Below are 82527 nucleotides of genomic sequence, written 5' to 3'. Positions count from 1 at the left end.
TCATATGAAAATTTTATACTTCCTTCATAGTCAAAAAAATTTACAGAATATTCTTGTAAAATTTTCAACTTCTGCTATGATAATAAAAAATCAAACATAGCAAAACGTTGAAGGAAACAGTAAAAGTAGCTTAGGGTTTTCAGAGAGCTGTTATTGGTGAGAGACAGCAATCCTATTTATTTTGAACATCATTCCTGAGTTGATGTCGATACGTAGAACATCATGGCTGCCACCATTATCTGGCTAGCGGATCGCTGTCATCGTCCGTGAAATAAGTTTAAAAAAGGTGGTACCGTTCGATTATTCGAGCCCTTTTCCCGTTGTCTCTCGGGAAAAGGGCTTTTTTTATTGAGAGGGGGGATAATTTTTGGAAGTTGATATTAGTGATATTCATCAGAAACAGCTTAGATCAGACACGTATATTTTAGGAGGAATTATTAATGGAAGTAACTACAAGAACACCCTCAACACGGGAATTAGTCGTATTAAGCTCTATGATCTTCGGAATGTTTTTTGGGTCTGGGAATCTCATCTTCCCCGTTCATTTAGGCCAATTAGCCGGAAGCCATTGGTTTTCCGCCAGTCTGGGGTTTGCGATCTCCGGTGCACTCTTCCCCTTATTGGCAATTTTGGCAGTAGTGGTAACCAATAGCGATGGTTTGTACGATCTTGCTCGACCCGTTGGCAAAAAATTCGCTGCCTTATTTCTCGTCCTCGTTCATTTAACGATCGGCCCTTTTTTTGGAACGCCGAGAACCGCAGCCACCGCCTTTGAAATCGGCCTAAAACCCTTCTTGCCTAGTCACTATTTTGGGATCGGCATGCTCTTATTTACAGCTCTATTTTTTGGCTTAGCTTACTTCTTAACCCTTCACCAAAACAAGCTCGTAGCGTATATTGGAAAATATTTGAATACTATTTTTCTCGCATTATTGGCCGTTGTATTCCTAATTGCCTTTTTAAAACCCATGGGGAATTTAAATCATCAGCCAACCGACGCTTATTGGACTCATGCTTTAACCAATGGCATCTTACAAGGATACAATACCGTTGATGCCGTTGCTTTACTTGCGTTGAGTGTGACTTTCGTGCGGGCAGTCAAAGCGATGGGCTTCAAGAAAAATACCGCCGCCGTCACTGCCAAAGCCGGAACTCTCAGTGTCTTATTAGAAGTTATCCTCTATTTTGGTTTGGTTCTAGTTGGCGCAATGAGTTTGAGTCGTTTTCCGCTTTCTGATAATGGTGGTGTCGCTTTGTCTCAATTGATTCGTTATTATTTATCCACTTTCGGCGGTGTGTTCTTAGGCGTCTTAGTGACACTAGGAGTTTTTACGACCGCGATGGGCTTACTCGTTTCTTTTGCTCAAGACTTCCATAAACTGTTTCCTAAGATCAGCTATAAAAGCTGGCTGCGGCTCACTGCAATTACATCATTTGTGATTGCCAACGCCGGTTTAGACAACATTATCCAATGGTCGTTGCCTGTCTTGATGCTACTATATCCGTTATCTTTGGCGTTGATCTTATTATCTTTGACTCATAACTATTTCAATAAACAATCGTTCGTTTATCAAGTAACCATGGTCTTTACTGTTGTCCCGGCCGTTTTAGACATGCTGGCCAACTCACCCAAAGTTGTCGCTTCTCAACCAGTCGTTGCCAGTCTGCTGCAGCTCTATCATGGCTATGTTCCCTTTGCCGCTTTAGGTCTAGGCTGGGTATTGCCAACTCTGATCGGCTTTACTTGCGCAGTAATATACGTAAAAGCTGTCCCAAGAGTAGTATTGGACTCAAAATAAGAACGGGTTTCACGAATCTGACATGGATATAGCTGCTGTAAAGCGATTTATTCATATGAAGATTTTATATTTGCTTTCAATAGTTAAAAATAAGGACTATGACAAGTTGTCATAGTCCTTATTTTTTTTAATGGCTATTCGCTTACAAATAAATCGAAAAGAACATTAACAAGGCTCCCAGCATCACAAACAAATGCCAAACTACATGCATAAAGCGTTTGTTTTTCATACTATAAAAGACCGAACCGACCGTATAGGCCACCCCGCCGCCAACCAATAGCAGCAAGCCCTTTAGGCCGACATTTTGATACAAACTGGGTAAGGCGATCACAACTGCCCAGCCCATTACATTATAAAGAATCGTTGAAAGCTTCGAAACCGATTTTACTTTGCTCAAGGTCAAACTCTTGTAGACGATCCCCACGATCGCTGCCAGCCAAATGATACTTAATAGCACGATCCCGATTGTCCCTTTAATATACAACAGACAATATGGCGTATAGGTTCCTGCGATCAGTAAGTAGATCGAACAATGATCGAAGACTTGAAATACTTTTTTCGCCTTCGTAAAAATCAAACTGTGGTACAAGGTCGATGCTAAAAACAACAGCAGCAGCGAGATCCCGTAAATCGTAAAGGAAACATAATCCAGCCCTGTCTCGGCCTTTCTTAACAGAAAAACAAACCCAACAATACTCAACACCACACCCACACCATGGGTCACCGCATTCAACACTTCATTTGTGATCTGATACTTTCGGCTAAATTTCATTTCCATTTACCTGTCACCTCGTACTCATTTATTAAAGATAATATATCACGGTTAACAAGATAATTCAATCTAGTTTTCAAAACTATTTGTTAAATTATCCTAAAACAATCCCCTCTTCGATCAAACGATAACCAAAGACCAATTCCTCGTTAAAGTAAATATCCGCCTCTTTTGACTCATTCAAGACTTTGACGAATTGATTCAAGGTCAAGCGAGTGTTGGCTTGCTGCTTTAAGACAATCTTGTTCGTCTCTACCTGTACCAGTAACTGGTTGGTTTCCTTTTCTCCCTCGCGGACGAAAACATAGGCATAAGTCGATAACTTTTTCATCTCACCCGCAGCATCTACTTGAATCGCCGTCAATAAATCCTTTGCTTTCACATTTTCCCCTCCTGCATCCAAAACTCTCTTTCTATTATACCCGCCTCGAAGAAAAAAAAGCCAAAAAGGAACCTTAGCTCAACGAATCAAGCTAAGGTTCCCTATTTTCATTATAACGATGATCCAGCAATCAGACAGTCTTGCGTCCGCGACGTTTGGGAACGACTTTCAACAGCACCAGATAAAAAGCGATGCCCACTAAAATAAAAATACCTACTTCGGGTAAACGAAGAGTCGCGATCCCGATCCCTAAGCCAGCTATCACTGCTCCATTCGCGTTTGAGCCGGCCGACTGACTCTGACCATAAAAAAAAGGCAAATTAAATCGTAATTCCATCAACACATAAAGGATGGCTAGGACGGCGATAAAAGCCCCCAAGCCGCGGGCGATTGACATTGGCAATTCAGGCTGCAGTTGCAGTTTAGCAAAATAGACAATCAGTGTGGTCACAACAAAGACAACGATTCGCAACCCATGCTTTTTCACAAGTTGTCTCCCCCTTTTTATTTTGGCTATTATTCTTTATTTTACCATCATTAACTCGCCAAATCATAATTGAGAGAACCGATTTTTTTGAGAAACGGTAAAAAGTCGGTTCGTCGTGACCTTCCTTTACTAGCTCCGATCCAAGCTTTTGGCAAGTTGATTGCCTAGTGACTGAACGATCTGGACTAAAACAATCAGTAAAAGAATCGTCGTATACATCACCGCAGGTTCATTTCGCAAAAAGCCATATTGATAGGCGATGCTGCCGAGGCCGCCAGCCCCCACCAGTCCTGCCATCGCCGTCGCACCGATCAGTCCGATCATCGCGATCGTCAAACCGCGAATGATTCCGCCCCGCGCCTCTCTTAACAAGACACTACGGATAATACGAAACTGACTGATTCCCATCGCTTGATATGCCTCGATCACGCCACCATCAACTTCCAGTAGCGACGTCTCCACCAGCCGGGCTAAATACGGCGCCGTATAAATGATCAGCGGCAACAACACCCCCTGCACCCCGATCGTGGTTCCTACAATCAACTTCGTCAAGGGTAAAATCAAAAACAATAAAATAATAAATGGCAATGACCGCAAAACATTAATGACGCTGTTCAGCACCGAATACAACGCTAAATTGCTGTTTAAGCCGCCAGGGCGTGCGATCACTAACAGCACCCCTAAAGGAATCCCGATCACAATCGACAAGCCCAGTGCAACACAGACCATTACTAGCGTCTGTCCCAGTCCTTCCACCACCACTGAACCCCACTGACTCCAAAATTCACTCATTGAACACCCTCACTTTCTCTCAATTTTATCAGCAAACCTCTTCAATCAAGACTCCCTGACTCTTGATATAGTCCTTTGCGGCTAGAAAATCCGCTTCCTCACCGCCAGAAAACTGGACTAATAATTGTCCGTGACGTTTCTCTTTCAAATAACCGATCGTGCCGCTTAAAATATTCGGTGACAACGCAAAATCCTTCGCGACCCGCGATAAAACGGGTTCCGTTGCTTCATCCCCGATAAATTGTAGTTGGACTAGCCGGCCAGTACCCTTATAGGCCGCTAAAACGTCTTCTGGGACGCCGTAGCTGTCATTTGAGCCAATGAATCGTTTCGTTGTTTCTTCTTTAGGACGGGTAAACAGATCGATCACAGGCCCAGCCTCCACAATCCTTCCTTCTTCCATCACCGCTACTCGGTCACAAATTTTCTGGACCACTTCGATTTCATGGGTAATTAGAAAAATTGTGATCCCCAGCTCTTGATTGATCTTCATCAGCAAACGCAAAATCGATTCCGTCGTTTCTGGATCAAGGGCACTCGTCGCCTCATCAGACAATAAAATCTCCGGCTCGTGAGCCAATGCCCGTGCGATCGCTACCCGCTGTCGTTGTCCGCCTGATAGTTGAGCGGGATAATTATCCTTGCGGTCCGTCAATCCCACAAGGGCCAAATACTTAGCCACTCGCTCAGCGATCACGTCCTTGGCCACACCTTCAAGCTTCAATGGCTTCGCGATATTTTCATAGACCGTCGCCGTCGATAGTAAATTATAGCCTTGAAAGATCATCCCAATCTTCCGTCTAGTTAACAATAATTCCTTTTTGTTAAGTTCTCGTAAATTCTGATCATTAATCAAAATATCCCCACTCGTCGGAGGCTCCAAAAAATTAATCATCCGGATCAAAGTGGATTTTCCCGCACCAGAATAACCCACTACGCCGAAAATCTCTCCCGCTTCGATGTTTAGATTGACCTCTTTAACCGCCTCAATCTGGCGCTTTTTTTGCTGATAAACTTTGGAGACATTTCTAAGCTCGATCATATGCATCCTCCTTCTTTTTCACTAAAATGCCGGAACAACCGAACCTTTGAATGTTTCCTCGATAAATTTCTTCGTTTCAGCCGAATGATAATATTTTTCGATTTCTTTAATGACTTTGTCGTCTTTGTTCTTCGTCCGTACCGCAAAAACATTGTAGTTTGGATTATTTTCTAACGGTTCATGATAGATCGCATCGTCATTGATCGTCAGCCCCGCCCCAAAGGCAAAGTTTGTATTGATTGCAGCAGCTGCTAATTCGCCAAGCTGTGAAGGGATCTGAGAAGCTTCCAATTCAACGATCTCGATGTTTTTAGGATTCTCAGCGATATCATTTTTGGTCGCTTTCACCTCTACCCCAGCTTTCAATTTCAACACACCGGCTTTTTCCAAAAGTTTCAACGCGCGAAACTCATTGGTTGGGTCATTCGGTACCCCTACCTTGTCTCCCGATTGAAGTTTACTTAAATTAGAAATCTTTTTAGAGTAAACCCCTAATGGGAAAGCCACTGTTTTAAAAGCAGAGCTGATCTGATAGTCTTTATCCTTCACTTGTTGCTCTAAGAAAGAGAGTGTTTGGTAGCTATTGCCGTCCAAATCACCATCATTTAACGCGGTGTTAGGCGTATTATAATCGTCAAAACTTTTTACGGTTAACTCTATTCCATCCTTCTTCGCTTGCTTGGCAACTTCTTCCATGATTTCCTGATGGGGACCTGAAGTCACCCCGATCGTCACTTTTTTCTGATCTAACGGTTTGGCCTCCCCTTTGCTGCCACACCCCGCCAATAATCCACTCACCGCAAACAACGCCACACTCAATACAATCCCTCTACCAAATCTTTTCATTCGTCATTCCTCCATTTTTTCATTTGAATCTCAATTTGCTAACAACTCGCTGCAATAGGTGGAAGGGCTCGCAATCGACTCTCATCGATTGTTCTATTCTGCTGAAGCAGGAAGAACAATTCGCAAAAAAGCTCGCCCTTTTCCGCACACTTTGTGCTGGAAAAGGACGAGCTTGCTCGTGTTACCACCTTTGTTTGCAACAGTCTCACAACTATCACCTCAACAAGTACAACTATACTTGAGCGTTGTTAACGAGCGCTGCCCCGTCACCGTCTACTTATCGACGCTGCCATTCAGAGACCATTTTCTAAATTCTTCCACATATCCGCTCTCACCTGCTCGGACTCTCTTTGATGCTTTATCATTTATACTTTTCTCTTCATCACGTTTTTGTTTTTCAAATTGATAAATCGTATCTTACACGTCTAAATGAATACTGTCAACTCTTTTTATCATCAAAAACACAATTGACTTTCATTTAAATTAGGAATAAACTAGTTGAAATTTAATTTTAGGAGCTGATCATTATGGATATCACTACCGAAGTCCGACCTGGCGCGAATCGCTATGTCAGTGGAGACAATATTTTGCAAAGCTTACCCAGCTATTTAGCTGATTTTAAGAAGGTCTCCATCGTTACTGGAGAAAAATCCTCGGAAGCCTTTAGAAAGTTTTACCATAAAGAGCTCCATTATCCGACGTTCCGCTATGATGGTAGTTCTAGTCATGAGAACGCCGTAGAAATCGCGAAAAAAATTCAGCAGTCGGACTTGATTCTGGCTATCGGTGCAGGACGCGTGATTGATACCGCCAAAATGGTTGCCGAAGAACTAAACGCTGAGCTGATAGTGATCCCAACCTTGATTTCCAACTGTGCACCTTTCACGCCGATTGTCGCTGTTTACCATCCAAATCGGACGTTTAAGGCCATAGGTTACATGAAGCGTGCGCCCTTTTTAACATTAGTTGATTGGAAATTTTTATTAGCCACGCCTAAAGAATATTTTGTCGCCGGTATTGGCGATACCTTAGCAAAATGGTACGAGATCGAGGGGATAACGAGAAATTTAGCAGAAGATGAGAAATCCGCCTACGTTCGGCTGGGAATCGCTAGTGCGAAGGCTATTCAAGAGCTTTTGCTCACCGATGCGATCCCTGCCATCCAGGATTTGGAAAATCGTCAAGCCTCCCCCGCCTTTAGTCGCGTGACCGATACGATCATTGGCTTAGCCGGTGAAACAGGCGGCTTTGCAGCAGGTTTTGGTCGCTCAGCCGGGGCACATGCCGTTCATGACGGCTTATCCTACCTTGAAAACACTCACGATCAACTCCATGGTAAAAAAGTTGCCTACGGTATCTTAGTCCAATTAGCTCATACGAATAATTTAGCAGAAATCGAAAATCTAAAGCCCTTCTACCAAGCGGCCGGTCTGCCCTTAAAGCTAGCTGAGTTAAATGTTTTTGATCTATCAGAAGAATCATTGACACCGGTTGTCAACCACGCAGCTTCTTTGAATGAAACCTTTAATATGGTCGACCCAACAATTACACCTCAAAAAATCTACCAAGCAATTCAAAAAGTCGAGTCTTTATAAAGTTTACTCTAACCCAATGAGGTCTACCTCATTGGGTTTTTGTTATATTCAAGTTTACCTTAATATTTATTCTAACAGTAAACTCTAATTAATATTGATATAAAAGTATTTAAAATAAAGTATACCTCATTTTGAAATAGGTTTACCTTAAATATAATTTAACGGTTTACTTTAAAAACTTAGCAAATTTCTTCATTTCAATCATAAAAAGTAAACTCTAATTCTATAATTAAAGTTTACATCAAACTAACTTTATAGAATATAAAAAGAAGTAAACCTTTATTAAATAGAGTTTACTTCTTTTTATATTTTTGTAGTTTACTTTATCTTAGTTTTCCAAAAAGTTTACTCCAACTAACTGATATAACGTTTACCTCATATTTATACAGTTTACTTATTAATGAATTATCCGGTTTACTTTATACAATTAATGTTTACTTTTTTAAATAATTTTTAAGTTTACTTTAACTATTAATATTTACTTTAAATTTAATTAATTCGGGTAAATCTAAATATCATAAGTTTACTTTTATCTTTTTAACAGTTGACCTTTTAATATTTAAAAGTTTACTATATTAAATAAAAGGTTTACTTTTTAAGTACATAAACACTTTAATAAAGGTATTTATGTATCTATATAGTTTACTTTAATAAATATGTAGTAAACTTCAATCTTTAATTAAGTATACTTCATACTATTTTATAGTAAACTTTTATTTTAAAAAGTTTACTATATTACTAATTATTAAGGTAAACTATTTTAACCCGTATTTCTAAGGTAATTTCATTTTTAAGTTTACTTATATTTTAAATTTGAAGTAAACTTTTATTATAAAAATTTTGAAGATTACTTCAATATAATTTGTCTTTATAGTTTACCTCATTAAAATAATTGTAGTAAACTTTATTGCTCTTTCAATCGTTTTATAGTAAACTTTAAAAGAGAACTAATGATTGGAGAATCTTTATGCCAAAAAAAGCTGAAACGTATGTAGTAGGAAATTTTAAGGGCGGCGTCGGTAAATCAACGACAGTTCAAATGCTGTCTTTTGAGAGTGCTTTTCGTAAGAATCGCAAAACCTTAGTAATCGATTTAGACCCGCAGGGAAATACGAGTGATGTTTTGTCTCTGACCGCGGAAAATTTTGGGAACGATACACTGCCGGAGGAATTTGATGCGACTATTTGGGAAGCGGTCCGCTCAGGGGACATCCAGTCTTCGATTTATCAAATCATTCCTAATTTGGATTTAATTCCTGCAAATATTTCATTTTCAGATTTTCCAGATTATATGATTGAAAAATATCCTGGTGATAAATTATTGCAATTTAAATATATAGAAGAGTTGATCGAACCGTTAAAAAGTATCTATGATGTCATCTATATCGACGTTCCACCGACGATCAGCACGTATTCAAATGCAGCCATGTATGTAGCAGAATATGTTATTGTGATCCTACAAACGCAGGTTAAATCACTAAAAGGCGCGCAGAACTACATTGATTACATGAATTTCTTCATTGAACAATACAACACCGACCTGGAAGTCGTGGGAATCGTTCCTTTTATGATGCAAAAACGTGATTCGGTAGACCAAGAGATCTATACCGCAGCAAAGGACATCTATGGGGCACACCTTTTAGATACCGTTGTTTTAAGTCAAAGCCGGTTAAAACGCTACGATGGCTCAGGAATTACTTATGAGATCAATAAAAATGGCAAAGTGGAGCAGTGGGATAAGCGTGCACATGAAGTTTTCGTCAATATTTTAGATGAAATTGACGAACATCGTCTGATATTAAGCGGAGAAGAGTAGGGGAGACGTTAAATGGCGAAAAAAATGAAGCTAGATTCGCTTTTAACGGCGAACAAGAAGAATAAGGGCATTGAAAAAATGTCCGAATATTCTAATCAGGATAAAGAGGAGAAGAAACCAAGTTCTCAGGATCTGTTAGCAAACCGAACCTTAAGTCAGGAAACTGATTTTCGACGTTCCGCCGCCCATGAAGAAACGCGGCACTTCAGCGAACGTCATCATCCCCAAGAAAATCCCACTCAAACTTCTGAAAATGAAGCAGGGAAGAGGGGGAGAAAGCGTCAATACTATGATCCTCGTTTAAAAGCGTTAGAAATGCAAAAAATTTCAGCACGAACTAAAATTCGTATGCAGAACTTGATCAACGCTAAGTTTGATGGCTATACTCCTGATAAGATGATTGATTATCTTTACGATTATTATTTAGAAAAAGGCTTGTCGCGAGACGACCGAAACTTCCTAAATCAGCTTGAAGAAGCCTCTATGGAGGAGTATAAAGGCAAGCCGAAATACCAAAAATTATTTAAAGAATTAGAAAACGATGAGAATTAGAACTAAAAAAAGTAAACCTCAATGCCGATTATATCCTGCGTTGAGGTTTACTTTTTTTAATGTTATCTTGTATTTCAGTTTACCTTTATTAACCTTAATTTTCTTTAAAAAGTTTACTTTTGTAGAAGATCAAGTCTTTTTTCTCTCCTGTGGATAACTAATAGAGTCCTTATCGAACATACTTTTTATCCACAGCTTTGATGGAAGAGGAGAGAATGTTTCGTTAAATTGAAGTTTACCGAAACAGATTTTGTATCCTTTAATAAAGTAAACCCTATTCATTTTTAATTCAATATTCAGGTAAACCACAATTGCTTTTATAAACAAATAAAAAGTTTACTCTAAAAAAAGATGCTCAGGAATCGCTTTACAATAGGGTTTCAATCTATTATTCTAGACATATAGAAAAAAGCGAAAAAAGAGTTTAAAGATTTGGCGATCTTTAAACTCAAAGGTTTGAGCTAATTTTGGCGAATTAGCATGTCACATACAAATAAATCTTTAAAGGGTTAGAAAAATTGGTGTTTGCCTAACCTTTATTAAGTGTACCATATTTGGGACATTTTCTCAATTAGTTAATGTGACAGTAAGCATTCCTTTAAAAACTTTCGTTAATAAATATGAAAGACTAAATAAGGAGGGTTTTTGTCATGTCCACAAACTTACAAAACATCATGACCGCAACGAACTTACCCAACGGAAATTATATCCCAATTGATTTGAATTTGATCAATAATCCCCGCTATGAACAGCTTTCCATTGAAGCAATGATGCTTCATGCTTTATATACCATGCGTATGACTTGCAGTATTTACAATTCTCAAAAAGAGGGGAGTTGGCTGGATGAAGCTGGACTGCCATACATTTATTTTTCTAATGAAGAGGCCGCTGAATTGCTGCGAGTATCACAAAGAAAAATAACCAATTTGAAAACTGCCTTGATTGACGCTGGGTTGATTCAAGTTCTTCGTCATGGATTGAAGAACTATCGAATTTATGTAGCTAATCCTTTAGCACCTGAAAAGGGCATTTTACCGAAACTAGCCTTTAAAAACTATACAACCACTAAATCTTTAGTCCCTGTGGAAAATAAACCAGAAGAACCGGTGAAGTTATCCACTGTGGATAGAGAAGCAGAATCTGCGGCTGCGAACAAGCAAGATTTGCTTACAAGTACACAAAAACATTTAGCAAAACCAATAACAAATGCAACAAATGTAACAGTTTCTACCTCGACTCAAACTATTTCTCAGGATCAAACGTTGATTCAGGCCCTAAGTGCTCGCTATGCCCATTTGATCCCGGAACAAGCATTTCAACGGTTCCTGCCTTTTTGTGAAGGAAACTATCAAAAAGCACGCTGGTATGTGGACACAATTTTTAAAGCAAAATATGCAAGTACCAAACAGTTTATTCAAGCTGGCTTACCGGCAGAGTCTGATGTTTTAACGTTTGAACATAATGAGTACTTCCGTGGGGATCTGGCGGATGCGATTGCCAAAGCAATCGAACAAATGTATCGTTACAAAACCGTCAAAAATCCAGAAGCCTTTTTCTTTGCCTTTATGAAGGGGTTCTTTACCGAAAAAACGAGACAGTATTTAGTGGACCATTATCAGCTGACACCGGAGCTAAAGCAAACCCTTTCAGGCGTACAAATGCTGATTCAACAGAAAAAAACGCAAAAAGTCGCTAAAAAGTCCTCCTAAGAAGCAAAACCTTTGTTATAATGTAGCGGAGTCTAACAGAGAAAGGTTAATTTTATGAATAAGTTTAAACTAACGTTTTTTGGCTACAGTGGTGCTTTAGGCTTTGCTGTCGGAGCGATTGTAGCCTTGTTTATGGGATTGTCGGAATTGGGCCATCAGCTTTTATGGCAGCTATTGCCGCAAGCTGTTGGCAATCCGCGGTTTTATCCTTTGATTGTCTGTACTATCGGAGGTGTGGCGATTGGATTCTTTGTAAAAATATTTGGTCGTTATCCCCGAACCTTGCAAGAATCGCTGAAAGAGTATCAAGAAACGCAGCGAATCGATTATCATGGCGGGAAGCTGGTCAAAAACTTGCTGGGGGCCTTGATCGTCTTGCTGTTTGGAGCCAGTTTAGGGCCAGAAGCAGCTTTAGTCGCAATCATTGGCGGCTTAGTCACGTATGTGGCGGATCGTCGCAAGATTGCGGAGGCGCAACGGGCAGATTTGGTAGAGTTTGGCGTCGGGACTTCTCTAGGAGTCATTTTTATGACACCACTGTTTGGAGTTGGTCGTTCACTTGAAGGGGATGACTGGCAGGTAGTGACGGAAAGCAAGATTAAGAAATATGTCTTGTATATCTTCGCGACCTTTACGGGCTTTATTGGCTATTTGTTAATTTACAACGTTTTTCCAAATCAAGAGCAGGTCTTTGCGATTCGCAGAATGGAGAGCAGTTTTACTTGGCAAGGATTATTATTAGTGATCCCAATCATTCTGCTAGGGGCACTTTTTGGAAAATTCTTTTTAGTTTTACAGGAACAAAGTGATAAATTGAATCAACGGATCCGCAACCCATTGCCGTTAGCGATTGCTGCGGGGATCATTTTAGGTGTATTAGGCATTATTTCGCCGTATTTCCTTTTTTCCGGAGAGCATAATTTATTGTCCTTTACTCGCCAAGCAGAAACGATGAATTTCTTTTTGCTATTAGTGATTGGTTTTGGAAAAGTCGCGATTACGATGTTTTGCTTAGCCTGTAATTGGCGGGGCGGAACAATCTTTCCAATGATTTTTTCCAGTATTGCCGTAGGCTTAGCCTTTGCGAACCTTTTACCTTATTCTCCAGGCCTTTTGGTGGCCGTATTTACAGCGAGTGCCTGTGCGGTTATCATGAAAAAACCGTTTGCTACAGCGTGTCTGTTTTTGCTGCTGTTTCCAGTGGAATTGTTTTTATGGATTTGGTTGGCAGGTTACTTAGGAAATCTATTTTTACAACGGGTACCGTTTTTCCAAGAGGAGCAAACGATCAAATCCTTCAAATTTCCTGAATTGCCGAAACGTCCAGTAAAAGCGAATGTTCAAACCGAGGAAAAACCGTCTGCCACTGAAGTTGCGGAGTTGAGAAAGGCTGCGGAGCGTAAAAAAGCCGCTAAGCTTGATGCCCAGCCAAGAGTGGAAGCACCGAAAAAGGAACTTTTAACGCGTGAAGCAAAACGTCCACGAGTGACAGAAAGAAAGACCGAGACGCCTTCAAAACCGTCAGCAGCTGAACAACCGCTGACTCGAATGAGCCGTCATCGTCGAAAATAAAAAAAAAGAAGCAGCGATCAATTTTGATCACTGCTTCTTTTTTTTTTACGAGGGGTCAATTTTTTTGAAAGCGTTGACCAAAGTTCTGCCGACTGCTACTCTTGTTAGTAGAAGGCTAGAACTTCAAAATAGAAAGGAACGTGTGACAATGTTAAACGAAGAAAAGATTCGTGGGTATTTGGAAAAAGAAAAACTGGATGCTTTTTTTATTGCCAAAAGAGTGAATGTTCGTTTTACTAGCGGTTGGACTGGAGACGATTCATTTATTTTGCTCACACAAGAGGGCCAGTATTTTTTAACGGACCCACGTTATACGGAACAAGCTGATATTGAAGTTTCCGATTATGAAATCATCAACTGGCGGTTGCCGGGGAAAACAGTTGGAGACACGGTGGCCCGCTTAGCTGCTGAAAAAAATATAAAAACAATCGCTTTTGAAGCGGATTATTTAACTTATGATATGTATTCCGACTTTACGACGAAAACGAAGGCGGAATTTGTCCAAGCCGGCGGTGTGATTGATCGCATGCGGGCGATCAAATCGCCACAGGAAATCCAATACATGCGCAATGCTTGTGAAATTTCTTGCCGGGCTTTAGAACGGCTGTTGCCTGAAATTCGAGTTGGCGTGACTGAAAAAGATTTGGCTGCGAAGCTTTCAATGTACATGGTCCAAGAAGGAGCCGATACACAACCATACGGCAATATTTTGATTTCTGGAGCCAATACGTCGTTATTACATGGAATTCCTTCGAAAAAAGCCATCGAATATGGCGATTTTGTGTTGATGGATTTCGGTTGTCAGTATGAAGGATATATGTCTGATATGACCCGGACGGTTGTTGTCGGCAAGGCTTCAGAGCAGCAACGGGAAGTCTACGAACTTGAAAAACAAAGTTTAGAAGCTTCAATGGCTGTGATGAAAAATGGTGCCGCGGTAAAAGATATTTATCAAGCCTCTTTGAAACCGTTGGAAGGCACGGACTATCCGCAATACACCTACCGCAATATTGGCCACAGTATCGGCTTATTCGTGCACGAATTACCATATATCGATGAACAATACGATGATGTGTTAGAGACGGGCATGGTAATGACCATCGAACCGGGTATTTACATTCCTGATTGGGGTGGCGTACGAATCGAAGACCAAGTATTGATCACTGACGACGGCTACGAAAATATGATCAGTATTTCTCATGATTTGATTGAATTATAAGTATTAGATACGCTATACTATTGACGACGACAGCAAAAAAGCTGTCGTCGTTTTTGCGAGTCGGACTTTTCGCAAAATAAATTTATCTTAGCTGAGGCAGCTACAAATTGGATTTTTAACAGAATTAAAAACGCATAGATACGTTTAGTCTTTTTCTCCGAAATAGTTTACGTAAAGTTCAGTCAGAAAAGGGCATTTATTTTTCATTTAGAGAGGGGGAGGCCGATGAAAGAGCAGGAAGCTTTTGATTTTGTTTATGATATAGGCGAGACCTTATTAAAAAATGGGGCGGAGATCAAGCGAATCGAGACGACAATTCGCCATATTGCCGAAGCGTTGGAATTGAAGGAATTTGATAGTTTTGTCTTGATTAATGGAATCTTTATGACCGCACGTTTGAAAGACCAAACGGTGCAAGCACGAGTACGAGACATTCCTATTTCGCCGATTAATTTGGGGCGGATCGAACAAATCAATACGTTATCCAGACGATTAACAGAAAAACGGCTGAGTCCAGAAGATGCTCGTGATTGGCTACAAGATATTAAGCGTGAGTCCTTTGCTTCAAATCCATTGAAAATTTTCGCGTATGCCTTTGGCAGTGCTAGTTTTTGTTTTATTTTTGGGGGCAGTTTGTGGGATACCATCGGGGCATTGTTCTTAGGGGTTTTGCTAGCCTGTTTTTCGATGTATTTACTGCCAAAATTCAATATGTCAGACATCATTTCAACCATTACCAGCAGTGCGTTTGTCAGTATCTTGGCCTGTTTATTCGTCCAGTTTATTCCGGCTTTACAGTTGACTAGTTTGGTAACTGGCGGGATCATTTCCCTTTTGCCTGGGGTGGCGATCGTCAATGGGATTCGCTATTTATTTGACGGGGATTACAGCTCTGGTTGGGGTCAGATGATCAATGCACTGATCACAGCTTTGTGTGTGTCAGTCGGTGTGGGACTCGTCTTGCAAATTTTTAACACACTATAAAAAAAGAGGAGGTAAGGTCGATGATCAATTTATTATTTCAAATTTTGGCGGGTTTTTTAGGTACGATTTCTTTTGCGATCCTATTTGAAGTCCCGCGTCGCTACTATGTTCATTGCGGAGCGATCGGCGCTTGCGGCTGGTTCATCTATTTATTGATCATGCGCTTTTGGGTGGCACCGGTGGGAGCGACCTTTATCGCTTCGTTAGTCTTAATCTACCTTTCTCGCGAAGCTTCCTTTGCCTTGAAGGCACCAGTGACGATTTTTTTAATTTGCGGGATCTTTTGTTTAGTCCCAGGGATGGGTATCTATAACTTTACCTATAATTTTTTCATCGGAGACTCCCTCAAAGCGGCGCAAATTGGTGTGCAAGTGTTGAAAATCGCGATCGCAATCGCAGTGGGGATTACCGCAGGCTATGAATTATCCCCGAAATTTTTTTATTCCTATCATAAAATGAAACGTGGCTAATTTCAGCTACGTAAACAAAAAGAGGAGGCGAACTGTTACACAACAGTCCGTCTTTTCTTTTTGTTTTAATGCTTCGATAGAGAATTTTTTTTGTGAATAAAGTGTTATTGATAATCCCGACTTTTTAATAAAAAAGAAAGTTAATGAGAAATAGATAACAAAATGATTATAACGGCGATAGGGACGATTTGTTGATATGCTTGAGAAAATAATGGTTAGATAGCGATTTACCAGAAAAAAGTTTTAAGAAATGTTTAAACCTCGCGGAAATTATAGTAGAATACTGGAAGCGGATACGAATTTTGAAAAATGATTTTTTTGCAATTAATCCTTGAAATGTACATGGTTTTATGGTTATTTTAAAACTAGTGGTAGGTGAATAGTTGCACATTTTTCTATTATGAGTATTTATCTGTTACATAGCAGCTGAATTTCCGCGAATGATGATTATTGACAGCCGAGTGAAATGTCGAGCTGTTTTTAATAATGCCTACGGGCGAATACTATTTAAAGGAGTGAAAGATTTTGAAAGAAAGTCGCGTTGAAAGAGTAATTGAAAAAATGAATGAACAAGGTTATGGCCAACTGTTAGTTTCAGATCCAACAACTATTTTCTATCTAACTGGTCGCTGGATTCATCCTGGTGAACGGTTGTTAGTGTTAGTGATTACTCCTGAAAACAAAAACACATTGATCGTCAACAAATTATTCCCGATCGAAGAAGATTTGGGCGTGGAAAAAGTATTTATTGATGATACCGACGACGCTGTGAAAAAAGTTTTAGAGTATGTTGATACGGACAAAAAAATCGGTATCGATAAGAACTGGCCAGCACATTTCTTATTGCACTTGTTAGAACTTGTGCCAAATGCCAAATTAGGCAATGGTTCAGAAATTACCGACGCTGTACGCGCCATCAAAGATGAAGAAGAAAAACAATTGATGCGTGACGCCCAATCGGATAACGAAATTGCAATCGATCGCTTGAAAAAATTACTGCCGCAAGAATTAACTGAAGCAGAAATGGCGGACAAATTAGGTGAGATTTATAAAGAGCTAGGCAACACTGGCTTCTCATTTGATCCAATCGTCGGCTACGGTGCCAATGCGGCAGATCCTCACCACGAAACGGATGATTCAAAAGTTAAAGTTGGTGACTCAGTCATCTTGGACATTGGCGGAATCAAAAACTCTTATGCCTCTGATATGACACGGACGTTCTTCTATAAGGAAGTTTCGGACAAAGGTCGCGAAGTGTATGAAATCGTCAAAGAAGCGGCGCAGCGTGCGATCGACCTTGTAAAACCAGGCGTAAAATTCTCAGAACTTGACGCAGCGGCTCGTGATTACATCACAGAAAAAGGCTATGGCGAATACTTTACTCACCGTTTAGGCCATTTCATTGGTATCGATTGCCATGAAACAGGTGATGTTTCCGGCGCTAACGACAATGTTGCGGAAGTCGGCAATGTCTTTTCGATCGAACCAGGGATCTATATTCCAGGCGAAGTCGGTGTGCGGATTGAAGACTTGGTGATTGTGACTGAGGACGGTTGCGAGAACTTGAATCATTATCCGAAAGATTTAGAAATAATCGGTTAGGAGGCCGCGCAACGTATGAAAATCGAAGAAGGCTACATGCCCTATTTAGGGCATCAGACTTATTATCGGATTGTCGGCGAACAAGCTGACAATAAGAAACCATTGATTGTCATGCATGGCGGACCCGGATCAACCCATAATTATTTTGAAGTACTTGATGAAATGGCGGTCGATGGCCGTCAGATCATCATGTATGATCAATTAGGTTGCGGGAAGTCCGCGGTGCCATCTCAGCCAGAGCTTTGGACAAAAGAAACGTGGGTCAATGAATTGATCGCGTTGAGAGAACATTTAGGCTTGGATGAAGTTCATTTATTAGGTCAATCTTGGGGCGGAATGTTAGAGATTATCTATGTTTGTGATTATGCTCCTAAAGGCGTAAAAAGTATGGTACTTTCAAGTACTTTGCCATCTGCGAAACTTTGGGCCCAAGAACAGCATCGGATGATCAAATTCATGTCTGAAGAAGACCAAGCGGCGATCGCGAAAGCGGAAGAAACAGGTGTTTATGATGATCCAGCCTATTTGGCAGCCAATGATCGTTATATGGTTCGCCATGCGGCACCCATTTTTACCAAAAATGATCCTGAGCCGTTATGGCGGGAGAAAGTTCCGGGAACCGAAAGCTATGTCGTAGCTTGGGGGCCGAATGAGTATTCACCTGAAGGAACGTTACATGACTATGATTACACTGAAAAATTACGTGATGTGACGATCCCAACACTTGTAACTAGCGGCACCAATGATTTATGTACGCCGCTTGTCGCAAAAACGATGTATGACGCGATTCCAGAAGCAAAATGGGAGCTGTTTGCCTACAGCCGACATATGCCATTTGTTGAGGAACGGGAAAAATACATGAAGCTGTTGACGGAATGGTTAGCAGCAAACGATTAAACTAGTTGAAGAAAGAAGGAATGATAGTGGAAACAACTCCAGTAAAAAATAAAAAGCCTTTTGGGTTTTATGTCTGTGCGCTCGGCTTTACTTTTGAACGCTGTGCCTTTTATACGGCAAAGTACTTATTGACGATTTGGATTGCAACAACGGCTGCAGCTGGTGGCTTAGGGATGACTAGTGCCCAAGGGGTATCGATGTCAGCTTTCTTCGTTGCTGCGACTTATATCACACCGACCTTCGGTGGATACATCGCTGACTATTGGCTAAGTCCGAGACTCTGCGTGGCTGCCGGAATGATTATGATGGGGGCCGGCTATTTAGTCGCTTGGCAAGCCCATTCGCTACCAATGGTTTGGGTGATGATCATCTTAGTCGCTCTTGGAACCGGTTTGTTCAAAGGAAACTTATCTGGTGTAAATGCCTTGCTTTTCAGTGATGAAAAAGAATTGAATGAAGCCTTTTCAGTTCAGTATTCTTTTGTTAACATCGGTTCATTTATCGGAACGACCTTCTTAGTATTATTATTAAAAGGTTTTGGCTTTAACTTCTTATTTATGATTTGTGGTATTTTATTATTGATTGATGCACTTTGGTTCCTTGGAAACAGCCGTTCATTAGGCGAAGCTGGGAAAAAACCATTTAAAGTTGATCAACGACAATATGAAACAGCCGCTACAAAAGATGATGCGGCAAACACAAAATTGACATCTGGGGATAAAAAACGTATCCTTGCTATTATTTTGGTTACTTTATTCTCTGTCGTTTTCTGGACAGTGTGGTACTTAGCGTATATGCCTGCGTACTTCTACTTTGGTTATGGTGATGGTGCTGGCTTTATTGAACGTGCTAACTGGGTCGTTGGAAGCTTCAAGATCCCTACTTCTTACTTTGACTCAATGAACGCTTTGACTTGTATTGTGTTAGGTCCAGTCTTAGGTCGTTTATGGACGAAGTTAGCAGCTCGCCCTAAAGGGGATATGAGTATGTTTAAGAAAACAGCACTAGGTATGATGTTAGTAGGTATTTCTTACGTGGTCATGGTCATTGCGGATATGATTGGTAATGGTCATACTGGAATCCTTTGGTTGGCATTAGTCAGCCTATTGATGTCAGTCGGTGAAATGGTCTTCTCTCCACTTGGAAACTCATTTATCGCCAAATTAGCACCAGCAAAAATGATGGGACTATTATTAGGTGTTTGGACGATTGCGGTCTTCTTCTCCCAAATGATCTATCCGGTCATTTATGCGATTCTAGAAACTGCGGACCCAGCGAAATTCCAAATGGGTTATGGCATTCTAGCAGCTGTTGTTATCGTATTAGGTTTGATTTTATGGTTCTTTAGTAAATCATTGGACAAATTAGAAACAGCTGAATAATTTTAAACTAAGTCGGCTCTACCCTTCAATGGGTGGAGCTTTTTTTGTAGCTTGACCTCAAAGAGTGCACGTTTTAAAAAGGAATAAAAAGTTGGCTAGTAGCGAGTCATGCAAAACTATTAAAAGAAACGATATGTGTACAAATATACATATGAAAAAGAAGCATAATAAATTATTTATCGATAGATTCAGTTTATAGGATGGTTATTTAATTGATAATAGCTCTCAGTTAAATAACGAGAAACCCAAAATATTAAATCTGTGAAATAACAAATTATATTTTTAAGTGTAAGTTTATTTTTCTACTCATATCCATTTGTGATATGGGATAAATCACTTAATTTACAACAGATGTAATCGTTTTTTAAAAGCGCGAGATTCTTCATTAATTTTTAATTAGAGAATCCAAAAAAATGTGTGATTTGTAAAATTATTCGTCAGAAAATATCAAAAATATCGGCAAACAGCCTTTTATCGCCGATACGAGTGTGCTATCATTTACTTGAACTACGGGTGGCTGATTTGCTCAAGTTCGAACAAATGTAAAAGTGAGGAGGTGAACTAATTTGACACAAATTCTAATACCATTAAAACAACATGTCGGTGCTCCTTGTAAGGGAATCGTCAAAGCTGGTGACCACGTGGATCGCGGACAACTAATTGCTGAACCAAATGGTCTGGGAGCAAACATTCATGCGAGTTTTTCTGGAAATGTCGTTGATGTAAATGGTGAAAATATTGTTTTGGTGATTGATGAAGAACAAGATTTTTCAACGTATGTACCGATTCCTGAAGTGGAATCACACGCAAAAGCGATTGAATCTGCTGGAATTGTCGGTGCCGGTGGTGCAGGCTTTCCAACTTTTTTGAAGCTTGCCTGTGAGATTCCTGAAGGTCTTTTTATTGCCAACGGTGCAGAATGTGAAGCGTTGTTAGCTCATAATGTCAAACAAATGAGTGAACACATTGATCAACTGATTCGCGGAATGAAATATTGTATGGAGATGACTAAAGCGCCAAAAGGTGTGATCGCAGTCAAAGGCAAGCATCGTTTGCTAGTGACACGCCTATTGAAGGCTGTTTCTGAAGATGCAACCTTAGATGTTTATCAATTGCCGGATATCTATCCAGCAGGTGATGAACGAATGATCGTTCGTGAAGTCATGGACGTTGTCTTAGAACCTGGTCAGCTTCCAACAGAAGTCGGTGCGGTAATTGACAATGTTGAAACAATTAAGCGTATCGCGGAAGCAATCGAGGATCGTAAGCCTTTTATTGATAAAGATGTCACTGTTTCTGGACGTGTGAAGCAAAAAGAAACGGTCTTTGTAGATGTGCCAATCGGTACACCGGTCAAAACACTGATCAACAATGTTGGCGGCTATGTCGAACCTCATGGTGAGATCGTCATTGGCGGACCAATGACGGGAAGAAGCGGCGATGAGATGACACCAATCACCAAAACAAGTGGTGGTGTGCTAGTCGCAATGCCGTTCCCACAAGAAAGTCGGAAAGTCGGTCTTTTAATCTGTGAATGCGGAGGCTCCGCTGAACGGATGACTGAAATCGCGAACAATATGGGCGCTGAAGTTGTCGCTGCAGAACGCTGCAAGCGAATGGTAGAAGTAAATGGAAGATATAGGTGTGCCTTACCAGGTATATGCCCAGGTCAAGCCGCGACTGTCATGTCCTTGAAAAAACAAGGCGCAGAAGTAGTAATGACCGGGTCCTGTTCCGATTGAACAAACACCGTCATGGGTGTAGCTCCTAGGTTAGGAGTTCCGGTTTATCATCATACAGATCATGTACTGCGGGCTGATGGGCACAGACTATATCGTAAATTACCTACAAATTAAGAAAAACAATTTAGGAGGAATTAACGAATGTCTATTACAGCAGAAACTGCTAAAGAACATGCCAAAGATCCTGCAGTATTATGTTGCCGTGCAGAAGCGGGCAAAGTGATCGCAGCAGATGATTTAGAAGATCCAGCGATCTTTCCAGATTTAGAGGATTCAGGCTTACTAGAATTAGCTGAGGATACTCTAACAATCGAACAAGTACTTGGTACTACTTTAAAAGAAACAACAGATGCACTGATTCCATTAACAAGAGAATTATTAGATGGTGTTTCTGAGGACACTAAAGAAGAAGCGCCAGCAGCTCCTGCTGAAGACGCAGCTCCGGCTGCTCCAATGGCTCCAGTACCACCAGTTGCGCCAGTCGCACCAGTGGGCGGGCAAACAATTAGAATCCATATCGCTGAAGGACGCGGCATTGATTTAGAAGTACCAATGTCTGTTGCCGGTCAAATGGGTGTCGCTCCAGTAGCAGCACCGCCAGCGCAACCAGTTGAAGGGGCTCCTGCTCCAACACCTGAGGCAGCAGCTCCAGAAGCAAAAGTGGAAGAAAAGGTTGTTCGTTCTGTTCGTCGTGACCATATGAAGATTGAAAAAGTTATCTTCGGCGACGAAACAAAAATCGACGGTACAACGTTAGTCTTACGCAAAATGGAAGATTTGTGCGAAGAAGCAGCAGAGATGGAAGAGCTAGTTGAAAGTGTTACTTTTGAAATCATTACACCAGATAAATACAACGAATATAGTGAAACGATCATGGACGTACAGCCAATCGCTGCTAAAGTTGATGGTGCCGATATCGGCCATGGCGTTACTCGTGTCTTAGACGGCGTTGTCATGGTGCTTACAGGGACCGATGCCAATGGTGTACAAATCGGAGAATTCGGTTCATCAGAAGGCGAATTAGACCGTAACATCATGTGGGGACGTCCTGGTGCACCAGATAAAGGCGAAATCTTCATTAAGACACAAGTGACCATCAAAGAAGGCGCGAATATGGAACGTCCTGGACCATTAGCCGCTCATAAAGCATCAGACTACATTACTCAAGAAATTCGTGAAGCTGTTAAAAAAGCAGACGAATCATTGGTTGTGGAACATGATGAAATCGTACAAACACGCCGGATTGGTAATAAACGCGTGGTCATCGTTAAAGAGATCATGGGTCAAGGTGCGATGCACGATAACTTGATTATGCCAATCGAACCAGTTGGGACATTAGGAGCGAAACCTAACGTCGATCTTGGTAACTTACCAATCATTTTAGCACCAACAGAAGTATTAGATGGCGGGATCCACGCCTTAACATGTATTGGACCAGCGTCAAAAGAAACTTCTCGCCACTACTGGAGAGAACCTTTAGTGCGTGAAGCGATGGAAGATGAAGAAATTGACTTAGTCGGTGTTATGTTTGTTGGTTCTCCACAAGCGAATACAGAAAAGTACTATGTTTCTAAACGTTTAGGAATGACGATCGAAGCAATGGATGTTGACGGTGCAATCGTTACAACCGAAGGATTTGGGAATAACCATATCGACTTTGCTTCTCATATCGAAGAAATCGGCAAACGCGGTATTAAAGTTGTCGGCGACTCTTATTCAGCTGTCCAAGGTGCGTTAGTTGTTGGAAATCCAGAAATGATTGCGATGGTGGACAACAATAAATCAATGCAAGGGATCGAAAACGAAATCTTGTCAAATAACACACTATGTAAAGAAGACGCAATTCGTGATTTAGCAATGCTGAAGACATTAATGGGCGGTGGCACAATCAAGGCTGCTGAACGTAAATGGAACCCAAGCGTAAAAGCCAACAACATTGAAATCATCGAAAAAACCACAGGTAAGAAAATCGACTTAGTCGACAATGAACAAGTCTTACCTAAGAGTAAAAAACGTCAAGAAATTTACGAAGTAGAATAAGGTGAAGTAATGGATGGAATGAACAAACTCAAATATATTTCGACGGAACAAATGTTTGAAGGGATCATTGTTGAACTTCATGATGCCAGCGTGACGATCGATCTAAAGGGTCGTTTAGGCCAGCTTAAAATTCCTCGTCGAATGATCATTTCTGAGTATGATTTAGAAATCGGTCAAGAAGTTGGGTTTTTAATGACCTATCCAGAAGTCTTGGCAGAAGAGCCGGATGAGCATTATAAAACGGCTATTTATGAGCATGAACGTCGTCGGGCCGAGGCCAGAAAAAAACGTGAAGAAGCAAGAGAGGAGAATTAACACATGGGCTTAACAGTCTTTGAAGGGTTACAGTCAGAAATTTTTGTGCCGATTACGCCAAAATCTGTCTTTACCCCTGTAAAAAAAGAACTTAAAGAAATGCGTGTGGCATTAGCAACAGCTGCCGGCGTACATTTAAAAACAGATAAACGGTTTAACTTAGCGGGTGATACGACTTACCGCGAAGTACCAGATACTTCAACAGTAGATGAATTGATGGTTTCTCACGGCGGGTACGATAACGCCGATGCAAACCGCGACATTAACTCAATGTTCCCAATTGACCGTCTACACGAGTTAGCAGCAGAAGGTTTCATTAAAGAATCTGCGCCCGTTCACTATGCCTTCATGGGCGGTGGTGGCGACCAGGACGCATTCCACGATGTAACTGGACCTGAAATTGCACAAAAATTAGTAGAAGAAGAAGTCGACGCTGTCGTCTTAACCGCTGGCTGAGGAACCTGTCATAGAACTGCCGTGATCGTGCAGAGAGCTATCGAGGAAGCCGGGATTCCTACTATTTTAATCGCCGCATTACCACCAGTTGTACGCCAAAACGGGACTCCACGTGCCGTTGCTCCGCGTGTACCAATGGGTGCCAATGCTGGTGAACCACATAACATTGAAATGCAGACAGGTATCATGAAAGATACACTGAAAGCACTAGTATCAATCGAAACGCCAGGGAAAATTGTTCCATTACCTTATGAATACATTGCCCACGTCTAAGATCAAGAGAACGAGCTAATAAGTGCTTAGCGTCGAGAAACAAGAAGATTACTAAAATTGCCAAGAAACACGACAAGCTTGCGAATCGTTGTTGATTCGCACCTACTTGGTTTTTGCTATTTTTTGTAAATTTTCGACTTGTTTCTGAGGACGCTGCTTATTAAGCACCGTTTACGTTGAAAGCAGGTGTGAATCATGCGAGGCGAAACGTTAAAGATCAAAGTTTTCCATATGGAAGAAGTTACAGTCGGTAACGACTTCCGAATGGAACCCACTCGCTTGCAAATCAAGCAAGACTTTGATTGCGAGGACGCCGCTATTCAGAAGCTGACGATTCGATTGCTCCAACCACATCAGCATAATGTTGAGACCAACACCATCATGGATATCATTCCGATATCCACGAAGGTGCTGGGTGCGTTGGGTTCTGGGATCACGCATACACTTACCGGTGTTTCCGTTGTAATGACGGGAGCGATCGAAGAAGGAGAACAAATGCATGAATTTGGTTCTTCTGAAGGCGTATTGCGTGATCATTTAGTATTGAATCGAGCAGGGACGCCTAACGCAGAGGATTACATCATTTTGATTGATCTTTTAGCGAAAAAGGGGACCCCTTTTAATCGTGAGCTTTGTCTTAAAATGTTTGCAATCGTGGATGAGTTTATGCAAGAAATTCGCGAACGAATGAAAATGCTGGAAGGCAGATTTGCCTGTGAGACCCATGTTTATGAAGAAAAAACGAACCCAGGAAAGCCGAAGGTCGCTTTAGTCAAACAAGTGGCTGGGCAAGGAGCAATGTACGACATGCTGCTCTTTCCCAATGAGCCAAGCGGCTTCAAAGGCGGGAATTCAATTATCGACATGAATAATATGCCGGTCTTTTTATCAGCCAATGAGTATCGTGATGGCGCAATTCGTTCTATGGTCTAACGTAAATAAGGGATAGGTGGTGGCGTTATGGGTATTGGCCCATCGACAAAAGAAACATCCCTGCATCATTTCCAAGATCCGTTAGTGGACCTTTTAGGAAAGGACCCTGATATTGATTTTCAAGGAGTCGTAGTTGTCGGAACACCGCAGAGCAATGCGATGAAATACTTAGTCGGGCAGCGAACGGCTGCATGGCTGGAGGGTATGCGCACCAATGGTGTGATTGCTTCAACTGATGGCTGGGGCAATTCAGACGTGGACTTTGCGAACACCTTGGAAGAAATCGGTCGGCGAGATATTAGCGTGATTGGTCTTAAGTTCATTGGTACACAAGCAAAATTTGTGGTGGAAAATGACTTTACGAAGCACGTTTTAGATTTTAATAAATCTGAAGCCGGTATCGAAACCGAGGTTGTTGGTGAAAATACGATCAATCAGCGGGATGCAGTAAAAGCGCTTGCGTCAATCAAATTAAAAATGCGAAAAGATAATCAGCAAATCAGATAAGCTATCAGTGTCTTTGTTGATACGGATGTAAAAGAACCAAACTGAGTCGCTCTAAAGTTAGAGTTAGCTCCTACTTGGGGTTGCGACTTTTGCTTGATGATATGCGACTCGAAAATCAGATTTATTTTTCCCGAATATGGAAAAATAAATACTTTATGATGAATACGAGGAGGAACATCATGAAAGTATCAAAAATGATCTCAGCAATCGATACCCATACAGCGGGTGAAGCTGCACGTTTAATCATCGGTGGTATTCCCAAATTCCCTGGTGAAACAATGGCAGACAAACGCGCGTATTTAGAAACAGAAGCAGATGATATCCGCAGAATGTTGATGCTTGAACCTCGCGGACATCGTGATATGTTCGGTGCATTTATTACCGAACCTGTTCACGAAGAAGCGGATTACGGGATCATCTTCATGGATTCAGGTGGCTACTTGAATATGTGTGGCCACAATACGATTGCGGCAATGACTTCAGCAGTTGAACAAGGCTGGGTCGAAGTAAAAGAAGGCGAACGGGAAGTCAAAGTTGTCCAAGATACACCAGCAGGAATCGTTCGCGGAACAGTTCATTTAGATGAAGACTACTCAGCAGAGTCAGTGTCATTTGAAAACGTGGAATCATTCCTTTATAAAGAAAATGTCACCGTGAATGTTCCTGAAATCGGTGAGTTAACAATGGACATTTCCTTTGGCGGCAGCTTCTTCGCAATCTTGCCAGCTGCGTCAATCAATTTAGAGATCAAACCAGAAAACGCGTCTAAATTTAATGAAATCGGTATGATTATTCGTGACGCGGTTAATGAACAAATCGAAATCCAACATCCAACGTTGGAACACATCAAAGAAGTAGACTTGGTTGAATTCTATGGACCAGCGACAAGTCCAGATGCGACCTATCAAAACGTGGTTGTCTTTGGTGATGGCCAAGTCGATCGTTCACCATGTGGAACAGGTACCAGCGCCAAACTTGCAACATTGTATGGCAAGGGTGAAATGAAGGTTGGCGATACCTTTGTTTATGAAAGTATTTTATGTACTAAATTCAAAGGTGAAATTGTTGAAGAAGCTGAAGTAGGCGGCTATAAAGCAATTATTCCGCGAGTATCTGGCTCAGCTTATGTCACTGGATACAACTCATTCTTAGTTGATCCGAAAGATTCATTGAAAGAAGGATTCCTATTAGGGTAGAAATGAAGGAGGGGTAATATGGTAACAGTATTATTAGCGATTTATGTAGTATTAATCTTGCTGCAAACAGTCGTTATGGGGAAAGACTTACTGAAAAATAAAAATAATTTGGGCCATGGAAACTGGTTTGTTTCTGGGGCAATTGGTTTTGTAACCGACTTTTTAGATACCTTAGGAATCGGAAGTTTTGCACCAACAGCGATGTTGTTAGACTTTACCAAACAGTTGGGCCATGACCGTCTATTGCCAGGGACATTGAATGTTGCCCACGCAATTCCAGTATTGGTAGAAGCATTTATCTTTACAACAGTAGTAAAAGTTTCACCAGTTACACTATTTGCCCTAATCATTGCGGCAACCGTCGGATCATTTATCGGATCAAAATTTGTTACAAAACTGCCTGAGAAAAAAGTTCAATTCTGGATGGGCTGGGCTTTGATCATTACAGCTGTCTTAATGGGACTTCGACAAACTGGTATGTTGAATATGCTAGGTGAAGGAAATACCGCAACCGCTTTGACGGGAATAAAATTAGTTATTGGAGTGGTAGTTAACTTCATTTTAGGTGCTTTGATGACGATTGGTGTAGGTTTATACGCGCCGTGTATGGCAATGGTTTATATGCTAGGACTGAGTCCGTTAGTAGCCTTCCCGGTAATGATGGGTTCTTGTGCCGGCTTGATGCCAGTTGCCAGTTTAAACTTTGTCAAAGAAGGCGATTATGCTCGTAAAGTTAGCTTGGCGATTACCATCGGAGGGATTATCGGGGTAATCATTGCTGCGAAATTTGTAACAGGGTTGAATTTGGATATTCTAACATGGATCATTATTTGTGTAATTGTTTACACAGGTGTGACTTATATCCTAAAGAGCCGCAAACCAGCAGCTGCAGTGGATTAGAAAATAAGTTGGAAACTACTTGCTCGATTTGAGCAGGTAGTTTTTTTGTGTTTAAATCAATTCGTTGTTAAGAAAATCATGAAAATTTAAGTGATTTAAAATTATTTTAGATACTTTGTGCTAGGATGATCAAAGTGATGAAGAAAGTTAAGTTTCTCAATGAGTTAGAACGCTTCCAAGTCACTAGTAGATGACTAAATATACATAGAGAAATAACAATCAAACTGCTATAATAGAACACGTGAAGGATGGTGGAATGCATGGAGTCAGTTCAACAATTAATTGTCTGCGGCGGTTGCAACGCGAAGATCGGACCGGGCAATCTGGGTGAATTATTAGCGGATCTGCCTAAGGCGGCCCATGAGGATTTATTAGTGGGATTTGATTCAACCGATGACGCGGCTGTTATTAAACTGCGGGAAGACCTAGCAATTATCCAAACCTTGGATTTTTTCCCGACGATGGTGACAGACCCGTATCTGTTTGGCAAGATCGCAGCAGCGAATGCGCTGAGCGATGTTTACGCGATGGGGGGCGAAGTGTTATCAGCCTTGAATATCGTCGCTTTCCCGGAAGAAAAAGATTTAACGATCTTAAAAGAAATTTTACGTGGCGGTGCGGAAAAAGTACAAGAAGCCGGCGCGATTTTGGCGGGGGGACACTCGATCCATGACCAGTCGGTAAAATACGGCTTGTCGGTGACCGGGACGATCGATCCGAATAACATTTATCAAAACAACACCTGTCAGCTAGGGGATCATTTGATTTTGACCAAACCTCTAGGTGTCAGCATCATTACGGTGGGCTACAGCGCGGAGGAAATCAGTGAAGAAGCTTTTGTGAAAGCCACCACGAGTATGGAAACGTTAAACAAATATGCGATGGCAATTATTCGTAAATATCCTATTACTAGCTGTACTGACGTAACCGGCTTCGGTTTAGCCGGACATTTGCATGAGATGTTGAATGAACAGTTTAGCGCAGAGCTTGATTCTCAGAATCTACCGTATTTTGAAGAGGCCTATCAAGGAGCGAAGGAATTTATTTTAACTGCTGGCGGTCAGCGGAATCGTAATTATATGGAAGCTAAAATGGATTTTCAAATCGAAGACTTTGGGATTGAGGAATTATTGTTTGACCCGCAAACTTCGGGCGGTCTTTTGGTTAGCGTGCCGGCAGAAAAGGTTGCGGCCTTAGTAGCAGAGCTGCAAGCAGCGGACATTCCCGCGCAAGATTTTGGAACAGTTGTTGAAAAACAAGAGAAAGAAATAATTGTGCATTAGAGAGGCGGAGAGAGATGTTTAAAATTGATGCGTTAGGCAAGGCTTGTCCCTTACCAGTAATTGAAACGAAAAAGGCATTACGGGAACATGAAGTGGTTGAGACGATCGTGGATAACGAGATTGCGACGCAAAATTTAAAAAAAATGGCGGAGCAACTAGGCTATATTTATCAAATGGATCAAGATCGGCCGGGACATTATACGGTGGTGATTTCTAAAGGAAATGCGGATTTGACTGAGACGGCACCGCAAGTCGCTGAACCTGTTGCGACAGTCGATGATTATATCGTGGTGGTGGATACTAATGTGATGGGTCGCGGCTCGGATGAATTAGGGAAAAATCTTTTGAAGGGCTTCATTTATTCATTGACGGAACAAGATGTATTGCCACAAAAGGTGATTTTTTATAATGGCGGGGTGCAATCGGTAGCAGCAGATGCGGATTCTTTGGAGGACTTGCAGGGTCTAGCCGAACAAGGCGTGGAAATCTATGCTTGCGGCGCTTGCTTGAACTTTTATGAATTGACTGCCGCAGTCGGTGAAGTAACCAATATGTACCGGATCGTGGAAATGATGCGCCAAGCACCGAAGATCGTGAAGCCGTAAAAATATGTCCTAAAAGGATAAATGAATATTAGTACAAAAAAGGATGCCAGTTTGCCAGTTCCTCTTCACGCTTTAGCGTGATTAGAGGAATGGTATGCGCTATGACAATCGAACTCATTTTTCTTGAAAAATGAATCCATTAGTACGAAAAAGGAGCAGTTTTTATGCAGACATTTGGGATTGCCTTGTTTTATTCAACAAGGGAGGCCATGAAAGCGGAGGAACTTGCGAAGGAAGCCCAACTTGCGGTTCGAATCATTCCCACACCGGAAAAGATTCATGCTAGTTGCGGCTTTTCTTTAAAATATCCGTTGACCGAAGAAGCACAGCTGCAGACTTTGCTGCAGGAGCAGAAAATCGCGTCAGAAGGCTTTTACCATGGGACACAAGCGGGTTTGAAAACCGAGTACCAATTAAGAGAGGATAAATAAATGGCAAATATTGTGATTGGAACGGCGGGGCATATTGATCATGGGAAAACCACCTTGATCAAGGCACTGACGGGGATCGAGACAGATACGACGAAAGAAGAAAAAAAACGAGGCATGTCGATCAATCTTGGCTTTGCTTATTTGGATCTGCCGAATGACAAACGAGTCGGGATCGTAGATGTGCCAGGACATGAGAAGTTTATCAAAAATATGGTAGCCGGTTTGCCGGGAATCAATCTTGTTTTACTCGTCATTGATGCGGCAGAAGGCATCATGCCGCAAACGAAAGAACACATTGATATTTTGACCTTATTGGGGATTCGCGACTTTTTGATTGTCTTGACGAAGGTGGATACCGTCGATCCTGATTTGAAGGAACTGGTGGTAGAGGATATTCGCGAGCAACTAGCGGACACACCTCTAGCCGAAGCGGATCTGATCGAGACAGATGCAGTTAGCGGAACAGGGATCAAAGAATTGTTGGTAAAAATCCAAGAGCATTCGGAAGAAGCACAAGAACGCTCAGCGACTGGCTCCGCTCGTCTGAATGTCGATCGGGTCTTTAGCGTTAAAGGCTTCGGTACGGTAATTACCGGGACGTTATTGGATGGTGTGATCAATGTCGGTGATGAACTGTATGTCTATCCCAGCGGTAAAAAAACACGAGTACGAAATATCCAAGTTCATGAGACCGATGTGAAAAGTGCCCAGCCTGGTCAACGAACGGCTTTAAACTTAGCGAATCTTTCCACCGATGAGATTCAGCGGGGGGATGTTCTGTCTATCTCGGAAAAATTAGAGGCAACGTGGATGCTGGATGTCAAAGTGAGTTGCTTGCCAGAAGTTGAAGGCGGAATTGGTTTGTGGGATCGGGTTCGTCTGTTAGTCGGTACGCGAGAAGTCATGGCTCGTACGGTTCCTATCGGTGTAGATTGGATTGGACCAGGAGATGAAGGCTTTTTACAGTTGCGCTTGGAAGAACAAGTAGCGGTCAAAGAGCGGGATCATTTCATTTTACGGGCGTATTCGCCAATGCAGACGATCGCCGGCGGAGAAGTCTTGGATGCGGCACCGCATAAGCATCGCCGCTTCAAAACTGAGATCATTGAAAGCCTGAAAGCCAAAGAAGAAGGCAGCTTGGACGAATTGATCACTGATTTTCTGATTAACAAGAAACAGTCGTTTACTAAAGCGAAAGAATTGCAGGAATATTTAGGCACAGATCAGGAAGAGTTGCAGCAAGTGCTGACTGAAATGATCAGTGAAAATCGAGTGCTTGAAACGAAAGCTGGTTATTTAGCACAGGCCAGTTATCAAAAATTAGCGGCGCAGGCGACAGAAATTTTATCCGCTTATCACAAACAATACCGTTTGCGTTTTGGCATGCCGCTAGAAGAATTCCGCTCCCGGATGCGGGAAAATTTAGCGGAAAAAGAAATCTCCGCGTTGATCGGGTTGTTAAAGCAGGGAACCGTCAAAGAAGCCAACGATAAATTGGCTTTGCAGGAGTTTGAGGTTTCCTTTAATAAATACCAGCAAGCTGCCAAAGAAAAAATTGAACAGACGTTAGCCAAAAGTGGCTATACGCCAGTCAAAAAAGAAGAACTGGCGGAGTTAGATAAAAATGCGGAAGAAGTTTTGGAAGCTCTGAATGGCGAAAGCGTCGTTTTCTTAACCCATGAATACGTCTTGCTAGGGAAAGTTTTTGCTCAAGCGGTCAAAGCGATCCAAGACTATATCGGTGAACATGGACAGATGACTTTAGGCGATTTTCGCGATGTGACAGATTCCAGCCGTAAATCATCGATGCTGATTTTAGAATACATGGACAAGCAAGGCATCACGAAACGTGTAGAAAATTATCGAGTCTTAGGCTAAGCCGGTTTGCGAAAATCGTTCTTCAGAGGGGGAGAAGCAGTGAGTATTTATTTAGACAATGCGGCAACAACGGCTCAAAAGCCAAAAGTGGTGGCAAATACGGTAGCAGAAATTCTCAGCGGTCAATATGGCAATCCGGCACGGGGAGCCCACGGGTATTCCTTAGCGGGCTTTCGTGTAGTGGAGAATAGCCGTCAGCAGGTCAAAGAATTATTCAAAGCGGGCTCAGAGTATGAAGTGGCCTTCACCAACAACGCTACCGTCGCCTTAAATGAAGTCTTAAAAGGCTTGATCCAAGCCGGCGACCATGTGCTGACGACGGATTGGGAGCATAATTCAGTTTTACGGCCTTTGTATCAACTGGAAAAACTGGGAGCGACCTTTGATGTGATTACTAGTGAAGCCGTGACTGGACGCTTGCATTATGAAGCGTTCACTGAAAAATTGCGACCTGAAACAAAAGTTGTTGTCTGCAATCATGCCAGCAATGTTACCGGGAATCTTTTGAAGTTGGAATGGGTCAAAACTTTTTGTCAAAAGCACGATTTGTATTTAGTGATTGATGCCTCTCAGACTGCCGGTGTCGTCCCGATCGATCTTAGTGACGGCAAGATCGCCGCAGTCTGCTTTACCGGCCACAAATCGCTTTATGGGCCACAAGGGACTGGCGGCGTCTGTGTCCGGCAGGATCTGCCGTTAGAGCCGCTATTAACGGGCGGCGATGGGATGCAATCTTTTTCCAAAGTTCAGCCCAAGGAGCTGCCAACGTTATTAGAAGCCGGGACATTAAACGTTCCCGGAATCGCGGGTTTAACCGCCGGGATTGAATGGGTGCTGGAAAAAGAGAAAAAACCTAGCTTAGGCACGTATTTTTATCAAGCATTAAAAGAAATCGATGGTCTGACACTCTATGGCGACTTTACTGAACCACGGGTGGATGTGTTTTCCATCAATCTCCATGACGCCGAATCGGCGGTAGTCAGTGAGCTTTTGTGGGAAGAATACCAAATCGCCACGCGTCCCGGCTATCACTGCGCCCCTTTGATGCATCAGGCATTAGGGACGGTGGATCGCGGAACAGTCCGCTTGTCGTTATCCAGCTTTACAACAAAAGCGGAGCTTGAGCTGACTCTAAACGCATTACAAAATTTAGCGCAACGTTAATTAGGAGGAACTTTATGTCAAAAGAAATCCAGCATATTTTAGCGAGTTTGCCTTCCGTGGATGTGCTATTAAAGCAACTAGGTAGCGACTACCCCCAAGGTGCCGCAAAGGAAGGCATTCAAAAAGTCTTAGCCAGCATTCGCAAAGAAGTAATCGATGGCACGCAAAAAAACGTGATCGATCAAGCAGAAGTTCTGACAATGATCAAAAAAGAATTAACTGAAAAGCAATTTTCCTTACGCCGAGTCATTAACGGGACAGGAACGGTGATCCATACCAACTTAGGTCGCTCTTCGTTGAGTCAAAAAATTCAGGAACAATTAGTTGCTACTAGCTTCCATTATTCAAATTTGGAATTTGATTTAGCAAGTGGCAAGCGGGGGTCCCGTTACAGTCATTTAGTGGCGATCGTCAAAAAACTGACCGGGGCGGAAGATGTTTTAGTCGTCAATAATAACGCGGCGGCCGTCCTACTAGTCCTCAGCACGTTGACGCAAGAAAAGGAAGTCCTAGTCTCACGGGGCGAATTAGTCGAAATCGGCGGAGCCTTTCGGATTCCTGATGTCATCACTTCCAGTGGCGGAACGATCAAGGAAGTCGGTACTACGAATAAAACCCATTTAGCCGATTATGAAACGGCTTTGACTGAAGAAACTGGAGCAGTTTTAAAAGTCCATACGAGCAATTATCGGATCGTCGGCTTTGCCGAAACGCCAGAGTTAAGTGAATTGGCCGAGTTGGCCCATGCCAATGATCTGCCGTTAATCAATGACCTAGGCAGCGGACTTTTGTTGGATATGCGTCCGTTTGGCTTGCCCTATGAGCCAACGGTCAAAGAAGTTCTGGATCAAGGCTGCGATGTCGTCACCTTTAGCGGCGATAAATTATTAGGTGGACCACAGGCGGGAATCATCGTTGGTAAGCGGGAATACATCGAAAAAATGAAAAAAAATCAATTGCTGCGGGCCTTGCGGATCGATAAAATGACCCTCAGCGCATTAGAAGCAACCTTAGCCCTGTATCTCAATGAAAAGGAAGCTTTACAAGCAATCCCGGCGTTGCAGATGATCGGATTAAGTGAAGCGGATTGTCTGGCGAAAGCCACGGAGTTAGCTGCTATGTTAAAACCAATCAGCGGCCTCAGCGTCGCAGTAGAAAAAGACAGCAGCAAAATCGGCGGTGGTTCTTATCCGGAACATTTATTGCCGACCTATGCCGTCGTTTTGAATGGCCAACAATATTCAGCTGTTGAGTTGCAGGAAAAATTGCGCGAAGGGGCAACCCCGATCATTAGTCGGATCAAAAATGAAGCCAACCTCTTAGATGTGCGAACCATTGCGTCGGATGAATTTTCTTTGATTCAAAAGAGTTTACAAGCGATTTTTAAAGAAGGAAAGGAGGAAAAATAATTCAACCACAGAAACAATTAGTTGCGGTGTCTCATTGTATTTTGAATCAGAATGCGGTGATTCACGGCTGGGAGCGAGCACGAGGAGCTTTCCCCTTTGCCATCGAGCTGTTAAGCCGAGGGATCGCATTGATTCAGTTGCCCTGTCCAGAATTTTTAGTGTTAGGCGGCGATCGACCGCCAATGAGTTATCAAGAATATCTGACGCTTCCCAATTATCGTCAAACGTGTCAAAAGATGCTTCAGCCCATCATTCAGCAGATTCAAGCGTATCAGGCAGAAGACTATCAGTATTTAGGTGTGATTGGGATCAACGAAAGCCCTAATTGCTCCATCAGTGGTCAACGGGGTGTCTTAATGGAAGAATTTTTCGCCGCTTGTCAGGCGGCCGAGATTCAAGCACCTTATTTGGAAGTTCCAACTTGGTATAGTGAGACGGAGCAGCAGGATTTTTCGAAGGAGTTGCAACGGTTTTTAGCAAAAGGAGGAAGAAATGAATAATAAAGCAAAAATTATCGCAATGTGTGCCATCGCGGTCGCGTTGAATGTTGTCTTAGGTGAAGCGGTCGCACTACTGCATATCCCATTACTGTTTTTAGATACGATGGGAACGATTTTTATCGCCGCGAATTTTGGTATGGGCTATGGCATCTTAACCGGCGTTTCAACGAATTTATTGATGGGAATGATCAGCGGTCCGTTATCGATCCCGTTTGCGTTAGTCAATGTAGCGGTGGCAGTGGTTGTGGCGTTGTTGGCTAAGAAAGGCTTTAGTTATAAGAAAGCGTTGTTGGCGGGGATTTTATTGGCGTTTATTTGTCCGATGATTGGCGCGCCGATTCGTTTAGCATTGTTCGGTGGATTCACCGGTTCAGGTACCGATGTCGTGATTATGGCGTTAAGGGCATCCGGTAAAGAAATGATCAGCTCGGTTTATTGGGGCGCGGTCACAGGAAATTTTGTTGATAAGATCGTTTCTTGTCTCTTAGTCGCGTGGTTTATCAAACTGCCGCAAATGAGACGCTTTGCCGTAAAATGAGTATGAAACACTTCTAAAGCTAACGTGCTTAGCTTAGAGAAATTTAAGTGAGCTAGTGTCAACACAGAATGGTTGAGACTAGCTTATTTTTTTGTCTATTTTTCAAAATGACAAAACTGTTAGGTGATGGACAGTTGATTCAATGGTTGGATTTATAGGGATTTTGTATAGTTAACGTAGAAATTGAAAAAAGGAGCAAATTAATATGAAAAAATTCTTGATTGGTTTAGTGAGTCTTATCGTAATCGGTTTTGTCGGTTTGCAGATCGCAGACAAAGTGATGTCCAGCGGCGATGCGTATTATGTTCAGATCACCACGGATGGTGAAAAGGTCAATGGAAAAGACGACAGCGGGAATCCCTATGTCGATTATAAATATGCGTTGCCTGGCTATGATGAAGAAGGCCACGAAAAGAAATTAGACTTTAACGCGTCGAAGGATCGTCCGCTACGCCGTGAAGCGTTCCTCAAAGTGACGTGGAATAAAAACAAAGGCGTGACTTCCTATGAAGAGGTCCAACAAAAACAACTGCCGAAAAAAGCGGCGGAAAAATTAGGAGTGTAACGTAGGATGGAAAAAATCGTAACAGTTAATGAAGTGAGAAAAACCTATGGTAAAGGGAACCAGAAAAAAACGGAAGCTTTAAAAGGATTGTCCTTTGAAGTAGAAAAAGGTGAATTTGTCGGCATCATGGGTGCATCAGGCTCTGGTAAATCAACCTTGTTGAATTTACTAGCGACCCTCGACAAACCGACGGCTGGCAAGATTGCCATCAATCAAGCGGATGTTACGAAATTATCCGGCAATCAGCTGGCAGACTTTCGTAGTCGTGAGATTGGTTTTATTTTCCAAGATTTCAATCTATTAGAAAATTTAACAGCAGCAGAAAATATCGCCGTGCCTTTGTCCCTTCAAGGAGTCAAGCCGAAAGAAATAAAACAACGGGTCAAAGTGATTGCTGAACGTTTGTCGATCAGTGAGATTTTAAGCAGTTATCCCGCTCAAATCTCCGGTGGGCAAAAGCAGCGGGTCGCAGCGGCGCGGGCCTTGATTACCCAGCCAACGATTCTTTTAGGCGATGAGCCGACGGGAGCCTTGGACTCAAATAGTGCTCGCGACTTGTTAGATACAATGGAAGAATTGAATCAACAGGATCAAGTTTCGATTCTATTAGTCACGCATGATCCTTTTTCAGCAAGTTATTGCCAACGAATTTTATTTATTAAAGACGGCGTGATCTATCAAGAGGTCAAACGCGAAGATCAAACACGGGATGCTTTTTATCGCCAGATTTTAAGTATTCTCGGAAATCTGGAACAGTAGGAGGAGTTCGATGCTTTTAAAATTATCACTTGCTGGGATCAAGGGCCGTTTGCGTGACTACATTGTGCTTTTCTCTGGTCTAGTCATGGCTTCGGCGATCTTTTATATGTTTGAATCATTAGCAACGAATGAAGTCTTTCTACAACAAAATTCGATGGTCAGCTCCGTGGTCTTTATTTTTCACCTAGGGACGGTACTACTGTCGATTATTACCTTCGTCTATATCTTATATGCCAATTCCTTTTTAATGACGATGCGTCAGAAAGATTACGGCATGTTCATGATGCTGGGAGCAAAAGGCCGGAAGATTGCTCAACTGATCTTCGTGGAAACCTTTGTCGTCGGTGTCGCAGCAACAATTGTCGGTATTTTAATAGGTTTAGGTCTGACAACGATCGTGGAAAAACTGTTGACGAAGCAGTTAGAAATTGCCATCACGCATTTTTCAGCAGTCAATAGCAAGGCTATAGTGATCACCTTGATCTTTTTTGCCATCATCTTTTTATTGGCGGCGATCGTCAATGCGGTCATGATCGTGAAAAAACCAGTCCTTTCAATCTTGAAAGCCAGTGAAACACCGGCACCAGCAAAACGCAAAAAAATCACGTTATTCTTAGAAGCCATTTTTGGCATCGCCCTATTGGCAATGGGTTATGTTATGATGACCTTAGTGACGAAGCTAGCCATTGCCGCATTAGTAATCGCGTTGATTACGATCGTGGCAGGAACGTATTTTGTCTTCCACGCTGTGCTGATTTTCATTTTAAATTTATTGAAGCAAACCGATTCGTTAGCCTTGAAGGGTTTGAATAATTTTACCTTCTCACAATTAAGTTTCCGTATTCAAGACTACACGCGCATCTTGTCGTTAGTGGCAATGCTGTTTGCCTTGGCGTTAGGAGCGATCACAGTCGGCCTTGGCTTTAGAAACGAAATTCCTAAAATGACCAACCAAACAACCGCTTACGACTTGATCTTAAACGATAGCCAAAAAATCGTGGCGGATAAAATCGAAGCGTTGAAGCCAACCTTAAATGCGACTTATCAACAAAAAGAGACCGACACGACTGTCTATTATGACAAGACGGAGTTTGATCGGACGCCTTTACAAAATAAGGAATTTGTTGATAATCATAGTACTAAAACAGTGCGTTATTCAGGTGAAGAGTTAGCCAAGGATGTTACAAAGCAAGATGCGTTGCGGCAATTAGAATTGCCAGAACAAAAAACCAAAGAGCATCAATTGGTTTCACCGGAAGCTTTCGCTGCAGTCCAAGGCAAAGCAAGTACGTTGCAAGTGGTTCAGGTCAAAGATTTTATGACCGAGAAAGAAGCCTTACAAAAATTAGCAGCTCAAAATTATAAAAACAACCCAGCTCTAGAGCAAGAAGGCGGCTTTACACAAAAGGCAACAATATATGAAGTCTTTAACTCTTTATTCTCTGGCTTTGAATTTATGGGCTTCTTCTTAGGAATCGCCTTTCTGACAATGTTGGCCAGCTGTTTGATGTTCAAAATCCTATCAGGTGCTAAAAGCGACGTTCGACGTTATACTATGTTAGAGAAAATTGGGACACGGCGTCAGTTATTGACCGCTTCAATCCGCAAAGAAATTGGGGTCTTGTTCTTAGTTCCAGGATTATTAGGAGTTGCTCATGTTTTGTTCGGGCTACAAATGTTTACAACGCTGTTAAGTGAACCGTATAGTAATATCTGGGTACCATTCTTGATTTTCTTTGTTTTATACTTTGTTTATTACTTGCTGACGATTTGGATTTATACCGGAATCGTTATGAAGCGAGAAGCTTAAGCAGATGTGACAGAAGCAATTTGTTTATCCATAAAATCAGAACGACACCGGTATCCGGTGTCGTTCTTTTTGTTATTTTATAGCAAATTCTTAAGAATGTGAATTTTTTATGTCTAAGAAAAATTTTAGTTGACCTGAAAAAGCAACGCCGGGCGCGGATTTTCGATTAAATTTTGAAAGTAAATCCGGTATTTTTCTGAAATTTATAAAATTACGCCGGAATCACCTATTCTGACGGTATTTTTTTTAAAATCTGCTATAGTAGATACGGACAATTTAATAAAGAAAGAAGTGTTCCGGATGGACCGGGTAAAAAAAGCTTTTACGAATCGTTGGCTGATTCTGTTAACGGTCAGCGTATTATTTTGGACAAAAACTATCTTCGCGTATTACGTCGATTTTTCATTAGGCGTGCAAGGATCGGTGCAATATTTTATTTTGTGGATCAATCCGATCGCCACGACTTTGTTGATCTTTGGTCTGTTTCTTTATGTTAAAAAGATCAAGCCAGCCCTAATTTTCTTATTTTTACTAGACCTGCTGAATACGGTGATCTTGTATTTGAACGTGATTTTCTATCGTGAGTTCACTGATTTTGTGACGATCAAATCGGTCTTAGGTTTCTCAAAGGTCTCGCAGGGAATCTCCGGCAGCTCCTTTGCCTTGATGAAGGTGCATGATGTGTTATATTGGATCGATCTGCTGGTATTTTTAGGCATCTTGATCTACATTTTCGCGAAAAGAAAAGAAATCGTCAGCAAACCGGTCAAAAAGACCTTCGCGATTGCGATCAGCTGTTTGTCGGCCTTGATTTTTTCCGTGAATTTATCCATGAGTGAAGCCAATCGGCCGCAATTATTACAACGGACCTTTGACCGCTCGTATATCGTTAAATACCTCGGTTTAGACGCCTTTACGATTTATGACGGGATCAAGACAGAACAGACCAACAGTGTGCGGGCTCACGCCTCAAGCAACGGTCTAACGGATATTTTGAAATATACGAAGCAACATTATGCGGCGCCTGATCCAAGTAAATACGGCATCGCTAAAGGTAAAAATATCATCGTGATCCACTTGGAAAGCTTCCAACAATTTTTGATCAATATGAAGGTAGATGGTCAAGAGGTCACGCCATTCTTAAACAGTATTGGAAATGACAATAAGCAGACCTTAGCTTTTGATAACTTTTTCCACGAAGTTGGCCAAGGGAAGACGAGTGATGCTGAAAATATGTTAGAAACCGGAACATTCGGTTTGCCGCAAGGTTCACTGTTCACGCAACTAGGCAATGACAATACCTTCCAAGGGGCACCAGCCATCTTGAACCAGCAAGCCGGTTATTCAAGCGCCGTGTTCCACGGAAATGTCGGCAGCTTCTGGAATCGTGACCACGTTTATAAAAATCTAGGCTATCAAAATTTCTTTGACCGTTCGTATTTCAACGCTTCGGATGAAAGCCTAGGCTACGGTATCTTGGATAAAGATATGCTGAAGGAAACCGTGGGACACTTAGAACATTTGCAACAGCCTTTCTACTCAAAATTCTTGACGGTCACCAATCATACGCCTTATCTAACCGATGATAAGAACTTTAATTTCCCATCATTGAAGACCGGCGACAGTACCGTCGATGATTATGTGCGGACGGCTCATTATTTGGATGAATCTTTGCGTCAGTTCTTTGATTATTTGAAGGCTTCTGGCGTGTACCAAAATTCGATCTTTATGATTTACGGCGACCACTTCGGGATCTCCGACAGCAACAATAAAGATCTAGCAACAGCCTTAGGCAAAGATCCAACGACTTGGAGTAAATTTGATGACGCGCAAATGCAGCGGGTGCCATTGATGTTCCATATCCCTGGTTATACCGGCGGTGGAATCCAGCACCAATACGGCGGCGAGATCGATGTCTTGCCAACCTTATTACATTTAGTCGGCGTGGATAGTCAAAAATATATCCAGTTCGGGACTGATCTGTTTTCACCAAAACACGACCAAACCGTCGCCTTTAGAAATGGTGATTTCGTTTCGCCAAACTATACTGAGCTAGGCGGTCAAACATATGATAATAAGACCGGCCAAGTCGTTGATCCGAAAGCCCTTGGCATCGCACCAACGATTGACGCGGAACAAAAACAAGTCAAGCAAGCCTTGAGCCTGTCAGATAAGTTGAACCAAGAGAATCTCTTGCGCTTCTACACACCAGCAGGCTTCACGCCGGTTGATCCGAAGAAATACGATTATCATGATTTAGATCAGAAAAATGCCGCCATCGAAAAACAAAAGGGCGCGCAATCAACCAGCATTTACTCGAAGAATGGCAACAAGACCACAGCAGCCTTGTATCCGCCAATTCAGTAAGCCAAAAGCAATCTCGTTTTTACGGGATTGCTTTTTGTTTTACGTCGAACACAGCGAATTAATTGCCTTCAAGGAATTTTCTTCGTATGATTGATGTATCAAGGAAGCAGGTGAGAGGCGATGGCAATGATCGAAAATATGATCCAACATTTTTTTCAACCAATCGTATTATTGTTAGACGTTCTGTCGATCGGGATCATTATCGTAGGGGCGTTTCTTGCCTTTATCAAACTTATTCCTCGCAAAAACGGCAAAGTTTTTCCATCGATCTTGCAGAAGAATAAATATATCAAAGCTTACTTAGGCAGCTATATCTTATTGAGCTTGGAATTTCTGATCGTGGCCGATATCATTGAAACGATCGTCAATCCAACCTTCCAAGACATTCTCAAATTGGCTTTGATCGTGTTGATCTGTACGGTGATCTCGTATTTCTTGAATAAGGAAATCAACGAAGTAACGGATGAGCAATAGGAGTTTGCAACAGTAATTTTAAAAAGGAGAGAAGAACCCAATCAACGGGAATTTCTCTCCTTTTTTTGCAGGAAATTGTTATTGATTACTAAGTAAAGTAATGGTATGATTATCTTGTTTCGGGAGTGGATGGGTTCTGGTGTTCCCTCTGGTCTTCAAAACCAGTATGAGGAGTTAAGAGCTTCTTGGGTGAGTTCGATTCTCACACATTCCCGCCAATATGAAATGTATATCCGCTAAACGTTGATGTGATGCCAATCATGACAATGTTTAGCGGATTTTTGTTTACGCTTATAAAATGAAGAGTTGAAACTTGAGATTAAACTTTTATATTCACAATACAATTTCATAAGGGTCATCATGCCGTTCATATAAGGAGCTAAGCTATGATGGCGATTTAATCATTGAAAGTTCGGTAAATTGGAGCAATCAACTAATTTTCAATGGCAAAAAAGCTATCAAATAAATGATAGCTTTAGCGAATGAATTATTTATTTCTAGTGATAAAGTCTAGCAGCGTAAACATAACATCTCGATTTTCGACCGGAAAAGCTGAATCAATTATATCTTTTGCACTTTGTTTTAAAGAATTATTGTCTGCTGGATAAGACGAATCGTTAACGGCTATTTCACGGACATCATCGGCCTTTGGTTCGAAATGAAATTGTAATCCTAGAACGTTTTCGCCTAACAAATAACCTTGGTTCCTAACTAAGTCACTACTGAATAGATGAATAGCATCTTCAGGTATTTCAAACATTTCTTCATGCCAATGTAGAGCAGTTAATTTGTTGGGGATACCTTCAATAATACTATTTTCAAGATAAACAGGAGCCCATCCAACTTCTTTATGGGGTGCTTTCGTTACGCTATATCCTAACGTTTTGACAATTTGTTGGGCGCCATAACAAGCGCCAAAGATTGGAATATGTTTTTCAAGTAGTTCTTTGATAAGCGTTCGCTCATTCTTGATCCAATCTATATTATCGTTGGGGCTCATTGGGCCACCTAAAATGACAAGCATATCAGTTTCATCAGCTGTAGGAAGCACATCATTAAATTGATAGGGATGATAGATATACATTTCATGCCCATTTTTTTGGGACCATTCTTGAATAGAGCCAGGTCCTTCATTAGGAGTGTGCTGCAAAACGTTGATTCTCATAGAAATCCTTTCACTCGACGGCAATGTTGGGATTAGGTATCGCCTGCAATTACCTACTAATATGGTGCATTATAGAGTAAGGAGAATTGTAAGTCAATTTACGCAATTGGAGGCAATCAAAAAAGTAGAAGCTAAAAAAAGCGCTGAGTCATACCATGATTGTCACTAAATTGGATTAGATCCCATAGATTTCCATACAGATCTTTAAATACGGCAACTTTTCCATAATCGGCTTTTTTTGGAGGGCGAACAAATTCAATTCCTTTTGCAACGTAATTGCGATAATCACGATCAAAATCATCGGTTGCCAAAAATAGAAAAACTCTGCCGCCAGCTTGGTTCCCAATGAAGTTTTTTTGTATGGGCTTGGAAGCTGTTGCTAACAAGATAGTTGTTCCGGTTGAATTGGGCGGGGGGAGATTACCACCCAGCGTTTCTCTTGCTCTGGCTGATAGGTGTCTTCGATTAATATGAAGCCCAATTTATTTGTGTAAAAAGCAATCGCTTCATCGTAATCATTTACGACTAAGGAGATGTGAGCAATAGTTTGTTTCATAGTGAGGCTCCTTCATAAAATTTTATCAAACGAATAATAGCATAGCCGGCTAATCATATTTACAGTGAAAAATCCCGCTTATTTATATACAATCATTGCGCCTAGATAAAATAGAGAACCAGTAAACTGTATTTCAATAACTTCTATATCGGTTGAAGCCAAGAATGCAGCGATTTTGTTGTCTAACCCATTTTCTGTGAATGACGTAAATGTTTTTGTTTTCATATGAGGCCTCCGAATCGTTTACTTTAACTATACGCTCCTGAATAAAAATACGAAACCAATTTTAAAGTTTATTTACTCAACCTATCAAAAAATACAAGAGATTCCTCTCTTGTATCATCTGTCCTAGTTATGCGCAAAATAATCATCGAGGTACGTTTTTATGGCCGCGAAATCTTTCGTCATAAACAATCTTGCGGGTACTTTGATGATTGGTAACTCATTTTCGTTCTCGAAAGGCGTGAATGGGTCGGGAACAACTAAATAATCCACCGTGTCTTTGTCACGAATGTAATTGATGGAGACATCATAATCGTTTGAGAAGTATTCTTTTAAATCTTCGTTATTTTTAAGTAATGGAGCAGCAGAAATGGAACCATAGTTTATTCCAGTACTGACAGTCAATACAAAACATATTTTCTTCATAATAAATCCCCCCTAGAACTAATCATAAAGTTATGTAAGCGTTTTGTAAACAATAGATTTGATAGCTAAAAAAAACAGCTATGATTAGCTGTCGAAATTGGCTGAAATTTTAAAGAATGAGGGCAAGAGCAATAAGCAGATAGCTTTTTTTAAAGTCCTTTTTGACTAATACAAAGAGTGTTCCTGTTAGTAAAGAAAAGAAAATCGCGAATAAGCCGCCGGAAAAGCCTTGAAGCAGAAAATGAATCAGTCCCCACGTTAACGCTAGAAAAAATCCTCCACTGGGAAGATATGAGGGAAGTGAGAATTGGCCTTCAAAGAATGCTTGACCAAAACAAATCGTTAGTAGGATCAGCCCGCTCTCGGCAAGATAATAGATGATTCTCATGATCAAGGCCAACACACTCTTTTGAAGATCACCGTGAAACTCAACTAGCGGTTTGAACCCTTGGAAGAGGATCGAAGTAACAAGGATCAAAAGTATAAAAATTGCTCCAACCATGATTAAACGTCTTTTATCTAAGTGAACATGTACGTTTACTGGGTCAAATGAAAATTTTTTATTGGCATAATGCAATATCAAATAACTAGCGATGAACCACAAAGCAGCCGTCAATCCCGCATGTAAAGGAATCGAAGGGCTTACGTTGAAGATGTTCAAGAGGACCATCAGGATCAATTCTAAACTAAAGCCGGCAAAACTATACAATCCTAACCACAGAAATTCGATTGGAGCCGCTTTTTTATTATTCAACAGAGCACCCACCCTTTCAAAGAATCAGTATAGCATAAATTTAACGGATTAATGATAAAACAATTAAAAAAAGATGTGTAAGTCAACTGCGTAAGGATTATTCTTCAGCTGAGGAAGGGTCGTTTAAGATGTAAAACAAGAGATTCCTCTCTTGCTTCATTATAGGTAGTTATCAAATAATCAGAGATAGCAGCCTCGATCACCACAAAATCTTTCATCGGAAAAAACTTATGGGTATTTTGATTACGGGAGGCTTATTTTGATTGTAAAAAGGGGTAAGTAGTTCGGTCACGGATAAACCAGACCATTTGTCTTTGTCTCTGGTGTCATTAAGTGAACATCGTAGCACTTGAGAAAACTTTGTTCAAATCCTGATTCCTTCTGATACGGGGTCTAGAGAAGAGTGAGGCAACGTTTCTTTCTGATAGCTTAGTATTAAAAAAGTTTCAACAGAGCTTTTCAAACAAAAAAAGAGGCTAGGCCTCTTAAAAATCCTAAAATTGAAAGACAAAGAAACAACTGTAGGCGACATATAGACAACAAAGCGCAAATGCCAAACTGCCCCAGAGACCCAGCATGATAAAGCCCGAAGTGCTCTCATTTCCTTTTTGTCTGATCGTTGTGAAGGTCCGTTTCGTTATGAAGAACTGCCAACCACTTAGTAATAAAAAAAAGCCACCAATCGCGTAACTCATCTCAATCACTCCTTTAGATAATTATACTACTTAGTGATAGCGCTATCAACAGAATCTCTTACATCTGTCCGATAGCAAAAAGAACGTGATTCGTCGATTAGTTTGAAAGAAATCCTTCAATCATTCCCAAGAGCATCGGCATCAATCCACTGATAGAAACTAAGATCAGAGCAATCTTTTGAAGTAAGGTTAGTTTTTTAAAATCGCGATAAAAAGCGTAGACCATAATTAAAATCCCTACACTCGTTAGGAAACTGAACAAAATATACAATGTTTGCATGTTTTTGTACCTCCGTCACCATAAATTCTAGCAAAAAAAGGTGGGGAGGGGAAGACTATTAATGAAGACGAAGAGTTAAATGACTTTTTTATGGAAGGCGTCTTGATCATTTAGCTATGGACTTTGTAAGTTTTATTAAAGGAAAGCGTTTGCTTTTTAACTGTTGCTACTAATTAACCGATTTAGGTAGCAATTTGTTCGAAGGCATGTTAAAGTAACAAAGTAATCGATTTTGAAATGTGATTTGAGCCTAGATATTTAACCGTATTAATCTCCTTTTACTATCAACAATTAATTGCAAATAAGAACGTACTTTGATACGTATCAGGAGGAAATATTTATGAATAACGGTACTGTAAAATGGTTTAACTCAGACAAAGGTTTTGGCTTTATCACTGGTGAAGATGGAAATGACGTATTTGCACATTTCTCAGCTATCCAAGGCGACGGCTTCAAAACTTTAGAAGAAGGTCAAGCAGTAACTTATGATGTTGAAGAAGGCCAACGTGGACCTCAAGCAACTAACATCGTTAAAGCTTAATTAGATAAACTATAAACCGTCTCCTCCTAGGGACGGTTTTTTTTATAGTCCGGGGAAGGTACTTCTGGACCACTGTTTATTCGCAAAGGAGCTGGGACATTTTTATAGTCCCAGCTCCTTTTTGGCTTATTCGGTAGCTTTATTTTTAGCTAACGCATCATATTTCTCAGCTTTTTCTTTCAAGTCTTCCATATATTTTTCAAATTCTTCGATTGAATCGAAACCATATTTCTTTTTGATATAAGTGATGACAGGCATTCCTTTATCAAAATCCTTTTTTAAATTTTCTAACATTCAATCAGCTCCTTTTTTTGATTTAAATAGCGATTCATCGGCGGAGGAGTAATAATCAGGATTCAATCCATCTTCATCACTCACACCCAATAGTGAAACTAGCATCGGACTAAAACCTAAAATACCTAACAAGATGACGAGGGGAATAAAGAAGCGCTTTTTTTGAAATAATGCTTGTTTGTTCTTCATTGCTGGTTCCCTCCTACAAAGTCGAATTAAGTTTTTTGCGGAATATTTAGGAAAGCTAGGTGCAAGAGAATCAAGATAGGGACATCGTTTGTCATTGTTAGTATTCTTTTATTGCAAATTCAGCGACCAAAAAATAAACCATCATTCACAGAACTCATAGACGCCAATGGTTCCGTCGGCAGCAAAAATAATCCGATAGTTTTGATAATCGATCCCACTTGGATATAACTTTTTATAAGTCTTGATCGCTTGTTCAAAAGAATGTCTCGTAATTTCTAAGTAGTCGGCGCATTCCCAAACGTTAGTAAAGTGTTCTTTGTAGCAATCAATAATATCTTGGAGGGTAACTATTAAAGTTGATCCAAGATCCCGTGCTTTTTGTTCTTGTTTTCGTTTTTCGTTAGTGTCTTGGGCAGTGATGTCGCCTGAAGTTGTAAGATAGTGAGCAATTTCTTCTGCGACGGTACTGGTCAGCTCAGCGGATGTTTGTCGGGGATTTAAGTAGACATAATCATCTACAGATAAACCTTTTTGACCATCTGGCATTTCAGGATCGAATATATAGTGAATGCTCTGAAAATGAGCCATCAATTTCTCTACTTTATCCATGAGTTCTATCCTTCTTTGCATGTTTCTGTTTAATAAAGTCAATATAATTTAGAATATCCTCCATTTGTTCATCTGTTACTTCGTCATCAATATGAGCAGCTATGCTCATTTGTTTGGTAGAAAAAGTGGGGCTTCTTTTTTCCTCACGGCCATGCAGATAGTCCAAAGAGACTTGGAAAAAATCAGCAATCTTATTTTGTGTTTCAATATCTGGAGTCCGTTTTCCTTGTTCGTAAGCAGCGTAGGTTGTTTTTGCGATCCCTAATTGCGTAGCCATATCCATTTGTGTCAGGTGCGGGTTTCGTTTTCTTAATGCTTTGAGTTGTTTAGCGAACATCGCCACCATTCCTTTCATCTTTATAGTAACACGTAATGTATCTTTTTTGCACATAAAACAGATAAAATATCATTATATGAATTTACAAAGCATACGTAATGTATTACCATTAATCTACAAATAGATTTTACCTGATTTAAAAAAAGTATTACGAATGGTTATATCTTTTAGGGGGAGAGACGATGGAGAAATGGAAGAAGGATTATCTAAAAGAAATTTTGAAAGATTATCCTAAAATGGAAGATTACTACTTAGAAAGAAAAGCAAAGTTACTTCTTCATAATAATCAGCAATCTAATAAAGAACTTAAAGACAAAAAGCTTCTAATTTCAATTTCACTGGATCGGCAGCTGATTAATTTAGAACGCAATCAAAAAACAATTTCATTGTGTCTGAATCAGGCGACAGAAGAAACGAAAGAGATCATCAAACGACTTTATATGTCTGAAAAACAAAAAGTAAATCTTGATTTAGTCGCCGATCAAGTTTTTTTGAGCAAACGCCAGGTCATTCGTTTACGTGATGCATTTTTTGAAGAGTTAGCTGAACATCTAGGAATCTGATGTCTTTTTTTCGGCAACAAAACAAACATACGTTCGTATATAGTGTAAATAGATCAAACAGAAAGGAATGAAAATCATGAGTAAACATACACTTAATTTGAAATAGGGAGGGAAGCACATTGATGTGCTGATGGTGGGAAAAGCAGTGTGTTTTTTTAGAGAAGATAATTTTGTAAAAAGATTTTTTTGGCGGAGGAATGGCTTTAGCATTGATAGAGTGTGTGATCAACGATTGTTTCAACCAATTCTTTTGAATGAATAAGATCATCATGCAACTACATGAATAGTTTTTAGGAAAGCTGGTGAAAAATGGAAAACTTTATTTCAACCTTTCTTAATAATTCTGAAAGTATCGGATTTCCAGTGCTTTTTGTATTTCTCTTAGCTTGGGTGATGAAGCAAAATAATTCACGAGAAGAACGCTACTTGAAAATGATCGATGATTTGACGGAAGCACTTAAACAAGTTGAGAAAATTGAAACAGCAGTAAATCGGATACAGGGAAAATTTGGAGAATAGGATGCTCATTTGACGAAGCGAACAGTGTTACAAGAATCAATTAATATTTGTGAATGTAATTTACCAGAGTAAGGTCTCAATAACTATAATTTTTCAGTAAAAAGCAGAGAGGGGTGAAAAAATGGGCGATATAAATAAAATGATTCAATGGATGAAAGATCGTGAAGGGAAAGTGACTTACAGTCAAACGTCGCGTTTAGGTCCGCATAGTTACGATTGTAGTTCTGCTGTATATTTTTCGTTGATTGCAGGTGGCTTTATTCCAGCTGGAAGTATGGGATGGACTGGTTCACTGCATGACACGACGTTACCACCTATTACAACAAAGATAGCTCGTTCTGAGTGTCGAAAAGGGGATATCTTTGTATCAAAATACTGGGCAAATGACGGTCATACAGGTATTTTCATCGACAATAGTACAATTATTCATTGTTCATATGGCCGGAATGGTATTTATACCACTCCGGCAGCAGGCGGATACATGGGTTATGAACCTATTGAGTATTATCGGCTAAAAAACACAAGTGGAGAAGAATCATCTAAAAAGAAAGGGGGAGATGTCATGTTGTTATTCAAATCAAATAGCAAAGTTTATTGGTTAGTAGGAAATCAATATACTTATGTTCAAAATCCTACGGACTTAGAAAAGATCAAAGGTATGATGAAGCAAGCAGGCTATGATACATGGGAACATACAAATTCTACACAAGTTAATTACATCAAAAAAATTGCGACTGAAAAATAAGGTTGTATTGAAAATGAAAACTGTTGGAAGAAATCATGGGCCAATGAACATAACCGTTTAATAAGACCTATACAGGTTCGTTTAAGAAAGATCAATAATTTGATAATACTTGGACAGAAAATGGCGAAATGTGGAAAACTATTGCGCAATGATTGATCAAGCGCAATTTCCAACAAAATAATATAAAGCCCTCAACTTAGCCGAAACCATTTCGGTTAAGTTGAGGGCGATTTAGTTATTCCTTCTCCGCCTTTACAATCAGCATCATCGGGCGGCGCATTTCGTCTTTCATGCCAGGGATATCCCACATATTCTTCGGTGGTGCGGGTTCTACGATCCGTTTGAGCTGAAAGCCATTTGTTAATAGGCTATCCAGATAAGTAGTCAATGTCCGATGGTATTTGGTGACATTCGCGCCTAAAAAATGAGCGGTCCGTTTTCCTTCATAAAAATAATTATCCACTGGAAAGTGAGCAATCGCTCCTTTTTGATCGTAAATCCAATCTTGGGTTCCTTCTGCAGTAAAAATAGGATGTTCTACTGAGAAGATTAATTGCCCAGTTGGAGCCAACCATTTGGCGATGTTTTTCGCTAGTGTAGTGAAGTCCTCAATATAATGAATCGCTAATGAACTGAGAACAATATCAAAACTTCCAGCTTCAAAGTCCACTGTATCGATACTATCGTGGAGATAGACCACGTTTGTGAAGCTATTTTTCTGACGAGCGACCGCCAACATTTTTTCTGAAAGATCAACTCCGACGACAGATGCTGCACCATGCTCGGCAGCATATAGACAGTGCCAACCATAACCACAGCCAAGATCCAAAACTCGTTTGTCTTTAAAATCGGGTAGTAAGGCTTTCAAAGTCTGCCACTCACCGGCACCTGCCAGCCCTTGTTGGCTGCGCGCCATTTGACTATAGCTTTCAAAAAAAGCATTATTATCATAAATATTTTTCATTGTATTTTCCTCCATGTAATTGATAGTTGTTTTTAAATTACATGGAGACAGTCTCTTTTATGAGCAATCATAGAGTGACCCCGCTTTCATTATATTTCATTCATCCAATACGTTCGATCAATCGGTTCAACAAAAATTTCTAGATCGACACTTTCGTTTTCCGCCAAATAGGTGATGCCGTGGATCAATAGAAATTTATTTGGTTCTTTGATTTGTAATGTGTCGCCGACATGAGGAATTAAGGAAAGAGCAATCGTTTTTTCCTCTTTACTATTGATGATATTTTTTAAATTGGCTTTATACATACTGCTGCCTCCGATCACTTTGTAAACACTTTAAGTTTAACACAGGATACGGAAGTAGAACGGAAAAATAAAAAAAAGACCGTCATGGAATGAACGGTCAACAAGTGAAAAAAACAAATTATATAAAGGAAGGGCATAGCCCATACTTGTACTATAATGGGAAAGGGCTTTCCGTGCAATTATTTTGCTTAGCAGTCAAATATAAAAGCCGTCGCAGGGCAACGACGGCTGGAGTCCTGGGAAGGAACTCGGATAAACAAATGAACTATTCTTACCTTAACGGATTGAAAAAAAAGATTCAAGAATAATGCTCAAAAAATCTCAGTATAAAAGCGGATTATGGCAAATTTTGTATAGCATAGTTCGCTTCTGTCGCAGTAAATTTTTCACCGTATTCCGAGGTTAGCTGATCATAAATGCCTGCTTTTGACATGTGCATCCTGTCAGAATAACTTTTGGCGCTTCTTAAGGCGGAACAATAGTCCGAGGGAACATCTGAAGCAGATTCCTTCGCGGGTTGAGAGGACTCAATCGTCTCCAATTCTACTAGTGTATCTGCCGGTGTTTCCGCTTTAGTCGGAACGGCCTTGGGAGCGGCTTCAATTTCAGCTGTTTCTTGTTGTATATCTGGTAAAACCGAACTTTGAGTCGTGTCCTCACCAAGATTTTCCTGTTCTTCAGCGCCCAGACTAGCTGCCAACCCACTAACGATTAAGAGTAAGACAACTCAAAAACTGACTTGCTTGTAAAAAGGCTTCTTCATTTTTCGCTGATAATTTTGTCGATTGTTAGCCGAAAATTTCTTTTTTATCCTGACGCCTCTTTTATTTTATCATTCAATCTTAGCAAATAATAATTATTTTTAATTTTAAGAACGCTTGTTATTGGCGGATGATGTGATATTTATTTAGAAATAATTGTTATCGAATTTTTTTATGAAAAGGTGATTTCGTTTCACAGATTCTTGCTTTTCCTTTATAATTTAATTAAGGAGGCGGTTACAATGATTAGTAAATACAAAAATATTCTAGTGGCAATCGACGGGTCTGACCATTCTGAGCGGGCCTTTGATGAAGCAGTTGAAGCGGCCAAACGTGATGATGCAAAACTGAATGTTATTTCAATCATTAACGACAGTGAACTCTCCACCAGCGCTTTTTCTTTCAGTAAGCTTTATGCAGCGGAAAAAGAGCAAATAGAAAAAGATTTATTGAAAAAAATTCAAGACGCGTCTCGCAGGGAATTAGAGAATGTAGAACCTTTTGTAGAGCTAGGAAGTCCAAAAGAAAAGATCATTGATTTTGCAAAAAACAATGAGATTGATCTGATTTTTTTAGGTGCTACCGGAAAAGGTGAGATTCGTTTGTCACGGATCGGCTCTACAGCGGCGTATGTGGTGAACCACGCACCTTGTAGTGTAACAGTCATTCGATGAAAGAAGGGGAAAAGATGAACAGTCGGTACAAAAATATTATGGTGGCGGTAGATGGCTCAGATCAATCTGAAGGAGCTTTTTTTGAAGCAATCGGAGCTGCTAGAAGAAATGATGCGAAATTGTATGTGGTCCAAGTCATTGATGATTCGAGTATTTTAATGAGCTCTGCCCAACCGATGGACGATATTTTGTCCGAAGAAACCAAGCGGGCCAAACAATATTTAGCAAAGCTGGCAGAACGCGGCCGCTATCAAAATATGGAATTAGTTCAATACATCGGCAATCCCAAACGGGCCTTAACAGAAGAACTGCCACAGCAATATGACATTGATTTGATCTACGTCGGTGCCACCGGTAAAGGTCGCTTCCAACGTCTATTAGTCGGTTCAACCACTGGATATATTGTGAATCATGCCCCTTGCAATGTGATGGTTGTGAGATAGAGAGACATTGACGAAATTTTTTTCGTCAATGTCTTTTTGTGAGGTGAAAAAAACAATCTAGGAATGACCTAGCTACTTTTCTTGTAATTATCTAGGTCATGAGAAAGTATTTTAGACACAAAAAGGCACCTACCGTGGATTCACAGCAGGTGCTTTTAACGCACATTCGCGTCTATCATTGATCAGTCACTCCTAATTCGTATTAAAGGAATCATTTTTACAAAAATGAATTCTACTCTCATCACGTATACCATTCAACTAAACATTTGACTCCATGATTTATAGAAAATCATAAAATTGCATCACAGCTGAGTAAACTGCAAAGAGTTGAACTGGCATCCTAATTCGTATTAAGGAATTCATTTTTTCCCAAAATGGATTCTATTCTCATCACGCATACCATCCAGCTAAAGGTTATCAATAGGGCTAACTCCTAGATGAGTAAGTATTTTTCCAAAAGCATGAAATATACACCTATTGTCGTTTCTCATACGATTCAACTAATCGCATTGAAATACGAAATTGAATTCGCAAAGTTGGACTGGCATCCTAATTCGCATTAAGGGATTCATTTTTGGCAGACAAGGATGCTAGTCTTATCCTGTCTGTCTTTTCCGCTTAGCAAAAGATACGGAGTAAATGAAAGTCCAAATTAATTTTTTTGTAATTCTTGGACGGCTTGTTCAATTGTTACGCCAGTTGCCACATGATTTCTGTCTTTTTTATCAAAAACGATAAAAAGATTTAAATCCGTGTCTAGAGTGACGCGATATTGTACTTCTGTGTTATAGAATGTCATAATTCATTCTCCTTTCTTGTATTGACGAAAGGCAACTATCACGTTGATAACGAAATTCCACCTATTAATATAACACAAACTTCAAGTTTTCACTAACAAAAAGTTTGTAAAAAAAGGTTAAATTGGAAGCGGAATAGGTTAAGATAGGCTAAAATTTCTGGCAGCGAGGTCGTTTTCTTTGTCCATTTGCCGATTTCCACTTACACTTCTCTTTTGATAATAATTTTTAATTAGGTGGAAATGATGAAAAAGATTTTACGCACACTGGTGGTGCTACTGATTCTGGCGGGTGCCGGCTATTTTCTTGTTAAAGCAAGCACCAGCGGTTTTGAAGAATTAGAACAGACTCAGCAAAAAGAAAAAATCAAATTAGATGTTCCATTGGAAGATCAATTTGATGGAGATGCTTTAGATAATGGTTGTGAAGTTACAGCGCTTTCGATGTTGCTGCGTTACTATGGCTATCACACGACAAAAAATGAACTGGCGAATGAGTTAGATTATCAACCGCTATACACCGAATCAGGCAATCACGGTGATCCTCATTTGGGATTTGTTGGTGATATTACTGGCGGCGATGAAGCGATGGGTGTGGCGGTGGAGCCGATCGCGAAATTAGCCAAAAAATATGTTGGCGACGAGTATCAAGTGATCGCTAATGAAAAAACGTCCTTTAATAAAGTGATGGATATCGTTGCCAGCGGAAAGCCTGTTTGGATCATTGCAACGGTTGATTTCCAAGTACCGACGAACAATGATTTTCTGCTTTGGGAGACGGACCAAGGCAGCAGCTACGTAACGCCCTTGATCCATTCAGCAGTTATCACTGGCTTTGATCGCGAAAAAAAAGTGGTGTATGTCAACGATCCCTATGGTTACAAAAATCGCAAAGTCCCTTGGTCTGAGATGAAAAGGGTCTATCAAGAGACCGATCAGCAATCGCTATACTTGAAAAAAGCCTAATAAGACTGATCGTCAAAAAAAGGCTTACAAAAAGTCACTGGCTTGTTATACTAGAATTAAAGGGGGAAGGCAGAATGAAAGAACGCTATGATAATATTCTTGTTGCGATTGACGGTTCTCCGCAAGCCCACCAGGCTATGATGGAGGCGGTTGAAGCCGCAAGACGAAACAATGCTCGTCTGTATCTCGCGCAAATTGTAAATGACAGTGGTTTATTAGTAAATAGTGCGACGCCTGTGTCCCAAATTATCTCCGAAGAAAAAAAAGCTGCGTGTGAAGCGCTAGAACGAGAAGCTGCGGCAATTGATTATTACAACAAACAAATCATTACCGCTGTTGGCAACCCCAAAAGGTTAATCGCTTTTGACCTGCCAAAAACGTACAAAATTGATCTGATCTATATGGGTGCCACCGGAAAAGGCGCACTTGAACGAATTCTAGTTGGTTCTACGACGACCTATGTAGTCAACAACGCCCTTTGCAATGTCATGGTAGTTAAGTAAATACAGTCACAGGAGCTGGGACATTAATTTGTCTCAGCTCCTATTTCCGTATAAACGGTGTGACAGAAGTAGCTTCTTCGGAAATAAGCCGAAATTTCTTGAAGCTGAACACTTCTTTCCCAACCTCTTTTTATTTCTCTTGACCTTCTCGTTACGTAAAGGTGTAAGATCAATGTGTCAGGCGGATGAAGCCGTTGAAATAAGTGATCAGATAGGATGGATAAGATAGATGAATTACACAATCAAGCAAATGGCGGAAATGTCAGGTGTCAGTGCACGGACCCTGCGATTTTATGACGAACGGTCATTATTGAAGCCGGCCTTTTTAAGTGAAGCGGGCTATCGTATCTATACTGAAAAAGAAATTGATCGGCTGCAGCAGATTTTATTGTATCGTTCGCTGGGGCTGCCCCTGAGAACAATCAAAGAAATGGTGGACCGACCTGATGAAAAAATTCAAGCGACCTTAATCGAACAAAAAGTTCAATTAAAGCAGAAACGGCAAGAGCTGGATCAGCTATTAAATGTGCTTGAAGACACCCTACGTTATTATCAAGGAGAGATCAATATGACAAATGAAGAAAAATTTCAAACTTTTAAAGCAGAGAAATTAGCAGAAAATGAAGCGCAGTATGGTACTGAGATTCGCGAGCACTATGGTACAGAAGCAGTCGCAGCCTCCAACGAAAAATGGCAAGGTATGCGTGAAGCAGACTACCAAAAAATGCAAGGGATCGAAGCGGAATTACTGGAAAAACTGTCGGACTATTTAGCCACACCCAATCAACAGCTAGGCAAAGAAATCGCAGCGCTACACAAGGCATGGCTGCTGTTCAGTTGGAAGGAATACTCCAGCGCGGCCCACAAAGGATTAAGCGAAATGTATCTAGCAGATGAACGTTTTACGCGCTACTATGATGAAAAAAGTGGCATCGGCGCAACGGAAGCTTTGTATCAAATCATTCAACAATATGCATAATCAGCAAATAAACCGACCTCATTAATGATTAATGAAGTCGGTTTATTTTTTAGCAAGCGAACGCAATGACCGTCGTGCTTCAGGTGCAAATTCTTTTTCGCGTAATAATAATTCTTTGCTTTGCGGAAATGCCGAAAAACAAATCACTAATTTCCACTGAATCAATGGCTGATCAATCATCGTCTTTCTGACTTTTAGTAGTCGTTGATAAGTTTCTGTGGTGGCTAAGGACGGCTGATAAAAAGCCATATAGCCAATCGCATCCAGGATTTCACTTAACTGCAAAACAGAAAGGTTTTCTAGTGCAGCTAACAGGGTGCTAAAAATTGCCGGCTGCATCCGGCCTAGTGAACGAGCAATCAAATCGCGTGGTAAGGGAAACGATTGCTTTTTTGACGGCGGGATCGGCTGGCGATGTTGGTTGTTGCCGATCCGTGCTAGGTAGGTGATCATTTTTTTGGCGGTTTCTTGATCACCGCTTTCCAGCTTTTTTGTAATCGCTAAACGGGTGTATAAGGCTTTTTCAACTTGTAACTTTTTTAACAAGATATCTGTAGTTTCGGGTGTCAGTAGCAGCAGTTCAGCGGCAACAGAACGCTGCCAAGCTTCTTCTGAATAGAGGAGTTCTAGCAATTCATTTTCTGATTTTTTTTGGTAAACTGCTACATAGTCATCGTTTATCTGGCCTCGTATTTTTCGTTGTAAATCCTTTTTCATTTGATCACCTCAAAAAAAGTATAGCAGATTCTAAGTAGCGTTGATAAAATATTTTTGTGTTTTAGTTCACAAAATCGTTGCTTTATTAGATTGGCTATGCTATCATCAAAAAAAAGAAGAGGTGATGGGAATGAAAAAAGTAGTTGCGAATCCTGTTGAATTAAGAGATGCTATTCGTTGTGAGAAGAAGACTATTTCAATCACGAGCGGCTTTGCAAAAATGATTGAACCGTTGATTGCGTCTCAAACAAAAAGCACTCAGCAAGCAAAAGAGTTACCAACCTTTGTTAAGCTGGCTTTAGACCCACAAACAATGAATACCCTTTTTACTTCATATCAAGTAGAACAGCAAGATGAAGTCAAAGGCTTAGAATTAAAATACGTAGGAGTTTAATTTTTTTACTCGTATTTGTGAAAAAAATATCGAAGTGTTTAAGCAAGCTTGTAACGAAAAAGTTGTGAGCTTGTTTTGTTTAGCCTTTTTCTATTTAAAAATAACCATTTATATTATGTTTAAATGGGATAAAAAGAAAAATATCTGAGATGATATAGCTAAAAAATTTAGTAACATCGTGAATAAATTTAAAAATGTTAAAAAAACAATTTCTAAAATCACCAAAAATAGAAAGAAATCTGGTAAAATATGATTATGAGGAAGACCTCTCTCAATCTTTCTTAGCTAGTCGAATGACTAGCATCCCCTTTAAGTGCCTTGGTCCCCAAGGTACTTTTTTTATTTGCCTTTTGATCAAAGGGCAGACATCTGTTTGGAAAGCGCTTTATAATTTCTGTACAAATGAACCGTTTTATGGATACAATGGAGTAAAGGGAGGTCTTATTATGAAAGAAGCATACAAAAATATTTTAGTTGCAGTTGATTCATCTGATCAGGCCCGAAGAGCATTTCAAGAGGCAATCGAGGTAACCCGTCGGAACGAAGCGCATTTGCATATTTTAATTGTCGCAGATACCAATCGACTTGGTGCGGAGCCCTATGCGGTGGACCATATTATGAAAAACGTTAATAAAGCCGCAAACGCTGTAGTCGAATCACTAGAAGAATTGCTTCCGCCAGATATCACTCATACTTCAGTTATTGATGAAGGCAATCCCAAAGCGACTATCGTTGCTTATGCTGAACAAGAAAAAATTGATTTGATTATTATGGGGGCCACGGGGACGGGAACTTTTTCACGTTTATTGCTAGGATCCACTACCGCTTATGTTGTCAATAATGCCCCTTGTAATGTCATGGTTGTCCGTTAAAAAAAGAATAAAAGAAAGGACACGCCGGGTGTATTGGCGTGTCCTTTTAGCTGACTGATTGATAGCGTTCAAAATCAATCATTAATTTTGTTTTTCCTAAAACGGCGTACTTAGCAACAATTAATTGCCCTCGTTTGTTCCGCGTACCCGTTACTATAAGTTTCATTCCATCTTCTACATCGGCCAAAAAATTCAACGAATGACTAGCGATCAAGCAGTTGGTCTCTGCCAAACGAAAATAGACTAATGGATGTTGAGAATACTGGATGATTTTTAATTTTGAGACGGTTCCTTTAAGTGTGTCCATCGGCCTTCCTCCTCGTGTGAATCCCTTTAAAAACGAGTTCGTCGTCAATCCGTTCAAATTGAAAACAAATATCTTTTTTGCGACCGGACTTTTTGGCAGGCATGATGAAATAATCACGCTCTTCGGCATCCATTTTTTCAGTTATTTGATTTAGAAACAGTGCTAAAGGAAGAGAGTCTTTGGCTAAAGAATCATAAGTTCGATAAAATAATTCAACAGAATCTGGACTAATCATAGACATGCTTATCACCTCAAAATCATTATACGAACATTTGTTCGAAAAGTAAAGACGTACTGCTTAAAAGTTTGTCATCTTAAGATACGCAAAATTTACTCAAAACAAAAAAAGAAACCTTCGTCTTAACGAAGGTTTCTTAACGATAATAGTATCAGAATAAAATGAAGCCAAGTCCGATACAAAGCCAAAAAAGCAGACAAAAACCGATAGCTAACCGATAAACGATATATCTTGGCTGACGGTAGAGACAGCTGTAAAATTTTTTCATTAAAACAATCCTTTTTGAGTTGTTGACTGATCCTATCAATCTGATAGAAAGAAAAAAACGCCAGCGAGGCTCGCAAGCGTGTAAAAACGTGGACAGCTGGAATCGAACCAACACCTCTGTCTTAAATGCGGACTACATCATTGAACGAGTAAAACACCAAGTTTAAAAAATAGGGCTTATGGTGTTTCACTGCTTATCAATAGAGTAATTAAAAACACTGCTATTATGGGCTTTTTAGATGGAAAAAGCTTTTTTTAATTTTCACATATCCTCAAACATTTTCATATCAATCTAAACACTTTTCTATACACTTTTTTTCTAATTGATTATGCCAGCCAATAATTTAATTGTGCTGGTTTTTTCCTGTCTCATAGACACCAGTATAAATATCTAAGGTGAGCGCTACGGATGAGTGACCAAGTAATTCTGAGACAGCCTTAGGATTCACACCTTCACTGATCAAGAGCGTGGAAAAAGTATGGCGTAGGGAATGGGGTGTTAATATTGGTATATTGGTTCTTTTGCAAATTCGAGCCATCCAGCGGTTGGGAATATCCATATTGATAAACTCATTAAGTGGTGAGCTGAAAACAAGTTGCTTTGAACTCATCGTATTAACTCCGACTTGCAACATTGTTTCTCGTTGAATTTTTCGCCATGATTTCAAAATAGAGATAGTTTTATCATCAAGGGGAATTGTCCTAAAAGAATGAGAGGTTTTAGGTTCTTCAAGATATAACCGTCTGTTTTCTCCTCTGGCGAGTGTTTGCCGAATCTCCAGTATATTATTGTCAAAGTCGATACAATCCCACTGCAACCCTAAAACTTCCCCCTTGCGACAACCTGTATTAGCCATCAGGTAAAGGAAAGCATAGTTCTTGTAAGGCTCATTCTTTTTTGCGTCACCGAGTAAGATATTTAGTTCATTTTTTGTAAAATATTTAATTTTTTTCTTTTTGAGATTGGCTTTCTTTTTGGGGATCGTGATCATTCTTATAGGATTAGTCGCGATGATTCCTTGCTTGATTGCAAACTCGAAGATTCGAGAAATGTTGGATAACTGCAGCCGGTATTCTTGAATCTGTTCACTCTTTTCATTCGCATACTGCTGTAAGTCCACTGGCTTGATCGTTTTTATTTTTTGATCACCAAAAGCAGGAAGTATATGCTTTTGAACTGTAGCTTCAAACGGTTATAACTAGATTTCTTCACTGTGAGCTTGTATGTTTCAAGCCAAAGCCCATAAACTTCTTTGAACGTATCCGCACGCTGACTTGAAAAACCATTTTTTTCAATTTCTACAATTTTACGATTATAGAATAGTTGAGCTTCTTTCTTATTGGAGAAGCCTTTTTTCTGTAAGTTGACTTGTTTATTAGTTGTCGGATTAACACCTAAATAGGCTTTAACCATCCAACGTTTTTCACCTTTTTTAGTTATATAGCAAGATATTGTTGCCATTGTGCTTTTCCTCCCAGTACCTAACGTGGGGCGTTGGATATGTATGGAGGGTGTCCACTATTGGACAGGGTAGGGAATTACTTGTAAGTCTCTTTGAAATCGTTGTTCTTGTATTCTAATATTTCTGATCCGATTTGTATAAACATTTCTTTAAGAGGTTCGGATATATTGATTTCATCATTTTCTTCAACTTCTCCAACTCGTGACCAAACTTCGTATTTACCAGATCGGGAATTAGTTATGAGAGCAGTAATCTGTTTTATTTCATTTGGATTATCAGGATACTTTTCTTTAAGAATAGATATTTTTTCTCGTGCTTCATCTAAGATATTATTTATTTCTTTTTGAAGTTCCTCACTAACGGCGTTTTCGTAATTAGAAATAAGCAAAGTGGTATCATCTGATTTTAATTGATGTATTTCGTCAGTAAGCTTTTGAGGAATTTCGGAAGAAATCATTTTTAAGAAACTATCATCAATAGGTATCTGGACTTCATTATCTATATTTGAATAAGTATCAATCTCGTCGCAATCAGGAATACTGTAATAGGTATTTGTAATCAAATTTTGATTGGTTTTTACTTCTTTAAGGTAGCGATTTTCTAAATATCCATCTAACCACGTATTTAAAAAACCATTATTTTCTAAATCTTGCCAATCAATATTTTCTTTAACGGCAGGAATCGCAAAGTATTGTCGCATACCACTTTTTAAAACTTCATCTAGGTTTTCATTATTAAAATATCTAACTGCTTTTTTTTGTTTCTCATCCAGCCTTTCATCAGTCAGATAGCGCTTATAAATGTTTTTCGCAATTTCCAGTGCTTTTTGATCATCAATCTTTTGATTACTTACTCCCATTAAATAAGCAACTGGTACATCAAAGTAATTTGCTAATTCTTCCCAAGTTTTTTGTTTAGGTTCGCTGTCCCCATTTTCATACCTACTAAGAGTGGATCGTGGTATTTTTAATATTTTACTCATCTCAATTAAAGTAACTTTTTTTTCCTTCCTCAGCTCTTTCATTCTATTCATCCGTTTAAAAGTCCTTTCATATCAATTTATTCTTATGGCTAGACTACATCAAATCTTACGGAAAATCAATTTATTTCCCAAAAAATGAGAAAAAGGTTGACATCCCAATAAATGGGAATTAAACTAAAAATATCAAATCCCAATAAATGGGAAAAAGAGGTGATTAGATGTTTGAACTTGATTCAGAAATGGCTGCTAAGCCTCGTGAGCGACGTGCACGTAAGACTATTACGTTAGGAGCTGCAGCTTGTGAGATGGGTATTTCAGCCAAGACACTTGGACTAATAGAAAATGAACAACTTCTATTAGTCCGCAAAACTGTCTACAAGAAATTGGTTGATTGGCTAGTCAACGAAAAGATTTATAAGGAGGGGTAAGAGATGCAGGAATTAGTATTTATTAAATCCGAAGATTTAAATAGTGAACCATTTACTACAGATGAAGTCATAGCGGAGTTTTCTGGAAATAGTCGTGACAGTGTGACTCGCTTAATTCGTACCCATCAAGATCGGCTAGAAATCTTTGGAAGGGTCGGATTTGAAATCCGAGCTATGCCAAGTGGTCAAAAGGCAAAATTTTATCATCTTAACCAGCAACAAGCTACTTTACTTATTACATTTTTAGATAATACAGCTAAGGTAGTTGAATTTAAAACGGAATTGGTCAAACAATTCTATGAGATGGAAGCAGAGTTGATGACAAGGCGTTTAGAACGTGCGAAAGGTAAAGCGATACGTGTGTCACTAACTGATGCAATTAAAGAAGTGGGGTTCAGTGGTCATTTTTATAAACACTTCACTGATTTGGTATACAAGAAGGCGTTGGGTTTCAATACTAAGCAGCTACGCGATGCTAGAGGTGCCAAGCCGAAAGCTACACCGCTCGATTTTCTTACTACAAAGGAACAGGCTGCTGTTAATCAAATCGAGTCATTAGTAACAGGATTAATACAACTTGGATACTCATATGATGACATTAAGCTAATTTTGAATGTCGGTGTAGTTGTTTATCAGACGACTCTCAAAACACCTGAGAAAGTTGAACAGGGGGTATAAGAAGTGGCTTACGTACCAAGAGAAGAACAGGAAGTTATTATCAGCCTAGAACGTGAATTAAATGAATGGCATTACTATGGTGATGTTCCTGTTCTCAATCGCAAATGGCAAGACTTAGTAAACCCGACAAGGAAGATAGTTGAAGAGAACGGGATAATTGCATTGTTAGAAGGTGAAATTATCGGAACAGTCTCCATAAGTTCAAAACGAAAGAACACGATGACTGATGAACAACGAAAAGCAGCATCTGATCGAATGAAGAAACTTAGACGGGCACAAATCAATTCTAAGCCTAGTAATGAAGCTAGATAGTTTAATAATTATTGTTGAACTATTGTTCTAAGGTATTTATACCCAAAAGAAAATAAACTCATATTTTCCAATGAAGAAGGTGAAACAAATGGCAAAGTTGAGTATTGATGAATTAGACCTATCACCGGCATTGCGTGAGATGGTAAAAGAAGCGGCAGCAGCGGAAGGGAAACAGCAAGCTATCATTTTTATTGACGAATACAAAAAGCAGTTAGAACAACCTGTAGCGATGAATTACACACAAGCGGCAAAGTGTATCTGTCAACAAGTTACAACACACTTAAAAAGCTCATTAAGAGCAGCTTAATTAAGGTAGTGTTGATTGATGGTTACGAGCGCATCAGCAAACAAGAAGCTGATCGTTTTTTAAGAGACAATGCAAAATAAAATTCCTAGCGTGGGGCGAAGGAAATTCCGGAAACGGAGCACATAAGTTGAAACGTCACAGAAGTCAATTGTCAGTCGTTAAAGGTTACTAAACCGAATTTTCGGTCGAGTAGGAGGAATTAAATTGAATATTATTTACCCACCATTAGTAGAACAATCATATCGTTTTATGCTTCAACAAGGTTTCAATGTAACGAAAGACGAAGTTTACAACAAGCTGGTATTTGGTACGTATCCCAAAGGATCATTGATAGAGTCATTCAAAAGATGGATGGCAAAGATTACAGTCCAGATGAATTGAATCAAGTAGTTAGTTACTTTGAAATGAGAAATTATGCCGATCCTCACCATAGCATTCCTGAAATAAAAGGTGTCTATCATCCTTTGTACACACCCTATGATGATTCAATGTTTCAGATAATCGATGGTCTGGTAGCAGTTCCGCAAGGTGTTTTGAGTGATATTATTCAACGTTGTGAGAATGGTGAGCTAGAGGTGGATTTAGCCCAGCTTGAGGGATTTAAGCGATTATTAGGGAAAATGGACTAGGGGCACTAAAAATGAATGGAAAAAATAAAAAAAGCCTTTGCTGTCAAATTCTTTGGCGAGAATCAGCAAAAGGCAGAACGAAGGGCTTATAAAGCCTTCTATTACCTCCAATTCTACCATAAAACAGGATGGAGCGTAAACGATGAATAAACGAATTAATCTAATCTTAGCCGCTACTTTATTAGGCGGAGTAATGACAATGTTACCAACAAAGTGGAAGGCGGCAATATTCATCAGTACAATTGTTGCTCTATTTATGCGATACGATTTTTATGAATATGATTTAAGGAATAATGTACTAAAGAACGAATGGAAATTAAAAAAATAATTTGGAATATTTTTGCATAAAACTGACTACTTATTTTGTGAACAAGATAATTTTGTTCAAAAATAAGTTGTAGAAGGATGAGTAAACAAATGGAAAAACAAATTGATAGAAAAGACTATACAGATTTAATTATCCAATCGGTAAATATTTCATCAGCATTAAAGGGGCTACAAACGCTTCTATACTATTTTCCACTAGCAGCCGATGTAAAGCCTTCTGATTTAGATCAATTAAATGGGATAGTATCAGCGATTGCAGCATTGGCGGAAAAGAATGCAGAAGAAACAACAAAATCCATTCATTGGATGTAAAAAACTCGCTAATTAAAGCTACCGTAAAACTTGCGATTAATGAGAACCGTCAACCGTATCTAAAAGATGTGAAATATCAAAAATTAATGAAAGAAGAAAACGAACTGGCTTTGATTGACAAGCCATCTATTCAGAATAGTCTGTTGTACTTACCGGCGAACACACACCACAAGGCTATACGACCTTTGGATTGAATGGTGTATTTATCCTTATAGAAGAGATATCGGATCGCTTATTTGTTGGTCGTGACTTGATTTTTCAGGAATCTAAGAAGACTATTCAGCAGTTCTGTAATGAGCTAGAGTTAATAATCATGAGGTTAGAAACTGGTAAGGGGTGATGGAGATTCTGAAATAAATTCCACCTTCAAAATACTACGTTTTTTGGAGTCTTATGATGCTTTAAGTATCATCGCATATAGCTAATTGGTTGATGCTAATCTAATTCTATTATATTTTGGTGTTTACAGCTATACACGTGTTCTTCGGGGAATCCGGAGCTTTTTTATTGTATACAGGAGAGAAAAAAATTTACCAGTCCTTAACTTGCGTTATCTGATTAATGTGCTCCAATGATCTAAAGTCACGAAAAGCTACTTTAGAAAAATCAGCCGTTCAAAGCGACCACAATTAAGAAGGATTGCCACTTGTGGCAACGAATTTCGTCGGTAGTAGAACAGAAGTTGGAAGTTTCCTGCTATTTCTTCCGTCCTAAAAAAGGGAAAAGAAGTTATAAAATAAGTCTGCATATTTTTGTGCAAGCCTTTTATAGTGAACGAAAACAAACCAATAAGCCAATAATCCTGTATTCACTAGTGGGAGTAGTCACCTAAAAAGATGTATCCAATTTTGGACAGATGCTTATTATAAGAAGCCCATCGCTTGGTGGTTTTTTTGGTATACTGGTCTCATTAACTAAAAAGAGGGGAATCCGATGCGGGGAACACTTTCAAATGATGGACGCGTGTACTTTTATGAGTCTGCATTTTTTAATCAAGGGGAAAATGGCTTGTCAATCAGTCAATTACGCTCAATCTTTATAAAGAATTTTTTGAACGATCAGCGAGCTAGGTATGTAACAGAAAACTATACGCTTGAAAAAGAACAGCGGCGTATTAGTGTTTTTAGAAAAGATGGGAAGCTGCTTTCAGAAGATGAGTTATTAAAGTTGGATGTTGTTGTTCCTCAGATATTTGAAACGTATTGAATGCGGATGAAGTTCATCCTTGTGATGTGCTTTTTAGGTATACTAATAAATAAAAGGAGTTATTCAATGAAACAGAGAAAAATTGTCGGTTTATGGGTGGATCAGATGAACAAGCCAAGGGGAAGTCTAAAGGGACGTTTTCTTTTAAAAGTCAAAAATGTGTACGACACATTAAAGGAATCAATAGAAAGAAACTGGTTCATAATGACGTTTTCTTTTATACTAGCTATTCCGCTTTTGATAGCAATCATTTTTTTGCTAAATTATATTAGCTCTTTAAAATTAAATTATGAAGACTTGCAAAATATTCTCTCTATTACAGGGATGATGATGGGTCTGCCATTATTTTGTATGTATTTATATTTAGTTGGAGGCATAGGTAAAGGCAACAAGAATCTAATAAGAGTTATGTTGTATCTGGCAATGATTATATTTATTATAGTAAATGTTGGTGTTTTAAAAAGAGGGCTGAAATCCATAGAGGTAAAAAGGGCTGTATCTCCTAATCTCATTTTTTCGACAATGATTATTGATGTCTATATTTTTTCTTTTGTTTTTACGAAAGCTGTTTATTCCTTATTTAAAGTAACTATTGGAAAATTGAGGGCTCTTGCATTTTGGATAGTGAAGGATGAAGGCAAAGACTTTTCTACAGTAGAAGCAAAGTTGTCATTTATAAACAAAATAATAACGGGCTTCTTAGCTATTGTGGCATCAATCTTAGGCTTACTATTAACTCTTAATAAAATATTGTAGCAAATAAAAAATATCGGCGTTGATGGTCTGTGAAAAGGTCTGTGAGTGTAATAGAGTCATTTCTTATTACCTTGAGCTGTGAAATAATGACTAGATTAAGATAGAAAACATAAATGAGAAGCTCATCTTAGTGATGGGCTTTTTTGTATTTCAATATTGGTATTAAAACAAAATAATTTTTTAATATTTTAGTAATTCTAGGCAAAAAAATCTTGATTAATGGTTCTATGTGCTATATTATATGTAAAGTTGTTAACCAAAAAGGTTAAGGAGTTTTTTATGGATGTGTACGGCTCGACCCAAAAGATGAGTAAAATACTTTCTAAAGAAAAAAATATTCGAAAGGAATATGGTGATGTTATCGCAAAAAAAGTGAAGCAAAGAATCACTGAATTCCGTGCTGCGAATAATTTAAAAGATATAAGCCATGTACCTCCACAAAAGCTACATCAGCTTTCAGGAAAATATAAAAATTGTTTCTCAGTAATGATTACAGGAAATTGGCGATTGGTCTTCGAGGCGTATACTAGTGATGAAGAATTAACATTGGAGAAGGAATTGGCAGTTATTATCCTAGTAAAGGAGATTGTGGATTATCATGGGAATTAGGAAATATGAAGTTAAACCAGATTATGTGACAGCTCCAGGAGAAACATTAAAAGAAACTCTTGCGAATATGGATTATACGCAAGTACAATTGGCTGAGAGGTTAGATATTAGTTATAAACATTTATCAAATATTATTAATGGTAAAGCAGTAATCACTTCAGAATTAGCTCTTAAGTTAGATTACATCTTAGACATACCATCATCATTTTGGAATAGTTTAGAAAAAAACTATCAAGAATATATAGAAGAAAAAAAACAAGAAGAACTTCTCGATGGACAAGTAGAATGGGTTAGTCATTTTCCTTACAATGAATTAGTTAAATTAGGATATGTTCCCAAAATTCGTGATGCTAAGGAAAAAGTGAAGCAATTACTGAAATTTTTTGGCTATTCATCTTTTGAAATAATGAAAAAAAATATGGACAGTGATGAATTATTAGCTGGAGCATTTCGACTTTCCGTTAATCAAGGAGAAGTAAATAAATATGCCTTAAAGACGTGGGTACAAATAGGAGATAATGAAATTAGGAAAATTGATACAAAAGATTTTTCTAAAGAAACTGCGCTAAAGAGTATAGAAGAGTTACGAAGTTTGACTCTGGTAACTGATCCAAGCATATTTATCCCTAGATTGAAAGAAGTTGCATCAAGTTTTGGTGTGGCGGTTGTATTAGTTCCTGAGATAAAGGGAAGTAAAGTTTGTGGATTAACTCGATGGTTAAGCCCATATCCTAAAGCTGCAATTCAACTGAGCTTAAGATATAAGCAGAATGATCATTTGTGGTTTACTTTTTTTCACGAGCTATCTCATATATTATTTCATAATAAGAAGCCATTTTATACTTTCGTAAAAGCCTATAAAGAAAGTGAAGAGGAGATTTTTTCTGATAAATGGGCAGCAGATACCCTTATACCTCCACAAAAATTATCCGTATTTCTAAGAAAAGGGACATTCACATATGAATCTGTCAGGGTATTTGCTGATAACATAGGTATACATCCAGGAATTGTTGTAGGACGATTACAAAAAGAGAAGGTAATAGGATTTGATAAGCTAAATTCTTTAAAAGTAAGATACAAATGGAATGAATAAAACTATCCACAAAGTAAATACAATTAATTTTGTATTTACTTGGCTCATCCTAGTGATGGGCTTTTTTGGTATACTAAATATAAAAAGGATGTTAAAGATGCCTGTGATAAAAATTCTATTTGAAAATGTTTCAAAATCATCAGAGTGGAGTGGTCCGCAAATTTTAACCTCATTTTTAGCTGCAGTAGCTGCAATAATCTCGTTTATTGGGATACTTCAGACTGGAAAATGGAATAAGAGGAAAATTGATGCAGACATAACAGCTCGATCTAGAATTGATTGGATTCAAGTTACTAGAGGGAAACTATCTTCTTTCATATCTAGCTCGTATAATCTACTTTCTCATTTTGATGTAAATAATCAAACAGGAAACGAGAGTATGGAGAGCCTTAATATAAAAAGACAGAAGTTGAGAGAAGATGCAATACAATTAGGGATTATGTTTGGACCGGATGAGGACAATTTGAATCAAAGTATTCTTAAGTTTGCGGATTTGATTACTGAAGAAGCTGTTCAAAACCAAGGAATGGGCTTTGAATATATGACAGACCTTCAAGATCAATTTATTATTTATCGTGACTTTCTTAATTACTATTTAAAGATTGAATGGAAACGTGCTAATTTATCGCTAACGGATGAAGAAGCGAAGCAAAAGCAATTGGACAATCCTAAGAAAAAAGAATTGGAAGACTTAATAGCTGAAAAGGAAACTAGACTAAATGAAAATAAAATGAAGCAACTTGAAACATTAAAATAGAACCGCGCACAAGAGTGAACGGTTGCCCCACATTAGATGAAAAATTTAAAGTATGTAATCGGCGTTGGTGATCTGTGAAAAGGTCAGTGAGTGTAATAGAGTCATTTTTTATTACCTTGAGCTATGAAATAATGATTAGATTAATATAGAAAACATAAATGAGAAGCCCATCGCTTAATGGGCTTTTTTGGTATACTGAAAATAAAAGGAGTTTTTTTATGAAAGAAGTTAAAATACTATTTGAAAATGTAACAAATACGTCATTTTGGAACTCAAATTTCATAACCGCTGCTATAGCTTTTACTGGTGTGATTATCTCAGTAGTATTGACTTACCATGTAAACAAGAAGTTGGCGGACATAGCTAATACTGCACAAGAAGAATTATTTGAAAAGCAAATAAAAGCAGAAAATGAGTCAGAAAAAGAACGCCAGAAATTCCAAGATTGGTTGTCTCAAAATGAACAAATCTTTGAGAAAAAGATGACACAACTACAAATTGATGCTAATTTGAAAGCTAGTGCAAGAATTGATTGGATTCAGAAGGTGAGAGAAGAAACAGTAACATTTGTTTCGTCAATTACTCGATTGTTAGTTTTTTTACCAAGTTTTCAGGAACATGAAAAAATAAAACGCTACTTTAAAAAAATGGTAATCTTGGATTTTATTCCTTGGGGAAGCAACTCGAGTATGGAAAATCTAAGCAAAGTGCTTGATCCTGTTCCTATTTCAATGGGTGATGATATTTCAGTTATATTTTCATTGAAGGCACTGAATAAGTATAATAGATTTGATAAATTAGAAAAAACAGTTATTTATAACTGTTTGATAAGTCTGGCGAATAAAAATCTTGATAGTATTAGATGTGCCAAAGTTCTTAAAGAGTATTCAGGAGGGGATTATGATAAAATGCTTTCTCTTGAGTTAGATAGCGGAACGCAGATGGTTATCGCAGTCGATGAAAAAAATAGAACTGAAATTGAAAAAATTGAAAATGTTGAAGTAGCAAGTAGCTACATGTCTAAAAGTCAAATACAACAAGAACGTGACGCATTAATCGATAAAGTGAAAACTCAAGCCAATTTACTAAAATTATATTTTGGACCGAGTAAGTCAGACGATAGAAATGAGAAAATTTTGAATCTAGTAGAAAGCTGTACAAAAATTTTAGGCAAAGAGAAAATTAGTCCTAATGACCTAGTAAACGTTGAAGGTAGTACAGATGATTTAGTAAATACAATGAGAGAATATCTAAAAATAGAATGGGATAAAGCAAAAAATGGTAAATAAAATAAACCGCCCACAAGAGTGAACGGACGCCCTACGTTAGACGAGTAATTTTATTAAATCTAAACACAAATCTAAACACTTTTTAAATTGACTGATTTTTCAAAGATTTATTTTGGAGTAAAAAAGTGATTTAATCGTCAATTACAAATTGTTTTCTTGTAATAAAAAAACACTATTAGACCAAATAATCGTTGGTTTAACAGTGCTTTTTCTTTGTTATCGCATTTGTAATTGTTATACGTGGACGGCTGGAATCGAACCAGCACCTCTGTCTTAAATGCGGACTACATCATTGAACGAGTAAAACACCAAGTTCATCCACGTTTAACAGTATAACGAACGAGAAATATTTTTGAAAGAAAAGTCGCAGACAATTAAAAAAATATTATCATTTGAGCATTTTTTTCTCGTATTCTTGCGCGAATTCATTCGCAATCATCCAGCCGTAAGATTCAGTAATCACCGCGGCTGTTGAACTGTTGAGGATATTACCGGCAACGGGAATTTTCCCAATTAAAAAACGAGAGGTCATTTGTCCGGCCTTTTGGGCTAAGAATTGAGTGGCCAGTGCTTTGGCAGCACCTTCGTCTAACTTAACGTGAAAGACTTTTCCTAACGCGATTACCATCGCGGTTTGAATCGGTACTAAAACCGCAGCATCTGAAAGCGGCAATTGGGCCATACCCGCGCCAACACCGGCAGCTGCAGAGGCCGCACTGTGAATAATCAAGTGGCTTTTTTTTCGTTGTTTTTTGTTCATACTGGATGCTCCTTTAGGTTATTGATGAAAGTGTAGCATCAGAAGGACAAAAGAACAATTTTTCCGGCCGTTGTTTAAGCCGTTTTAATGAATCAAAAGTAAAAAAATAAATAGAAATGATTCTTTCTAATTTTCCTAACTTTGATGGAATGATACACTAAAGAAAAAAGGGGGCGGGCGTTATGCTTGATGAGTATAAAAATATTTTAGTTCCGGTGGATGGGTCGGCACAATCTAAGAAGACCTTCGATGAAGCGATCAACATCGCTAAAAGAAATAAAGGCAACTTAACGTTGGTGACGGTGATTGATACAGCCAGCTTTAGTGGCACGACAGGCGGAAACTCGATCCCATTGATGCACGAGGCGAAGAAGAACGCGCAGGCGATCATAGATGAATTGGAACATCACCGTATGAAAGAAGAACAAGAAGTTCATCTGACTTCGCAAATCGTCGCTGGCAATCCTAAACGAGAAATCGTGGAATTAGCGGAGAAATTAGATACGGATCTGATCGTTATGGGAGCAACTGGTTTAGGAGCATTATCGCTGCTGCTGGTTGGTTCAACGACGGCATATGTAGTGAATCAAGCTCCTTGTAATGTGATGGTCGTCAAATAAAATAAGCGTCTGATTTTTATCAGACGCTTATTTTATTAAGGGTCATCAATAATTCGTCGCCATCATCGTAAACGTACATAATGGTGGGGAATTTAATGGCTTCGTAGGCTTCGACGTAAGGAGCGCTAATACTGTCGGAAAAATAGGGTTCTTCTTGCGAATGAACGACGCTTAAGCTATGATCCATTCGGTTTTTGAAAAAATGAAAGCGCTGCGGTGAAGTCAAGGCTAGACCTTTCATAGGTCGCATGAAAATCATGTGCCAAATTTCCTGCTGCATTTCTTCAGGTACAACGTCAAAGGGCACGTCGCTGTGCCGCGTTTTTGCTGATTCAAACATTCTGCTCATCCCTCTCTTTAGTTAATCATATCAGGTTTCGAAAAGTAAAAAAGTAAAAATGCTCACATTGCCGTAAATTAGTTCGTCGGAGGAGTCTTTTTGCTAGAAAAATGATAAGGTTAAGTAGGATAGAAATAGTTTTTTTTGTAAGCTTTAAGCAAAAAATAAGATGGATGAACGAAGGTGAAAAAGATGCGTTATGGAATTTTTTTTAATCCGAATGCAGGCGATGGGGACGCCGAAGAATCAGCAAAAAAAATGCGAGAAAAATTTGAAAAAGCCAACCATACAGCAGATTTTTTGACCGCTCCCGATCCAGAAAAGGCGATCGAAAAAATCAAAGCAAGTCTTGATGAGTACGATGGGCTGGTAGCGATTGGAGGAGACGGGTCTTTGAATATTGTTGGGACAGCTTTTGTGCAAGCGGGAAAAACCTTGCCCCTTGGAATTATTCCAGGAGGGACAGTCAATAATTTTGCGAAGCGTTGGCACTTGCCGATGGATGAAGAAGAGGCAATGGACCTGATTATCGCAGGGCACCAGCGAAAAGTCGGGATCGCAGCTTGTCAAGATCGGCAAAAAGCGATCATCAGCTCCTTTACCTTTGGGTCGTTCTCGGATATTTCTAATGAAGTTCGGCAAAGTGAGAAACGAAAATTCGGCTTGATCGTATATCCGCTGAAAGCAATCAAACAAATTGGCAAAGATACGTCCTATCCAGTGGAAATCAAAGCGGAGAACTATCATGAAAAATTGAAGGTCTGGTTCGCTTTAGCCACCACAACCCATTCAATTGGCGGGCGGGAATATGTCGATTCAGATTATGACAAGCTCCATGTCAGCATTTTACACAATATGCGCTTACGAAAATTATTTCAATTATTGCGGTTTATTTTTACCGGTCGTCTGAAGGATTCAGACGCTATGACTTATTTAGAAACGGATAAATTAGAATTGAACCCACTGACCGACAAAACAATCTATTCTCGGATTGATGGCGATAAGGGTCCAGCTTTACCGTTAACTGTTGAATTTTTGGATGATTATGTACCGATTTTTGTACCAGAGAAACCAGAAAATAAAAACTAGGAGGCTTTAAAATGGATCGAAATATGGAGGAATTATTAGCCAGCGCGGATACTTTTACGTTGACTACGATTGATAGTCGCGGCTTTCCGCATCCAATTGCAGTATCCGCGCCGCTTGAGCGCAATGGGTTTTATTATTTCAAGTTTTATATCAATGGAGAGGGCCGGACGGCGGAAAATATTCGTCAAAATCGCTCAGGCAGCTTGTTTTGTTTCAATAAGGAAACTCACGAAAGCATTGCGTTAAAAGGCTATTTCTTAATTGAAGAGCTGGTGGAGTATAAGTTATTAGCGGCTCAATTGAATGAATTTCAAAAAGGCTTGAATTATGAACATCCAGTGATCGCTATTTTTGAAACTCTTAGTGCAAAACACTACGAAAATATGCACGGTGAATTTGTGGACGTGCCGGATAAATAGAAAAGATTCCATCCCGAGGATTATGGGATGGAATTCTTTTTGTTTTAGGCAATTTTTCTATTTTATTTCTGAGAATTTAAATAAAATTCCGTTTAGACACTGTCACTGAAATCGAATCCTGATATAATGGGAAAAATATTTAAAAAGGGGGCAAAATTAGTGAAGAAACAGGCATTAAAACAATTGATCGATGTAGCGGCAGGTCGAGAACCAGCGGACTTAGTCTTGAAAAACGCCCAAGTGATTGATGTCTACCAAGGTGAGATCATTAAAGGCGATGTCGCCCTTGTCGGTGGAAAGATCGCCGGTGTGGCAGATACGTATCAAGGAAAAGAAGTCGTGGACCTAAAAGGGAAATACGTGGCGCCAGGCTTCATTGATCCCCATATTCACGTGGAATCTTCCTATGTGACCCCAGAGGAATTCGGTCGTTTATTAGTACCCCATGGAACGACGACAGTCTTGGCCGATCCTCACGAGATCGTGAATGTCCTTGGCTTGAAAGGCTTGGATTATATGCTGGCAGCAGCAAAAGAAACGGTGCTGGATATTCGTTATATGATGCCTTCTTGCGTACCGGCGACTAATATGGAAAATGCAGGAGCGGTAGTGGAAGCCGCGGATATGCTGCCGGCTTTCGATCAAGGCGAAGTCGATGGCTTAGCGGAATTTATGAATTTTCCCGGTGTGATCCATGGGGATGAAGCGGTATTGGATAAATTATTAGCTGCGAAAGAGCGGGACATGCGGATCGATGGGCATTCTCCGATGGTCTTTGCTAAAGAGCTGAATGCTTATGCGGCGGCGGGGATCAGCAACGATCACGAGTGCTCGACAGTAGCAGAATTAAAGGACCGTATTTCTCGAGGAATGTATGTATTTCTACGTGAAGGTTCGGTTACTCAAAATTTACGGACCTTGTTGAAGGGCGTGACGCCGATGAATTATCAGCGCTGCGTGCTGTCGGCGGATGATCTACAGGCCAAAACGATTTTAGAGACGGGCCACCTTGATAACAGTATTCGCATTTCCATTGAAGAGGGTGTTTCACCGATACAAGCGATCCAAATGGCGACGATCAATGCCGCGCAATGCTGTCAATTGACTGATCGCGGGGCGGTTGCACCTGGTTTACGGGCTGATTTAGTTCTATTTTCTGATCTGTCTAAGCCTGAGATCGAAGCGACCTATATTGCAGGTCAACGAGTCGCTGAGACTGGCAGCTATATTCCTGAAGTGAAGCGGGTCGCAACGAAAAATGTTCAATCTAGTGTCCACATCGATGCCTTTAATCAAGAACAATTAGGCTTGACCTTGACGAGCACTAAAGCCCGCGCAATCCAAGTGATCCCACAAGAAGCCTTGACGAATGAAGCAATCGTTAATGTTCAACGAGACGCCAATGATCAATTCGTTTTTGATCCGCAACAGGACGTCACAAAGATCGCGGTGGTGGAACGTCATCACAATACTGGCAATGTCTTTGTTGGATTATTGAAAGATTACGGCTTAAAAAAAGGAGCGATCGGCTTATCGATCGCTCATGATTCCCATAATTTGATCGTGACCGGGGCCAATGATGACGACATGGCGGCCGCCATCGCCGCCTTGAAGGAACAAGAAGGCGGTGTCGTACTGATCGAAGCCGGAAACGTTATCGGCAGAATGGCCTTACCGATCGCCGGTTTAATGAGCGATCTATCTGGTGAAGAAGTCGCGAAACAAGAAGCTGAGATCAATCGCTTGGCTCGTGAAGTCTTAGGTGTCTCAGAAAAAGTCGATCCTATCATGACCTTAGGTTTCATGTCACTGGCGGTGATTCCTAATTTGAAGATCACCGATATCGGTCTGGTGGATGTCAGTAAATTTGAGCTCGTGCCAGTGTCGGTGGCAGAATAAAAATAGCGGTGAAAAACTTCGTCTTGCACTTAAAAAATGTGAGATGAAGTTTTTTTAGTGGTTAGAGCAAAGGAGGCTTATAATTGGTTTTATAAATATAAGAAATTTGTTACACTTTTAGTAAGCGGTTACGTTGTTGTTTAAAATTTAATTTTAAACACAAAAAAAGCGCCGAAACAGCGCCACTTTAAAAGTTGATTACGGACTAAGCCTTATTTTAACTCGCTATGTTGTTATGAATATTTCCAACAAATTCATTATAGCAAGAATTTTAAAAAAGGGAAAGTCTGAACTAAAAAAAAATTGGGGAGGAAATAAATGAATAAAAATTACACTATTGGGTTGGATATTGGAACGGCATCGGTCGGATATGCAGTACAGTATGAAAACTATGACCTGGTAAAGAAAAAAATGAAAATTAAGGGCAATGGCACCAAAAAAGCAGTCAAAAAAAATTTTTGGGGTGTTCGTCTGTTTGATGCGGGAGAAACTGCTGAGGGAACAAGAATGAAACGAACGACAAGACGCCGCTACACACGACGACGAAATCGAATTCGGTATTTACAGGAAATTTTTCAAGCAGAAATGGCAACGGTCGATCAAAATTTTTTCTACCGCTTAGATGATAGTTTTTTAGTTCCAGAGGAAAAACGAAATGAACGACATCCGATCTTTGCGACATTGGAAGAAGAAGTTGCTTATCACCAACAGTTTCCAACTATTTATCATTTGCGGAAACATTTAGCTGATTCAACGGAGAAGGCTGATCTACGCCTTATTTATCTCGCATTGGCACATATAATTAAATACCGAGGCAACTTTTTGATCGAAGGGAAATTGAATACAGAAAATTCTTCTGTGAAGGAGACCTTTAAAACATTTTTGCAGGCCTATAACCAAGCCTTTACAGTACAAGAAAATGGCAGTCTGATAAATCCTATCAACGAAACGATTGATATTGGTTCTCTTTTCCAAGAGCGGGCCTCCCGTCAGAGAAAAGCGGAAAACGTTCTAAAACTTTTTCCAAACGAAAAATCCTCTGGAACCTTTATGCAATTTCTAAAAATGATTGTGGGAAATCAAGGAAGTTTCAAAAAGACATTTGGCTTAGAAGAAGATCTTAAATTGCAATTTCCTAAAGAAGAATATGAGGAACAGCTGGAGGGTCTACTTGCCATCGTTGGTGATGAGTACGGCGATGTTTTCGCTGCGGCTAAAAATGTTTACGACGCAGTAGAGTTGTCAGGGATCTTAACAGTGAAGGATCTGACAACGAAAGCAAAATTATCAGCGAGTTTGGTCAAAAGATATGAGGAGCACAAAGTCGATTTAGAGCAGCTGAAAAGCTTCGTCCGGGAAAAATTACCAAATAAATATTATGAAGTTTTTCGTGATAGCGAGAAGAACGGCTACGCGGGTTATATTGAGGGTGGGGTCACCCAGGCTGATTTTTATAAATACTTGAAAAAAATCCTCGATAAAGTAGAGGGTGCTGATTCGTTCTTAGCTAAAATAGAGCAAGAGGATTTTTTACGAAAACAACGCACCTTCGATAATGGCGTCATTCCTCATCAGATCCATTTAGAAGAGCTGTGCTCGATCATTCGTAAACAAAGCCGTTATTATCCCTTTCTAGCGGAAAACCAAGAAAAAGTTGAAAAGATTCTTACTTTCCGGATTCCTTACTATGTGGGACCGTTAGCAGACGGAGCAAGTCGCTTTGCTTGGTTAAGTCGTAAAGAAGATGGATCGATTACGCCGTGGAATTTTTCAGAAATGATTGATGAAGGAAAGTCAGCGACCGCTTTTATTGAAAGAATGACCAATTACGACAGCTATCTGCCACAAGAGAAAGTGCTGCCAAAACATAGTATGCTATATGAAAAATATATGGTTTTTAATGAATTGACAAAAGTTTCCTATATTGATGATCGTGGAGAGAGTCAATATTTTTCCAGCATTGAAAAACGTGAAATCGTGGATGAGTTATTCAAAAAGAATCGTAAAGTGAAATATGCGCAACTGGAAAACTTTTTAAAGAATCAATACATGATTGAAACCGCGGAAATTAAAGGGATCGAAAAAAGCTTTAACGCGAGTTATGGGACCTACCATGATCTGTTGAAAATCGGTGTTAGTCAATCGATGCTAGAAGACCCAGAGAATGAAGAGATGTTTGAAGAAATCGTTAAAATATTGACCGTTTTTGAAGATCGAAAGATGATTCAAGAACAGCTAAGCCCATATGAAGATTATTTTGAAGCAGGTGTGTTGAAAAAGTTAATCCGACGTCACTATACGGGATGGGGGCGCCTGTCTAAAAAATTATTGACGGGCATTCGTGAAAAGCAGTCGAAGAAAACGATCTTGGATTATTTGATGCGCGATGATGATATGCCGAGAAATAAAAATCGGAATCTGATGCAATTAATCAACGACGATAGTTTGTCCTTTAAGCAAAGTATTGCGCAGCAGCAGGCAGAGGATCAGTCAGAAGACTTACATGAAATCGTGAAAGAGCTGGCAGGCAGTCCAGCGATTAAGAAGGGGATTTTGCAAAGCCTGAAAATCGTCGATGAAATCGTGGAGATCATGGGGTACCCGCCGACCAATATCGTCGTAGAAATGGCTCGAGAAAATCAAACAACGGATGCTGGTCGGAAAAAATCACGTAGACGTCAAAAAGTTCTTGAAGACGCGATGAAAGAGTTTGGCAGCACGCTTTTAAAAGAATACTCACCGGAAAATGTAAATTTACGCAATGACCGGCTCTTCTTGTATTATTTGCAAAATGGCAAGGATATGTATACAGGAAATGAGCTCGATATTCATCACTTGTCAAATTATGACATCGATCATATTATTCCGCAAAGTTTTATCAAAGATGACTCCATCGATAATATGGTTTTAGTCAGTTCGTCAGACAATCGTGGGAAGTCCGATACTGTCCCAAGCAAAGAGGTTGTAGAGCGAATGATTGGCTACTGGGAAAAATTAAAACGCTCTGGACTGATTACCCAACGAAAATTTGATAATTTGACGAAAGCGTTAAATGGAGGCTTGACAGAGGCGGACAAGGCTCACTTTATCAAGCGTCAGCTAGTAGAAACGCGTCAAATCACAAAACATGTTGCCCGAATCTTACATCAAAAATACAATTCTGGTGATGAAACGGTGACGCGAATCATTACATTGAAATCGGCATTAACTAGTCAATTCCGTCAAATCTATCAGCTCTATAAAATTCGTGAAGTCAATGAGTATCATCACGCCCACGACGCCTATCTGAATGGTGTCGTCGCGACGACGTTGTTAAAGGTTTATCCAAGATTGGAACCGGAATTTGTTTACGGAGATTATCAAAAATTCGATCTCTTTAAAGAAAACAAGGCAACTGCTAAAAAGAATTTTTATAGTAATCTGATGCGCTTCTTCACGAGTGATCAACCGAAAGTGGATGCAAATGGAGAGATTCTATGGGACCAGAAAAATATTTCAATGGTTAAGAAAGTGATGAATTATCATCAAATGAATATTGTAAAGAAAACCGAGATTCAAACAGGCGGGTTTTCAAAAGAATCAATTCAGCCTAAAGGGGAGTCAGCAAAACTGATTGAAAGAAAAACCGGTTGGGATCCGAAGAAATATGGCGGTTTTGATAGTCCGAATATTGCCTATTCTGTTGTTATTACCTATGAAAAGGGAAAAACAAGGAAATTAGTTCAAGAGATTGTCGGAATTACGATTATGGAACGAAAACAATTCGAGACAGATGAAGTGGAATTTCTTGAGAAAAAAGGATTTGTTCATCCTTCAATCGAAGTTATATTACCTAAATATGCGTTATATGAATTAGAAAACGGGCGTCGCCGCTTAATCGCCAGTGCGAGTGAAGCGCAAAAGGGCAATCAGATGGTTTTACCGAATCATTTAATCGAACTGCTGTATCACGGAAAACACTGCAACGACTTAGATGGTAAGAGCTTGGCATACCTAACAGCTCATCGTGTCGATTTTCAAGAATTGTTTGAATATGTTAAACACTTTGCGGAGGTGTATACGTTAGCAGATAAAAATCTAACAAAACTAAGTGAACTATTTGAGCAGAACCAGGAAGCCGATATCAAGGTCATGGCTGAATCGTTTTTAAATCTAATGCAATTCAATGCGATGGGGGCGCCGGCAGATTTTAAATTCTTTGACACGACTATTCCTCGCAAACGGTATACCAGTATCAAAGAAATTTTAAAGGCGACGATTATCAGTCAATCAATTACCGGTTTGTATGAAACGCATCTGAAATTAGGTGAGTAACGATGGGCTGGCGAACGATCGTAGTAAATACCCATTCAAAATTGGCGTATAAAAATAATCATTTGATTTATAAATCGGCTTCGCAAAATGAAATGATCCATCTTTCTGAAATCGATGTTTTATTATTAGAAACGACGGACATTTTAATTACGACGATGCTGATTAAACGCCTTGTAGACGAGAATATTTTGATTCTTTTTTGTGATGACAAGCGATTACCGATTGGAAAGCTGCTGCCATTTTATGGTCGTCATGATAGCAGCTTACAATTAGGCCGGCAAATGAGCTGGACACTGGAACGAAAAGGGATCGTTTGGACAGAAATCATCTCACAGAAGATTTTAAATCAGTATCAATTTTTGTCAGAGCTGGAATTTCAAGAAAAATCAGAGGCATTGTTAACACTGCATAATAGTTTGGAGATTTTTGATCCCTCTAACCGGGAAGGACACGCGGCTAGAATCTATTTCAATACGTTGTTCGGCAATGATTTTTCTCGTGATAAGGAAAATACCATCAATGCGGGGCTAAACTATGGCTATACGCTATTAATGAGTGTCTTCGCGCGAGAAATCGTCAAATGCGGGTGTATGACCCAGTTTGGGCTGAAGCATGCTAACCAATTCAATGATTTCAATTTGGCTAGTGATTTGATGGAACCGTTTCGCCCGCTGGTTGATCAAATTGTTTATGAGCATCGTAATGCCGAGTTTAAAGTGATTAAACGGTTTTTGTTTGAACTATTTACGAATCAATACACCTATAATTCCAAAGCGATGTTTTTGACGAATATCGCTAGTGATTATACAAAAAAAGTAATCAAGGTGTTGAACGAACAAACAGAAAGGATTCCGGAGTTTAGGATATGAGTTATCGTTATATGAGAATGATATTGATGTTTGACATGCCTACCGAGACAGCGGAAGAACGCAAAGCCTATCGTCATTTCCGAAAATTTCTATTGAGTGAAGGGTTCATTATGCACCAATTTTCAGTTTACAGTAAAATATTATTAAACGGTACGGCATCCAAAGCAATGGTGGCGAGATTGAAACAAAATAATCCTAAGAAAGGCTTGGTTACTTTGCTGACAGTGACCGAAAAACAGTTTTCACGGATGATTTATTTATGTGGGGAGTATGATGATTGTGTAGGGAATTCAGATGACAGAATTGTCTTTTTAGGTGATAATTATGATGAAGATTAATTTTGAGATGTTAGATCAGCCAATCGAATTAGCCGGTGCAATAATCTTAACGATTGAAGATACGAAAATTTTTGCCCATCTAGCAAAACTTTTCTATCAATATCATGAGGAGTCAGAACTCCGACTATTTAATGAGAAGCAAAAATCATTAAAAGCGACGGAGCTTATGCTGATCACAGATGTATTAGGCTATGATATCAATGCGGCGTCAACGTTAAAACTTATTTATGCCGATTTAGAATTTCAATTGAACGAAAAGCCAGAAGTAAAATCTATGATTGATAAACTGACCGCAACGATTGGAGAAATGATTGGCTACGAATTGTTAGAGCATGAACTGGATTTAGAGTGTGACGAGATCACGATTATTGAGTTGTTTAAAGCATTAGGTATAAAAATTGAAACGACCAGCGATACAATTTTTGAAAAACTGGTTGAGATCATCCAAGTGTTCAAAAATTTAACCAAGAAGAAAATCTTAGTGTTAATTAATGTCTGTTCCTATTTAACAGTTGAAGAATTAACAGAGTTAAATAATTATATTTCTCTTTATAACACCACGGTCCTTTTTTTAGAACCAAGAAAAGTTGAGGGATTCAAACAGTATGTTTTAGATGAAGATTATTTTCTCAGCGAAGTTTCGGAGGATTAAGTCTTGTCTCGTTCCTTGATAACAGAATAAGAAAAATAAATGAAGCATTCAAAGCTGAAATCTTGCTATGGATGAGTGGCGCGATTACGAAATCTTGAAAACCAAAACGGGTCTACGAGGTTTTAGAGCTATGTTGTTTTGAATGCTTCCAAAACGCTCGTTCATTTCTTTTGCCCATTTATCATGTTTTAGAGCTATGTTGTTTTGAATGCTTCCAAAACGCAGGCTTCAAGTTTAATGGTCAAGCAATTGTTTTAGAGCTATGTTGTTTTGAATGCTTCCAAAACTCTTATGATGAAATTTCAGCTGTTGATACGGTTTTAGAGCTATGTTGTTTTGAATGCTTCCAAAACGAATCAAATCAATATACACTGCGTAGTTTTGTTTTAGAGCTATGTTGTTTTGAATGCTTCCAAAACTAAAGAAAACACAGTATTCTTGTTTGCACCGTTTTAGAGCTATGTTGTTTTGAATGCTTCCAAAACGAAAAAAGAGTTGTTGGTTGATGGAAATGAGTTTTAGAGCTATGTTGTTTTGAATGCTTCCAAAACTTCTTCCCCAGATATTCGAAGTTCTATAGTGTTTTAGAGCTATGTTGTTTTGAATGCTTCCAAAACATTGTTGATAGAACTGAAGGCACAGCGAGTGTTTTAGAGCTATGTTGTTTTGAATGCTTCCAAAACGATGGGAACTTTTCAAAGGCATAGTTTGCAGTTTTAGAGCTATGTTGTTTTGAATGCTTCCAAAACTTGACTAATTCTTTATACTTAGATCCTGTTGTTTTAGAGCTATGTTGTTTTGAATGCTTCCAAAACGAAAAAATATAGCATCCCTTCTCAAATTAAGTTTTAGAGCTATGTTGTTTTGAATGCTTCCAAAACACTTTTGCAATATTTGCGGCATCCGAATTGGTTTTAGAGCTATGTTGTTTTGAA

Annotated in this window: 95 protein-coding genes, 1 tRNA gene, 2 pseudogenes, 1 CRISPR repeat array and 2 other annotated features (1 of these 101 cut by a window edge); of the genes and pseudogenes, 68 read left to right on the top strand and 30 right to left on the bottom strand. The window is 39.6% G+C overall.

Features of this window, described 5'->3' with window-relative positions:
• Positions 1-98 precede the first annotated feature (98 nt).
• Positions 99-317: a binding site (T-box leader), on the top strand.
• 123 nt (positions 318-440) lie between these two features.
• Positions 441-1799 carry a branched-chain amino acid transport system II carrier protein gene (gene brnQ, locus RV00_RS08370; protein ID WP_071862144.1) on the top strand — a complete coding sequence of 453 codons (1359 nt, stop codon included), beginning with the start codon at positions 441-443 and terminating at the stop codon, positions 1797-1799.
• A 142-nt stretch (positions 1800-1941) separates the two neighbouring features.
• Here brnQ and trhA read toward each other — a convergent pair whose 3' ends face one another.
• The 6 genes from trhA to RV00_RS08340 form a co-directional block, all read right to left on the bottom strand.
• A complete protein-coding gene (gene trhA / locus RV00_RS08365; RefSeq protein WP_071862143.1) occupies positions 1942-2577 on the bottom strand; it encodes a PAQR family membrane homeostasis protein TrhA in 636 nt (211 codons plus the stop codon).
• Between the two features lie 88 nt (positions 2578-2665).
• Complete coding sequence (locus RV00_RS08360) at positions 2666-2953, bottom strand: hypothetical protein (protein ID WP_071862142.1); 288 nt, start codon at positions 2951-2953, stop codon at positions 2666-2668.
• Between the two features lie 130 nt (positions 2954-3083).
• Positions 3084-3440: a hypothetical protein gene (locus tag RV00_RS08355; RefSeq protein WP_071862141.1), complete on the bottom strand. Its 357-nt coding sequence runs from the start codon at positions 3438-3440 to the stop codon at positions 3084-3086.
• A gap of 129 nt (positions 3441-3569) precedes the next feature.
• Positions 3570-4232, bottom strand: coding sequence for a methionine ABC transporter permease (locus RV00_RS08350; RefSeq protein WP_071862140.1), 663 nt, complete (start codon positions 4230-4232; stop codon positions 3570-3572).
• 28 nt (positions 4233-4260) lie between these two features.
• A complete protein-coding gene (locus tag RV00_RS08345; RefSeq protein ID WP_071862139.1) occupies positions 4261-5274 on the bottom strand; it encodes a methionine ABC transporter ATP-binding protein in 1014 nt (337 codons plus the stop codon).
• 21 nt (positions 5275-5295) lie between these two features.
• On the bottom strand, positions 5296-6120 hold the full coding sequence (locus RV00_RS08340) for a MetQ/NlpA family ABC transporter substrate-binding protein (RefSeq protein WP_071862138.1): 825 nt from the start codon (positions 6118-6120) through the stop codon (positions 5296-5298).
• A gap of 159 nt (positions 6121-6279) precedes the next feature.
• Positions 6280-6512 (bottom strand) — a binding site (T-box leader).
• Positions 6513-6647: 135 nt separating this feature from the next.
• Here RV00_RS08340 and RV00_RS08335 point away from each other — a divergent pair.
• The 34 genes from RV00_RS08335 to RV00_RS16405 all read left to right on the top strand — a co-directional run bounded on the left by RV00_RS08335 (position 6648) and on the right by RV00_RS16405 (position 42281).
• Positions 6648-7715, top strand: a complete 1068-nt coding sequence (locus tag RV00_RS08335; protein WP_071862137.1) for an iron-containing alcohol dehydrogenase family protein — start codon at positions 6648-6650, stop codon at positions 7713-7715.
• Positions 7716-8682: 967 nt separating this feature from the next.
• Complete coding sequence (locus RV00_RS08330) at positions 8683-9531, top strand: ParA family protein (protein ID WP_071862136.1); 849 nt, start codon at positions 8683-8685, stop codon at positions 9529-9531.
• Positions 9532-9543: 12 nt separating this feature from the next.
• Entirely contained in the window at positions 9544-10083 is a 540-nt protein-coding gene (locus tag RV00_RS08325) for a hypothetical protein (RefSeq protein ID WP_071862135.1), read from the top strand.
• Between the two features lie 650 nt (positions 10084-10733).
• The gene (locus RV00_RS08320; RefSeq protein ID WP_071862134.1) at positions 10734-11792 is read left to right on the top strand and encodes a replication initiator protein A; all 1059 of its coding nucleotides are present in this window, start codon (positions 10734-10736) and stop codon (positions 11790-11792) included.
• A 54-nt stretch (positions 11793-11846) separates the two neighbouring features.
• Positions 11847-13364 carry a chloride channel protein gene (locus RV00_RS08315; protein WP_071862133.1) on the top strand — a complete coding sequence of 506 codons (1518 nt, stop codon included), beginning with the start codon at positions 11847-11849 and terminating at the stop codon, positions 13362-13364.
• Between the two features lie 148 nt (positions 13365-13512).
• The gene (locus RV00_RS08310; protein WP_071862132.1) at positions 13513-14583 is read left to right on the top strand and encodes a M24 family metallopeptidase; all 1071 of its coding nucleotides are present in this window, start codon (positions 13513-13515) and stop codon (positions 14581-14583) included.
• A gap of 225 nt (positions 14584-14808) precedes the next feature.
• Positions 14809-15567, top strand: coding sequence for a threonine/serine exporter family protein (locus RV00_RS08305; protein ID WP_071862131.1), 759 nt, complete (start codon positions 14809-14811; stop codon positions 15565-15567).
• A gap of 20 nt (positions 15568-15587) precedes the next feature.
• On the top strand, positions 15588-16037 hold the full coding sequence (locus RV00_RS08300; RefSeq protein ID WP_071862130.1) for a threonine/serine exporter family protein: 450 nt from the start codon (positions 15588-15590) through the stop codon (positions 16035-16037).
• 525 nt (positions 16038-16562) lie between these two features.
• Positions 16563-17639: a M24 family metallopeptidase gene (locus RV00_RS08295; protein ID WP_071862129.1), complete on the top strand. Its 1077-nt coding sequence runs from the start codon at positions 16563-16565 to the stop codon at positions 17637-17639.
• A gap of 15 nt (positions 17640-17654) precedes the next feature.
• Positions 17655-18536: a proline iminopeptidase gene (pepI, locus tag RV00_RS08290; protein WP_071862128.1), complete on the top strand. Its 882-nt coding sequence runs from the start codon at positions 17655-17657 to the stop codon at positions 18534-18536.
• Positions 18537-18562: 26 nt separating this feature from the next.
• Entirely contained in the window at positions 18563-19918 is a 1356-nt protein-coding gene (locus RV00_RS08285) for a peptide MFS transporter (RefSeq protein ID WP_071862127.1), read from the top strand.
• 566 nt (positions 19919-20484) lie between these two features.
• Positions 20485-21774: a proline reductase-associated electron transfer protein PrdC gene (prdC, locus tag RV00_RS08280; protein ID WP_276327096.1), complete on the top strand. Its 1290-nt coding sequence runs from the start codon at positions 20485-20487 to the stop codon at positions 21772-21774.
• A 27-nt stretch (positions 21775-21801) separates the two neighbouring features.
• Entirely contained in the window at positions 21802-23700 is a 1899-nt protein-coding gene (gene prdA, locus RV00_RS08275) for a D-proline reductase (dithiol) proprotein PrdA (RefSeq protein ID WP_071862125.1), read from the top strand.
• A 9-nt stretch (positions 23701-23709) separates the two neighbouring features.
• Positions 23710-24015, top strand: a complete 306-nt coding sequence (locus RV00_RS08270) for a CBO2463/CBO2479 domain-containing protein (protein ID WP_071862124.1) — start codon at positions 23710-23712, stop codon at positions 24013-24015.
• 3 nt (positions 24016-24018) lie between these two features.
• The gene (locus RV00_RS16940) at positions 24019-24471 is read left to right on the top strand and encodes a glycine/sarcosine/betaine reductase selenoprotein B family protein (RefSeq protein ID WP_071862123.1); all 453 of its coding nucleotides are present in this window, start codon (positions 24019-24021) and stop codon (positions 24469-24471) included.
• A gap of 27 nt (positions 24472-24498) precedes the next feature.
• A complete protein-coding gene (locus RV00_RS16935; RefSeq protein ID WP_211272380.1) occupies positions 24499-24744 on the top strand; it encodes a hypothetical protein in 246 nt (81 codons plus the stop codon).
• A 195-nt stretch (positions 24745-24939) separates the two neighbouring features.
• Complete coding sequence (prdD, locus tag RV00_RS08255) at positions 24940-25677, top strand: proline reductase cluster protein PrdD (RefSeq protein WP_071862121.1); 738 nt, start codon at positions 24940-24942, stop codon at positions 25675-25677.
• A gap of 27 nt (positions 25678-25704) precedes the next feature.
• Positions 25705-26184 carry a glycine/sarcosine/betaine reductase component B subunit gene (locus RV00_RS08250; protein ID WP_071862120.1) on the top strand — a complete coding sequence of 160 codons (480 nt, stop codon included), beginning with the start codon at positions 25705-25707 and terminating at the stop codon, positions 26182-26184.
• A gap of 179 nt (positions 26185-26363) precedes the next feature.
• Positions 26364-27380 carry a proline racemase family protein gene (locus RV00_RS08245; RefSeq protein ID WP_071862119.1) on the top strand — a complete coding sequence of 339 codons (1017 nt, stop codon included), beginning with the start codon at positions 26364-26366 and terminating at the stop codon, positions 27378-27380.
• A gap of 18 nt (positions 27381-27398) precedes the next feature.
• Complete coding sequence (locus tag RV00_RS08240; RefSeq protein ID WP_071862118.1) at positions 27399-28280, top strand: TSUP family transporter; 882 nt, start codon at positions 27399-27401, stop codon at positions 28278-28280.
• A gap of 260 nt (positions 28281-28540) precedes the next feature.
• The gene (gene selD, locus RV00_RS08235) at positions 28541-29563 is read left to right on the top strand and encodes a selenide, water dikinase SelD (RefSeq protein ID WP_071862117.1); all 1023 of its coding nucleotides are present in this window, start codon (positions 28541-28543) and stop codon (positions 29561-29563) included.
• 14 nt (positions 29564-29577) lie between these two features.
• The gene (yedF, locus tag RV00_RS08230) at positions 29578-30168 is read left to right on the top strand and encodes a sulfurtransferase-like selenium metabolism protein YedF (protein ID WP_071862116.1); all 591 of its coding nucleotides are present in this window, start codon (positions 29578-29580) and stop codon (positions 30166-30168) included.
• Between the two features lie 164 nt (positions 30169-30332).
• The gene (locus RV00_RS08225; protein WP_071862115.1) at positions 30333-30599 is read left to right on the top strand and encodes a putative Se/S carrier protein; all 267 of its coding nucleotides are present in this window, start codon (positions 30333-30335) and stop codon (positions 30597-30599) included.
• Entirely contained in the window at positions 30600-32477 is a 1878-nt protein-coding gene (selB, locus tag RV00_RS08220) for a selenocysteine-specific translation elongation factor (protein WP_071862114.1), read from the top strand.
• 39 nt (positions 32478-32516) lie between these two features.
• Positions 32517-33641: an aminotransferase class V-fold PLP-dependent enzyme gene (locus RV00_RS08215; RefSeq protein ID WP_071862113.1), complete on the top strand. Its 1125-nt coding sequence runs from the start codon at positions 32517-32519 to the stop codon at positions 33639-33641.
• Positions 33642-33655: 14 nt separating this feature from the next.
• Complete coding sequence (gene selA, locus RV00_RS08210) at positions 33656-35050, top strand: L-seryl-tRNA(Sec) selenium transferase (protein ID WP_071862112.1); 1395 nt, start codon at positions 33656-33658, stop codon at positions 35048-35050.
• Positions 35047-35550: a CD3072 family TudS-related putative desulfidase gene (locus tag RV00_RS08205; RefSeq protein WP_338070744.1), complete on the top strand. Its 504-nt coding sequence runs from the start codon at positions 35047-35049 to the stop codon at positions 35548-35550. The genes selA and RV00_RS08205 overlap by 4 nt, the downstream gene beginning before the upstream one ends.
• Positions 35543-36088 (top strand): CD3073 family putative ECF transporter S component, encoded by a 546-nt coding sequence (locus RV00_RS08200; RefSeq protein ID WP_071862110.1) that lies wholly within the window; start codon positions 35543-35545, stop codon positions 36086-36088. Before RV00_RS08205 ends, RV00_RS08200 begins: the two co-directional genes overlap by 8 nt.
• A gap of 205 nt (positions 36089-36293) precedes the next feature.
• Positions 36294-36653 carry a YxeA family protein gene (locus RV00_RS08195; protein WP_071862109.1) on the top strand — a complete coding sequence of 120 codons (360 nt, stop codon included), beginning with the start codon at positions 36294-36296 and terminating at the stop codon, positions 36651-36653.
• Positions 36654-36659: 6 nt separating this feature from the next.
• Complete coding sequence (locus RV00_RS08190) at positions 36660-37412, top strand: ABC transporter ATP-binding protein (RefSeq protein ID WP_071862108.1); 753 nt, start codon at positions 36660-36662, stop codon at positions 37410-37412.
• Positions 37413-37422: 10 nt separating this feature from the next.
• Entirely contained in the window at positions 37423-39222 is a 1800-nt protein-coding gene (locus tag RV00_RS08185) for an FtsX-like permease family protein (protein WP_071862107.1), read from the top strand.
• 300 nt (positions 39223-39522) lie between these two features.
• The gene (locus RV00_RS08180) at positions 39523-41589 is read left to right on the top strand and encodes an LTA synthase family protein (RefSeq protein WP_071862106.1); all 2067 of its coding nucleotides are present in this window, start codon (positions 39523-39525) and stop codon (positions 41587-41589) included.
• Between the two features lie 120 nt (positions 41590-41709).
• A complete protein-coding gene (locus RV00_RS08175; RefSeq protein ID WP_071862105.1) occupies positions 41710-42063 on the top strand; it encodes a DUF1622 domain-containing protein in 354 nt (117 codons plus the stop codon).
• 121 nt (positions 42064-42184) lie between these two features.
• Positions 42185-42281 (top strand) — tRNA-Sec (locus RV00_RS16405).
• A gap of 269 nt (positions 42282-42550) precedes the next feature.
• On the opposite strand, the gene RV00_RS08170 is transcribed toward RV00_RS16405, so the two are convergent.
• From RV00_RS08170 to RV00_RS08145, 8 genes are all read right to left on the bottom strand, one after another.
• On the bottom strand, positions 42551-43228 hold the full coding sequence (locus RV00_RS08170) for a type 1 glutamine amidotransferase (RefSeq protein WP_071862104.1): 678 nt from the start codon (positions 43226-43228) through the stop codon (positions 42551-42553).
• Between the two features lie 131 nt (positions 43229-43359).
• Complete coding sequence (locus tag RV00_RS16930; protein WP_338070742.1) at positions 43360-43614, bottom strand: VOC family protein; 255 nt, start codon at positions 43612-43614, stop codon at positions 43360-43362.
• Positions 43608-43784: a VOC family protein gene (locus RV00_RS16925; protein ID WP_338070741.1), complete on the bottom strand. Its 177-nt coding sequence runs from the start codon at positions 43782-43784 to the stop codon at positions 43608-43610. The genes RV00_RS16930 and RV00_RS16925 overlap by 7 nt, the downstream gene beginning before the upstream one ends.
• A gap of 78 nt (positions 43785-43862) precedes the next feature.
• Complete coding sequence (locus RV00_RS16400; RefSeq protein WP_169818938.1) at positions 43863-44009, bottom strand: hypothetical protein; 147 nt, start codon at positions 44007-44009, stop codon at positions 43863-43865.
• A gap of 123 nt (positions 44010-44132) precedes the next feature.
• Entirely contained in the window at positions 44133-44432 is a 300-nt protein-coding gene (locus RV00_RS08160; protein WP_071862103.1) for a hypothetical protein, read from the bottom strand.
• A gap of 109 nt (positions 44433-44541) precedes the next feature.
• On the bottom strand, positions 44542-45186 hold the full coding sequence (locus RV00_RS08155; protein ID WP_249024082.1) for a hypothetical protein: 645 nt from the start codon (positions 45184-45186) through the stop codon (positions 44542-44544).
• A 494-nt stretch (positions 45187-45680) separates the two neighbouring features.
• Positions 45681-45881 (bottom strand): hypothetical protein, encoded by a 201-nt coding sequence (locus RV00_RS08150; RefSeq protein WP_071862102.1) that lies wholly within the window; start codon positions 45879-45881, stop codon positions 45681-45683.
• A gap of 97 nt (positions 45882-45978) precedes the next feature.
• The gene (locus RV00_RS08145; RefSeq protein ID WP_071862101.1) at positions 45979-46161 is read right to left on the bottom strand and encodes a hypothetical protein; all 183 of its coding nucleotides are present in this window, start codon (positions 46159-46161) and stop codon (positions 45979-45981) included.
• Positions 46162-46501: 340 nt separating this feature from the next.
• On the opposite strand from RV00_RS08145, the gene RV00_RS08140 reads away from it, so the two are divergent.
• On the top strand, positions 46502-46702 hold the full coding sequence (locus tag RV00_RS08140; RefSeq protein ID WP_071862100.1) for a cold-shock protein: 201 nt from the start codon (positions 46502-46504) through the stop codon (positions 46700-46702).
• Positions 46703-46828: 126 nt separating this feature from the next.
• Here RV00_RS08140 and RV00_RS16395 read toward each other — a convergent pair whose 3' ends face one another.
• The 4 genes from RV00_RS16395 to RV00_RS08125 form a co-directional block, all read right to left on the bottom strand.
• Positions 46829-46996, bottom strand: a complete 168-nt coding sequence (locus RV00_RS16395) for a hypothetical protein (protein ID WP_169818937.1) — start codon at positions 46994-46996, stop codon at positions 46829-46831.
• On the bottom strand, positions 46997-47185 hold the full coding sequence (locus RV00_RS08135) for a hypothetical protein (protein ID WP_071862099.1): 189 nt from the start codon (positions 47183-47185) through the stop codon (positions 46997-46999).
• A gap of 141 nt (positions 47186-47326) precedes the next feature.
• Positions 47327-47794 (bottom strand): ImmA/IrrE family metallo-endopeptidase, encoded by a 468-nt coding sequence (locus RV00_RS08130; RefSeq protein WP_071862098.1) that lies wholly within the window; start codon positions 47792-47794, stop codon positions 47327-47329.
• Positions 47787-48131, bottom strand: a complete 345-nt coding sequence (locus RV00_RS08125) for a helix-turn-helix domain-containing protein (protein WP_071862097.1) — start codon at positions 48129-48131, stop codon at positions 47787-47789. The genes RV00_RS08130 and RV00_RS08125 overlap by 8 nt, the downstream gene beginning before the upstream one ends.
• A gap of 182 nt (positions 48132-48313) precedes the next feature.
• On the opposite strand from RV00_RS08125, the gene RV00_RS08120 reads away from it, so the two are divergent.
• From RV00_RS08120 to RV00_RS08110, 3 genes are all read left to right on the top strand, one after another.
• Positions 48314-48694 (top strand): transcriptional regulator, encoded by a 381-nt coding sequence (locus tag RV00_RS08120; RefSeq protein WP_071862096.1) that lies wholly within the window; start codon positions 48314-48316, stop codon positions 48692-48694.
• Positions 48695-49003: 309 nt separating this feature from the next.
• Positions 49004-49213: a BhlA/UviB family holin-like peptide gene (locus RV00_RS08115; protein ID WP_071862095.1), complete on the top strand. Its 210-nt coding sequence runs from the start codon at positions 49004-49006 to the stop codon at positions 49211-49213.
• 121 nt (positions 49214-49334) lie between these two features.
• Positions 49335-49958, top strand: a complete 624-nt coding sequence (locus RV00_RS08110) for a peptidoglycan amidohydrolase family protein (protein WP_071862094.1) — start codon at positions 49335-49337, stop codon at positions 49956-49958.
• Positions 49959-50193: 235 nt separating this feature from the next.
• Here RV00_RS08110 and RV00_RS08105 read toward each other — a convergent pair whose 3' ends face one another.
• The 3 genes and pseudogenes from RV00_RS08105 to RV00_RS16870 all read right to left on the bottom strand — a co-directional run.
• Complete coding sequence (locus RV00_RS08105) at positions 50194-50922, bottom strand: class I SAM-dependent methyltransferase (protein ID WP_071862093.1); 729 nt, start codon at positions 50920-50922, stop codon at positions 50194-50196.
• 89 nt (positions 50923-51011) lie between these two features.
• Positions 51012-51227, bottom strand: a complete 216-nt coding sequence (locus RV00_RS08100) for a hypothetical protein (RefSeq protein ID WP_071862092.1) — start codon at positions 51225-51227, stop codon at positions 51012-51014.
• A gap of 343 nt (positions 51228-51570) precedes the next feature.
• Positions 51571-51699, bottom strand: a pseudogene (locus RV00_RS16870) (Ltp family lipoprotein); the annotation flags it as partial.
• Positions 51700-52230: 531 nt separating this feature from the next.
• Here RV00_RS16870 and RV00_RS08090 point away from each other — a divergent pair.
• Both RV00_RS08090 and RV00_RS08085 read left to right on the top strand, forming a co-directional pair.
• On the top strand, positions 52231-52662 hold the full coding sequence (locus RV00_RS08090) for a universal stress protein (RefSeq protein ID WP_071862090.1): 432 nt from the start codon (positions 52231-52233) through the stop codon (positions 52660-52662).
• Between the two features lie 14 nt (positions 52663-52676).
• Positions 52677-53105: a universal stress protein gene (locus tag RV00_RS08085; protein WP_071862089.1), complete on the top strand. Its 429-nt coding sequence runs from the start codon at positions 52677-52679 to the stop codon at positions 53103-53105.
• Between the two features lie 652 nt (positions 53106-53757).
• On the opposite strand, the gene RV00_RS16390 is transcribed toward RV00_RS08085, so the two are convergent.
• The gene (locus RV00_RS16390) at positions 53758-53904 is read right to left on the bottom strand and encodes a hypothetical protein (RefSeq protein WP_169818936.1); all 147 of its coding nucleotides are present in this window, start codon (positions 53902-53904) and stop codon (positions 53758-53760) included.
• A 240-nt stretch (positions 53905-54144) separates the two neighbouring features.
• Here RV00_RS16390 and RV00_RS08080 point away from each other — a divergent pair, with 240 nt between their 5' ends.
• The 3 genes from RV00_RS08080 (at position 54145) to RV00_RS08065 (ending at position 56349) form a co-directional block, all read left to right on the top strand.
• Positions 54145-54867: a C39 family peptidase gene (locus RV00_RS08080; protein WP_071862088.1), complete on the top strand. Its 723-nt coding sequence runs from the start codon at positions 54145-54147 to the stop codon at positions 54865-54867.
• Between the two features lie 74 nt (positions 54868-54941).
• Positions 54942-55370 (top strand): universal stress protein, encoded by a 429-nt coding sequence (locus RV00_RS08075; protein ID WP_071862087.1) that lies wholly within the window; start codon positions 54942-54944, stop codon positions 55368-55370.
• A 229-nt stretch (positions 55371-55599) separates the two neighbouring features.
• On the top strand, positions 55600-56349 hold the full coding sequence (locus RV00_RS08065; RefSeq protein WP_071862085.1) for a MerR family transcriptional regulator: 750 nt from the start codon (positions 55600-55602) through the stop codon (positions 56347-56349).
• Between the two features lie 42 nt (positions 56350-56391).
• Here the strand turns inward: RV00_RS08065 and RV00_RS08060 are convergent, their stop codons facing one another.
• The gene (locus RV00_RS08060; protein ID WP_071862084.1) at positions 56392-57066 is read right to left on the bottom strand and encodes a hypothetical protein; all 675 of its coding nucleotides are present in this window, start codon (positions 57064-57066) and stop codon (positions 56392-56394) included.
• Between the two features lie 130 nt (positions 57067-57196).
• Between RV00_RS08060 and RV00_RS08055 the strand changes: the two genes are divergently transcribed.
• Complete coding sequence (locus tag RV00_RS08055) at positions 57197-57460, top strand: hypothetical protein (protein WP_071862083.1); 264 nt, start codon at positions 57197-57199, stop codon at positions 57458-57460.
• 446 nt (positions 57461-57906) lie between these two features.
• Complete coding sequence (locus tag RV00_RS08050; RefSeq protein WP_071862082.1) at positions 57907-58332, top strand: universal stress protein; 426 nt, start codon at positions 57907-57909, stop codon at positions 58330-58332.
• Positions 58333-58378: 46 nt separating this feature from the next.
• Here the strand turns inward: RV00_RS08050 and RV00_RS08045 are convergent, their stop codons facing one another.
• The 5 genes and pseudogenes from RV00_RS08045 to RV00_RS08030 all read right to left on the bottom strand — a co-directional run bounded on the left by RV00_RS08045 (position 58379) and on the right by RV00_RS08030 (position 61640).
• Positions 58379-58639 (bottom strand): hypothetical protein, encoded by a 261-nt coding sequence (locus tag RV00_RS08045; protein WP_071862081.1) that lies wholly within the window; start codon positions 58637-58639, stop codon positions 58379-58381.
• Positions 58626-58880, bottom strand: a complete 255-nt coding sequence (locus RV00_RS08040) for a DUF5960 family protein (RefSeq protein ID WP_071862080.1) — start codon at positions 58878-58880, stop codon at positions 58626-58628. Before RV00_RS08040 ends, RV00_RS08045 begins: the two co-directional genes overlap by 14 nt.
• Before the next feature lie 608 nt (positions 58881-59488).
• Entirely contained in the window at positions 59489-60265 is a 777-nt protein-coding gene (locus RV00_RS08035) for a site-specific integrase (protein ID WP_084133264.1), read from the bottom strand.
• A gap of 30 nt (positions 60266-60295) precedes the next feature.
• Positions 60296-60558: pseudogene (locus tag RV00_RS16115) on the bottom strand (tyrosine-type recombinase/integrase); the annotation flags it as partial.
• A gap of 125 nt (positions 60559-60683) precedes the next feature.
• Positions 60684-61640: a helix-turn-helix domain-containing protein gene (locus tag RV00_RS08030; protein ID WP_071862079.1), complete on the bottom strand. Its 957-nt coding sequence runs from the start codon at positions 61638-61640 to the stop codon at positions 60684-60686.
• Positions 61641-61807: 167 nt separating this feature from the next.
• On the opposite strand from RV00_RS08030, the gene RV00_RS08025 reads away from it, so the two are divergent.
• From RV00_RS08025 to RV00_RS07960, 14 genes are all read left to right on the top strand, one after another.
• Positions 61808-62017 carry a toxin-antitoxin system, antitoxin component, Xre domain protein gene (locus RV00_RS08025; RefSeq protein ID WP_071862078.1) on the top strand — a complete coding sequence of 70 codons (210 nt, stop codon included), beginning with the start codon at positions 61808-61810 and terminating at the stop codon, positions 62015-62017.
• Positions 62018-62020: 3 nt separating this feature from the next.
• Positions 62021-62695, top strand: a complete 675-nt coding sequence (locus tag RV00_RS08020) for a Rha family transcriptional regulator (RefSeq protein ID WP_071862077.1) — start codon at positions 62021-62023, stop codon at positions 62693-62695.
• 3 nt (positions 62696-62698) lie between these two features.
• Entirely contained in the window at positions 62699-63007 is a 309-nt protein-coding gene (locus tag RV00_RS08015) for a hypothetical protein (protein WP_071862076.1), read from the top strand.
• 88 nt (positions 63008-63095) lie between these two features.
• Positions 63096-63314 carry a DNA-binding protein gene (locus tag RV00_RS08010; RefSeq protein ID WP_249024080.1) on the top strand — a complete coding sequence of 73 codons (219 nt, stop codon included), beginning with the start codon at positions 63096-63098 and terminating at the stop codon, positions 63312-63314.
• 347 nt (positions 63315-63661) lie between these two features.
• Positions 63662-63943 carry a hypothetical protein gene (locus tag RV00_RS08005; RefSeq protein ID WP_249024079.1) on the top strand — a complete coding sequence of 94 codons (282 nt, stop codon included), beginning with the start codon at positions 63662-63664 and terminating at the stop codon, positions 63941-63943.
• 15 nt (positions 63944-63958) lie between these two features.
• Positions 63959-64093 carry a hypothetical protein gene (locus tag RV00_RS16815; RefSeq protein ID WP_276327095.1) on the top strand — a complete coding sequence of 45 codons (135 nt, stop codon included), beginning with the start codon at positions 63959-63961 and terminating at the stop codon, positions 64091-64093.
• On the top strand, positions 64086-64271 hold the full coding sequence (locus RV00_RS08000; protein ID WP_071862075.1) for a hypothetical protein: 186 nt from the start codon (positions 64086-64088) through the stop codon (positions 64269-64271). The genes RV00_RS16815 and RV00_RS08000 overlap by 8 nt, the downstream gene beginning before the upstream one ends.
• An 89-nt stretch (positions 64272-64360) precedes the next feature.
• Positions 64361-64582 carry a hypothetical protein gene (locus RV00_RS07995; protein WP_071862074.1) on the top strand — a complete coding sequence of 74 codons (222 nt, stop codon included), beginning with the start codon at positions 64361-64363 and terminating at the stop codon, positions 64580-64582.
• 933 nt (positions 64583-65515) lie between these two features.
• The gene (locus RV00_RS07985) at positions 65516-65788 is read left to right on the top strand and encodes a hypothetical protein (RefSeq protein ID WP_071862072.1); all 273 of its coding nucleotides are present in this window, start codon (positions 65516-65518) and stop codon (positions 65786-65788) included.
• 66 nt (positions 65789-65854) lie between these two features.
• Complete coding sequence (locus RV00_RS07980; RefSeq protein WP_071862071.1) at positions 65855-66544, top strand: hypothetical protein; 690 nt, start codon at positions 65855-65857, stop codon at positions 66542-66544.
• 279 nt (positions 66545-66823) lie between these two features.
• A complete protein-coding gene (locus RV00_RS07975) occupies positions 66824-67153 on the top strand; it encodes a type II toxin-antitoxin system RelE/ParE family toxin (RefSeq protein ID WP_071862070.1) in 330 nt (109 codons plus the stop codon).
• Positions 67143-68246 (top strand): helix-turn-helix domain-containing protein, encoded by a 1104-nt coding sequence (locus tag RV00_RS07970; RefSeq protein ID WP_071862069.1) that lies wholly within the window; start codon positions 67143-67145, stop codon positions 68244-68246. Before RV00_RS07975 ends, RV00_RS07970 begins: the two co-directional genes overlap by 11 nt.
• A gap of 97 nt (positions 68247-68343) precedes the next feature.
• The gene (locus RV00_RS07965) at positions 68344-69003 is read left to right on the top strand and encodes a hypothetical protein (protein ID WP_143141777.1); all 660 of its coding nucleotides are present in this window, start codon (positions 68344-68346) and stop codon (positions 69001-69003) included.
• A gap of 218 nt (positions 69004-69221) precedes the next feature.
• Positions 69222-70292 carry a hypothetical protein gene (locus tag RV00_RS07960; RefSeq protein ID WP_071862067.1) on the top strand — a complete coding sequence of 357 codons (1071 nt, stop codon included), beginning with the start codon at positions 69222-69224 and terminating at the stop codon, positions 70290-70292.
• A 388-nt stretch (positions 70293-70680) separates the two neighbouring features.
• On the opposite strand, the gene RV00_RS07955 is transcribed toward RV00_RS07960, so the two are convergent.
• Complete coding sequence (locus tag RV00_RS07955) at positions 70681-71052, bottom strand: hypothetical protein (RefSeq protein WP_071862066.1); 372 nt, start codon at positions 71050-71052, stop codon at positions 70681-70683.
• Between the two features lie 182 nt (positions 71053-71234).
• Here RV00_RS07955 and RV00_RS07950 point away from each other — a divergent pair, with 182 nt between their 5' ends.
• Positions 71235-71672 (top strand): universal stress protein, encoded by a 438-nt coding sequence (locus tag RV00_RS07950; protein ID WP_071862065.1) that lies wholly within the window; start codon positions 71235-71237, stop codon positions 71670-71672.
• A 19-nt stretch (positions 71673-71691) separates the two neighbouring features.
• On the opposite strand, the gene RV00_RS07945 is transcribed toward RV00_RS07950, so the two are convergent.
• Entirely contained in the window at positions 71692-72012 is a 321-nt protein-coding gene (locus RV00_RS07945) for a DUF960 family protein (protein WP_071862064.1), read from the bottom strand.
• Positions 72013-72204: 192 nt separating this feature from the next.
• Between RV00_RS07945 and RV00_RS07940 the strand changes: the two genes are divergently transcribed.
• The 7 genes from RV00_RS07940 (at position 72205) to csn2 (ending at position 81592) form a co-directional block, all read left to right on the top strand.
• Positions 72205-73101 carry a diacylglycerol/lipid kinase family protein gene (locus RV00_RS07940; protein ID WP_071862063.1) on the top strand — a complete coding sequence of 299 codons (897 nt, stop codon included), beginning with the start codon at positions 72205-72207 and terminating at the stop codon, positions 73099-73101.
• Positions 73102-73112: 11 nt separating this feature from the next.
• Positions 73113-73520: a pyridoxamine 5'-phosphate oxidase family protein gene (locus RV00_RS07935; RefSeq protein ID WP_071862062.1), complete on the top strand. Its 408-nt coding sequence runs from the start codon at positions 73113-73115 to the stop codon at positions 73518-73520.
• A gap of 159 nt (positions 73521-73679) precedes the next feature.
• On the top strand, positions 73680-75419 hold the full coding sequence (gene ade, locus RV00_RS07930) for an adenine deaminase (protein WP_071862061.1): 1740 nt from the start codon (positions 73680-73682) through the stop codon (positions 75417-75419).
• 318 nt (positions 75420-75737) lie between these two features.
• A complete protein-coding gene (cas9, locus tag RV00_RS07925; RefSeq protein ID WP_071862060.1) occupies positions 75738-79733 on the top strand; it encodes a type II CRISPR RNA-guided endonuclease Cas9 in 3996 nt (1331 codons plus the stop codon).
• A 2-nt stretch (positions 79734-79735) separates the two neighbouring features.
• Positions 79736-80602, top strand: a complete 867-nt coding sequence (cas1, locus tag RV00_RS07920; protein ID WP_071862059.1) for a type II CRISPR-associated endonuclease Cas1 — start codon at positions 79736-79738, stop codon at positions 80600-80602.
• Positions 80599-80940: a CRISPR-associated endonuclease Cas2 gene (gene cas2, locus RV00_RS07915; RefSeq protein ID WP_071862058.1), complete on the top strand. Its 342-nt coding sequence runs from the start codon at positions 80599-80601 to the stop codon at positions 80938-80940. Before cas1 ends, cas2 begins: the two co-directional genes overlap by 4 nt.
• Entirely contained in the window at positions 80927-81592 is a 666-nt protein-coding gene (gene csn2 / locus RV00_RS07910) for a type II-A CRISPR-associated protein Csn2 (RefSeq protein WP_249024078.1), read from the top strand. The genes cas2 and csn2 overlap by 14 nt, the downstream gene beginning before the upstream one ends.
• 119 nt (positions 81593-81711) lie before the next feature.
• A CRISPR array of direct repeats spans positions 81712-82527; the repeat unit is 36 nt; unit sequence GTTTTAGAGCTATGTTGTTTTGAATGCTTCCAAAAC; it runs 606 nt beyond the window's last position.

The sequence above is a fragment of the Enterococcus devriesei genome (genome assembly GCF_001885905.1).
In the GTDB taxonomy this organism is placed as follows: domain Bacteria; phylum Bacillota; class Bacilli; order Lactobacillales; family Enterococcaceae; genus Enterococcus_A; species Enterococcus_A devriesei.
The sequence above is the reverse complement of the archived record's forward strand: the minus strand, read 5'-3'. Positions and strand labels throughout refer to the sequence as shown.

Excerpts from the sequence above, each read along its gene's own strand:
- RV00_RS07985 (WP_071862072.1), top strand. The coding sequence starts at position 65,516 with ATGCGGGGAACACTTTCAAATGATGGACGCGTGTACTTTTATGAGTCT.
- selA (WP_071862112.1), top strand. The coding sequence starts at position 33,656 with ATGTCAAAAGAAATCCAGCATATTTTAGCGAGTTTGCCTTCCGTGGAT.
- RV00_RS07940 (WP_071862063.1), top strand. The coding sequence starts at position 72,205 with ATGCGTTATGGAATTTTTTTTAATCCGAATGCAGGCGATGGGGACGCC.
- brnQ (WP_071862144.1), top strand. The coding sequence starts at position 441 with ATGGAAGTAACTACAAGAACACCCTCAACACGGGAATTAGTCGTATTA.
- RV00_RS08175 (WP_071862105.1), top strand. The coding sequence starts at position 41,710 with ATGGCAATGATCGAAAATATGATCCAACATTTTTTTCAACCAATCGTA.
- RV00_RS16400 (WP_169818938.1), bottom strand. The coding sequence starts at position 44,009 with ATGAAAACAAAAACATTTACGTCATTCACAGAAAATGGGTTAGACAAC.
- RV00_RS08105 (WP_071862093.1), bottom strand. The coding sequence starts at position 50,922 with ATGAAAAATATTTATGATAATAATGCTTTTTTTGAAAGCTATAGTCAA.
- trhA (WP_071862143.1), bottom strand. The coding sequence starts at position 2,577 with ATGGAAATGAAATTTAGCCGAAAGTATCAGATCACAAATGAAGTGTTG.
- RV00_RS08270 (WP_071862124.1), top strand. The coding sequence starts at position 23,710 with ATGGATGGAATGAACAAACTCAAATATATTTCGACGGAACAAATGTTT.
- RV00_RS08040 (WP_071862080.1), bottom strand. The coding sequence starts at position 58,880 with ATGTCTATGATTAGTCCAGATTCTGTTGAATTATTTTATCGAACTTAT.
- RV00_RS08075 (WP_071862087.1), top strand. The coding sequence starts at position 54,942 with ATGAAAGAACGCTATGATAATATTCTTGTTGCGATTGACGGTTCTCCG.
- RV00_RS08225 (WP_071862115.1), top strand. The coding sequence starts at position 30,333 with ATGCAGACATTTGGGATTGCCTTGTTTTATTCAACAAGGGAGGCCATG.
- RV00_RS08170 (WP_071862104.1), bottom strand. The coding sequence starts at position 43,228 with ATGAGAATCAACGTTTTGCAGCACACTCCTAATGAAGGACCTGGCTCT.
- RV00_RS08115 (WP_071862095.1), top strand. The coding sequence starts at position 49,004 with ATGGAAAACTTTATTTCAACCTTTCTTAATAATTCTGAAAGTATCGGA.
- RV00_RS08310 (WP_071862132.1), top strand. The coding sequence starts at position 13,513 with ATGTTAAACGAAGAAAAGATTCGTGGGTATTTGGAAAAAGAAAAACTG.
- RV00_RS08100 (WP_071862092.1), bottom strand. The coding sequence starts at position 51,227 with ATGTATAAAGCCAATTTAAAAAATATCATCAATAGTAAAGAGGAAAAA.
- selD (WP_071862117.1), top strand. The coding sequence starts at position 28,541 with ATGGAGTCAGTTCAACAATTAATTGTCTGCGGCGGTTGCAACGCGAAG.
- selB (WP_071862114.1), top strand. The coding sequence starts at position 30,600 with ATGGCAAATATTGTGATTGGAACGGCGGGGCATATTGATCATGGGAAA.
- RV00_RS08000 (WP_071862075.1), top strand. The coding sequence starts at position 64,086 with ATGAATAAACGAATTAATCTAATCTTAGCCGCTACTTTATTAGGCGGA.
- RV00_RS08060 (WP_071862084.1), bottom strand. The coding sequence starts at position 57,066 with ATGAAAAAGGATTTACAACGAAAAATACGAGGCCAGATAAACGATGAC.
- RV00_RS08005 (WP_249024079.1), top strand. The coding sequence starts at position 63,662 with ATGGATGGCAAAGATTACAGTCCAGATGAATTGAATCAAGTAGTTAGT.
- RV00_RS07960 (WP_071862067.1), top strand. The coding sequence starts at position 69,222 with ATGAAAGAAGTTAAAATACTATTTGAAAATGTAACAAATACGTCATTT.
- RV00_RS08245 (WP_071862119.1), top strand. The coding sequence starts at position 26,364 with ATGAAAGTATCAAAAATGATCTCAGCAATCGATACCCATACAGCGGGT.
- RV00_RS08200 (WP_071862110.1), top strand. The coding sequence starts at position 35,543 with ATGAATAATAAAGCAAAAATTATCGCAATGTGTGCCATCGCGGTCGCG.
- RV00_RS16390 (WP_169818936.1), bottom strand. The coding sequence starts at position 53,904 with ATGACATTCTATAACACAGAAGTACAATATCGCGTCACTCTAGACACG.
- RV00_RS08010 (WP_249024080.1), top strand. The coding sequence starts at position 63,096 with ATGGCAAAGTTGAGTATTGATGAATTAGACCTATCACCGGCATTGCGT.
- prdD (WP_071862121.1), top strand. The coding sequence starts at position 24,940 with ATGCGAGGCGAAACGTTAAAGATCAAAGTTTTCCATATGGAAGAAGTT.
- RV00_RS07970 (WP_071862069.1), top strand. The coding sequence starts at position 67,143 with ATGGGAATTAGGAAATATGAAGTTAAACCAGATTATGTGACAGCTCCA.
- RV00_RS08240 (WP_071862118.1), top strand. The coding sequence starts at position 27,399 with ATGGTAACAGTATTATTAGCGATTTATGTAGTATTAATCTTGCTGCAA.
- RV00_RS08055 (WP_071862083.1), top strand. The coding sequence starts at position 57,197 with ATGAAAAAAGTAGTTGCGAATCCTGTTGAATTAAGAGATGCTATTCGT.
- RV00_RS07935 (WP_071862062.1), top strand. The coding sequence starts at position 73,113 with ATGGATCGAAATATGGAGGAATTATTAGCCAGCGCGGATACTTTTACG.
- yedF (WP_071862116.1), top strand. The coding sequence starts at position 29,578 with ATGTTTAAAATTGATGCGTTAGGCAAGGCTTGTCCCTTACCAGTAATT.
- RV00_RS08340 (WP_071862138.1), bottom strand. The coding sequence starts at position 6,120 with ATGAAAAGATTTGGTAGAGGGATTGTATTGAGTGTGGCGTTGTTTGCG.
- RV00_RS08320 (WP_071862134.1), top strand. The coding sequence starts at position 10,734 with ATGTCCACAAACTTACAAAACATCATGACCGCAACGAACTTACCCAAC.
- prdA (WP_071862125.1), top strand. The coding sequence starts at position 21,802 with ATGTCTATTACAGCAGAAACTGCTAAAGAACATGCCAAAGATCCTGCA.
- RV00_RS07950 (WP_071862065.1), top strand. The coding sequence starts at position 71,235 with ATGCTTGATGAGTATAAAAATATTTTAGTTCCGGTGGATGGGTCGGCA.
- RV00_RS08050 (WP_071862082.1), top strand. The coding sequence starts at position 57,907 with ATGAAAGAAGCATACAAAAATATTTTAGTTGCAGTTGATTCATCTGAT.
- RV00_RS07980 (WP_071862071.1), top strand. The coding sequence starts at position 65,855 with ATGAAACAGAGAAAAATTGTCGGTTTATGGGTGGATCAGATGAACAAG.
- RV00_RS07995 (WP_071862074.1), top strand. The coding sequence starts at position 64,361 with ATGGAAAAACAAATTGATAGAAAAGACTATACAGATTTAATTATCCAA.
- RV00_RS08195 (WP_071862109.1), top strand. The coding sequence starts at position 36,294 with ATGAAAAAATTCTTGATTGGTTTAGTGAGTCTTATCGTAATCGGTTTT.
- RV00_RS08190 (WP_071862108.1), top strand. The coding sequence starts at position 36,660 with ATGGAAAAAATCGTAACAGTTAATGAAGTGAGAAAAACCTATGGTAAA.
- RV00_RS08090 (WP_071862090.1), top strand. The coding sequence starts at position 52,231 with ATGATTAGTAAATACAAAAATATTCTAGTGGCAATCGACGGGTCTGAC.
- RV00_RS08335 (WP_071862137.1), top strand. The coding sequence starts at position 6,648 with ATGGATATCACTACCGAAGTCCGACCTGGCGCGAATCGCTATGTCAGT.
- RV00_RS07965 (WP_143141777.1), top strand. The coding sequence starts at position 68,344 with ATGCCTGTGATAAAAATTCTATTTGAAAATGTTTCAAAATCATCAGAG.
- RV00_RS08145 (WP_071862101.1), bottom strand. The coding sequence starts at position 46,161 with ATGCAAACATTGTATATTTTGTTCAGTTTCCTAACGAGTGTAGGGATT.
- RV00_RS08160 (WP_071862103.1), bottom strand. The coding sequence starts at position 44,432 with ATGAAGAAAATATGTTTTGTATTGACTGTCAGTACTGGAATAAACTAT.
- RV00_RS08110 (WP_071862094.1), top strand. The coding sequence starts at position 49,335 with ATGGGCGATATAAATAAAATGATTCAATGGATGAAAGATCGTGAAGGG.
- RV00_RS08140 (WP_071862100.1), top strand. The coding sequence starts at position 46,502 with ATGAATAACGGTACTGTAAAATGGTTTAACTCAGACAAAGGTTTTGGC.
- RV00_RS08080 (WP_071862088.1), top strand. The coding sequence starts at position 54,145 with ATGATGAAAAAGATTTTACGCACACTGGTGGTGCTACTGATTCTGGCG.
- RV00_RS08325 (WP_071862135.1), top strand. The coding sequence starts at position 9,544 with ATGGCGAAAAAAATGAAGCTAGATTCGCTTTTAACGGCGAACAAGAAG.
- RV00_RS08045 (WP_071862081.1), bottom strand. The coding sequence starts at position 58,639 with ATGGACACACTTAAAGGAACCGTCTCAAAATTAAAAATCATCCAGTAT.
- RV00_RS08350 (WP_071862140.1), bottom strand. The coding sequence starts at position 4,232 with ATGAGTGAATTTTGGAGTCAGTGGGGTTCAGTGGTGGTGGAAGGACTG.
- pepI (WP_071862128.1), top strand. The coding sequence starts at position 17,655 with ATGAAAATCGAAGAAGGCTACATGCCCTATTTAGGGCATCAGACTTAT.
- cas9 (WP_071862060.1), top strand. The coding sequence starts at position 75,738 with ATGAATAAAAATTACACTATTGGGTTGGATATTGGAACGGCATCGGTC.
- RV00_RS08025 (WP_071862078.1), top strand. The coding sequence starts at position 61,808 with ATGTTTGAACTTGATTCAGAAATGGCTGCTAAGCCTCGTGAGCGACGT.
- cas2 (WP_071862058.1), top strand. The coding sequence starts at position 80,599 with ATGAGTTATCGTTATATGAGAATGATATTGATGTTTGACATGCCTACC.
- csn2 (WP_249024078.1), top strand. The coding sequence starts at position 80,927 with ATGATGAAGATTAATTTTGAGATGTTAGATCAGCCAATCGAATTAGCC.
- RV00_RS16815 (WP_276327095.1), top strand. The coding sequence starts at position 63,959 with ATGGAAAAAATAAAAAAAGCCTTTGCTGTCAAATTCTTTGGCGAGAAT.
- RV00_RS08125 (WP_071862097.1), bottom strand. The coding sequence starts at position 48,131 with ATGTTCGCTAAACAACTCAAAGCATTAAGAAAACGAAACCCGCACCTG.
- RV00_RS08345 (WP_071862139.1), bottom strand. The coding sequence starts at position 5,274 with ATGATCGAGCTTAGAAATGTCTCCAAAGTTTATCAGCAAAAAAAGCGC.
- RV00_RS08185 (WP_071862107.1), top strand. The coding sequence starts at position 37,423 with ATGCTTTTAAAATTATCACTTGCTGGGATCAAGGGCCGTTTGCGTGAC.
- RV00_RS08085 (WP_071862089.1), top strand. The coding sequence starts at position 52,677 with ATGAACAGTCGGTACAAAAATATTATGGTGGCGGTAGATGGCTCAGAT.
- RV00_RS08030 (WP_071862079.1), bottom strand. The coding sequence starts at position 61,640 with ATGAATAGAATGAAAGAGCTGAGGAAGGAAAAAAAAGTTACTTTAATT.
- RV00_RS08130 (WP_071862098.1), bottom strand. The coding sequence starts at position 47,794 with ATGGATAAAGTAGAGAAATTGATGGCTCATTTTCAGAGCATTCACTAT.
- RV00_RS08305 (WP_071862131.1), top strand. The coding sequence starts at position 14,809 with ATGAAAGAGCAGGAAGCTTTTGATTTTGTTTATGATATAGGCGAGACC.
- RV00_RS08330 (WP_071862136.1), top strand. The coding sequence starts at position 8,683 with ATGCCAAAAAAAGCTGAAACGTATGTAGTAGGAAATTTTAAGGGCGGC.
- RV00_RS07975 (WP_071862070.1), top strand. The coding sequence starts at position 66,824 with ATGGATGTGTACGGCTCGACCCAAAAGATGAGTAAAATACTTTCTAAA.
- RV00_RS16940 (WP_071862123.1), top strand. The coding sequence starts at position 24,019 with ATGGGCTTAACAGTCTTTGAAGGGTTACAGTCAGAAATTTTTGTGCCG.
- RV00_RS07955 (WP_071862066.1), bottom strand. The coding sequence starts at position 71,052 with ATGAACAAAAAACAACGAAAAAAAAGCCACTTGATTATTCACAGTGCG.
- RV00_RS08315 (WP_071862133.1), top strand. The coding sequence starts at position 11,847 with ATGAATAAGTTTAAACTAACGTTTTTTGGCTACAGTGGTGCTTTAGGC.
- RV00_RS16925 (WP_338070741.1), bottom strand. The coding sequence starts at position 43,784 with ATGAAACAAACTATTGCTCACATCTCCTTAGTCGTAAATGATTACGAT.
- RV00_RS08250 (WP_071862120.1), top strand. The coding sequence starts at position 25,705 with ATGGGTATTGGCCCATCGACAAAAGAAACATCCCTGCATCATTTCCAA.
- cas1 (WP_071862059.1), top strand. The coding sequence starts at position 79,736 with ATGGGCTGGCGAACGATCGTAGTAAATACCCATTCAAAATTGGCGTAT.
- RV00_RS08180 (WP_071862106.1), top strand. The coding sequence starts at position 39,523 with ATGGACCGGGTAAAAAAAGCTTTTACGAATCGTTGGCTGATTCTGTTA.
- RV00_RS08300 (WP_071862130.1), top strand. The coding sequence starts at position 15,588 with ATGATCAATTTATTATTTCAAATTTTGGCGGGTTTTTTAGGTACGATT.
- RV00_RS16395 (WP_169818937.1), bottom strand. The coding sequence starts at position 46,996 with ATGTTAGAAAATTTAAAAAAGGATTTTGATAAAGGAATGCCTGTCATC.
- RV00_RS08135 (WP_071862099.1), bottom strand. The coding sequence starts at position 47,185 with ATGAAGAACAAACAAGCATTATTTCAAAAAAAGCGCTTCTTTATTCCC.
- RV00_RS08065 (WP_071862085.1), top strand. The coding sequence starts at position 55,600 with ATGAATTACACAATCAAGCAAATGGCGGAAATGTCAGGTGTCAGTGCA.
- RV00_RS08120 (WP_071862096.1), top strand. The coding sequence starts at position 48,314 with ATGGAGAAATGGAAGAAGGATTATCTAAAAGAAATTTTGAAAGATTAT.
- RV00_RS08150 (WP_071862102.1), bottom strand. The coding sequence starts at position 45,881 with ATGAGTTACGCGATTGGTGGCTTTTTTTTATTACTAAGTGGTTGGCAG.
- RV00_RS07945 (WP_071862064.1), bottom strand. The coding sequence starts at position 72,012 with ATGTTTGAATCAGCAAAAACGCGGCACAGCGACGTGCCCTTTGACGTT.
- RV00_RS08020 (WP_071862077.1), top strand. The coding sequence starts at position 62,021 with ATGCAGGAATTAGTATTTATTAAATCCGAAGATTTAAATAGTGAACCA.